Below are 114,935 nucleotides of genomic sequence, written 5' to 3'. Positions count from 1 at the left end.
TACCTGATGATTAAGATTGCCCCCTCGATATTGTCCGCGGACTTTGCCAATTTGAAAAAGGAGATTCAGGAAGTGGAAAAAGGCGGAGCCGACTGGATCCATGTGGATGTGATGGATGGGCATTTTGTGCCGAATATCACGATGGGGCCACTGGTTGTCGAAGCGATCCGCCCCCATACCGGTTTGCCCTTGGATGTCCATTTAATGATCGAAGAGCCGGACCGGTATATTGACGATTTTGTCAAAGCCGGGGCCGATTTGATCTCCGTTCATCAAGAGGCCTGCCGGCATTTGCACCGGACGGTTTCTTATGTGAAAGAACGGGGAGTGAAGGCCGGCGTGGTGATTAATCCGGCAACGCCCGTGCAAATGCTGGAACCGGTTTTGCCGGAGGTGGATCTGGTTTTATTGATGACGGTGAATCCGGGGTTCGGCGGACAACGGTTTATTCAAAATGTGTTGCCGAAAATCCGGGAGGTCCGGAAAATGTTGGACGAGCAGGGCCGGATGCATGTGGATATCGAAGTGGATGGCGGCATTCAGCCGGAAACGGCCCGCTTGGCGGTGGAGTACGGAGCCAATGTGTTGGTGGCAGGTTCGGCAATCTTCGGACAGAAGAAGCGGGCAGAGGCGATCAAAGCCATCCGGCAGGCGGCTGAAAAATAAACAAAAAGGTGGAGAAAATGGCGGGCAAAAAACTGGTCACAATGATTGAAATCGCAATGATGGCTGCAATTGCCATAGTACTTCATAAGTTGATGATTCCGTTTCATTTATGGCCCAACGGTGGTTCGGTGACCTTTTCCATGGTTCCGATTGCGGCAGTGGCTTTTCGCCGCGGGGCCAAAGCGGGGGTCATTTGCGGAGGAATCACCGGGTTGTTGTTATGGATGTTGGGAGGCACTGTGATTCATCCGGCTCAGGCCGTTCTGGACTACCCGCTTGCTTTCGGGGCCTTGGGGGTTGCCGGATGGGTCCGGATGGGTGAAGCAGCGAAAAGGCCATTGCTCTTCCTTTCTTTGGGACTTCTCTTGTCCGGCGGATTGCGGCTGACGGCCCATTTCCTGTCCGGGGTTATTTTTTTCAAAGCATTCACTCCCGCCGGCCAATCCGTCTATCTGTATTCGCTGGTGTATAACCTGTCGTACATTTTGCCGGAAGTGATCCTGACCTTCCTCATCATGGCGGGAATTTGCCGGTCGGCGCCGCAACTGATCAGAAGACAGGGATAGATGGTGAAGAGATTGGAAAAAAACAGGGTGGTTGTGATTGCCGGCGGTGATTTTACCCGTTTTGAGGCGGGACTCATTCGTCCGGAAACGGATCTGATTATTACGGCGGATGCAGGGGCCATGAGCCTGGAAGCACACGGATTGGTTCCGGATATTGCCGTGGGGGATTTTGACACCACGGGCATTGGCTATATCGAAACGTTGAAGCAAAAGGGAGTGCGGGTTATTCCGCTTCCCGCCGAAAAAGAAGTGACCGATTTACATTTTGCTCTCCTTTGCGCCATCCGGCAAAAACCGAACGAAATTTTGATCCTGGGAGCGCTGGGCGGAGACCGGGCGGACCATATGCTGGCCAACATCGGATTGTTGGAATGGTTAAAGGAAGAGGGCAAAAATGCAACCATGCTTCATCCTGCGAACCGGTTGCGGTTGCTTTCGGGACCGGGAAAGATGAGGATAGACAGCAAAGATTTTCAATATGTTTCGTTGCTTCCGGTTTCCCGGAAAGTGACCGGGATTGAGACGGACGGATTGAAATATCCGCTCAAAAAGGAAACGTTGTACCGGGGACGAACCCGGGGGATCAGCAATGAGTTGGTGAAAGTGCCGGCTTTCGTTTCGGTTGAAAAAGGGATTTGTTTGGTGGTCGAAAGCCGGGAATAAACAAAACCTGCGGTGTGCCGCAGGTTTTTCTTGTTTCGGGAAGAAAAATTCAGGCTCGTCTTTCAGGATTTTTCCGGAGGTTCTAGGTACACATTCTCATCTATAGAATATAAATAAGTTGAAAAATAGGGTATTCTTCCTTTTGTCGATCCTGGTGAATTGTTGAAATGAGGGGTGATCCTGGTGAAATTTTACACGTTTAAATTGCCGAAGTTTTTGGGCGGGATGGTAAAAGTTATCCTGGCCGCTTTTAAAAAAGATCCGCAATAAAAAAAGAAACCACAAAAAAAGCACCTCTTCACGGTGCTTTTTTCCTGGCATTATACACGGGTAACCTTGCCGGATTTCAATGCGCGGGTGCTTACGTACACGCGCTTTGGTTTTCCGTCTACAAGAATGCGGACTTTTTGGACATTGGCGCCCCATTTTCTCCGCGTTTTGCGGTGAGAATGGCTTACTTTATTTCCAGCATGCCCTTGTTTTCCGGTTACAAAACAACGACGAGCCATGTCGACACCTCCTGTTTCTCACTCGTTCCAACCGATGAAACGTTACCAACCGGTAACTTTATGGACTAAACACCTGGTCATTTTAGCATACCTCCCCGCTGCTTGCAAGGAGTTGACAGGTTCAGTATGATGAATATTATTGCTCTTTTATTCGTTATGTTAATATTGTACAATTGACCTAGCTGGAATAAGTACCTCATTTGGGAGGAATCAAAATGAGCGTTGAAATAGCCACACAACTTGGACAGATTGAAGTGACCAATGATGTGATTGCCACGGTTGCCGGGATCGCGGCAATGGATTGTTACGGATTGGTCGGCATGGCATCACGCAGTCAATTGAAAGACGGGATTACGGAATTATTGCGAAAAGAGAACTTGAGTAAGGGAATCGAAGTCCGTGAAGAAAACGGCGAGATTGTGATCGATCTGTACATCATTGTCGGCTACGGCACCAAAATTTCGGAAGTGGCGAGTAATGTGCAGTCAAAAGTGAAATACACGCTCAGTGAAATTATTGGAGTCAAAGCCAATAAAGTGAACATCTTTGTACAAGGTGTTCGACTGGTGAATGAAGAGTAAGGAGGAGCATTGTGACAAAGCAACAAATCCATACATCACAGTTTTTACAGATGATGCGGGCGGGTGCCAGGGCACTCAACAAAAACGCAGAAAAAGTGAATGCATTAAACGTCTTCCCCGTGCCTGACGGTGATACGGGAACCAACATGAGTTTAACCATCAGTTCCGGTGTCAAAGAGATGGAAAAAGCTTCTGCAACCGCCGGGACCGTTGGGGAATTGGCGCAAGCGCTCGCAAAAGGTTTGTTAATGGGAGCACGAGGAAACTCCGGCGTGATTCTTTCTCAGCTATTTCGTGGTTTTTCCAAAGCAGTGGCGGATAAGGAGTTTATTTCGTCTCACCAGCTGGCCGATGCGTTTCAGCGAGGGGTCGATACGGCTTACAAAGCAGTGATCAAGCCGGTGGAAGGAACCATTCTGACCGTGGCGCGCGAAGCGGCAGAGGCTGGAAAGAAACAGGCGCTTGCGGCCGATGATCCGTCCGTTGTGATGAATACCGTTTTAACCGAAGCAAAAAAAGCGTTATCAAAGACCCCGGAGTTCTTGCCCGTGTTAAGGCAAGCCGGGGTGGTGGATGCCGGTGGACAAGGCTTGGTCTATATTTATGAGGGAATGCTTGCCGCCTTGAGAGGGGAAGAGGACGATGCTTCCGAAGTCCTCCCGGATGATCTGTCGTCCATATCGGATCTGGCTCATGAGTCGGCGCAGTCCAAATTGGATCCGGCTGACATTCAGTTCGGATATTGCACCGAATTTATGGTGAACCTGATGACGGACCGCCGGGAAACCGAAGTCTTTGAGGAGGCGGAATTCCGACGGGCATTGGAGCAATTTGGGGATTCCATCTTGGTCGTCTCCGATGACGAGCTGGTGAAAGTCCACATTCACGCCGAATATCCCGGAGACGTGCTGAACTTTGCAATGAAATTCGGCGACCTGAAAAAAATCAAAATTGAAAATATGCGCGAGCAATATGACGATGTGGTCAACAAAACACCGGCACCGAAGGCCAAAGCGGAAGAAAAGCCGGCTGAAAAGACTCCATATGGCATTGTGGCCGTCGCGTCCGGGAAAGGAATTGCGGACATTTTCCGTTCGATGGGCGCGGATGTGGTGATTGAAGGCGGCCAAACAATGAATCCGAGCACGGAGGATTTGGTTCGTGCCGTGGAACAACTCCATGCAGAGCATGTGATTATCCTCCCGAATAATAAAAATATTATTTTAACCGCAGAACAAGTGGGAGAAGTGGTGGGCCAGCCGGTGCATGTTTTGCCGACACGCACGATTCCGCAGGGGATGGCAGCGTTGTTGTCTTTTGATGCAACCGTTTCGCCTGAAGAAAACAAGGAGAATATGACGGAAGCTTTCCAAGAAGTGAAATCGGGCGAAATCACCGTGGCTGTACGTGATTCCCAAGTGGATGGGTATCAGATTGAGCAAGGAAATTATCTTGGCATCCTGGAAGGCAAAATCGAAGTCGTCGACAAGGACTTAAAGCAAACGTCCTTGGCTTTGCTGGCTGACATGATTGAAGAGGACACGGACATTGTGACGATCTTCTATGGAGAAGCGTTGGAAGAAGCTGAGGCACAAGACCTGGTGCAAACCTTGGAAGATCAATATCCCGATGTGGAAATCGAATTGTATGACGGCGGTCAGCCGGTTTATTACTACTTGTTTGCGGTTGAGTAAGGGGAGGATCAAATGGGGAACGTTAAAATCATTACAGACAGTACGGCAGATATTCCCAAGTCACTTGCAAAAGAATTGGACATCACGGTCATCCCGATCAATGTGCATTTGGATGGGGAATCTTATCAGGACGGAATCAACATCACTCCGGATGAGTTTTATCTGAAAATGAGCCGGACGGATCAATTGCCAACCACTTCACAACCTTCTCCGCTGGATATTGTCAGCGCGTTTAAACGAGCCGTTTTTGACGGGGCCAAAGAAATCATATCTTTTCATATTTCATCGAGAATGAGCGGGACTTATCAATCTGCTTTGCTGGCAAAATCAATGGTGGAGGAAGAATATCCCGATGTCAAAATAGAAGTGGTTGACACCAAAACCGTCACCTACTGTTTGGGGGTGATTGTCGTTCTGGTGGCGCGTGCCGCCAAAGAAGGCAAGCCGTTTTCGGAACTGTTGTCCATGGCGATGAAGATCCGGCAGGAACAAAAATTGCTTGCTTTGGTCGATACCCTGGAATATTTGCATAAAGGCGGCCGGATCGGAAAAGCGGCTGCCTTTGTCGGTACCTTGTTAAACATCAAGCCCATCATTACTGTCAATGATGACGGGGAAGTGGAAGCTGTTGATAAGGCGCGGGGAAATAAAAAGGCGGTCCAAAAAGTGTTTGACGGTTTGAAAAAGAAAGCGTCGGGCCGTCCGGTTGCCTTGGCGGTGATCCATGCAGCCAAAAGAGAGCAAGCGGAACAATGGATGGCACGGGCTCAGGAACTGTTTGACATCCGGGAACAACATGTAGTGGATATCGGGCCTGCCGTGGGGACACATGCCGGGCCCGGAACCATCGGCTGCATCATTGTGCCCCTGGACCGGCTGTGAGCCGGGAAAGCAGTCTGAAGAGGTGGAGTTTATGAAATATCGGACGGTTTTTGATATTATCGGCCCGGTGATGATCGGGCCGTCCAGTTCCCATACGGCAGGTGCAGTCCGTATCGGCAGAGCGGCACGGACCATTTTCGGACGAAAACCGAGCCGGGCAGAGATTACATTGTACGGCTCCTTCGCCAAAACTTACCGCGGCCACGGGACGGATGTCGCTTTGGCAGGCGGATTGCTCGATTTTGACACTTTTGACAAGCGGATGGTGCATGCGCTTCAAATCGCCGAACAAGAAGGCATAACAATCCGCTTTCATGAATCCGATGAAATCACGGACCATCCCAACACGGCCCGGATCCGGCTGGAGGACGAAGCGGGAAGTCTGGAAATCGTCGGGGTATCCATCGGTGGCGGAAAAATGGAAATTGTGGAATTAAATGGTTTTGAACTTCGTCTGTCAGGGAACGGGCCGGTTTTGTTCGTATTGCATCAAGACAAATACGGAGCGGTCGCGCGTGTTGCCGGTGTCCTTGCCGAGCATCAAATTAACATTGCATTTATGCAGGTGTCGCGCAAGGAAAAAGGTTTGCAGGCACTGATGTCCATCGAGACGGATCAACCGGTGGACGAAAAGGTGCAAGCGGAAATTCGCGACTTGGAGGATATCCATGCTGTAACGGTTTTATAGTTTCACCACCGCCGTTTCTTCACAGATGACGGCGGTTTTCTATGAAAAGGGGGTTTCGTTGATGAGATTTCGTACCGTGAGGGAATTGACAGAAGTGGCTCAAACCCTGAAAATCCCGATCTCCGAAGTGATGATCCGGCATGAGGAGGAAGTGATGAATCGTCCGCGGGCAGAGATCGTGGAGGAAATGGGAAAAAATCTGGATGTGATGACAGAAGCGATCGAACGGGGATTGACGGAAGAAATTCGGTCTCACAGCGGCATTACCGGTGGCGATGCGAAAAAAATCCGGGAATACCGGAAAAAAGGCGTGTTTTTATCCGGCACCACGGTTTTGGATGCGGTTTCAAAGGCCACGGCCGTGTCCGAAGTGAATGCCGCCATGGGAACGATTGTCGCAACCCCAACTGCCGGAGCTTGCGGGATTTTACCCGGAGCCATTCATGCAGCGGCTGACAAATTGCAATCGGACCGGGAAACGATGGTTCGCGCTTTATTTACAGCCGGGGCCATCGGATTTTGCATTGCCAATAATGCATGTATTTCCGGAGCCGCCGGGGGATGTCAGGCTGAAGTGGGTTCAGCGACCGCCATGGCCGCCGCCGCTGTGGTGGAGATGGCCGGAGGAACCCCTTCGATGTCGGCAGAAGCGGTTGCCATTGCGTTAAAAAACATGTTGGGGCTGGTTTGCGATCCGGTTGCCGGTTTGGTGGAAGCGCCCTGTGTGAAACGAAATGCCATGGGGGCTTCCATTGCGCTGGTTGCGGCAGATATGGCGATGGCCGGAGTGAAGAGTGTGATTCCTGCCGACGAAGTGATTGATGCCATGTACAAAATCGGCCAATCCATGCCGGCCGCCTTGAAGGAAACGGCTCTGGGAGGGCTTGCGGACACTCCGACGGGAAGGGCATTGGAACAGCGGGTTTTCGGGAATTCCGGAAAATGAAGAAACTGAAAGAGATTTCCGTGGAAGTTCTTCCCGGAGTGGGGAAACAGAAAAAAGAAGCCCTTGCCGAGTTGGGGATCCATTCGATCGCTGATTTATTGTCCTATTTCCCATATCGTTATGAAGACTATCGACTGAGCGACTTGTCTGAAGCCCGGCATGAAGAGCGGGTCACGGTGGAAGGGCAAGTTTACGGGCAACCAAGTGTTCGTTGGTACGGAAAGAAAAAATCAAGAATGACGCTGAAACTCCTGGTTCGAGGCATTCCCGTCCAAGTGGTTTGGTTTAACCAGGCGTTTTTAAAAGATAAACTGCAAGCCGGCAAAACGATTGTCGTCTCCGGAAAATGGGACCGGAACCGGATGCAACTGACAGCGGATCGCACGTGGATCAGTCCGTCGGAAATCGAAAAATATGCCGGCCGGTTTGAACCGGTTTACTCCGTCAGCGGAAAAGTCAAGGTGAACTGGCTCCGCAAATTGATTCATTCAGCCTTTCAAGCGTACGGACAGGAGATCGGGGAGATTTTGCCGCATGCATTAAGGAACAAGTACCGGTTGATTCCGCGGGCCACCGCCATGTATTATCTGCATTTTCCCAAAGGAAAAGAAGAAGGGAGACAGGCGCGGAGGCGCATGGTTTACGAAGAGCTGTTTCTGTACGAATTAAAAATCATGTGGTTGCGCCGGATCCACCGGACGAAGGGAAAAGGGCTGGCGCATGCGTTTCCGGATGAAAAAGTGGAGCAATTCATCGCCGGACTTTCCTTTCCCTTGACCGGAGCCCAACAAAGGGTGACACGCGAAATTCTCAATGATCTCCGCGAACCGGTTCAGATGAACCGCCTGCTGCAGGGGGATGTCGGTTCCGGAAAAACGGTTGTGGCCGCCATCGCGTTATATGCCAATTATTTGAGCGGGTATCAGGGGGCAATCATGGTGCCCACCGAAATTTTGGCGGAGCAACACGCTTCTTCGTTGCGGGGGTTATTGTCTCCTTGGGGGTTAAATGTGATTACGCTGACGGGAAGCATGACGGCGCGGGAAAAAAGAGAGGCGCAAGGCCAAATCAAGATGGGGCTTGCGGATGTGGTCGTGGGGACCCACGCTTTGATTCAGGAAGTGGTGGAATTCCGGAAATTGGGCTTGGTTATTACCGATGAGCAACACCGTTTCGGGGTGAAACAGCGGGCGATGTTCAGGGAAAAAGGGGAAGTGCCGGATGTGTTGCACATGACGGCAACGCCCATTCCGCGGACGCTGTCCATTACAGTGTTTGGCGAAATGGATGTTTCCACGATCGATGAGATGCCAAAGGGAAGACAACCGGTCGATACGTATTGGGTAAAAAAAGAATTGTGGCCGCGCATCGTGAATTTTATCCGGAAAGAATGCCAAAACGGGCGGCAAGCCTATGTGATTTGCCCGCTGATCGAAGAATCGGAAAAACTGGACCTGGAAAATGCGCAAGAAGTGTTTGAACAGCTTGTGACCGAGTTGGCGCCCCTTCGGGTCGGATTGTTGCACGGGCGCATGTCGCCAGCGGAAAAAGAAGAAGTGATGCGTTCGTTTGCCGAAAATGATGTGCAGGTTCTTGTATCCACCACCGTGGTGGAAGTCGGAGTCAATGTTCCCAATGCTACCGTCATGGTGATTTATGATGCCGACCGGTTCGGGCTGGCTCAGTTGCATCAGTTGCGCGGCCGTGTGGGCCGGGGAGGGGGGGCTTCCACCTGTATTCTGGTGGCCAACCCCAAATCGGAAACCGGCAATGAGCGGATGCGGATTATGACCGAAACCACGGATGGATTTGAGATTTCCCGACGCGATTTGATGCTGAGGGGGCCCGGCGATTTTTTGGGGGTGAAGCAAAGCGGGCTTCCTGATTTTAAAGTGGCGGATCTAAACCAGGATTTGACCGTTTTGGAATACGCCCGCGCCGATGCGGCGGAATATGTCAGCCGCGATGATTTTGCGACCTCGGAAGAAACCAAACCTTTATATGAATATCTGTGTGCACAAAACCTGACGGAAGTCAATTTTGACTGAAACAGGTCTGAAACCGGTCATGGATGGCCGGTTTGTTTTTTTATCACAAACTTTTTCTTGCCGAAGACATAAGATATATTGTTCGAAACCGATCCGCCGACGGGTAAAGGTGGTGGATATCACGGCAGGAGGAGTGTTTTATGAATCAGCGTGACGCTTTTTATGTGGAGCTGGCAGAGGAGATCAACCGGACAGTCGGCAGAAATGCCGTTTCTCCCCAAAAAATTAAATCCTTGATCAAACAGGCCAAACAAATTCGCAGATCTTACGGCAAGATGGGGCTTTGGGCTTTTGCCCGGGAATTGCCCTGGCAGATCTTCACCCCCCGGGAAATCGACCGTTTGCAACGTTCGCCGCGTTGGCATGAATTATCCAACCGTTTTGTGGATGCGATGGTGATGGAAGGGGTCATTACTCCGGTTGAAGCCAACATGATCCGCCGTTATTTGTAAAAAAGCATGGGCCTTTCAATCAGACGGATGCCGGGGTGTTGTCATATCGTATAGAGAAATCCGAGTGGAAAGGAGGAGAAGGATGGGAAAAAGAAATCGGGCAAAGAAAAAAGCGATTCGCAAGGCGAAGGCCCCTTCCGACAAAGTTGACAATCTGAAGGTCGAAGAAAATTGGGATGATCCCAAGCCGGAAGAAGCAGCCCCGGTGGCTGTCAACGAATGGGAAGAGGACTGGTTGTTCGGGGATTTGTTTTTGCAACCGGAAGCAGATGAGCCGGCAGAACGCAAAGACTTCGAAGAAGAAAGATAGGATCGTTTCCATGCAAAAAAAAAATGGCTCGCCTCAATAGCGAGCCCCATGTTTCTTACGCATCCATGCGTAAGTCTTCAATGGGAGAGGAGAAACCGGAGGAAGAGCTTATTGGGGAAACGTAAGTCTTCTCCGCGGTTGACAGCATCGCAGCAGATGCTGTCATCATTTATGATTTCCATTTTTCGGGCGTTCATACCTCTTCTTTGAATGTTTTTTACAGATTTTCTTTTGCCGGTTCTTTATGGTAGGATAAGAAACGTAATGCATTCATAATCCATTCATAAAGTCAGGTGTAAAATGATATGCGAATCATTGCTGGAAAAGCCAAAGGAACCCGTTTGAAAATGGTTCCCGGCAAGCATGTTCGCCCGACGGCAGATCGTGTCAAAGAATCCTTGTTTCAAGTGATCGGTCCTTTTTTTGATGGCGGCATGGCCCTGGATTTGTTTGCGGGCACCGGCGCATTGGGGCTGGAAGCTTTGAGCAGGGGATTGGATAAAGCCGTTTTCATCGATTCTTCGCGGACAAGCTGTGATGTGATCCGGATGAATGCCGGTGCTTCCAAATTAAGCGATTCCGTTGAGGTTTACCGGAATGACGTCCAACGGGCGTTGCCGCTTTTAAAAAAGCGCCGTTTACAATTCGATTATATTTTCTTGGATCCTCCTTATAAAAAAAATTTACTGGCTCCCACGATTGAAAAGATTTCCAAGCACGGGTTGTTAAAAGGGGATGGCTTGATTGTTGCCGAACATGAGGCGGAATGCGTTCCCCCGGAAGAGATAGGGGCTTTCCGACGTTATCGCTTGCTAAATTACCGGGATACATCGATTTCTTTATACGAATGGGGTGAGCCGAGTGAAAGTGGCAGTATATCCGGGAAGTTTTGACCCGATTACGTATGGCCATTTGGATATCATTGAGCGCGGAAAAAAAGTGTTTGACAAGATCATCGTGGCTGTCCTGATTAATTCTTCGAAAGATCCATTATTTTCAGTAGAAGAAAGAACGGAAATGATCCGGGAGGCGACCCGGCATCTTTCCAATGTCGAAGTGGACAGCTTTAACGGCCTGTTGGTCGATTACTTGAAAAAAAGAAATCCCCATGCCATCTTACGCGGCCTTCGGGCGATTTCCGATTTTGAGTATGAATTGCAGATTGCCTCCATCAACCGAAAATTAAACGACAAGGTTGAAACCTTTTTTCTGATGACAAGCAACGAACATTCCTTTATCAGCTCGTCGATGGTCAAAGAAGTGGCCCGATACGGGGCGGATGTCAAAGATTTGGTTCCCGGGACCGTGGAGAAAGCGCTCAGAAAAAAATTCAGTGAAAAATTTGCCCGCTGAAACCAGGATCAGCGGGTTTTGTTGTAACGGAAGGATTGGGCGACGGCTTTCGTTTCCTGATAAACCAGCGCCAAAAACCAAATCAGGGTGACGGTGACCGCAAAACCCTGTAAGATTCCCCAGACGGAAAAAGCCACTGGGGAGGTGACCGGGTGAAAGACGGAAAGAATGGTTGTGTCATTTTGCAGAGAATAATTGAAAAACGGAAAAATGATGATGGTGATCAGTGCCGCAAGGAACCCGTGCAGGATTTTGGCGGCAAAGTAAGGATAATACCGGATGTCTGTCCGGCTGATCATGCTGGCGATTTGGGCATGGATGGAAAGGCCGTTCCATCCGATGATCAAGCTGACAATGGCCAATTTATAAAGAATCGGGACGGACGGGTCGACGGAACTGGCAACTTGCGAACCGACGGTGATTTCAAACAACCCGGCTAAAATGGATTCGGACAGTTCCGGCGGAAATGAAAAAAAGGTCAACAGATTGGAGATGCCTTTCAATAGCGGTGCCGTGACCCCCACATAGTTGATCAGATGGGTCAACACGGAAAACATCATGATAAACCCGCCGATTAAAAGCAAGGTCTGAATGGCGGATGTGACGGATTGCCCGATGAGTTGCCCCAGTGTCCGGCCGTCTTGAATCCGGGCCCGGTGCATTGCCGCCATGGCACGGGTCAAAATAAACCCTTTCTTGATGCCGGGGGGAGGGGTCGGCGTGGCTTGTTTTTCATAAAAGCGCATGGAAAATCCGACGATAAATGCGCTGATGTAGTGGGCAACGGCCAGGATCAAGCCGACGGATTTATTTTCAAAAAAACCAACAGCCACCGCTCCGAAAATAAACAAAGGTCCGGCGGTGCTGGTAAAGGATATCAAACGCTCCCCCTCTTCTTTGGAAACCAGATTTTGTTCCCTTAAACGGGCGGTCAGTTTGGCGCCCATGGGGTTGCCGGAAATCAAGCCCACGGCCATGACAAAAGCACCGGCACCCGGAACACGGAAGATGGGGCGCATCAAAGGCTCCAACAATACGCCGAGAAAATGGACCACTCCGAAGCCCATCATCATTTCCGCCGTGATAAAAAACGGCAACAATGCAGGAAAAACGACGTCCCACCAAATATGTAATCCTCTTAATGATGATTTCACGGCTTGCTCCGGGTACATGACCAGGATCACCGCGATGAATAAAGCGACGGATGCCAGCAAAACGGTTTTTAATTGACTTCGGAGAAGGGCTGGATTCATATGCATTCTCTCCTCACAGTAGCTGCATCAATACCATGTCTACGCAACGGGATGGTGGATTAGACCGCTTTGTCCAAATGTTTCGGAAATGCAGATGAGAAAGAAAGGTGGGAAAGGGATGACCAGACCCAAAATCGGATTGGCTTTGAGTTCGGGAGGGGCCAGGGGGTTTGCCCATTTGGGCGTTTTGAAAGTCCTGAAAGAAGAGGGTATTCCCGTCGACTGTGTGGCCGGAAGCAGCATGGGAAGCATCATGGCTGTTCTTTTGGCCAACGGCCTGGATCTTGACATGTGCGAAAAACTTGCTTGTTCTTTAAAAAGAAAATATTGGCTTGATTTTACGGTTCCGCGAAAGGGATTTGTCCCGGGGGAAAAGGTGAAAGCGTTGATTTGCCTGCTTGCACATCATAAGAAATTGGAAGAATTGCAGATTCCGACCGCGATTGTGGCCACTGATCTCGTTACAGGGGAACCGGTTGTGTTTACCGAAGGGCCTGTCGATCAAGCGGTTCGGGCCAGCATTTCCATTCCGGGCATTTTTGAGCCGGTGATCCGGGGAGATCAGGTGCTGGTCGACGGAGGGGTGGCGGACCGCCTGCCCGTTTCGGTGGTGAGAAAACTGGGGGCTGATTTCGTGATCGCCGTGGATGTCATCCCGAGGGCGCCGCAAGCTGAGATCCGAAATATTTTTGATGTAATTACACAAACTTTAATTATCATGGAAAAACAAATAACCGGCCAAAAACGGTCAACCGCCGACTTTTTGATCCATCCGGATGTAGGGGACATCCAAGTGACATCTTTTTCCAGAGTGGAAGAATGCATCCGGCGGGGGGAAGAAGAAGCCAGAGCCCAAATCGACAAATTGAAAGAACGAATCCATCACTGGCAAGGAGAGAAAGCATTGAATGAATTCATGGACTAAACGGGAACGGATTCCTGTCATTGCCTTCATCGGACTGGTGGCGGTCATCGGAGCCCTGTTTCTTGTTCCCATCCCGTATTACACGATTTCGCCGGGATCGGCTGAAGATGTGAGTCCGTTGGTGAACGTAAAGGGGCATCCGCCTGATGAGCAGGGGGATTTTTATCTGACGACGGTCTCGATGAAGGAAGGGGTCCTGATTGATTATCTGTACAGTTTCCTGTCCGGGAATGTGGATTTGATTCACGAAGAGAAAGTGCTGGCCGAAGGCGAGTCGGACGAAGACTATGAACGCAGGCAAGCGGAAAGCATGCAAATGTCACAAAATCATGCTGTGATCGCCGCTTACCGGTATGCCGGGAAACCGGTCACGGTCCGGGTGCGGGGAATCGAAGTTTTGCGTTTGATCGACGGGTCCGGCGGGCTTGAGGAAGGGGACCTGATTACGCAAATCGATCATCAACCCGTCCGGTCGGTGGAACAGTTGACCGGTTACCTCAGCCGGAAAAAAGCCGGGGAGAAGGTTCATGTCCGTGTCGTCCGCCAACAAACCCCCCGGGACCTTCTGGTCCGATTGACTTCCCTGCCGGCAACGAAAGGAAAAGAAAAAGCCGGCCTCGGCATTGTGCCCGTTTTAAAAACCGAAATTCAAACCGATCCTTCTGTCCGGATTGACAGTGCAAAAATCGGAGGGCCTTCAGCCGGGTTGATGTTTTCCCTGGAGGTGTTAAACCGGTTGATGCCGGAAGATTTGACCCGTGGTTACCGGATCGCGGGCACCGGCACCATCTCGCCGGACGGGCAAGTCGGGCAAATCGGGGGCATTGAGTATAAAATCACGGTGGCGGCCGAAAAAGGGGCGGAACTCTTTTTTTGCCCCGCAGACAAAACCCCTGCTGACCAAAATGAAAAGTTGGCAAAAGCGACGGTGAAAGCAAAGAAATTTCCGATGAAAGTGATCCCGGTCCGTTCTTTAAACGAGGCCGTGGAGTATTTGAAACGGTTGCCAAGTCAAAAACATTGACAGAGATTGGTTTGATATCTTATAATAACCCTGTTTTTATACAAGGAGTGGAATTATGCAGATTTTTCTGCACCAATTAAACCAGGCAAAAGATGGGCTGTTGTTTGTAGAGGATACGATTCACTTGACATTGGATGAAGAAGTATCCGGACTTGAACAATTAGCGCCGGTTGACGTGAAAGCCCGTGTGGAGATGGTTGATCCTCATTTTTTTGTTGCCAAAGGGGAATTATCAACCACCGCTGTGTTTTCTTGCGCCAAATGTTTGAGTGAATTCAAGCAGGAAATCAAAGCGAGCTTTGAAGAACATTTTACAGATGATCCGCACCGGGCCGTGGAATCCGAGGAGCAGGAAATTCATTTGGCCGATGAAAATAAACTGGATTTGACTCCGTTTATTCGGGAAGCCTTGTTGCTCCAATTTCCTTATATTCCTGTGTGCCGGGAAGATTGCAAAGGGCTGTGTCCGGAATGCGGAAAAAACCGGAACACCGAATCGTGCCGGTGCCGGGTTGAAAAAATCGACCCCCGGCTTGCGGTTCTGGGGGACTGGTTTCAAAATGATGCGTAACAGTATATGAAACTTCCCGGGCTTGTGTTACATTCTTAGAGGGGGTGAAACAAATGGCAGTACCTTTTCGGCGTACATCTAAAACGCGTAAACGCAAACGTCGTACTCATTACAAACTTTCTGTACCGGGTATGGTAAATTGCCCGCAATGCGGAGCACCCAAATTATCCCACCGCGTATGCAAAGAGTGTGGATATTATAAAGGCTCTGAAGTGGAAGGAGTCGTGAACGACTGATTCACGGGCTCCAAAGACAACAGGACTGGCGCTTTGGTTCGCCAGTCTTTTTTTTGTTGTCAAATGACTCTTTTTTTTATATACTGAATTAGTACCAGGTATTAATAACTGATCATAAAAACGGGAAAGGTGGTGACTCCGTTATGCGGTTATCCAAAAAAGAACGGCAACAGCAAGTGATCCGGGCTTTTGAAGACGAACCGTTCTTGACGGATGAAGAATGTGCCAAACGATTTGGCGTGAGTATTCAAACCATCCGTTTGGACCGGTGGGAGCTGGGGATTCCGGAATTGCGCGAACGTATCAAGCACATGGCTGAGAACCATTTGGATCGTGTCCGGTCCTTGTCGTTGGATGAAGTGATCGGTGACGTGGTGGATTTGCAGCTCGACCATAGCGGAGTTTCCATCCTTGAAATAAAAAAGGAGTATGTTTTTGCACGCAATCACATTGCGCGGGGGCATATTCTGTTTGCTCAAGCCAATTCGCTGGCCATCGCCGTTGCCAACGCGGAAGTCGCCCTGACCGGGGCGGCGGGAATCCGTTTTGTCAGACCGGTTTATCTGGGGGAAAAATGCATTGCCAAAGCCAAGGTCGTCAAAAAATTATCTTCCCGGTTGCAGGTGGACGTGCTGACAAAAGTGAACGGCGAAACCGTTTTTCAAGGCACATTTGATGTGTATTGCCTGGAAGATAAGGAGCTTGTTAAGGAGGAGCTTTGATGCGGATAGCAATTGATGCACATGGAGGAGATCATGCTCCGGACGCAGTGGTGGAAGGGATCAGACAGGCGAAAGAAAAATGGCCGGATTTAAAGATCATTTTAATCGGCCTGAAGGACATGGAAGATCAATTGGCCTTGGATGGCGTTGAGTTCCGGCCGGTGACGGAAAAAATCGAACCGGAAGACAAACCGACCCAAGCCGTTCGGCGGAAAAAAGATTCTTCCATCGTTGTGGGTTGCCAGATGGTCAGAAAGAAAGAGGCCGATGCGTTTATCAGCGGGGGAAACACCGGTGCGCTGATGGCGGCGGGTTTTTTCCACGTCGGCCGGTTGAAAGGAGTCGACCGTCCCGCACTGGCTCCCGTTTTTCCGACCCTCAACGGAAAAGGAATTCTCGTGTTGGATGTCGGCGCAAACCCGGAGGCCAAACCGGAGCATTTAAGGCAGTATGCGACGATGGGAAGCATTTATGCCGAAAAGGTGTTGGGTTTTGAGTCTCCGCGTGTCGGGTTGCTCAATATCGGGACCGAAGAGGGGAAAGGAACAGAACTTACCCGGGAAGCCTATGCGCTGATCGAAAAAGATTTGGCAGCCCGGTTTGTGGGAAATGTGGAAGCCCGCGACATTTTGGAAGGGCCTTGTGAAGTGCTCGTCTGTGACGGTTTTACCGGAAATGTGCTTCTGAAAAACACCGAAGGGGTGGCCAAAGCGGTTTTTGGCCGTTTGAAACAGGAACTCACGGCCAATTTGATGACAAAGTCCATGGCGGCCTTGTTGAAACCGCGCTTGAAAAAGTTTGCCCAAGCGATGGATTACAAGGAGCATGGAGGAGCTCCGCTTTTGGGGCTTAAGGGGCCCGTGATCAAAGCGCACGGTTCTTCCGATGCCAGAGCCTTTTGTAATGCCATCCGGCAAACACGCCGTTTTTTGCAACACGATGTGATTTCGCGGATGGAAGAGGAATTGTCTTAGGAAGAGAGGAGCTGGAAAATGAGGTCAGTGGGTATATTGGGAACGGGATCCTATTTGCCGGAAAAAGTGTTAACCAATGCCGATTTGGAGAAAATGGTGGATACCAATGATGAATGGATCGTAAGCCGGACAGGCATTCGTGAGCGCAGGATTGCGGCTCCGGAAGAAGCTTCTTCCGATTTATCCGTCAAAGCGGCGGAAAAAGCACTGAAAAAAGCCGGGATCCGTGCCGAGGAGCTTGACATGATCATCGTCACGACCGTGACACCGGATATGAATTTTCCGGCGACGGCTTGCTTGGTGCAAGACCGGCTCGGTGCCAAAAAAGCAGCCACGTTTGATTTGTCGGCCGCATGCACCGGTTTTATTTACGGAATATCAACAGGTGCACAGTTCATTGCAACGGGTGTATACAAATATGTGCTGGTGATCGGGGTGGAATGCCTGTCGCGCATTGTTGACTGGACCGACCGGAACACTTGTGTGTTGTTCGGCGATGGTGCCGGAGCCGCGGTGCTCGGTCCGGTGGAAGAAGGATATGGTTTCTTGTCTTTCGAATTAGGAGGAGACGGTTCGGGAGGCAATTTGTTGAATTTGCCGGCGGGAGGATCCCGTCTTCCGGCTTCTGAGAAAACCATCCGGGAGCGCCTTCATTGTGTGCATATGTCCGGACGGGAAGTGTTTAAATTTGCGGTGCGCGTGATGGGAAATGCCACGGAAGAAGCACTGGCCAAAGCAGGTTTGTCAAAAGAAGACATCGATTTTCTTGTTCCTCACCAGGCGAATATTCGCATTATCGATTCTGCAGTGAAACGGCTGGGCCTGACCGAAGACAAAGTGGTTGTGAACCTGGACCGCTACGGGAACATGTCATCCGCCTCGATTCCGGTTGCTCTCGATGAAGCGGTGGAACGCGGACTGATTAAAAAAGGGGATACGATGGTTCTCTGCGGTTTTGGCGGCGGCCTGACCTGGGGGGCAACCGTTTTGAAATGGGCGTTGGATTAAAGAAGAGGGAGGAATCCGAGTGAGCAAGATCGCCTTTGTTTTTCCGGGCCAAGGTTCGCAAAAAACCGGCATGGGATTGGAAATATACAAGGCCACGGAGACCGCGAAACAAGTATTTGCCGATGCGGACAAAACGTTGGGGTATGCCTTGTCGCAACTTTGCTTTGAAGGGCCGGGAGAACAGCTTCGCTTGACGAAAAACACACAGCCTGCCATCCTCACGACAAGCATCGCCTTGTGGAAAGTGCTGGATGCGCAGTTGGACCGAAAACCGGATTTTGTAGCCGGACACAGCTTGGGGGAATATTCCGCATTGGTGGCTGCAGGCTCCCTTTCTTTTGCGGATGCCGTTCTCACTGTACATAAACGCGGAACCTACATGGAAGAAGCGGTTCCGGCCGGTGAGGGGGCAATGTCTGCCGTAATGAACCTGGATCGCGACAAACTGGTGGAAATTTGCAAAGAAGTGTCGCACGAAGGACACGTGGTGGAACCGGCAAATTTCAACTCCCCGAACCAGATTGTGATTTCCGGTCACCAAGCGGCGGTCAAAGAGGCAGGGGAAAAAGCGGTGGAAGCCGGGGCGCGCCGTGTGATTCCGCTTTCGGTCAGCGGACCGTTCCACTCTTCGCTGATGCAACCGGCCGCAGACCGTTTGGCGGACCACCTGGCATCGGTTCCGATCCGCGAGGCGAAAGTGCCGGTGGTGGCCAATGCCACGGCACGGGGAGTGACGGATTCCGAAGCGATTCAGCAACTGTTGGTGCAACAAGTGGCTTCCCCGGTTTTGTGGGAAGACAGTGTGCGATACATGCTGGAGGAAGGGGTCACCGTCTTTGTCGAGATCGGAGCCGGTAACGTATTGTCCGGACTGATCAAAAAAGTGGACCGGAAAGTCAAGACCCTCTCCGTTCAGGATCCGGAATCGTTAAAACAAGCGGTTGAAACCTTACAATCTCTCAAATAGGGAAGGAGAGACTGCGGATGTTGACAGGGAAAATTGCATTTGTGACGGGCGGTTCGCGCGGGATCGGACGAGCCGTGGCGCTGTCTTTGGCCGATGCCGGTTGCGACGTGGCCGTCTTTTACGCGGGAAACCATCAGGCTGCGGAAGAAACGGTGGCGGTCATCAAAGAAAAAGGGCGCAATGCCGTGGCGGTTCAAGTTGATGTTTCCAAAGCGGATCAAGTGGAACGCGCTTTTAAGAAAGCGGAATCCACTTTGGGGAAAGTGGATATTTTGGTGAACAATGCCGGCATCACGCGGGACAACTTATTGATGCGCATGAAAGAAGAAGACTGGGAACAGGTGATTGACACCAACTTGAAAGGGGTCTTCCTGTGCACCAAAGCTGTTGCCCGCACCATGATGAAGAAGCGGAGCGGCCGGATCATCAACATCAGTTCCATTGTCGGCATTGTCGGCAACCCGGGACAAGCCAATTACGTCGCGGCCAAATCCGGAGTGATTGGGATGACCAAAACGATTGCAAAAGAACTGGCCGGCCGCGGGATCACCGTGAATGCCGTGGCACCGGGTTACATCGATACCGACATGACCAGCCGGTTGGATGACACGATCAAGGAGCAGATGTTATCCGCCATTCCGCTGGGCCGGTTTGGCAAACCGGAAGATGTGGCGGAAGTCGTCAAGTTTTTGGCTTCCGATGCCGCCGCTTACATCACCGGTCAAACCATTCAGGTGGATGGCGGCATGGTCATGTAATCCGTTGATTGCTTGTCCACAATCAAATGCGTATAATACGAAAGGGAGGTGAAAGAAATGGCAGAAACAACGTTAGAACGAGTGAAAAAAATCATTGTGGAAAACTTAAGCGTTGAACCGAGTGAAGTAACGTTGGAAGCAAACATCAAAGAAGATCTCGGTGCAGACTCTCTCGATGTGGTGGATCTCATCATGGAACTTGAAGATGAGTTTGACATGGAGATCTCCGATGAAGAGGCTGAAAAAATCGCCACGGTCGGAGATGTCGTGGAATACATCGAAAAAAACCAACAATAAGCATTTTTTGTACTTATTCTAAAGTCCCGTATCATGCGGGACTTTACACACCTAATCGTATGAATGAGGAAAGGCGGTGGACCAGATGAACCGGGTTGTCATCACTGGTCTTGGAGTCATTTCTCCTCTGGGCAATGATATTGATACCTTTTGGAATCATTTGATTCAGGGAAAATCCGGAGTGAGTACGATCACGCGGTTTGATACTTCGGATTTTGCAGTCAAGATTGCTGCGGAAGTGAAAGATTTTAATCCATTGGATTTTATGAATAAAAAAGATGCCAAAAGAATGGACCGCTTTGTCCAATTTGCCGTGGCCGCATCCAAAATGGCTCTTGAGCATGCCGGACTGGACATGGACAAAGTGGAAAAAGAACGGGTCGGCACTTACATCGGCTCGGGAATCGGCGGACTGGAAACGTTGGAGGAACAGCACAAAGTCATGATGAAACGGGGACCGCGGCGGGTCAGTCCTTTCTTCGTTCCCATGATGATTGCCAATATGGCATCCGGTATCGTTTCCATTCAAATCGGGGCCAAGGGACCCAACAGCGCGGCCATTTCGGCATGTGCCACCGGAACGCACTGTGTCGGCGATGCTTTTAAAATTTTGCAACGCGGCGATGCAGACGTCATGATCGCGGGTGGAACCGAAGCCACCATTTTGCCGATGGCAGTTGCCGGTTTTTCAGCGATGGGGGCATTGTCCACCAACAATGAGGCTCCGGAAAAAGCCAGCCGTCCGTTTGACAGGGACCGTGACGGATTTGTCATGGGGGAAGGCGCCGGCGTGTTGGTTCTGGAAACCTTGGAACATGCACAAAAACGTGGAGCCAACATCATTGCGGAAGTTGTCGGATACGGCATGACTGCGGATGCTTATCACTTGACAAGTCCTGATCCGGAAGGGGACGGGGCAAAACGCAGCATGCTGATGGCTGTCAAAGATGCCGGACTGGAGCCGGAAGATGTGGACTACATCAATGCACACGGCACGTCCACCGATTACAATGACAAATTTGAAACCATGGCGATCAAAGGCGCATTTGGCGAGCATGCCAAACGTTTGGCCATTAGCTCGACCAAATCCATGACCGGCCATTTGCTGGGGGCAGCCGGCGGCATTGAAACCATTGCAACGGCACTCGCCATTAAAGAAGGCATTGTTCCGCCGACCATCAACTTGGAAAATCCGGATCCGGATTGTGATTTGGATTATGTTCCGAATGAAGCGCGGAAAATGCGGGTGCGTGCGGCCCTGTCCAATTCGCTCGGATTCGGGGGGCATAATGCAACCATTGCCTTGAAAGAATATCAGGAGGCATAAGGAAAAGGGGTGAAACGGAATGGATCTGGCACGATTGGAGCAAATCACCGGATTAAAGTTTCATAACCGAAAACTATTCCAACAAGCGTTCACCCATACTTCATTTACGCATGAGAAAAAGGCGACCGGCGTGCATCCGGATAATGAGCGGTTGGAATTTTTGGGGGATGCCGTTTTGGAATTGGCGGTTTCAGAGTATTTGTTTCAACGGTATCCCAAAATGAGCGAAGGAGACTTGACACGCACGAGGGCCCGTGTCGTGTGTGAAGCTTCATTGGCCTCCTTTGCCAAAGAGCTGGGATTTGGTGAACATGTCCGCTTGGGAAAAGGAGAAGAGATGACCGGAGGACGTTCACGGCCATCTCTTCTGGCTGACGTGTTCGAAGCGTTTATCGGAGCGCTCTTCTTGGACAGCGGGCTGGAGCAGGTGAAAAAGTTTTTGGAGCGCGTTGTGTTTCCAAAAGTGAATAGTGATTGGCTGAAAAACATGCTGGATGCCAAAAGTCAATTGCAGGAAGTCGTTCAGCAAGGACGGCTGGGAACTTTGGAATACCGCATTGTGGAGACAAAAGGTCCGGCTCATGACCGCCATTTTGTCGTCGAGGTGTGCTTGGACCAAAAACCTATCGGGAAAGGGACGGGCCGGTCCAAAAAAGAGGCGGAACAACGTGCTGCTTCAGAGGCGTTGGCAAGATGGAGAACTTAAGCGTATGAACCACCGCAAATATACATTACGGTGGTTTTTGTTTTTGATAAGAGGGGGGGAGAAACATGGAAGTGATTGCGCCTGTTTTTTTTCAAGTTTTTTCAATCATGGCCATCATTCTCCCTGTTTCCGGGGGGATTTTTGCTTTGTTCCTGTTGTACAGAGGGGTGAAAGCATTGGAAGGGATCCGGGACACCTTGGAAAAGTTTGCAGGTGGCCAAAACCCGAAAAATGAGGAGCACCCAGATGAACAAAACTGAAAAGGGGATAGACCTTTCCGTTTGCATCCATTATAATTGATAATAAATATCATTTTCAGCAAGCGGAAAGGGGTTTTCAACATGCCCCCTGTCAGTTATGCAGTGGATATCTTACCGACGCAATTTCATATTGTCTTTCCGGAAGAAAATGATTCCTCTTTCATGTTGCTTTCCGGGCGGGAACTGTTGAAACATGAAGTGTGCGTTCGTTTGTTGGAAGAGTGGTCGGAACGGATGAAGGTGAATTCCTTGAGCGTTGTGGCTTCTCAATTTTCCAAACATTACAGTTTTACGGTTGTGGTTCCTGCTTTGTATGCGATGAGCGCATTAAATGAACGATTGGATTTTTCGCCGGACAATGTGCGGATTCAAACCACTTGGCAACATCAGCGTTTGAACATGCAATTGCAATTGCGCGATTGGAAAGCACAAGCGATGAGGGAGAAAAACCGGAAGTTTTTGCGTGAGCAATTATTGACATCATTATTTACTCATCATATTGCTCCCCTTTGGCATCAATTGCACCGTCTGATTGGCATTCCTTTATCGATTTTGTGGGAAAACCTCGCCGGATATATTTATTGGTTATATGAATCCAAATTAAAAGAAGATGACCAGGTGAATCCGTCCTTGGCCCAAGATGATTTTCATTATTTGCTTTCCGGGGCGGAGGCCGGCATGTTTCGCGAAAAAGTTCAACCCATTGGCCGTTACTATGCCGGTGCTCAGGCAAGAGTCCGAAAAACTTGTTGTTTGTATTATCTGGCCAGTGAAGATCAGGTTTGTTGCCAAAATTGTCCGCGCTTACAACAACGCGGCCCGGCAAATGGATGAAACAAGGACGATATTTCAGGAAAAGCCGCTTCGACATTTACCGGGAGGCGGCTTTTTTTTAGAGGAAATAGCGGTTAAACCGGAAAATCAAGTAATAAGCGGTCTGAAAGGAGAGGAAGGATCATGGATTTTTGTTCGTATCAGGACTTTCAAAAAGTGGAACTGAGGATCGGGCAAATTGTCAAAGTTGCTCCTTTTCCCAAAGCCAAAAAACCCGCCTACCAATTGTGGATCGATTTTGGCGAAAAGCTGGGAGTGAAAAAAAGCAGTGCCCAAGTGACAAAACGGTATCAGCCGAAAGAGCTGGAGGGCCGGAAAGTGGTCGGTCACCAATTTGCCGCCCAAGCAGATCGCCGATTTTCAATCGGAAGTGTTGGTGCTCGGAGTTGATTCGGTCCAAGGCGGGGTGACACTCTTGGACAACGATCATGAAGCTCCTTTGGGAAGCAGGGTTTATTGACAGACGGATGTTGATGAATCTGTGATCAATATGAAAAAAATCAATCCCGCCCGTTTTTTTGTGCTAAAATATATCAGTTCATCCACTTTGTAAGGGTTGTGCTCTTTCTTTACAGACATGAGAAGAGCATTATTTTTTGGGGAGAGGAGGGCTGTTTGTGTATTTAAAACGACTGGAGATGAATGGTTTTAAATCCTTTGCCGACCGGACGGAATTGGAATTTGTTCCCGGGATCACCGCCGTGGTCGGGCCGAACGGCAGCGGAAAAAGCAATGTGACCGACAGCATCCGCTGGGTACTGGGGGAACAAAGCGCCAAATCCCTGCGCGGCAATAAAATGCAGGATGTGATTTTTGCCGGCAGTGACACCCGGAAACCGGTCGGTTTTTGTGAAGTCTCGATGACGTTTGATAATTCGGATCACCGCCTGCCCCTGGATTATTCCGAAGTGACTATCACCCGGAGGGTTTACCGTTCAGGGGAAAGCGAGTATCTCTTGAATAAACAACCCTGCCGGTTGAAAGACATTCATGAGCTGTTCATGGACACCGGAATCGGGAAAGATGCCTACTCCATGATTGGGCAAGGCAAGATTGATGAAATTTTAAGCTCAAAATCCGAAGACCGCCGCATTATTTTTGAAGAGGCGGCCGGGATTGTCAAATACAAAACGAGGAAAAAAGAAGCCGAAAAAAAACTGGAGGACACCGAACAAAACCTGGCGCGCATCCATGATCTGATCCATGAAATTGAAAGCCAGGTGGAGCCTTTAAAAGAACAGGCCGATAAAGCCCAAAGATTTAAAGAATTGAAAGAAACCTTGAAAAATGTGGAGATCGGCTTATATGTACATAAAATTGAATCGTTGCACGATGAATGGGAAAAAGTGACGACGCAAGCGAAAAAATTGAAAAATACACAGGTTTCACTGGCGGCCGAAATCACAAAAAAAGAAATCGCTTTGGAAGAATTAAAACAAACACTGCACGAAGTGGAGACCCAATGGGAACAGGTCCAAACCCGTTTGATCACCATCAGCGAAGAGCTGGAAAAAGCGGAAGGACAAAAAGAAGTGCAATTGGAGCGGGTGAAAAACCGCAAAGAAAACAGACAACAATTAATTGAACGGATTTCCCTGTTGAAGGAAGAATTAAAGCGGTTGAAAAGCGAAGAAGAGCAGGCAGCCGGGGAACTGGAGCGGAAAAAACAAGAATTAAAGGAAAAGGAAAAAGAGCTTGCGGTATTTAAATTGCGACTGACGGGAGTCACCGGTGATGAGGGCGAGCAACTGCAATCATTAAATGAGAAGTGGCAGGCCCATGAGAAAAAATTGGTGGCTCTTTCCAGTGAAAAGCAATATACGAAAGATCACCTCAAACAGTTAAAAGAACGGGCCCGGTCGCTCGGTGAGACGAAAAAGCAATTGGAGAAAGAGGAAGAAGAACACGAAAAGCAATCGGAACAATTGGCCGCTTCAATCCATGAAGTGGAGCAGGCATTGAAACAGGCGGCGGATGAAGTGCGCACCCTTGCGGAAGAACGCGAACGGTTGGAAGAAGAAGAGAAAAAATGGACGGGGGAATTGCGCCAGGCCGAGCAGGTGTTTAACCGCCTCCGCTCCCAGTTGGAATGGATGAGGGAAGTGGAAGCGGAGCATCAAGGGTTTATGCAAGGGGTGAAAGAAGTTTTGCGTGCCCGTGACCGGGGCGTTCCTTCTTTGAAGGGGGTTCACGGGGCGGTGGCCGAACTCCTTCAGGTGCCGGAAGAATATGAGGCGGCGCTGGAAACCGCTTTGGGAAGTGCATTGCAACATATCGTCGTGGAAGATGAAGCCACCGGACGCGGCGGAATCCGGTATTTAAAAGAAAGAAGATTGGGACGGGCCACTTTTTTGCCGCTTTCTGTCATCAAGCCACGGAACATGGAGTCATGGGAATTGGACAGTTGCCGCCGGGTGGACGGTTTTGTGGGCGTCGGGTCCGACTTGATTCAGTATGATCCGCGTTACCAAGCATTGTTTTCTTATTTGTTGGGCAGAGTGGTTGTGACACGGACCCTGGAACAGGCCAATCAACTGGCGCGGATTTTATCTTACCGCTACCGGGTGGTGACCCTGGATGGAGACGTTGTCAATCCCGGGGGATCGATGACGGGAGGAAGCCGCAAACAAAGCAAAACCAATCTTCTGGGCCGAAACCGCCAATTGGAAGAATTGGAAACCCGTTTGAAAGATGCCGAAACAAAGGTGCGCCAAGTACAGCAGACCTTGGATGAGATCAACCGCCGCAAGCAGGAATTGGAAGACAAGTGGGAACAGGTCCGCAAACAAGGAGAAGAGCGGAGGCTGAGAGAACAGGAGCTGCGCAGCCGAGAACGCGAATGGTCTTTGGCCCGGCAAAATGTGGTGCAGAAAAAAGAAGAAATCCTGGCAGAGATCGGGCAGGTGCAAAAGCAAAAAGAAGCTTACCGTGCGCAGTTGGAAAACATCGACCGGGAAATCGCCGCGTTGCAAAAAGAGCAGGAAGCTCTTGAACAACTGCTGAAAGAGTCGCAGGAAAAAGCAAAAGAGCAGGCCCACACCCGGGAGGAAGTCAGCGAAAAAATTACGGAATTGCGCATTCAAGTGGCCCAAGTCAGCCAGGAGATCACAAACTTGGAACAAAACTTGCATCGCACGCGGAAAGAAATCAAGCGGGTCACCGGTCAAAAAGAAGCGGCCGCCGGGGAACTGGAGGCGCTCGAAGACCATCAGGAGAATAACCAGGTTCAAATGGACCGGTTGGAAGAAACCATCCGGCATCTCAAAGAAAACAAAGAGCAAGTCCAGATGCAATTGAATGAAATCCGCAAGCGGCGTGAACAGATGTTGCTCATGCGGGAGAGCCTGGAAAAAGAAGTCAGACAGATGCAACAGTCGCACCGGCAACAGGAGCAAGATTTGCATGAATTGGAAGTGCGCGGCAACCGCCTGGATGTGGAATTGAATCACCTGTTGAACAAGTTGGCGGAAGAATATGAGATCAGTTTCGAACGGGCCAAGCAACAGTATCCCGTCCCGGAAGAACCCAAACAGGCGGAAAAGGAAGTCCGTTCACTGAAAGGAAAAATCGCCGCCCTCGGCGATGTCAACCTGGGAGCGATTGAAGAGTATGAACGGTTGAAAGAACGTTACGACTTTCTGAAATCGCAAGAAACCGACTTGCTGGAAGCCAAAGAAAAACTTTTTGAGATTATCCATCAATTGGTTGAAGAAATGGGCCGGCGGTTTGAAGAAAGTTTTGAACTGATCCGCATCGAGTTTCAAGATGTGTTTGTGAAAATGTTTGGCGGCGGCCGGGCCGATTTGAAACTCAGCGAGCCGGACAATCTCTTGGAGACCGGCATTGACATTATTGCACAGCCACCCGGAAAAAAATTGCAAAACCTGAATCTGCTCTCCGGCGGGGAAAGAGCCCTTGCGGCGTTGGCACTTTTGTTTGCGGTGCTCCGGATCAAGCCGGTTCCGTTTTGTGTGCTGGATGAGGTGGACGCGGCTTTGGATGAAGCCAATCTGACGAGATACACGCAATATATGCAGGAATTTTCGGGGGAAACGCAGTTTATTATTATCACCCATCGTAAACATACCATGGAAGGTGCCGATGTGTTGTATGGAATTACCATGCAGGAATCGGGCGTATCCAAACTGGTATCGGTGAAGCTGGAAGAGTATGATGATAAAGTGGAAGTTGCCGCCACAAAGGAATAATGCAAGAGATGGGAGGAACAACATGAGTTTTTTCCGGAAATTAAAGGATCGCGTGTCCAAAAAAACGGAGACGGTCACCCAGAAGTTTGTGACCGGATTGAGCACGAGCAGGGATCAATTTGTCGGGGCCATCTCCAACCTGTTCAGCGGACGCAGCAAAATTGACGAGGATTTGTATGAAGAATTGGAGGAAATTCTCATTGGCGCCGATGTGGGGGTCCAAACCACGATGTACTTGGTGGAGCGTCTGCGCGATGAGGTGAAAGAGCGGAAAATCAAAGACCCCGTGGAATTAAAACCGCTGTTGTCGGAATTGATCGCCGAGATTCTCACGAAGGATGAAGAGGAACAGGGATTGCGGTTTAATGAAGACGGCCTGACGGTCTTTTTGTTCGTGGGAGTCAACGGTGTCGGAAAAACCACCACGATCGGAAAACTGGCACACCGGCTTAAGAATGAAGGGAAGAAAGTGGTGTTGGCCGCGGGAGACACCTTTCGCGCCGGGGCCATTGAACAACTGGAAACCTGGGGCCGACGTGCCGGGGTGGATGTGATCAAACATCAAGCCGGTTCCGATCCGGCGGCGGTCATTTATGACGGCATTCAGGCGGCCAAGTCCCGCAAAGCGGATGTATTGCTTTGTGATACGGCCGGCCGGCTGCAAAACAAAGTGAATTTGATGGAAGAGTTGAAAAAAGTTCACCGCGTGGTGACCCGGGAGGTGCCCGGAGCGCCGCATGAGGTTTTATTGGTGCTGGATGCCACCACCGGACAAAATGCATTGGTACAAGCGAAACAATTCCGGCAAGCCGTCAATGTTTCCGGAATCGTCCTGACCAAACTGGACGGCACGGCCAAAGGCGGAATCGTGATTGCCATTGACCATGAGCTGGGATTGCCCGTGAAATTGGTCGGGCTGGGGGAACAGGCGGATGACTTGCAGGAATTTGATTCTGAACAATTTTTGCACGCCTTGCTGCAGGACATGATGGAAGAGGAAGCTTCCGAAGGCTGAAAAATTTTCTCTTGCAAGGAAAAATCCTTGACATCGCTTTGGGTCTCCGATATATTATACAACCGTAAAGGTTATTGCCTTGACGGCGTTTGGGGGGATCACTCCCGTGTTGGATCAAACTACCCAAATGAATTTGCTTTATGATTTTTACGGCACGTTGTTGACGGAAAAACAACGTTCGTTGCTTGAACTATATTATGTGGAAGACTGGTCATTGGGTGAAATCGCTGAGCATCAGGGAGTCTCCCGACAGGCAGTCTATGAGGCGATTAAGCGAGCCCAATCCACCATGCTTGATTTGGAAAAAAGTTTGGGATTGGTGAAAAGTCACCTGAAACGGCAACAATTGATCGAAACGATCAAGAGCCGGTTAGATCAAATGCCAGAAGCAGCCAAAGCAATCGGGCCGTTGATCCGGGAGTTGGAGAAGCTCGATTAATCAGCCATGTGAGGAGGGGGCCATCATGGCGTTTGAAGGTTTATCGGAAAGACTGCAATCCGTCATGCGGAAGTTGCGTGGCAAGGGGAAAGTGACTGAAGCGGATGTAAAAGAAGCGATGCGGGAAGTCCGCTTGGCATTGCTCGAAGCGGATGTGAACTTCAAAGTCGTGAAACAGTTCATCGACCGTGTGAAAGAGCGGGCGGTCGGACAAGAAGTGATGAAAAGTTTAACCCCCGGCCAGCAAGTGATCAAAGTGGTGAATGAAGAGTTGACCCGGCTGATGGGGGGAGAACAAAGCAAACTGCATCAAGCCCAGAAGTCACCGACGATCATCATGATGGTTGGATTGCAGGGTGCCGGTAAAACGACCACTTCTGGCAAATTGGCCCGCTATCTCAAAAAGCAGAATCGCCGTGCCCTCTTGGTGGCGGGAGACGTTTACCGGCCGGCGGCGATCAGACAATTGGAAGTGTTGGGGGAAAGTTTGGACACGCCCGTTTTCTCCATGGGAGATCAAGAAAGCCCCGTGGTGATCGCGGAGAAAGGCGTCCAAAAGGCCAAAGAAGAAGGCTTTGATTATGTCATCATCGATACGGCGGGGCGCCTGCACATCGATGATGAGATGATGGACGAGTTGAGGCAGATCCGCGAAAAAATTTCGCCGCATGAAATCCTGCTTGTGGTGGATGCGATGACCGGGCAGGATGCGGTCAATGTGGCAGAACACTTTCATCAGCAACTGGGGCTGACGGGTGTGGTTCTGACGAAGCTGGATGGCGACACCCGCGGAGGAGCGGCTTTATCCGTCAAAGCGGTGACCGATTGCCCGATCAAATTTGTCGGAACGGGGGAAAAAACGGATTCGCTTGAACCGTTCTTCCCGGACCGGATGGCATCCCGCATTTTGGGAATGGGCGACGTGCTGACGTTGATCGAAAAAGCCCAGTCTGCGGTGGATGAGGAAAAAGCCAAAGAGATGGAACGGAAAATGCGCACCTTGTCTTTTACTTTTGATGATTTTTTGGATCAATTGCAACAAGTGCGCAAGATGGGCCCGCTCGAGGACATGCTTTCCATGTTGCCGGGAGCGGGGGCGATGAAAGGTTTGAAAAACGTTCAAGTGGATGAAAAACAGCTGGTGAAAGTCGAAGCGATCATCCGTTCCATGACGCCACAGGAAAAATCCCATCCGGAAATCATCAATGCCAGCCGGCGCAAAAGGATTGCACAAGGCAGCGGTACCACGGTGCAAGATGTGAATCGCCTGTTGAAGCAATTTAATGACATGAAGAAAATGATGAAGCAATTCTCCCAAATGGCAAAAGGCGGGAAGAAGAGAAAACGCAGAGGTTTTCCTTTCCCCTTTATGTGATAAACATCATTCTTGACTTTGATGAGGAGGTGAAAAGTGATGGCAGTGAAAATTCGTTTGAGAAGAATGGGAGCCAAAAAAGCACCATTTTATCGTGTGGTCGTGGCTGATTCCCGCGCTCCCCGTGACGGACGTTCCATTGACGAAATCGGATACTACAATCCGATCACGGAACCGGCCACAGTGAAAATCGACGAAGAAAAAGCCCTCTCTTGGTTGGCCAAAGGTGCGCAACCTTCCGACACGGTTCGCAACCTGTTCAAAAGAGAAGGGATTCTGAAAAAAGTTCACGAACAAAAACATGGCAAATAATGAAATGGTCTTGATCCGACAGGAGGACCAAGATGAAAGAACTGAAAGAACTGATTGAATACATGGCGGCGCCACTGGTCGACCATCCGGAAGAAATCCGGGTGGATGAAGTGGAGAAAGATGATGTCATCATCTACCGATTGTCCGTCACCAAAGAGGATTTGGGAAAGGTTATCGGCAAACAGGGACGGGTTGTGCAGGCGATCCGTTCCGTGGCCAAAGCTGCTGCCTGGAAGGAGAAGAAACGGGTATGGGTGGAAATCATGAATACTTAAATGTGGGCCGGATTGTCGGAACACATGGCATTCGCGGGGAAGTTCGTGTCCAATCCAACACGGATTTTCCAGAAGTCCGTTTTGCACCCGGCAGCCGGCTGATCCTCCTTCCTCCGCAAGAAGAGGAACCGATGGTGCTGACGGTGGAAAAAAACCGCATCCATCAATCCGTCTATTTGGTCAAGTTCCGCGAATGGGACAATATCAACCAAGCCGAACCTTTCAAAGGAGGACGATTGGTGGTCCATAAAGAAGATCAGGTGCCTGTCGATGAAGAAAGTGGAGAATATTATTTCCACCAGATTGTCGGCCTGACGGCTGTCACGACCGATGGACAAGAACTGGGCCGGGTCAAAGAAATCTTGACGCTTCCGGCCAATGATGTTTGGGTGATTCAGCCGGCCGATCAGAAAAAAGACATTTTGATTCCTTATATTTCCGAGATTGTCAAAGATGTCGATCTCAAGGAAAAACGCATCACGATTGAGTGGATGGAAGGACTGGCGTAACCTTGGCACACATTCATTTCGATGTTCTCACCCTTTTTCCCGAGATGTTTGAAGGCTTTATGCAAACCAGCATGATTGCTAGGGCTCGTGAAAAAGGTTTGATCTCAGCGAATCTGGTCAATTTTCGTGAATATGCAACAGACCGGCATCGGACGGTGGATGACACGCCGTATGGTGGCGGCGGCGGCATGGTCTTAAAACCGGAACCGCTGTTTCGTGCCGTCGATGATCTGACACAAGGCTCACCACGTCCCCCCATCCTGTTGATGTCACCGCAAGGTGAAACCTACACGCAGAAAAAAGCCGAGGAATTGGCGCAGCACTCCCGGTTGATCATCATTTGCGGTCATTATGAAGGATTTGACGAGCGAATCCGGGAGCATCTGGCCACTGAGGAAATTTCCATCGGCGATTATGTTCTGACCGGCGGAGAATTACCGGCGATGATTTTAATTGACAGCATCAGTCGTCTGGTGCCTGGTGTGCTGGGAAATGAAACTTCCGCAGTGACCGATTCTTTTTCCACCGGGTTGCTGGAGTATCCCCAATACACGAGGCCGGCGGAATTCCGCGGTCTCAAAGTGCCTGAGGTGCTGTTGTCCGGGCACCATGCCAAGATTGAAAAATGGCGGCGCGAGCAGTCATTGCTTCGGACTTGGCAAAGAAGGCCCGATCTTCTGGAAAAAGTGCCATTAACCGAAGAGGATCGCCGCTTTTTAAAAAAGCTGTCGGATTAGGATGGCGAAATTGTATTCAATTAGTGGCTGTGGTAAAATATCCCCGTTCTGGTCGTTCGACGGCATTGGACGGAGAGGCTGATGAAAGGAGGTTTGGATGAGATGCGTCCAATCATTCGTGAAATTACCGAAGAACAACTTCGTAAAGATATTCCTCAATTCCGTGCAGGGGACACCCTCCGTGTTCACGTGCGCGTTAAAGAAGGACAACGGGAACGGATTCAGGTGTTTGAAGGCGTTGTGATTCAACGTCGCGGCGGAGGCATTTCCGAAACATTCACCGTTCGCAAAATTTCTTACGGGATCGGTGTGGAACGTACCTTCCCGTTACATTCACCGCGCATTGAAAAAATCGAAGTGGTTCGCCGTGGTAAAGTTCGTCGCGCCAAATTGTTCTACTTGCGTGAACGCCGCGGAAAAGCCGCTCGTATTAAAGAACTTCATCAAAAATAATAAGACAGAAGAAAAAGGGCTTGAGGATCAAGCCCTTTTCTCACATTGACGAGCCAATTGGGGGAAATCCAATGACCTCATATGTCCCTCGTACAGAGAAAAACAATCAGGAATACGGGAAAGGCGGAAAAGTGCTGGATTGGGTTCGTGCATTTCTGATCGCCGTTCTTTTGGCGGTGTTGATTCGTATCTTTGTTTTTGAACCTTTTGCCGTATCCGGTCCGTCGATGGAAGAAACGATGTATACCGGAGATCTGGTTTTGGTCAATAAGTTGATTTACAAAATGAGAGAGCCTGAACGAGGAGAAATCGTTGTTTTTCACGAAAGTAAAGACAAAGATTTCATCAAACGGGTGATCGCCTTGCCGGGGGAGACGGTCGAAGCCAAAAACAATAAAATTCTGATCAACGGGAAGATCGTGGATGAACCTTATCTTTCCGACCATATGCGCACCATGGATTTTGATGAGGTGCAAGTGCCGCAAGGCAAGGTTTTTGTTCTGGGGGATAACCGGTTGAACAGCACGGACAGCCGGGTGATCGGAGCGGTTTCGATGTCTCAACTGGTGGGAAGGGCGGAATTTATTTATTGGCCCGTTATTGAAATGAAATGGTTGTGATTTTTTCAATTGAAGGAGCCTTTTTGAAAGCTCCTTTTCCATTTGGCACCGATTGGAAAAATCCCCCTGTTGGCAACAGGATAGAAGAGGTGTGACGTACATATGACCATTCAGTGGTTCCCGGGACATATGGCAAAGGCGCGCCGGCAGGTTGAAGAGAAACTGAAGTTGGTCGACATCGTGTTTGAATTGTTGGATGCGCGTTTGCCGTTATCCAGTCGAAATCCCATGATGGATGAAATTCTGAAAGACAAGCCCCGTCTCATTTTATTGACCAAATGCGATTTGGCGGATGAACGGGTGAATCAGGCTTGGATGAAATATTTTCAAGCCCGTCGGATGCCGGTGCTTCCGGTTGATGCACAAACAGGGAAAGGGGTCCAACAGATTATTCCGGCGTGTGAAAAAATCCTGGCCCCGCTGTTCCAACAAAGAGAGAAAAAAGGGATTCAGTCCCGCAAATTTCGAGCGATGGTGACCGGAATTCCCAATGTGGGAAAATCTTCGTTGATCAACCGCCTGGCCAAACGTTCCGTTGCCGAAACCAGTGACCGGCCCGGGGTGACCAAAGCACAGCAGTGGATCCGGGTCGGAAAAACCATGGAACTGTTGGACACCCCCGGGATTTTGTGGCCCAAATTTGACGATCCCGTCACCGGCTTGCGTCTGGCGGCAAGCGGCGCCATCAAAGAAACGATTTTGCCGATCGATGAAGTGGCTTTGTATGTATTAAATTATTTAAAAGACCGGTATCCGGATCGTTTGAAAAAACGGTACAAACTGGAGGAAACGGAACAAGACGGAGTCACGTTGATGGAGGAGATTGGGAAAAAACGGGGGTGTTTGTTGCGGGGCGGAGAGATTGATTATGAAAAAGTGGCTGAGCTTTTGTTGCATGAGTTGAGAGTCGGTCGTTTGGGGCGGATTTCTTTTGAATTTCCGGAGGATTGGATCGGAAAAGAGGAGATGGGAAATGCAGGGGACGATCGCGGAAATTAAGAAATGGTTGGAGAAGAAAGAGAGGCTGAGCCCGCAGGAATTGGCGGAACTTCAAAACGATTCGCGGGCGGGTGTGCAAAAATTGGCGGCCCAATATATCAGAAAACAGGAACGAAGAAAAAAAGAAGAAGAACGCTTGGAACAAATGTGGCATTACGAAAAGAAATATCGCCAACAAGGAATCCGGATGATTGCGGGGGTGGATGAAGCCGGACGGGGGCCTTTGGCCGGTCCCGTGGTGGCGGCGGCGGTGATCCTGCCGGAATCGTTTCCCGTGGAGGGGTTAAATGATTCCAAACAAATGACACCGCAAAACCGGCAACGCCTGAAGGAGCGCATTGAGTCCGAAGCGATTGCCATTGGTGTGGGAATGGCGGATGAGCTTTATATTGACCGGCACAATATTTTGCAAGCCACGTACCATGCGATGCGAAAAGCCATCGAACAATTGCCGGTGAAACCGGACATGGTGTTGGCTGACGCGGTGACCATTCCGGATCTCGGCATCCCGCAACAAGCGATCATCAAAGGAGATGCCAAAAGCCATTCGATTGCTGCTGCATCCGTCATTGCCAAAACGGTTCGTGATGAGTGGATGATGCAAATGGCCGAAAAGTATCCAGAATACGGGTTTGACCATCATATGGGATATGGAACGCCGGAACATCTCAAGGCGCTTGAAGCGTTCGGCCCTTCACCCATTCACCGGAAAAGCTTTGCGCCGGTCCGCTCGTGTATGAAAAACACCGCCCGTCTTTTGTTGCAAGGAGAATCACGATGAGAAAAGACAAAAGAAAACAGGTCGGCCGGCTTGGGGAAGAGCTGGCGGCCCGGTTTCTGTCGGAAAAAGGGTATATCATCTGGGACCGGAATTGGGCAACCCGGATGGGAGAACTGGATATCATTGCGATGAAAGACGGGCAACTGGTGATTGTGGAAGTCCGGACGACCCGGAGTGCCAAATTTGGTTACGGTCTTGAGTCGGTCGGTTTCCGAAAACAACAAAAACTGCGACGTTTGGCGGTGCTGTATGTGAGCCGGCACCGTCTGCACCATTTGCCGCTTCGTTTCGATGTCATTTCCGTATTGTGGGATGAAGAAAATCCGCAACTGAATCATATCGAAGGCGCTTTTTAAATAATGAAAACCACCACTTTTCACGGTGAAAGCGGTGGTTTTTGTCAAACAAAGAGTCAGATTAACAGATGGAACAGGCGCGGATCGTTGTTGATTTCGATAAACGGGAACCCTTTCTTTTTCATCCGCTCAATGAGTGAAGGATAATCCTCCCGGTATTTCAGTTCGATTCCCACCAGTGCCGGCCCGTTGTCTTTGTTGTTTTTCTTGGTATATTCAAAGCGGGTGATATCATCATTTTCGCCGAGGACATCATCCAAAAACTCGCGCAAAGCGCCGGCCCGTTGGGGGAAGTTGATAATGAAATAATGTTTTAACCCCTCGTAAATGAGAGAACGTTCCTTGATTTCTTGCATCCGGTCGATATCATTATTGCCGCCGCTCATGATGCAGACGACATTTTTTCCGCGAATGGCTTCCCGGTAAAAGTCCAGGGCGGATATGGCCAATGCCCCGGCCGGTTCCGCAATGATGGCATTTTGATTGTATAAGTTCAAGATGGTGGTGCAAATTTTTCCTTCCGGAACCAAAACCACCTCATCGATATTTTCCCGGCAAATTTGAAAAGTGAGCTCGCCGACATGTTTCACTGCCGCTCCGTCCACAAAAGGGTCGATTTCTTTTAATTCAGTAACTTTTCCGTTCTCAAAAGACGTTTTCATCCCCGGGGCCCCGGCTGGTTCCACACCGATCACCTTGGTTTGGGGATAAACGCTTTTTATGTAAGAACTGATCCCGGCAGCCAGTCCTCCGCCGCCGATGGCGACAAAAACATAATCCGGGGGTTGGTTCAGGTCATTCAGGATTTCGATCCCGATGGTTCCCTGCCCGACAATGGTGCGGTAATCGTCAAACGGATGGATAAAAGACATGTGATGTTTTTTGGCATAAGCCACGGCTTGATGATAAGCATCATCAAAGGTGTCCCCGGTCAAAACCACTTCTACAAATTTGCCGCCGTAATGTTTGACTTGATTGATCTTTTGCCTCGGTGTGGTGGTCGGCATGAAAATTTTGCCGGGAATTTTTAAATGATTGCATGAATAGGAAACCCCCTGGGCATGGTTTCCTGCACTCGCGCAAACCACCCCTTGTTGCCGTTCTTCCTCCGGGAGGCTGATGATGGTGTGATAAGCCCCGCGGATTTTAAAGGAACGGACCACTTGCAAATCTTCCCGTTTCAAATGGATTTGACAGCCGTATTTGTCGGACAAGAGGGGATTAAGCTCCAAGGGAGTATGCTTGCAAACTTCTTTGAGCCGCTGATTGGCAATGAGGATGTCCTCCACTTTGACCCGTTCGGTTTTCAGATCCAACACTTTGCTCATCTCAACTCATCCTTTGGCTAAGAAGTATTTAATGAAGTATTTTAGCACAATCCTCTTATTTTTGGGAATATTAAACGAAAATTTTAAAGAGGAGAACAGAAAAAAGAAAAAGCGCCGCATCATCGGCGCTTTCCACTGATTAACAATGTTTGCAACGAAGCAAAACGGCTTCACCCGGTTTCAGACAAAGACGGTGGACTTTCCGGCATCGATCCGGGTGCCCGCAGGTGACCACCGCTTTGCTGTGTCCGCAGTGGACTTTGACGGCTTCACCCCGTTCCAAAACACAAGTTTTGGTATGGTGTGCATGGTGGCAGCATTTGATCAGGACGGATTGCCCGCGTCTTAAATGGACAAATTTTCTTTTTCTTTTCTCCGGCTCCAGTACAACCCGCCTTCTCCGGTGATGGCATGAACATGAATGGCTCATCATATCTTCCTCCTTATTGGAATTTGGATCCTTCAGGACCCTCTATTAAGTTATGAAAAAACAGAAAAATCCGTTTGTATTCTTGTGGAGAAAAACGAAAGAAAGCGATGGATTGTCAAAATATAGTAAAATATGAAAAAATAGAGTTGGTTTGTCGCAAAGGGAGTAACAGGGCGGGGGTGAAAAAATGTACAGTGAATTGACCAAAGACCGGACTTGATAATTATAAAAAGAACCCCCAACATCATAGAGATGTTGGGGGTTAAAATCTTAAGTCAACTTATGAAAACTGCTAATCCAGCATATGGAGTTTTTTCAGTTTTAAATAGTAACCATAAACAATAACCATAGGGATGAAATAGGATAACAATGTCCAACCAATATTCCAACCGTTTCCGTAAGTGATTTTACCAAAAATAAGAGTAAATAAAACAATCAACCAGTAATGATGAAATCTAAAATGTTTAATGAAATGAACAAATGTACAAGTAACCCACGGAATGAAGCCTAAATTACTTAGCAATATTCCAATATGGTTCCAATTTTTGGGGGCAAAATCCAAAAACCAAAGAACAAACCTATTTCATTAAATATATATGCAAGAGTAGCAGCGAGTGGGAAAATAGTGAGAATCATTTTCTTGTTTCTATGGTAAATGGTAGATACCATATATCCATGATAAAACCCATCCTAAAATGAAATAGTAAATTATTTTGTTTCACCCCAATTATCAGTATTACCAAGACTATTGGTAAACAGCAAAAAGGAGGTCCGCAACACCTCTTACATGTTGGGGTATCGTCATTTTTTAACGGCGTTAACAATTGCATTGCTTTTGGCAAGTTTGGCCTGCTGTATCCTTTACTCTTGGTATTCGCGATGCATTAACCAGCTAAGACATAAGAGTCTAACAACCAAACATGTGGATTGATTCGCGGTTTGTTTTTTACCACAAAAACTTATTTCTTCCCATTCCTTCAAATCCTCTTCGGAGATGCCCTTATGTTGGGGAAGGGCTCAAAAGTAGGGAAAATGCCATACAAATGATTAGATGTCAATTCTATATAAAAATTTAATTTTTAATGAACAGGGTTGTCCTTGGGTCAAATTTGTTCTTTTTTAGATTAAAATTGTGATAAATAAAACGAAAATCAATGGATAACTATTTTCTAATTGAAGGGAGGAGAATCCGTTACGGAGAGCGAAGAACGCCATGCATTATCCGTAACAGGAGATATGGGTACATATATTCATCGATTCCTCGTCATTTTGTTTATCGCCTGTGTGGGATTTGGTATTTGGGAAAGCGGCGTGGTACATGCCGATGGCAGTTTTGACGTGCCTGAAGTCAATGACCAATTCAACAATTACGGGAATAACCCAGCCCCAACGAAAGAACAGCCTATAACCACACAGCCCGTGAACGAAGAGAAGGAAATTTTGGATCGGATCACCGAACCCATCTCGGATGCATGGGATTGGACGGTAGACAAGGTTTCAAGTGCTTGGGAATGGACGAAAGAAACTGCGTCCAATGTATGGGATTGGTTCGTGGGGATCTTGTCGAAGATCACAGAAGTCGTGGTGGATGCTCTCTCCGCCGTCTGGGATTGGATTCTTGAACATAAAGCAATTACTATCGCAATCTTAAGCATTATTGGTGTTATCGTAGCAGTTGTTGGGTTTGTTTTTGAAGTGGGGCTCGCCTTGTTAATAGGTGCTGGGATTCTACTCGGAGAAATCATCGGTGGACTGTCGGCATGGCTCTCAGGGAACGAGTGGATGAGTGACGAGATGCTTCGTGACATCATTATCGGTGGCATCGCCGGAGGAATCTCAACATTATTTGGTTGGTTAGCAGGCGCAAGTGTTTCCGGCACTAGTCTGGTTAGTTGGATTGGTTCCAAAATACCTTGGTTAGGAAGATCTTTTCCCGCCATCTTTGGTAGCGGAGTGGGTGCAGGAGTAGACCAAAGTATTACCGATCTCCTGAAGACCGGCAAGATTGATCCGAAAAAAACCATGATTGTCACGGGTCTCGGTTTCCTCATCACATTTGGTGGTGGGTACATTGGTAGCCATTTTGATGACATCGTCACAAAAATTAATAACCTTAGCCTCTCGCCAGTTACGCAAATATTCGAGAATGGAACAGCTTCCGCTCCAAAGACGATCGGTGATACACAATTCGGCCAATGGTTGCAGAAGTTTGCTGCTACAACTGATAGTAAGGCCACAGGAAAAGTTACAAAAAATGATCTGGTACCAGGAAGTCCTGAACATAAAGCACAAAGATGGAAAGAATATCAAGCCAGAGGCGGTAAATATACCTACGAGCAGTGGAGTAAAGTTTATGAAGGTAATATGGGAAAAGCAAATAAATCTCATCAAATGGTTGATGAGTATAGAAAAAAACTTGATTGGGAAGGAATAACTCAAGTATCGATAGAAACTCCTTATGGTCGCCGAATTTTAGATATTGCAAATGAAGAATTAAAAAAAGCGATTGAACATAAAACGTCCACTAAGAAAGAAGGCGTTGCATATTTTTCTCGTAGTGAGAGAATAAGGGAAGAGATTGCAAAAGATACATACTTAGTTCAAAAAGGATGGGATATTACTTGGGTATTTGAAAGAGCAGACGCAAGTGAACCATTAATTAAAGAACTAGAAAAAAATGGCATAAAAGTTAAATTTGAAGAGTAGGTGGTTTAATTATGAGAAGGACTAAATTTTTTCATTCAAGGGATCAGTTTGAAGAATGGCTTTTCTTTGCTTCAGATGTCCTCGAAGATTTTACTAATGAGCTTACCTACCTAGAACTTGATTATTCGCCTGAATCATTAATTCGACTTGAAAAATGGATTCTTGAACGGCATCCCTCACCGGATTCACTTGTTAAAAGAGAGAAAGCAGAAATTCTTGATGGAATGTTACGATATGTAGGAGAAGTATATATAAAACATTTAAAAGCGATATGGGATGTCAATTTGGATGATCCCCAGGCTGTTTTTTACAGTATGCCAATTATAAGAATGCCTGGAAATGTTATTGTATCGCCATTTTCAGAGATTGTAGCTAGCTCGGATCGTAGATGGGGTGATTATATTTACAAAATGTTTAAGAATATTAGAGAAGAACTAAAAGAAAAAGGTCATCTTTGATTAGGGAAAAGTTTACTTACATGTAATGCTAAAAAGTAGTCCATTATGTTTTCAGGCTGCTTTTTACTATTTTCAAATACTTATTCTAAGTATCCTTATTTTTCCCATTAGGTTTTACTTTGTCCAGTTCCCACAGGCGGAGTGTTTTGACATTGATACCAATCATTAGCAAACTCCGCTCTGTTATACCCATAGAATAACCTTGCTTTTCTAATTTTTTGGCTCAAAGTTTTTTCGGAAAGGGTTTCAAAGCATCCCGAATATGAGATAGGCACCTTTAGAGTTTTAGCAAGCGCTCTGAATGTGGGTATTTTTGGCGTGTGCAATGTTGCTGATCGTTTCGTAAGTTAAGCCGGATAGTTCGGCTAATTCTTTGATGGTCATATTTTGACTTAGTCGTGTGTTCCTGATCCGAGCCGCTGGAGTAGAGAGGGAGGGATCGTAGAACTCGCTTCGGGTACATTGAGTTTCATCTTGCGTTGGATTTCCATTCCCCAATTGTTAATTGCACGCTTGTCCGTGTGAATAACAGTTGGGGAAAAAATGAATTTCACGGAAACCGTAGCTTCCTTCCGACCATGTTCATTGATTTTAGTATCGACTACGATTCTATCTACAAGTGTAGTTACTATTTCTCTTTTTACTTCATAAGTGAGTTTCGAATTCAACTTTTCCTTTAATTCGGATAGTAGCTGTGAAGCTGAATAATAACCTTTGTTTATATTCTGGTCCTTTTGTATTTGTAACTTAGTTTCTTCAATTTGATTTTGTATTTTTTCTTTTTCATCCTTGATCTCAAGGATTTGCTTTTCGACCTCTTGACTAGAAATAATTTTCTTTCTGAATAAGTTTAGGATATTTTGGATTTCATCCTCCTTGGCGTGTAAATTTTCCTGAAGCAATGCTAGCTCTTCTTTTAATTCATTTAAGCGGTTCTTGCTATGATCTAGTGATTTAGATAGTTCCTCGATAGCCTTTCCAGGATTTTCGATAAATTCAACGCATTGTTTCCAAACAAAATCATCAATTTCATCCATTGGGATATTTTTTGCTAACGAACATTTTTTATCATAGTGTTTGTTCTTACCGCTACATACATAATATCCTTTGTATTCTCTGTTGCTTCCAGGATGGACTGTACCGTAGTAAGTTCGATCACAAATTCCACATTTGATTAAACTACGTAATAAATATTGTCTTTTTGTATTTCGCATAGCAACAATCTGATTTGATTTTAAGACTTGCTGAGCTTTATCCCAGATCTCTTCTGATACGATAGCAGGAACTTCACGTTCAATTATCTCTCTTTGCCGAGTAGCTCGTTTACCATAACGATGAAGGCCCTTATATGTAGTGTTAATGATGGATGTTTCTAATTCGGGTTGGATGCCAGACGCCAGCTGTGTTTACTTTTCTTTTGCCACGCAGCACCTTGCGGTTATCCCGCTTATAAGCAGGTGGTACACCTAGACTATTAAGATAATCGGCCACTTTAATCGTAGTCCACTTTTCCTCTGCAACCTTTTTGTAAATTAACCTTATGACTTCTGCTTCAGATAAATCCCCGACAAGTGGATCTTCATTGACCTCAAGGTAACCTTCTTCATTAACCTTGTATCCGTAAGGTGTAATCCCACCAACCCATTTTCCCCTTCCAGCAGCCCGATTTGCTCCGTGCCACATGCGTTCTATGATCGTTTCTCGCTCTAAGTCAGCTACACCAGCAAGCATGGTAAGAAGAAACCGGCCGCTTGGATCACTGGTATCAAATGGTTCTGTCATGGAACGTACTTTTACGTTGCTCTGCTCGAGCTCATGAACTGAGTTCAAAATCACTCTTGCAGATCGGCCAAGGCGATCCAACTTGTAGATGAGGACGAGTTCAAATTTATTAGCCATTGCGTCATTGAGAAGCCTAAGACCTGCATTTCGATTTTCAAGCGGTAAGGTACCAGATACACCATCATCCTTGTACCACTCTACTACTTGGAGTTGATGGAGATCACAATATTTGCGAGCAAATTCCAGTTGGTTTTCAATTGTCCCGCGTTCTTGTTGATCTTCAGATGAAACCCTAGCATATACAGCTACTCTTAAATTTTTTTGTATTCCTAACAATTCTCTAACCTCCTTAGCGTAAATTAAAGGACGAATAAGGAGAACCAATTTATTCACATAACAATGAACAAAACGAAACCGAGGAACCACAAATTTATTCGACTAAATTGAAGATGAATCTTTTTAAGTTGCTCAATTAATGTTTGATGAATTACAAAACCTTCAGTATCAACAAAAAACCGGCTTTCGCCGGATTAGCAACAGATTGGTTCAGCATAGGCTGGAATGTTGTCCTGGTATATAGAAATTAACGCAGGGTTCAAATTGATTGCTCCCGCTACCATCATTATACAAGCTAGAGCTATTCCCATCTTTTTAACCAACATACTTAAATCCCCTTTCTTTCAGTAGTCCGATGATTTCTTGTAGTTCTTCTAAGTATTGATGGTATTTATCGCGATTTGACCCTTTGTAAATTTGAGTCAATTCGTGAACAATATCATGTGCTTTGGTCCAGAGTTTTTGTTGGCGAGCTAGAATGCGTGCCTGTTCGAGATGGTTACCGGCTTCATTACTTCTCTCATGTCTCTTGAGGAAGAAAGCTTTGTTAATTAGTGCGTCAATATATCGAATACTGTCATCGTGATACTCAAGGGCTTTATTGTGAGCATTTTCGCATTTTTTAAGATCCCCAATTCTTTCATAAAGTCCAGCCAACATGCTGTAAACGGTGATGAAAAGATATGGTTGAGTCGTACCCTTATAGGATAGTGCTGTCTGATATTGAATTAGCGCTTCACCATACATGCTCATTTCCTCGTATATGGATCCAAGTACGCTCCAGAGTTCTACACATCGATCTATCAAATTCATGGTGCTGGATAAGTACAGACCATCCATACAACACTGGATAGCCTCATTATATTTTTTGTTTTTCAAATGGATGCGAGCCATAAGTTCGTGGACGGTAACTTTAACTCGTGGATCAAATATTTGATCTATGTTTTTGTACAGATATTCTACAATCTCGTCTGACTCAGTATCTCGGTCCAGATGCTTCAGGTAGACTGACTTATTAATGAGGAACATATGTATCTTTTCTGCCCTTTCCCCGTTAGGATCAAATAATTCGATTGCTCCATTGATTTCATTAAGAGCTCGATGAAGGTCACGTTTCAGATAATAGATATTGCTAAGTATGTTTTTTGCGCAGCTTATGATATTCGATTTCTTCATTTCAATGGTTCGATTCAGATTCAGAATACGCAATGTAAATTGTTCCGCTTGGTCAGCTTTTCCCATATAGAAAAGAGTTTTTCCTTTTAGATGTATCCAGAGAAAATGCAGAGGGTGACTGTCCGGTAGATTAATTTCGTCTAATTCTTGCAGGCACACTTCAAGATTAAGTTTCAGTTCCGCCTTGTACTCGATATGAAGCAGTTTTGCCTTGATGATGGCTAACTCCCTCTGGTTGAGTCCGAACTCTTTGTCCAGGTTGATTCCAAGCTTGTTAGCAAGGATACGGATTTTTTCGATGGGAGTGTCGCCTACCCCTTTTTCGATCCGGCAAATAGTTGGCTCAGAAAGCCCTTCTTCCGTTACCTGCTTCATCGGAATATTTTTGGACTTTCGTACGTTTCTGAGATATTCTCCAATCCGTTTTCTTAAGTCCTGGGAGATGTAATCCATATGTTGGATCCCCTTGATTCAGGGAATGTGGCGTTCCCAATACGGTCACCACACGGGCCTTTGGCTATATCCTTCCGGCATGTCTAGCACGGTCACGGGGAAAACGATCAAGCGGATCCGGACGTATCTCCAACGATTGAGCGGCGGAAACGCGACCGTCACCATTACACTCCGGATGCACGGTCATGCATCCAAACCAGGAGGACAACCGTCCGTATTGGCTCCGGCCCTCAATGTCACATTCAAAGTCGGGGAAGCCAAATGGGTGGATTTGCCGTCCAGTTGGTTTTCCTACTTTTCCAGCGGTCTGGCCAAAGGCATGGGGCTGTATACAAACAACACCACCGATGACTATTACGCTGTTTTCGACGATAGCGCCAAGATTGAAATCACCTATGTGCCATAGGGAGTGAATCAGATGAAATATTGCAGCTGTACCCGTGATGGTACAGTGCTGGAAGTGTTCGAACAAATCACCGAGGTTGAATATGACGCCAACAAAAACATCGTTTGGTTCAAGTGGAATGGGATCGGCACGATGTTTTCAGGGATGGATCAATTCCTGATTCTGCCCGATTCTGTTCCAGTTTCACCTGGTGATCCGGTCACTGACGACCTGAGAAATCAAGATATTCGAGACCAAATAAGCGCATAAGGCGCTTTTTTTTATTTGCCAAAGGAGGAATCGCCAATGAGCAGACCGGTGATTTTCTACGCACCGCATGCGGACGACGAAACTTTGAACATGGGAATCACAATCGCTGAACATGTGGCCGCTGGCCGTCCGACTCATGTGGTATTGATGACGCATGGGCGGGTGACAGGTGCCCTCAATGCCATCAACGGTACAACCTATAGTGGCTATTGGAAAGCCACTCACAACCCTGAGATTGAAGGCTATGTACCGCTTACCAAAGACACGTTGGCCGAAGCTCGCATCAATGAATTCAATCATGCCTGTGGCCAACTGGGGGTTCCTCCGGAGCATCGCCACATCGAGTATCTGGACAATCTAGCGACGGGGGAAACATTGACCTATAACGAAGCGAAAGCGGTCATCGAAAAATATATCGATCTGTATCCTGACGCTGACCACTATACCCTGAGCTATCACGACATCCACCCGGATCACGCAAATGTGGGCCAAGCCCTTTTGGACCTCTACAACGACGGGCGGATCCAATACTATGTCCGTTTTATCATTTCGATGGCCACACGGACCGACTATGAAAACTGCGGGGCAACGATTCCGGGCGGTGGATGGAAGGATGTGCCCACGGACGACACAATCAAACAGAAGGCCATCAACGCTTGCCGTTGTTATGCTGCATGGGCTCCGTCTTTGGGAGCATATGCGGTCGGCTATCACTCGGTTGCCGGACAGTTTGACAAGTTTGTCGCGAACCCGTTCCACTACCTGCACATGCCAGGACAGTAAAAAATAAAAGGGTCAAGATGAAAGGGGGGAAGGTGGTGGGCGAAAAAAAGGTCAAATCTGGCGTCGTCATCACCCAGCGAGAAATGTATGATCTCATCCAAGTGGTATCCCGATCACTCCAACGGATGGAATCGAAACTGGAGCACCTTGAGGAAAAAATCGCCGATTCAAATGAAATCGACGAACGGAGCTGGGAAGCTTTGGCGGCGGCAAATGAAGCTTTGGAGATTGCGAAAGAAACCAAGAACCAATTGGATTGGTTTTGGAAAACTGTTGTGTCAGGTGTCATCCTTGCCGTAATCTCGGCGCTTTTTATTTTGGCTGGAATACCGATAGGAGGTTGATTTTCATGAATTGGGAACAACTGAGAGATCCGCGCGTATGGGTGTATCTCTTTTCGTTTTTGAAAGTGCTCACCGCCGCTTTGGGGCTTGAGATCGCGCCGGAGCAATGGGACCAATGGGAACAAATTTTGAATGCCCTCGCTGGCCTTGGGGTCGCGCTGGGCATTTTTGCATTTAATCCGTTTGAGAAGAAAAAGGAGAGCGGGCAACAATGAACCCGCTCTCTTTTGATTTTGATTTTCAACCGTATGTCGGACGTGCTGGAGCATATCCCGAACAAATCAACGAGGTTATAAAAGAACTTTACTCTCAAGGATATAGCGGCAGAGAGATAGCCAAAATGCTTGGCATGTGCAAAACATCGGTGCTTAATCGCATCAAACAAATGGGGTTGTCACGTCCTAAAAACCAATACAAAGATGAGTTTGGGCGTTTTGTAAAAAAGGATCAGCAGTTACCGATTCCGATAAAGAAGTATAGAAAACTCGCTTTTAGATATTTGCCTAATGAATGCTACTACTGTAGAACAACCGAAAATCTTCAGGTTCACCACATTGATCGGAACAGAAACAACAACACATTGGAAAACTTGCGTATTGTATGCGTTCGATGTCATATGCACAAAGAGCATCCTTACATCTTGAAAAGAAAACGAGATAAATATGGACGATTCATAAAGGAGGCAAAGTGAAATGAGTTATTTGGTTGCGCTGTGTGACGGCCATGGTTTGAAACCAACGCCGACGCCAGGGAAAAGAACTCCTCGTATCCCTCAATTAGGGGGAAGAGTCATTTATGAGAACGAATTCAACCGGGCAGTTGTCGCCTTGTTGGACAAGGAGCTGGAGCGTTGCAGCTTCCGGACTCTTTTGGTGGCCCCAACCGATGCTGACACGCCATTGAGCGAACGGACTAGAAAAGCAAACAGCGCCGGGGCACATCTCTATGTGAGCTGCCATTACAATGCCGGAGGTGGGGAAGGTCTTGAAACCTTCCACTACCCCAGAAGCACCAAGAGCCAGAAAGCTGCCCAAATCATCCATCGCCACTTGATGGCATCCGGCGTAAAGCGTAAAGACCGCGGCGTGAAAACCGCCAACTTCCATGTCCTGCGTGAAACCCGCATGCCTGCCGTATTGATTGAGTATGGTTTCATGGATGATCCGGGATTGGACGAAGCGGCGCAAATGATCGATCCGAAAGTGCAGAAAGCCTTTGCGGTCGCGACGGCCAAAGGAATTTGCGAGTATTTCGGCGTGCGCTATGTTCCCGAGACCCAGCCGCAACCGAAACCGATGTATCGTATCTTTGCAGATGGAAAATTCGTTGTAGATACTGCTTATGTCTCGAAAATCACACAAGCTGTCGAAGATGCTGTAAACAAGCAAGTGAAGAAGATTGAAATGTTTCAACGAGATTAAGTGTGATTCGAATTACTCCCGTTGACAATTGTGCGATCGAATAGCACATTGAAGAAAAATAAATCAGAAATAGCTGGCCACTACGGCTGGCTATCTTCTAATAAAGAAAGAAGAAAATCCTTGTTACACAAGCGCAGAATGGTAAGGAGCGATCGGATTGAATTGGCCTCAGATCATTATTTTGACTCTTGGTATTTTTTTTATGTTATACGGTTTTATCTATAATGATAAAAAACATAGGAAAACTAGAAAGTACGGTTATACTTTTGGCGATATCTTATTGGCTTTGTTAAAAGAATTGCCTTGGTATTTTACAAGTATCTTCTCAATTGTGATTGGGCTCGTATTAATTATTGTTGCGATTTTCATTATCACAAACTAAGAACATTGTTCAAAATTTATGGGCCTCCCTTCGGGGATGGCCCTTTTTTTATTTGCTCAAACAAACATTCGCAAGCAGAAAGGAAGGGGATTATCGTCAGAGTCTGCGTCTAAAAGCAAAAAGACTCTCAGGGTGATCGGAGAGGGTCTTAACCTAATGTTTTTTAATGGGCATTTGCAATCCGCTCGATAAGATTTCTTGTGTAACGGAAAAGTCTGTGAACCTCCAATATATACAATAACCATAGGAGGTTTTGTGGTTGGAGCTTCTCATGGGAGAAAAGTGGGCAAGCGGAAGAAAGTATCGTGACATGGCCGAACAACTAGAATGGGGGAAAGCTAAAGAAAAACCCCGACCCAAAGTCATACGCATCGGTTAAGCGCCGACTTTTCTGACCGAGGTAATTTACACGGGATTTCGTACCAGATTCATTTCATTTTAGTTCAATCAAAAACCCCCGCTTAACTGAACAGTGGTTCATTCGATTATGTTTCCAAATTCAAGCGTTTCAGATCTTCCAATGTTTGCTTAATGTTTGAAGCCAGATTCTTCTTTTCCTCTTCTGGCAACCACTTTTCCAAATTCTTGTCAATCGTGAATTCCATTAGTTCCTTTTGAATTTCTCCTAAGTAGTGAACGGCTCGATTTCCATGTTTCATCAGCCAACGAGCCAACTCAACCTTGATCATGATCTCTTTGCTGGAAGTATGACTGTAATCTCTTAATCGCTCCAAGATGTAGGTGACCAATTTTTCGACCCTTTGGCCTCCTGCGTCATATTTCATCACTTCGTTCGTTATTTTTTCCTTAAACCACTCGCGATCAAATTTTTCCAAGGCTTCATCCTGGATATCAATTGGAGGTATATCACGAAGAATTCGCGCAGAATTTCGAGGCCACTCAGAAGACCCACACATGAGAAAATTTTCTCTGTAACTAATTCTCCCGCCCCTTTCATACAATTTTATGATTGGTTCATACAGATCATAAAATTTAAGGGCTACGGGCTCCTCTTGGTCTAACAAGTAAGCCCATTCCAGATAAAACGTACAAACTGAATATGCAGTCCCATATATTTCGTTTAATTCCGTGCAGTATACTTCAATATCTATAGGCAAATTAGCGTCTATTGCATCAGATGCACTAAAAACCGCAATTCTTCGATCAGGATTTTTATTAATAAAATCCAAAAACTGATTACCTCTTCGGATATATTCCTTAAGTAATAATTCATGTGAAGGCCTATATACATCTTCATAATCCCAATTAATCATACGAATTCGACTTCTCGCAGCTTCAAAGAATTTCCCCATTTTCTCCCACCTCAAAATATCAATCTTAAATTTGGTTTAAATCCTGGAAAATCTCCTGGTTGGGCTGGAGCCAAATCATGAGCACCTGGTGGGTTTTTGGTAAACCCTTTACCAGGCTCAAAAGACTGAATATCCCGATAAGGCATCCCTTCTTGCATCATTTTGCTTTCTGCCAGTTCATGATCAGCCAATTGTCGGAACCAAGCTTTTTCATCTGGTGTCAGTTCCCTTTTCAGAGCTTGTTCCCACCCATATGCAATGTGAATATCTGGATTAAAATATCCTTTGTAATAATACTTCCCGTTCTCTTCTGCCAAGTTGACATGTTCCGTCAAAAACAAGTGTGATTTTAATTGTTTTGCCTCTTCTACACTAAGTCCTGTATTTTTAGCAAATGTATCGATCTCCTCCTTATCCAATCCGGTCGACCTTAATCTTTCATAGGTCTTCAGCGCGATCTCTTCCTGTTTAAATTCAGGAAACCATTCAGCTTTTGGTCTCGAGTCAATGCAATCATTCAATCGCGGTTAAAGCAGGTGATCCGATCAAGAGAAGTGGGGGCAGTAGTAAAGGAATGATGTTCAATGTCCACTGCGATCCCTGTTCGTATGTTGAACGAAATCCAGTATTGTGAACGTCTCTTTTACTTGATGCACGTTCAAGGATTATTTGAACATAACGCAGATACTATAGAAGGAACCTTTCAGCACCAAAAGAGTGAATCCCGTTTACGTATCAAACAAAACGTGCCTGATGATCTATGGGGTGAAGCCCCTCGCAGCTTGTACTTAGGAGACGAGGAATTAAACATCACGGGAAGGCTGGATGCTTTGCTTGTTGAAAATAACAAGTGGGCACCGTTGGAATGGAAACATTCTTCGTCTCCTACCCCTTCCAAACCATTTATCGTGAATGATTACCAATTGGACCCCACGGCATGGCCTAATGACCAAATACAAATTTGTGCCCAAGGCTTATTACTTCGGAAAAACGGCTATCCCTCAGATTTTGGCTATTTATACTATCGAGGAAATAAAAAGAAAATCAAAGTCGAGTTCACAGATAACTTGGTTCGTCTCACGCTCGATTACATCCAATTAGCCAAGGAATTAACGAAAAAAGAAATTCCCAAGCCGTTGAAAGATTCCAACAAATGTTTTCGGTGTTCTTTGAACTATATTTGTCTTCCTGACGAAACTAACTATCTTACGGGATCAGCCACCCAAGTTCGCAGGATTGTTCCCGAACGGCCAGATGGTGGCGTGTTATATGTATCGGAACACGGTACAAAGCTTGGGAAAAGTGGGGATTGTTTAACAATCACAAAACCTTCAAGAGATACCCAGACAATCCCCATTAAAGACTTGATTCATGTAACGGTGATGGGAAACGTCCAATGCTCCACGCAACTTATCCATACATTGATGGCCAGTGGTATTACAGTCAGCTATTTATCCAGTCACGGAAAACTGATTGGAATAACCCAGCCGCTGACGACCAAAAATATTCGCTTGCGTCAAAAGCAATTTATTCAATTCCAACACCCTGAAATTTCACTTCGGCTTGCGCGTTGGGTTGTCCATTCCAAATTATCTAATCAACGAACGCTTTTGCGCCGTAATGGAAAACCTGGTAATCAAGTATTGAAAGAATTGGCTCTCCTCAAAGAAAAAGCATTGGTTGCCACAGATATAGAGAAATTGCGCGGACTTGAAGGACGCGCAGGGAGACTATATTTTGAATCGTTTCCCACCATGCTCAAAGCTCCTGTTGTAGATGGAGTATCCTTGATGAATGGACGGAATCGAAGGCCGCCGAAAGACCCTGTCAATGCTCTCTTATCCTTGGGATATACGCTTTTGGTTCGGGATTTCATGGTGGCCTGTATCAATGTAGGAATGGATCCATTGTTTGGCTTTTACCACCGGAGCGAACCCGGGAGACCTTCATTGGCATTGGACTTAATATAGGTGAGGAAAATGCGTTACCATGTTTTAGTTTGTTACGATATCTCAGAACCTAAACGCTGGAGAAAAGTATTTAAAATCATGAAAGGGATGGGGGATCACATTCAATACTCGGTATTTCTCTGCCAGTTGACCGAGCAGCAAAAAGTAGAACTTAAGTATCGATTGGACCAAGTGATTCATCATCAACAAGATCAAGTAATGTTTGTAGATATTGGAACAACAACATCCGATCAGTTGGAAAGGAAAATCACTGTATTAGGCCGAGATTATGCACCTAGAGATTTACGAGTGTTGGTTTTTTAATTTACCACAGTTTTAAAAATGCTTTTTCTTTTTCATCAGAAAAATGTTATAATAAAAATGCCTATAGGGCAAAAGTCTACTGTGCGTGTGCCACGGACGATTCAGAGTCGTCACATACCACAGAATCACTATATTTTAATACGTACTTTATTGGTCTTGCTGCATGCAAGACCTTTAATCATGTGAAAGTATTATTGTATTATAAAGACTTGAGTTATCGAAAGCGATAGTCAAAGTAAAGACCATAATGATTGGAACTTGTATAACAATTATTCTCGAAACACAAACTATACATGATCGAGCACCTTCGTATGTCAAAATACCCCCACCTTGCTCGCAGTCCAGTTTTTTTAAGGATTTTCCTCTTTTTTAACCTGTACATAAAGGATCATTTGGGAAAATATTTTCACCATACCCCATTGTAATTTTTGCTTGTTATGCGCGTAAAGGACCTGCGCTCTTCGGACGGTCTGCGGGAAGCTTCATATATAACGAAAACGGTTTTTCTTTCTATTCATCTATGTAAAATTTTTCCTTGATTTTTTGTGGTTTTGTCTCTCATCATTCATTGAATTACATCATACATTAAAGATGTATAGTTGCTAAAAATCTTGTCCACAATGATGAATGTTTTATGAGGATCAATTTTTATGCTAATATTTCTTTTAAAGGAAAAATAATAGAATAATAGACAAAGAAAAAAAGAGCTACTCTGTTATCGAGTAGCCGAAAGTAAAAAGTTGAGTTTCACAGGTTTCAAAAGTTAAAGAGTACAAAGGTATTACAGTTTCACTAATGTGTACATTACAACAAGCAGGCTAATAATAATACACCCTTTCAGTACTCTTGTTTGTGGCAGAGCAAGAGCATTCTTAATGGGTGTATCGGGGTGCTGGACTAAGTGTTTAATCACATCATACAAGGCACTTCCAGCTACCCCCATTATTAGCCCAAAAAGTAATGTAACGAGTGTAGTATTACTCATAATTTCTCCCTCCTTTCATTTCATTATTAATTTATATGAATGATTTTCGAAAAAATAAAGAAATTGTCTAAAATATTGGTTATTTTTTCTTTGTTTAAGAGTATTTACCTATTTACACCATGCCATATTGACTATAAATAAACTATATATAGTATGGTTTTTGGTGAGAAACTACTATATATTGTTCTTGATTAAACTAATTGAAAAGGTAAAGAAATAAGTTTCTATACTTAAAAGGATTATCGATTTTGTTTTATTGATTATTTAGAACATAGTTTTAAATAATATATTGCTATGTAAAAAAATCGTATGAACAAAGAAGAAACTAATGATCGAAGAAAAGAAATTGTAGATTTAACGAATGAGCTGTATCGTGATGTTGTAGCGATATTGCTATGACCTGCGAGTCTCCGCACTTTCTCGATATCGTTGTTCGTCGCTTTTAACATCCACTTACAAAATGTATGCCGGAACATATGGAGCGTGAGCTTTTTATTCGGTAGGATGTAGCTTTCAATCATTCGCTGCATTCCCCTTAGTAAGAATTTCAGTGATCGTTGACTATAAAAGACATATGGAGATGCTGCAACATAAAGTTTCTTTTTTTGGCCATTCCCACTCGAAACTTCAACTAATCCTCTAGTTCGGCTAATAAAATCTTCCGAGATAGGTACTACTTTCATTATTTTGTCTACAATACGAATTCGTTTTAACTCGAGATTCAGGTCTGTTATTTTCAAATTGGAAATTTCTTCAACACATAGACACGCGTATGTACGAAGGTAAATGATCACATGGACGCATCGGTATTTATGCAGTGGGATTTTGGGGGATAAATCCAGTGAAAAAGTGGATAACTGGCTTGTATAATAGGGGGTATCACTTGATATTTTGGGGGACGTGTTTTATGCCTACCTTTCAGTTTGGGAAGACAGCTATTGAGTACACATTGCAGCAGGTGAAAGGGAAAGAAGATATTTCTATTGTTGTAGAGTGGATGGAGGGGGTTACAGTGGTAGCTCCCGATCATCTAGTTCTGGAAGAAATAAACCGAGTTTTGCGTAAGAAGGCAACGTGGATTTTAGATAAGTGGAACTTTTTGAATAAGATTAAGCGACCACCGGCTCCGTTAGAATTTGTTAGTGGAGAGAAATTACCGTATTTAGGGCGGTATTATCGAATTAAGGTGAAACAAAATCAAGATATCGATAAGGTAAAAGTGTTATTTCATCAAGGGAAATTTTATATTGAAACGCCAACATCAGCCGATGATATAGAGCATGTGCCTATGATTCGTGAAGCATTAAAATCTTGGTATATCCAGCGGGCGCAGGTGAAAGCGGAAGAACGGGTGAAACGTTATGCACAGCGTCTAGGGGTAACGCCGGCGAAGCTTGCGGTAAAAGAGCAGAAGTTTCGCTGGGGAACGTGCACACCACAGGGAGCGATTTATTTGAATTGGCGTCTTTTTCTGGCCCCAATGCGCGTTGTTGATTATGTGATTGTGCATGAATTAGCCCATCTGCGTTACGCGGATCATTCGAAAAATTTTTGGAATCTGGTACGTTCGATTTTGCCGGATTATGAGGAACGTAAAGAATGGCTGCGTGTGAACGGCCCGACGCTAACGATATAGAAAAAAGCACCCATGAAGGGTGCGTTATTTTTTGTAATGGATTTCCGCCAGTTCAACGATTTGCTGAGCAAGCGCCTCGATTTTATCGGACGGGCATTTGCTTGTCCGGAGCTGGCGCTTGATTTTTTTACGCATTTCGCGTTTGACGTCTTCTTTGTTAACCCAGTCGATGACGACGAGGCCTTCGATATGTTCCACAATGATCTGGGTGATTTCTTTTAACCGTTCTTTCTCTTCTTCTTGATCGGTCCATTCCTTTTGCAGCAATTGAAAAATCGGATAGGATTGCGGTGTCAGGCCTTCTTCTTCAATGGTTTTAGATTGTCCGCGCATCTCCTCGATCAATTTTTCTAACTCAAATGCGAGCTGGGCGTCGTTGAGCCGTTTTTCTTTTCTCGCTTTAATTAACTGTTCGAGTCGTTCCTTTAGCGATGTGTAATAGACCGGATTTTGGTCGATTTTTACTTTGATTTCGTGACGGATCGCGTGCTCCATTTCCGACGCTTTCGCCTCGTCCGTCGTTAAACTTTTCACATGGGCGTCGAAATTCTTTTCGAGGATGCTGACAGGACGGTGAAGCGCCTTGATATCCGTCGTGTAAATATGGTCGTAAATGAGCTGCTTCACTTTTTCCCCGCAGTCAGAGATGTCCATCTGCTCGTCTCGGAAGCGGTTGCGCGCGTACTGGCGCACTTTCCCTAAAAATTTCAGGTCCTCGTAATACTGTTTTGCCTCTGGATGCGGCATAATCATGTCCATACTTTCGGAGAAGCGTTTAAACGCTCGGTCAAAGGAGTGTCTCACGTCTTCGGGTTCTAGGATTTTCATGCACGCTTCAATGTCGTCGCGATTGACGCCGTCAAAAAAGCGCATGGCGGCGCGATGTCGCGACTGCAGTCGCGGTATCTCTGACTGGATCGACGTCATCGCTCCCTGGATGTCCGTCGGGTTAAAAATGGCTAATGCTTGCTTAAGGAACGCGGACACGCCGTAATAGTCGACGATGAGGCCATATGTCTTCTTGTCGTAGGTCCGATTCGTTCTTGCGATCGCCTGGAGCAAGTTATGTTCCTTTAGCGGCTTATCGAGGTACATTACTTGCTCGATCGGCGCGTCAAACCCGGTCAGCAGCATATCGCACACGATGATAAACGCCAGCTTGTCCTCATGCAGCGGCTTTTTAAAGCGCTCAATGTAGTGCTTTTGCTGCTCTTTGGTTAGGTGGTATTTTTTCAATCGGTCGTTGTCATTGTTGTTAGCGGAAATGATGACGACCGACTCCGGACCGTTGAGTTCATCGAGAATTTCTTTATACAGGACCGCGGTTTCGCGGTTAATAGCGACAATTTGCGCTTCGAAGCCGTTTGGTGCGATATGTTGCTCGTAATGTTCGATGATGTCGAGACAGATCCGGCGGATGCGTTGCGGTGACCCGATAATGGCTTCCTCTGTCGCGTATTTCTTCTTGATCCGTTCCCTGTCCTCTTTCGAATAGTCTTGAAAGACGCGGTCAAAAATCGCGTCCAGCGACTCACCCTCGACCCGTAATTCCGGCAGGCGGCTTTCGTAATAGATCGGGACTGTCGCCCCGTCCTCGACAGCCTGCTGGATGGTGTACGTGTCAATGTACGTGCCAAACGTTTGGACGGTGCTGCGGTCTTCCTTGTCAATCGGCGTCCCCGTGAACCCTATATATACCGCATTCGGCAGCGACGACCGCATGTTCATCGCTAGTCCCCCGTAATTGGTGCGGTGCGACTCGTCAACGAGGACAAAGATGTTGTCCGCGTCATTTAAGAGCAGGTCACCCCCGTCGTCGACGTGATCCTGGAACTTTTGAATGGTCGTCATGATGGTTGCGCCTGTCGCTGTCCGCAGCAAGTCACGCAGATCCCGGACACTTTCGGCACGCCGTGGGTTCGGGAATCCGCAGCGACGGAACGTATTCGTGATTTGTTCGTCCAAATCGGTGCGGTCCGTCACGATGACGATGGACGGGTTACGCAATTCTTTCAGACGTCGCAGTTTGACGGACAGGTAGAGCATCGTCAAGCTCTTTCCAGATCCTTGCGTCGCCCAGACGACGCCGCCCCGTTCCTTCGGTGTCTTGCCGGTTAAAATGCGTTCGACGGCCTTATTGGCGGCGCGGAATTGCTGGTAGCGGCAGACTTTCTTAATCGTGCGGCCGCCTTCTGCCTCGTAGACGACAAAGTTTTGGATCATGTCCAGCAAATTCTTTTTCGGGAACATTCCCGCGACTAACACGTCTTGACGCGTCGGATTGTCGCCAATATCACTAGCTTTCAGCGGATACGGGTCTTTCCATTCCCCGAAGTGTCGCAGTCTTGCGCCAATAGATCCGAATTTGGCTTGTTCGTTACATGTCGCCACGACGACATGGTTGTAGTGGAAAAGGCGCTCCGCCTCCTGCTGGTAGCGAAGCAGCTGCTGGACCGCCTCGCTGATTGGATGCGGCTTCGTCGGGCTTTTGCATTCAATGACGACAAGCGGCAGACCGTTGACAAAAAGGACAACATCCGGAATGATGGTCGTCATCGGTCCACTGACTTTGAATTGATTCACCACTAAAAATTCATTGTTTTCGGGATGGTCAAAATCAATCAACTTGACCGTCTGGCTTTTCTTCCCTTTCCCAAGGTCTTGCTGAATGGACACATAGTTCACGACCATGTCATAGAACTTCTCGTTAGCCTCCATGACGCTCGCGGCGTTGATATGCGTCACCATACGCACGACTTTATGGAGGTTGATGTCGTCAATCCACGGATTTAGGCGCTGGATCGCCTGTCTTAACCGTGTCTCCAACACGACATCCCGGTGGGACGCGCGTTCCGAATCGAGCGCATGTCCTGGAATATACGTATATCCTAGTCCTTCTAATTGCTTGATTAATCGATGTTCAACTGGCCGTTCCTTTGCCCACTCGTAACTCACGACGACACCACCTCGTCATCCACCTTTACCCGGACCTTTCCGGTGAGGAGGGATTGCATAAGGGATTTTTTAAGATTAGTAAGTTGTATAAGAGTAGCTTCCTCAACTCCCAATTTTCTATCATAGATTGATAAGATTTTCGCGATTTCCTTTTGCTCATTAATATCTGTTGGTACACCAAACTTGTATTCTTTGATATCAGAAGCTGTGACAGCAGGATAATTTGATCCAGTCATTCTAGATTTTAAAAATTCAACAAAGTTGTTAAGTAAAATAGATTGAAACAAAAATAAAGGATCAATAGAAGCTTTTGGTCTTAATACCGCAAAACCAGTTGAACAAACTCTTCCATCATGTTCTTTATCAATAAAGGCAAAACCTTTAAGATATGGACGAACTGTGGAAACAATGGTATCACCAGTTCTAACCAATCTTCTGGCTCGGCTAGGTGCATCTTTGAATTTATAACGAGCTGTTTTTCCAATTTTACCTGGTTTTTCTATAGAACTAATATCAATATATTCAAATTCATAATTATTATCTGTTTTGTTCGATAAAGCTTCAGGATTAACAAACGCTATTTCATCTATACTTCTAACCTCCCACTCCTCCGGAATCTCGCCAATCTCCGTCTTTTTAAATTTCGTATGTCCGATTCCTTTTGTAAGGAGTTGCTGCATCAGTCCTTTTTTCACTTTTTCCGTTTGTTCGATGATGGCTTCGGTTTTTTCAATGGCTTTGTCAATTGTTGAAAGAATCGAAGTAATTTTTGTTTGCTCTTTTATTGGGGGAACCTGAATTAATAATGCCTTAAGTTGCTCAAGTCTTATTCCCTTCACAGTGGTTCCTGTACCCATTTTCTCAATAAAATTTGCTCTGTGTAGTATTGAATACAAGAGATATTCTGCAGTAATTTTCTTTTTATCTGGAACTAATGCTTTTAAATCTTGGTTAATAGCAACATCTGTCTCATTTATAAACGCTTTTCCTAAAGCCATTCTTGTTGCTACTATTACATTTCCTTTTGGAATTATGTTAGTTGCACTATTTTTTACAGCATCTTTTGTTATATACTCCTGAGCATGTGAAAGACGATGGTACGTCAAATCTTTAACAGTGAACCAAGGAATATTACCTTTATAATACTCCTCAACTTCACGTGATGGGGTACCTCCACCTATTATTTTCTCAACAACTTCGCCAATGGTTAATGTTTGTATGGAACTAGACATTATACCCCAACTCCTTTAAATACCCGTACATCACTTTTTCGATTTCCTCCCGCTCTTTTTCTAGCTGACGGAGTTGGCGGAGAGCTTCGGCGATGTCGATTTGTTCTTCTTCTTCAGTAGTGTCGATGTATCGGGCGATGTTTAGGTTATAGTCGTTTTCTTTGATTTCTTCAAGGGAGACGACGCGACAATATTTGTCCTGATCTTCCCATTTTTCAAAGGCGGATACAATCTTATCAATGTCCTGATCGCGAAGGACATTTTGATTCTTTCCTTCCTGATAATCGCGCGATGCGTCAATGAACAGCACGTTCCCTTTTCGTTCCGGCGCTTTGTTGCGATTTAGAATAAGGATACATGCTGGAATACCCGTTCCATAGAACAAGTTAGCTGGTAGACCGATTACTGCCTCTAACAAATCTTCTTCAAGGATACCTTGGCGAATTTTCCCTTCAGCGCCTCCACGGAACAAAACGCCGTGTGGCATGACGACACCAGCGATTCCTCGATGGTTGAGTGTTGCGATCATATGTTGAACAAACGCCAAATCACCTGCGTTTTTTGGTGGTAAACCGAATCGGAAACGGCCATATGGATCGGCTTCGGCTTCTTCACGCCCCCAGTTTTTCAAGGAAAATGGCGGATTGGCGATGACTCGATCATATAAAAGCAATTCTCCGTTTTCATCGAGCAATTTCGGATCGCGGATCGTATCGCCTTTTTCAATGCGATGATCGCTTAAGCCATGCAAAAGCAAGTTCATTTTCGCGATGGCCCATGTGTTTAAGTTCTTTTCTTGTCCATGTAGTGTGAGGTTGCGAGGGTTACCTCCCTTTTCCTTGATGTAGTCAACAGCTTGAATAAGCATTCCCGCGCTTCCAACCGTCGGATCGCATATACGCATCCCTTCTTCTGGTTTGATGAGTTTGACAATCAGACGAACTACTTGGGAAGGCGTATAGAACTCGCCACCTTTTTTCCCTGCGTCGTCGGCGAATTGTTTAATGAGATATTCGTAAGCGCGTCCGAGAATGTCCGGATCGGATAAGTTTTCATTGCGCAAATCGATTTTGCTGAAATGTTGAAGCAACTGCATAAGCAGCTTATCCGGCAGTTTTTCTTTATCGTTAAAGTCGATGCTCGCAAGGACGCCTTCGAGAGATGGATTTTCCTCCTCCAATTCTTCGAATGCCTTATTGATTGCCGCACCGATATCCTGAGTAAGAGAGGTGATATACGACCAGCGCGCTCGTTCCGGCACAAAAAATTGGTGCTCGTCGCGGTCGTACCATCCGTAGTCTTCTCCTTCTTCGCGCTCGATGCGCTCCGCAGTTTCGACGAACACGTCATTTAGTCGTTTCAAAAACAACAGACCGAATATATAGTTTTTATAATCGGAGCTATCAATAGACCCCCGTAGTATATTGGCAGATTCCCATAAATGGGATTCAAGTTGTTGCAGTGTTAGTTTTTGTGTTGTCAATTCCATCATGTACCCCCTGTGAGTAGTAAATATGGTCTAATTTTATTTTACAGATGATATAAGGATTTGTCTTGAAATAAAGTGAAAAGTTCAAGTTTATAAACGTTCGGTATTTTTTGTCATAATATAAGGAAATTGATAAACTAAGAAAAAATTGAGGATTTAATGAATGAGCTGTCTGAGGATTAAAAGCAATAAGCCCCTTTCATGGTGAGAAAGGGGCAATTTTTATGTCCTTAATAGACGACACGTGGATATAATGGATTTTCCCACTGTCCTTTTCTTTGAACCGCAATGTTTGGTTTGGTTGATCATAGTAATGAACACGACCGATGACGCAGCATAAACGATAATGATGTATGTATTGAATCGAAAGATAAGAAGCAAATTCCATTGCCTCGAAAATGATCCGATTCCATTCTTCATATTGTTGCTCGTCGTGATGAAAGGGATGGATCCGCTCTTCTTTTTCACGAAGTTCCTTTAGCATTTTGCGGTGTTCCGGCATTAAAAAGGGCGAATATTTGATAATTCCTCGATCGCGTTGGTTCATGCCTGATGCCCTCCTATATAGCCGTTGCGGATGCGGGAGACGCTTCCAGGTGTGTAGCTGACTGCGCGCAACAGCGCATTTGGACCAAATTTGTCGCGAATCGCATCCATTGCTTTGGCAAGAGCGCGTTCCTTCGTTCTATCTTCAAAAAGGGACAACTGCAAACTTTCCTCGTCCATTAAATTTCCTAGGGATACATGAATAACGCGCACGCTTCGCCCGTCATAAAACTTATGGAAAATCTGCTTGCAGACGCGGTAGATATCCATCGTTAAGTTTGTAGCGGTATCAAGGGTGACGGACTGATGGAATCCTCCTTCATTATGCGAATAGCGCACGCTAAACGAAACGGTGCGTCCTACTTTACCGATTTCACGCGCTCGTTTTGCTACTTCCTCACAAAGCTCCAACACAACTGTTAAAATTTCGTTTTCCCGCCAGTAGTCGCGCAGTAATGTAATTCCTTTTCCGATGCTTTTTTAACTATACTATAATGATTAGAGGATATTATGTTCAGTATAAGGACATATATCCTCTTTTTTCATACATAATAGATTCATTATATAGATATTGAAAATATGGTCTATTATGTATACTTATAGGCAAAACATATTTTTGTTTTAAAAGAGGTGGAGGACATAGCCCACAGCGGGAGGCGTAGCGAGGTCTTTCGATCGAGCGTAAAAAAGAAAAGATATAGTGAAGAATCTTTATTTTAATCCTATATTTTCTGTGTAATCAATTATTTTAAGATCTTTATCCACTTTTTCTAGTTCTTCTTTTGTGTTTGGGTAACGTTTATAGTTATTATCTATATCTCTCTTATATAAGGATTCAATTTGTTTTCCTGAAACATCATATATGAGCTCAATAAATTTTCCGTCTTTAAAAACAATAATACCTGTGTCTTCTCTTTTTAAAATTTGGGTATCAGAAAATATTTTCTCTTTTTGTAAGTATTTATTTTCTAAAGTAATCACTTGATTAATTGCTGAATCATACTTTTTCTTGTTTTTTTCCTCGTTACATCCTGTTAATAAGATTGTAATTATTAAAAGAACTACAAAAGGTATTAACTTCAATTTCATTTGATTTTCCCCTCTTTCTGAAAAAGTATACTTATATATTAGTATGTTATCTTATTGTACATAATTTAAAGAATTTTTTAAACTATAATTTCATTTCACTGGTAAATAGATGATGTATAAAATTTTGTGTAAAGCATTTTGCTAGAACAAAAGAAAAAAGGTAGGGTATTCTCTGATTTGGACCACAACACATTCCAGAGAAAGGAGTACCCTACCTATGTCTAAAAGAAGTATACCGAATGTCGACTGGGCAAATCAACTGGAAAATGCCATTCGTCAGTTTGTAAAAGAAAAATTAGAACTGATTATGCGGGAAGAAATCAAAAATTTCCTCGAAATCGAACAGGCTGGAACGCCGAATATGAGAAACGGCTACTATCAGCGAAATCTAGATACACAATATGGCCGGATTGAGGGTCTTTTGGTTCCAAGAGACCGAAACGGGGAATTTCAAACACAGTTGTTTGCCCCTTACCAACGGCACACGGGCTGGCTGGAGGAAGCAATCATTAGGATGTACCAAAGTGGCATGAGCACGCGTGAAATTGGCAAGTTTATCGAACGAATTCTAGGAAGCACCTATTCTCCTGCGACGATCAGCCGGATTACCGATGTCGTGAAGGAAGACATCGAGAAATGGCACGCTCGTCCACTACACCAGCGTTATTCGGTCTTATATTTGGACGGCTTGTACGTGAAACTTCGCCGGGATACGGTAGAGAAAGAAGTTATTTATGTGGTATTGGGGGTGAACGAAGAAGGGTATCGTGAAATTCTTGATTTCTTCGTAGGAGGACAAGAAAGCGCCTATGTATGGCAGGAGATTCTCCAACAGCTCTACAAAAGAGGCGTCAAGGAAGTGCTTCTTGGCGTCTTCGATGGCCTTCCGGGGTTGGAGGAAGCCTTTAAGGCGGTGTATCCGAAAGCCGATGTGCAGCGCTGTGTCGTGCACAAAGTCCGCAACACCCTCAGCCGTGTTCGGAAAAAAGATCAATTCGAAATGGCGGAGGACCTGAAACTCATTTATCGTTCTCCGAATAAAGAAATCGCATTGGAGATGTTTCAACAGTTTCAATCCAAATGGTCTCACAAATACCCAAGGGAAGTCCAATCTTGGGCAAATGAGTTGGATGTCCTTCTCACCTTTATGGACTATCCAAGCAGTATTCGAAGTGTGATTTATACGACCAATGCCATCGAACGAACGATCAAGGAGATTCGGAAACGCCTAAAACCGATGAACAGTTTGAGCAGTTTAGAAGCCGCTGAAAAAGTCGTATATTTGACGATACAGGACTTTAACGAGAAATGGGCAGGGCGAAAGCTGCGAGGATTTGCCGAAGCGCAAGAAGCCCTTCAACGAATGTTTGAAGAACGTTATTGTTAACCAAATATTGTAAATAAACAAAATAAGGGGATTTTCCCTTTCCACACAAGAGACTGAATATTCAGTCTCTTGTGTGAAGGAAACCGGTTCCCTATCCATTCCAAATCCATTTCAGAGATACCCTATCTATCTTACATTACACAAAATTCTTGACGGTACCATAAGCCGAATTCTGACTGCTGATTTCATGTTAAAGGGGCTTTCAACCATTGTTGAGTTAACAAGAGTAAAAATAGGCTTATGTTCAATAATATTTATTTTAGGGAAATCCTCAGGAATCGAACTGCCTCCAATTTCAGATAAAAATTGCATGCAAGTTTCAAGTATTTCTTCATAGTAACTGTCTATTTCAAAATAAAACTCGCTATTTTCCTCTTTTAAAGTTGCTTGAATCACTCTTATTTGGTTAATAAGATCAATCAGCTCCCTACTTTCATGAGCATTATAATGACCGCCAACTCCTGGTTTTGATACCAATTGTTCTTATTCTTATCCCACTCGGGTCCCGGAAAAGAGTAACATATCCTTGCACTAACTCATGAACAGCTTCCGTCACGTCCTCTTGAGAAGCAAGAGCCTTTTTAACTCTCTTTTTGTCCATTGCTTCCCATTGATATACCTCATCATTTCTAATTTTTATAAATTTCCCGTCTCCGAGAAGTTTCCGGGTTCTTTTATTCGTTGGCACATAAGATTCATCTTTTACTCGTTGGCATACAATACGAAAAATCTCGCTATTTTGATTCCAAAATCTTTTTTGCAGGTTCTGAGCTGCATTAATATCTGCATGCAAAACGACTAATTTGCAATCAGAGGAATACGGATTAGACAGAGTGACAAACAACTCTCCCCCAGACCATGGGACAATATCTCCGGGTTTTAATAACGAAAGTTCTTCTTCCTTCAAAAATCCTGTTTCCAGCAGTTTCTGTTTTACCTGTTCCAGATCTGCCTCAGTTACAGCGTGACAACGGCGGGAAGTGTAAGCGGAATAGACATCCCCGACCTGAATTCCGTAGATTTCCGCGGGAGATGGAATGACTTTGGAGTTTCGTAACTCCGGAAATCGATCGAACTTGAATATATATCTACATACCAACTCTGAAAATAAGGAGCCATTTAACTATATTGTTGATTGGTTCGAAGAACGTGACCAGGGATTGCAATATTTCAATGAAGAAGAACAAACGTACTCAAACATCGAGGGCTTTTATCTTTCACTGGAATTCAATGGGCCAGTTCTAGTAGAGAAAATACAAGAAATTGCACAAGCTAATGGATACGAGTTGAATATAATCTATAAAGAAAGCGTATCATTTGAACATGGTGCTGGTAACTTTATGGAATTCATAACTTTTTTAGTTAAGCCAGCATCCGAAGCGATCAGCAACATATCGTTGAATTTATTGAGTAACATAATATATGATAAGTTAAAAGAAGATCATCCTACAAAATATTTTGCAGGAACTATTAATCCCGAAGCTATTCTAAATATTGTTGTAGATCACTTTAGAGAGGAATCCAAAGCTAGTTTATTGTATAGGGGAGCAATTACAGATCACGAAACGGGAAATTGTACACATTTAGTACAATCCCGCTATTGTGATTATGAGATAGAATTTGATAAAAATCAGATTGTTCGAATTGAATCGAAACCCCGTACACAGACACGTATCTAAATTAGAGCTTCATAATCACCCCGAGAATTAATCAGCGAATCTCTCCGAGGGATTCAAATTAGTGCAATTCACATAAAAAGAAAGCAGCCCATTAGGTTTTTGGGCTGCTTTTTAATATGTTCAAGTATCGATTCAAAGTGTCCATATTCTTGCTAGTCGGTTTCACTTAAAGCCAGAAGTATTTTACTTAATAAAATAAGTCGTTTCATCGAGGTGGGATTGAGAATTGATTTTGGAAAAAGGTATAGGAAAGAGTCGGACTTGCAGCAAAAGTGATGTTCGGCTTTTTAGACGGCTGTTGTTCTTTGTGTCGTTTCATAATACTAAGTGAGATCAGCTTGTCGCACCGGGGCGTTCTTTTCCTGGATGAATTGCCGGAGTTTTCCAAAACGGTGCTGGAAGTGCTCAGGCAGCCCTTGGAAGACGGGACCGTCACCCTGGGAAGGGCAAGAGCGGTTTACACTTACCCGGCGGAATTTATGCTGGTGGCTTCCATGAACCCGTGTCCGTGCGGCTTTTTTGGTTATGAAGAGGATCGCAGTTGCACCTGCACCCCGCACCAAGTGCAACGGTACCGGTCCAAAATTTCCGGTCCCTTACTGGATCGGATCGACATCCACATCGAGGTGCCGAAAGTGGATTTTAAAACATTGAGCGAAGGGGAAAGAGGGGAAACCTCCGCTTCCATCCGAAAACGGGTGAACCAGGCACGAAAAAGGCAGCAGGAACGTTTCCGGGGAAGCGAAACGAAAACCAACAGCACCATGAGTACGGCCGATATCCGCAAATATTGCAAGTTGGATCCGGCGTCGCTCCAACTGATGAAGCAGGCTTTTGAAACCCTCGGTTTGAGTGCCCGGGCGCATGACCGCATCCTCAAGGTGGCCCGCACCATCGCCGACTTGGCAGGAAAAGAAAACATCGAGCCTGCCCATATTGCCGAAGCGATCCAGTACCGGACACTTGACCGGAAGTTTTGGGAGTGACACACTCTGAATCAGAACGCCTTCATATCAAGGCAAACTCTCAAACAATTTAAGCCGGCTGGGATGCCACCTCATGCTGCAGCATCAGGATAATCTTGTTCTACCATCAAAAAATACAAAAGTTGTTTGATGGATTTGGCCAATAGTAAATATGGCATGGAAATAAAGCAGAGAGGAATGAATCATGCAGAAACCACCAGAAATGCAATTACCACCGGAGATCAGAGCAGCATTGGAGAAGATTGATTTTATCAACAGGTACAAAAGTCTGGCTGCAAGGTACAAATTTAAGTCTGATGAAAGGTTTAAAAACTATGATAACAATGAAGTGTCGAAGATATTTGCTGAATTGGGTTATCCGGCCCGTTACGATAAAAGGGAAAATTTCTTTCAAATTGTAGAGGAATATCCTTCCTTTCAATTTGGATTTCATATCTATCTCAAATATGCTCTTTTGGAGTTGATCTGGGTGGTCCGAAAAGATGGGGAGTTACTGATTGGTGATCCATGGGACTGGTTAAAGCAGTTATTGGATGGTACAGACGAACGTTTCAGAGCAGCCGGATTCCGCAATTATGATGATTTAAGGGAAATATTGAAAGAAGCATTTGAGATGTATGAGGATTTTAAACGAGTGTTGCTGGAAACCACTGATCCTGAATAATTATATTCCCAGGGCGATAAGGAAGCTATATCGCCCTTTTTTTAATCTTTGTATCAAAGAGGAGACAGTATGAGTTTAGTATCGAAGAAGCATAGAATAACCCGCATGAGTTATCAAGTGATCGGACAATGGACAATAGGTCAAGCTGGTGTCATTTCATAAATCCACGTGAAATCAGCTTGATGCACTGGTGGGTTCTCCGGGTCTCCCTTCGGAGATGGACCTTTTTTATTTGCTCAAATATTCACAAGACAGAAATGAAGCATCTCATCAGAGAAAAGTGGGCAGGTAAAAATAATGCTTTTATCAATAATCTGCATTATTTTCTTGACGCACTTCTTCAAACCAAGAAAGAAAAATATCATCTGGTAAAAGCATATCATCATTAGACCAAACTAAATCATACTTATATGTTGCTTGTAGTTTGTTCTCTTTTACCTTGTAATGTATTTTTTTCGGTAGGCATTTCCTGATTAAATTCTTTAAACATTTATTATGAAGTTGCTTTAATATTTCAATTCCTTTGTGTAGTATACTCCACTGTTTTTCTTTTGAAAGATCATAAATTTTATCTTCTAATACCTCATTTAGTTGTTTTTTTTGAACAACCTTGCCGTTAATTTTATAGAACACGTTAAAGAAATATGATAATTCACAGGAACAGTATATATAGATATCATCCGCTCTGTTATTGACATACTCTAAATAGATCGCCACCATTTCAGCTTGTAATTCTGCAAGAACATCTTCAAAACCTTTTTTCATGGCTTTCACTCCTGATTTGGAATATGTTGCTCAAATCCGGCGCTATACTGCACATCAAAATTACTCGGCCTCATCTTATTTCCGTCATAATTCATTCTAACTCTTACAGAAATTTGTTGGTCATTATCTGGTGTCCTTGCCCGGCGGTTCCCCAGCCTCATTACACACTATATAGGCATTTTTTATCGAAGGGATCGGCAGATCGCCATCCGCGATTTTCAAGACATGCATCTTGACGGTCGGAAAACCATTTGTTAATGCTGGTTACCGAATCAAAGAACCATCCTCCGTATGAAACAGCCCGCCGACACCAATGGGGATTATTGCTCAACTCCTGCAACCACTGCTAATTTTTTTTACTGCAGTGGCCATCCACGGGATTTTGCAGCCGTGAAGAGGATCGCAGTTGCACTTGCACCCCGCAGCAGGCAATGATACCGTTCCAAAATCTCCGGTCCCCTTGCTGAACCGGATTGACATTAAAGGGGAAAGAGGGGAATTCTCCGCTGTTTATTCTGAAGGCGGAAATCAGTTAAAATAGAAGTATATTGCAAAAATTTCAAAGACGGGAGATGCATCGGGATGGCTGATACCAATCATGGAGTGGTTGAGGATTCGGAAGATTCGGAAATAAGTCCTTTTGGCGAAACGTTTGGACCAAACCGGAGATTTTTGCAAAGGTGATGAAATGAGCGACTTTATCCGAACATTGAAAACAAATTTCTATGGAAAAATGCTGATGATCTTTACGGTTGTGTTTTATTTTTGCATGTATGCTTCCAAAACCATTCATCCGCTTGGTTTGAAGAAAATCAAGCGCTTGCGTATTTTGGCGTTTCGTACTCGGTCACGGCGGTGGCGGGGACTTTTTCTTTTTTCACCGGATTTCTGAGTGACCGGATCGGACCGACCCGTTCCATCTGGTTGGGCATTGTCGTATATGCGGCCGGTTTGTTTCTGAGGATCTACACGCATTCCGTATGGATTGTGGCGGCTTCCGGGTTTATCGCCGGACTGGGGGCTTCGCTCGTGATCATCTGTATGCGGCATTGGGTGGTGTCGGTTTCCAAAGCTGACGGGGAGAAAGCCTCGCTTGTTTCCATTCAACAAACGGGAACCCATTTCGGGGCCGCTTTGGGGATGGTGTCCGTCGGGTTCATTCCCGCTTGGTTAGGCGCTCCCTCCTTCTCCTATCCGGTGGTGTTGGCGGGAGTGGCGGTTTTTTGTTTGTTTTGTGTGTTTTTTGGCCTGTCTCAATCCGCTTTTTTCGTCGGGGATGCGCTCGGGGGATCGGTGGGAGGATGGCTGTACAGTTATCACATGAATTTTGCCATTCTCGTTTGCGGGGTGCTGACTTTGCTGAACGCGATGTTGGTGCCTTTGTTGTTTGCAATCGTCAAAGCCAAAGAAAAAAACCGGATGGCTCATGACCGGTCTTTTCATAAGAATCTGTAATTTAAAGAGGGGACCGGATGCACCTTCAGCCGTTGAAAAACATAGGATAAAAAGAGACACCCTTACCGGTGTCTCTTTTTGAAAGAAGTATAAAGGATGTTGAGAATGTGATCTATGTGAGTTGTTCGTCCATACAGAGATGGTTGTCTTCGATGTTCAGAATGGATCTCTTTTGTGATGTTTCTGAAAATGGTGCATTGCAGGTGCCGCTGCGATTTTTCCACAGCGATGGCAGCGATCAACTTCTGTCCGTATCCCGGAATCAGTAAGAGAGATCGGCTGTGGACCAGGTTTTACATTTGGGGCAGCGGACCATGCTGCCGGGAAGTGCTTTGCACACTTCGGTTTTGCATTTGTGGCAAATCACGGTGACGAGCTGGTCTTTTTTTGAGTGCATGCTGCTTCCCCCCAATCGGGAACGTGACTCCTAACATCGATTGTACATATTTTTATCAATTTGTAAATAATATTATAATTTTTCAGTAACCAACCGGAGGTTCGTATTTGGGTATCATATTCGGTAAAATAAAAAGGAAATTTGGTTTTAAGAGAAAAACAAGGAGGCCGGCCAAAAACGGCTTGCCTGTTCCGGACGGGCGGTGGAATGAAAAAAGATTGGCTTGGCAAGCAGTGGTCTTTCATGGTTTCGTTTTGCCGCTGTTATGGATGCTGACCGGACGTTTGCCGTGGTTTTCGGGCTGGCGCTTTTGTTTGTCCCGTTTACGGGCATTATTCGTGCGGTGTAAAACCATCCGTTTCAATATCCAAGTGAATATTTAAATTTTCTTTACCGAATTTGATTTTTAATCGGGAGTGTGGTAATTTAGAAAAGAAGTACAAATGGAAATATATACAGTTGGATCATGAAAAAAGGAGTAGGAATGGTGAGGAGTTTCAAAAAGCTGTCGATTTTGGGTTTGTTGGTTGCGTTGCTCATGGCTGCCGGCTGTGGAAATGATGAGAAAGTGGAAGTGCCGAAAAAATCCGTCACCGTGATTGACGGGGACACGATTAAAATCAAGTTGAAAAATAAAGAGGAGACCGTCCGGTTGCTGTTGGTGGACACGCCGGAAACCAATCATCCTCAGCTGGGAAAACAACCGCTCGGAGAGGAAGCCACAGCATTTACCAAGCAATTGATCGAAAAAGCCAATCAAATTGAATTGGAAAAGGAAGAGAACAAAAGAGACAAGTACGGGCGTTTCCTTGCCTATGTCCATGTGGACGGCAAACTGTTGCAGGAAGAGTTGGTGAAAAACGGTTTTGCCCGGGTGGCCTATGTGGATGATCCAAAAGCCAAGTATCTGGAAGACCTGAACCAGGCCCAAAAAGAGGCGGAACGTAAGAAAGCCGGCATTTGGCAATGGGATTCGTATGTCCAGAAAAACGGATTTAAAGTTGAATCTTTACAAGATGAAACCAATATTTTTGTTGCAAGCAAAAACAGCGATGTTTATCACCCGATCGGATGTGAAGCGGTGAAAGACATCAAACCGGACAATATCATTTATTATTATTCCGAGCAGGATGCAATGAAAGACAAGCGCAAACGCAGTCAGGTGAAAGAATGCTGGGATCGGTATCATGAATTGATGATGGGAAGGTGATAAAAAGTGTTGAAAGATCTGATGGCCCGGTTTGGCAAAGGGGCTGCAAAGGTGGATTTGGTGCTGGATGAGAGCCGGTTCCAATTGGGGGACACAGTGGAAGGAAAATTGCTCATTCATGGTGGCGAGGTTGAACAAAAGATCAACAAGATTGATGTGAAGCTGGAAGTCATCATCCGGCACGGGGATACGGATCATGTTCATACCATCACATCGATTCCTTTTTATGAATCATTTACCATCCGCCCCGGCGAAACCAGGGAATTTCCGTTTGCATATCAATTGCCTTATGACCTTTTGATTTCAGGAAACTACGTCACCTATTATTTTCACACTGATTTGGATATTGCCGGCGGGGTGGATCAAAAGGATCGCGATTACATAGAAATCCTTTGTCCCGCGCCATTGCAAAAAGTGCTCGACGCTTTGGGCCAATTGGGTTTCAGGGAAAAGCATGACTCCCGGGAGTTTAACGGACGGGTGCAGGAATTTGAACTTTTCCCGACCGGTTTCTTGCAGGGGCAAGCGGAAGAATTGGAGTTTGTCGCCGCCGTTCAGCCGGACGGAATCAGGTTGTTGCTGGAACTGGAACTTTACTCTTCTTTTGGAGGCAAACAAGAGATCAAGCGGGAAGTTTTCATTTCCAATGAAGAATTGGAGCCTGAGTCTGAGTTGGTCGGGCGGTTGCAGCAAATTTTGAGCGAAATGGCGGAGGCCCAAGGTGGATATCATGGAAGCTTTTCTCATGAACCGGTTTACCATGAACACAGTCACGGTCACAGCCACAGTCAAGGTTCTTCCGGGTTGGCCGGAGCCATTGGCGGCTTTGCTGCCGGCATGATCGGCGGGATGATCATGAATGAAGTGATTGATGGATTGATGGATGATGACGATGATGACGACGATGATGAAGCATTGGAAGATTTCTTTGAAGATGAAGATTAATCCAAAAAGTGGTGAATGACCCGATGGTTATTCATCACTTTTTTTATTTTCGGGCGGTTCACAGTGGAAGAAATCGAAAGAAAGAATATTATAAAATGATAATGGTAGAATTTAAGATTAACAGATTCCAATTGGAGTAGAAGGGTTTATTTTTTGTTATGAAGAATTAATTCTAATGGAGAATGAATTATCTGAATATTGTGGTTGTCAATTTGTTTCAGGGGGAATGTCGATGAGCGTGTATGTTGTGATAGACCCGGGGCACGGCGGGAAAGACCCGGGAGCAAGTGCCCATGGATTGGCGGAAAAAGACGTGGTTCTTCAAATTTCCAAAAAAATGAATGATTATTTTGGGGAGTATAAAGGGGTTACTGTTTCCCTGACCCGTTGGGATGACCGTTATCTGGATTTGAATGAGCGGTCCGATTTTGCCAATGCAAGAAACTGTGATCTCTTTTTATCAATTCATATCAATTCGGCCAGCTCTTCGCAAGCAGAGGGATTCGAAACGTATATTCACCCCAATGCCGCTTCCAAAACCAAGAATTATCAAAATCAACTGCATTCGACCATCACCAATTATTTATCCCAATACCAAATAAAGGACCGGGGAAAAAAGCAAGCAGACTTTGCGGTGCTTCGCAATACAAAGATGGCGGCCATATTGATTGAAAATCTCTTTGTCACCAATGAAAGGGAAAATCAATTATTAAAAGACGGCAAGTTTATTGATGGTTTGGCCCAATCCATTGTGGAAGGGGTTGCACGCATTTACGGATTGGAAAAGAAAAAAACGGAACCGAAACCAATGTACCGCATTACGGTGAATGGAAAAGTGGTCTATGACACAGCGTATGAGTCTAAAATCACGGAAGCCATTCTCGAGGCGGTAAGAAAAGGAGCCGATGAAATCCAATTGAACAAATTGAATTAAAGAAAGGGAAGGAGGATGTATTCCTCCTTCTTATATTTTATTCACCATATCCAAGCGGTATTCTGAATAAAAATAAATATATTTATTTTGCATATATAAGATCTTTTATAATAAAATATTTTAAAATATTGAAAGAGAAAAGAGATCCATTGGACAAGGCTTCGGATGAAGGATGGAGCAATTGTTCAGACAGGGGGGTAGTGGAGGTGTACCGGATGAAGAAATTGTTGAAAAATATGACTTTTCAAGTTCTGTCAGCCATTTTTATCGGGATCTTGCTGGGAGTCTTTGTACCGGATGTAGCCAAAATGATGAAACCATTGGGAGAAATGTTTATCAACATGGTAAAAATGGTGATTGCACCGTTAATATTTTTTACCATCGTGCTTGGCATTGCCAAAATGGGAGACATGAAAAAAGTGGGCAGGGTCGGGGGAAAAGCGCTGATCTATTTTGAAATCGTTACCACTTTTGCTTTGGTTATCGGACTGATTGTTGCCAATTTGGTGGAACCCGGTGAAGGAGTGAACCTTCAAGCAACCCAAGCCGAAAGCGACCAAGTGAGTGAATACGCCCAAGAAGGGGAAAAAATGAAGCTGTCCGATTTCATCATTCATATCATTCCGTCCAATGCAGTGGAAGCTTTCGCGAAGGGGGATATTTTGCAAGTTGTTTTCTTTGCGGTTTTGTTCGGGTTTGCCCTGGTTTCGCTGGGAGAGACGGGAAAGCCTGTGATTGATCTGTTTGACCGGATTTCCAATGTATTCTTTAAAATCGTCAACATCGTGATGAAAGCGGCTCCGGCGGGGGCATTCGGGGCGATGGCTTTTACCATCGGAAATTATGGTTTGGCGACGTTGGTTCCGCTTGGAAAATTGATGTTGTCGGTTTATACAACCATGTTTTTGTTTGTGTTCGTGATCCTGAACCTGATTTGCAAAATGTACGGTTTCAGTCTCCTGAAATATTTAAAATTTATTAAGGAAGAATTGTTGATTGTGCTCGGCACATCTTCGTCGGAATCGGTCTTGCCGCAAATGATGGAAAAAATGGAGAAGGCAGGGTGTTCCAAATCGGTGGTCGGCTTGGTCATTCCGACCGGCTATTCCTTTAATTTGGACGGAACCAGCATTTATTTGACCATGGCGGTTGTGTTTTTGGCACAGGTCAGCGGAGTGGATTTGACCCTGACCCAGGAGCTGACCATCTTGGCCATTTTGATGTTGACGTCCAAAGGGGCCGCCACCGTAACCGGGGGAGGGTTCATTGTTTTGGCTTCCACCCTGAGCGCCATGCAAGTGATTCCCATGGAAGGCTTGGCGTTGTTGTTGGGAGTGGACCGGTTCATGTCTGAAGCACGGGCCATTGTCAATATGATTGGAAACGGGATTGCCACTTTGGTGGTGGCCAAAAGTGAAAAAGAGTATCATCCGGACGGAGAAGATACGTTGGAATGACAGAAAAACCACACCTTAAAAAGGTGTGGTTTTTTGTTACAACCCGTCAGAAGAGAGGGGATCAGGGGAGGTCGGATCGAATGTGCCGTTTTTGGCCCGGGACAATATCTCAATCCGGACGTTGATTTGTTTTTCGGCAAAGCGCCGGATTTTTTTCATATCCACTCCCAGCGGGCTGATTCCTTCCTGGTATCGGGATACAATTTCCATACCGTATGGCGCCAGTTCTTCCATTTTTTTGACGAACCGGTCAAACAGGGAAGGTTTTTCATGAATCAACCGCTGCAAGAGATAGGTGCCATAGCTGATATGGCGCGATTCGTCCAATTTCAAATAACCGATTCCTTCCATCAACCCCGGCATCAGACCGGATTTGTCCAGCCCTTCATGGAAACTGGCGTAACCGGTTTCCGCCAACACGCCTTCCACAAACATGTTGTAAGTGGTGGCGGCATCCACGATCGCTTCGGGTGAAGCATCATGCAACAAGCGGTTCATGGATTCCGGAAGCATTTCGTTGAAAATTTTGCGGTATGCGGGGGAATGGTATCGGGATAGATCGTCGGTTTCCCCGATTTCATTGAGAAACAGCCGGAAAAATTCCGTATGTTTGGCTTCATCGAATAAAAATGTCGTCAGATACAATTCCTCTTCCAGGCGCCCTTCTTTGGCGATGACCATGATCAGAGGCAGCAAATCAACAGTGACCGCCTCTTCTCCGGCCAAAAAACTGGACGACCGTGCTCGGATTTCTTCTTTTTGTTGTTCGGTCATCCGTTCCCAATCTTTTTTGTCCTTCGAAAAATCGATGGACTCCGGGTTCCATGTACCGGCACGTTTGGCTTTTTGATAAAGCTGATAAGGAAATGAATCAATCTGGAGACCTCCCGGACGGGTTGACTGGAACTCCTTGCGCATGTGTCGCATCGCCTCCTTTGCATTTCAAGCGTTGATGGGTTGGTCAAAAACTTCACGAACGATCCTTAAGATGGTCTCATCAGGAATCGGATAAATCCCTGCCGGATCCTGTTTCACCAGCGAAACCAATTCCTGCCCGAGTTCAGGGGTGAAATGCCAATCAGCAAATGTATCCGGCAATCCCACGTCTTTTCGGAATTCTCTCAGAAACCCGGTGACAGCATCGAGCGTCGGTGGAACTCCGATGATTTTGGAAAATGATTCGATTCGCGGCTGATAGAATGAGGGCAGGGCTTCCATGACAGCGGGCAACAAGACTGCATTGGCCAGCCCGTGCGGAATCCCGAACCGGGCGCCGAGGGCGTGGGACAAATTGTGAACGGGGATGGCTGTCAACGAGTAACAAAAAGCGATAATGGCCAATGAACTGGCAATCAGCATTTGTTCACGGGCTTCGAGATGGTTTCCTTTGTCCACCGCCACCGGAAGGTGTTTTAAAATCATTTGCATGGATTGGATGGCGAATGCATCCGTGTACGGATGAGCGGTCGGTGAAAAAAAGGCTTCCACCGCATGGGTGAGTGCATCCATTCCGGTTGCAGCCGTCATTTTGGGCGGCAAACTGACGGTCAGCTCCGGATCGAGAATCGCAATATCGGCAGCGATATAGGGATGAAACAGATTGGCTTTTTTCTGATATTTCTCATGAAAGATGACAGCCACCGGAGAAACTTCGGATCCCGTGCCGGCCGTGGTCGGGATGGCGATATGCGGAATCGGAATGGGTTTTGCTTCCGGCAGGGTTATTTGTTCAACCGGTTTAAGGGATTCGTGAATATCTTGTTTTCCCAAATGCAAAAGCCATTTGACCCCTTTGACGGTATCCAGGACACTCCCGCCTCCCAAAGCGATGAGTGCATCAGCTTGGCGGTCACGGAAAAATTGGGCCGCACGATTGATTTTTTCCCCCTTGGCGTCTTGCTCGATTTCATCGAATATTCCGACCAATTGCACCGGTTTGACCGTCTGGTCCAGGAGCTTTTTGATTTTTTCCGTGATGCCGGCTTGGGTTAAACCTTTGTCAGTGAAAAGGACCACCCGTTTTCCTCCCAGTCCGTGCACGAATTCAGCCAAACGGGAACAAGTCCCTGAACCGCTGTGGACTTGGGAATGGAGAAAAAATTGGAAGGAAGAAAAAGTCATTTTTTCACCCCTGTATATGTTATATTGATAAAAACAAATGAATATTTACAAGGATCGGTCGGCCTGTGGCTTATAAAAGCAACCTCCCTATTTTATTATACAATGTTTTCTTTTTTGAAAGCGATTAATATTAATAAGATTCTAATTGTCTTACATTAATATTTGTGAGATATTTAGAAATATATTTGTTTAGATTATAATGTTTGTAATGGAGAGGTTAGACTTTTTTTCGCGAAAGGAGTACAGGTATGAAGCATTTTTCGAAAGTTTTAGTAGCCAATCGTGGCGAAATTGCTACCCGGATTTTTCGCGCTTGCACCGAACTGGGGATTCGCACGGTCGCTGTCTACACCGAGCAGGACAGCTTATCCCTCCATCGTTACAAAGCGGATGAAGCTTATCTGATCGGCGAGGGAAAAGGCCCGATTGAAGCGTATTTGGATATTGATGCCATTTTGGAAGTAGCAAAACGCCATGATGTGGATGCTATTCATCCCGGTTACGGCTTTTTGGCGGAAAATACCGAATTTGCCAAACGGTGCGAAGAAGAGGGGATTGTATTTATCGGTCCGTCCCCGGAGCATATCAAAATGTTTGGCGATAAGGTGGAAGCCCGTGACATGGCTGTTAAAGCCGGGATTCCGGTCATTCCTGGTACCCCTGATCCGATTCAGTCACTAAAAGAAGCGCAAGAGTTTACAGAAAAGCACGGATTTCCGGTCATCATCAAAGCAGCTTCCGGTGGAGGCGGCCGCGGGATGCGGATTGTCCGCAAGGCGGAAGAATTGAAAGACGCGGTCGAACGTGCCCGGTCCGAAGCGAAATCCGCTTTTGGAAATGCCGCGGTTTATATCGAGAAATATTTGGAAAATACGAAACATATCGAAGTGCAAATTTTGGCAGACTCTTACGGGAATGTCATTCATCTTTATGACCGGGATTGTTCCATCCAACGCCGCCATCAAAAAGTGATTGAAGTGGCGCCGAGTGTGTCGTTGGATGAGAATTTGCGCGAACAGATTTGCGAAGCGGCTTTGAACCTGATGAAAAAAGCCGGTTACATCAATGCCGGAACGGTTGAATTTTTGGTCACCGGCGATCAAAAGTTTTACTTTATCGAGGTGAATCCGCGGGTGCAGGTGGAGCACACCATTACGGAATTAATCACCGGTGTGGACATCGTGCAATCCCAAATCCGGATTGCGGAAGGATATGCTTTAACCGATCCGGAAGTGGGCGTGCCGGCGCAGTCGGAAATCACCACCCGCGGGTATGCGATTCAATGCCGTGTGACCACCGAGGATCCGGAGCGCGATTTCCTGCCGGAAACGGGAAAATTGCTTGCGTACCGGTCCGGAGGCGGATTTGGCATTCGTTTGGATTCCGGTAACGCGTATCCCGGGGCTGTCATAACACCGCACTATGATTCCTTGCTGGTGAAAGTTTCTTCTTGGGCGATGACTTATGAACAAGCAGCCCAAAAAATGTTGCGCACGTTGAGGGAATTCCGGGTTCGCGGAGTGAAAACCAATATTCCGTTTATGGAAAATGTGGTGCAACATCCGGTGTTTTTAAGTGGGAAATATGATACTTCGTTCATTGACACAACACCGGAATTGTTTGAGTTTCCAAAGCGGAGAGACCGTGGAACCAAATTATTGAATTATATCGGTCAGACGGTTGTCAACGGGTATCCGGGATTGCCCAAAGACAAAAAGCCCAATTTTCCCGAACCACGTGTGCCCGTTGTTCCTTATGACCGGGAATATCCGTGCGGAACGAAACAAATTTTGGACGAGCAGGGAGCCGAAGGACTGATTGACTGGATTAAAAACAGCGAGCGCCTTTTAGTGACGGATACGACCTTTCGCGATGCCCATCAGTCTTTGTTTGCAACCAGAATGCGCACCTATGATTTGTTAAAAATCGCTGAAGCGACGGGAAAACTGGCTCCGGGATTATTCTCGCTGGAGATGTGGGGAGGAGCCACTTTTGATACGGCAATGCGCTTTTTAAATGAAGATCCTTGGGAAAGGTTGCACTTACTTCGTGAACGGATTCCCAATATTTTATTTCAAATGCTGTTCAGAGGCGCCAATGCGGTGGGTTACACCAACTATCCCGATAATGTGATCCGGAAGTTTGTGCAACTGGCTGCAAAGAGCGGCATTGACGTTTTCCGGATTTTTGACAGCTTAAACTGGATTGAAGGCATGAGGGTGGCAATCGATGCCGTGCGTGAAACCGGGAAAGTTGCCGAAGCGACCATATGTTACACCGGGGATATCACGGATCCGTCCCGCAACAAATACTCGCTGAAATATTATGTGGATCTGGCCAAAGAGTTGGAAAAAGCGGGGGCGCAAATCCTGGCGATCAAAGATATGGCCGGATTGTTGAAACCATTTGCGGCATATCAGCTGGTCAAAGCATTAAAAGAAGAGATCGGCATTCCGATTCATTTGCATACGCATGATACCAGCGGGGTGCAGATGTCGACGCTGATCAAGGCTTATGAAGCCGGGGTGGACATTGTGGATACCGCCATCAGTTCCATGTCCGGATTCACTTCACAGCCCAGCCTGAATGGTTTGGTTGCCGCATTGCGCGGTGATAAGAGAGAAACCGGATTGGATTTGCAGGAGATCCAAAAGCTCTCGGATTACTGGGAAGATGTGCGGGCTTATTATGCCGGTTTTGAAAGTGACATCAAATCGCCGACCGCCGAGGTGTATGTTCATGAAATGCCGGGCGGACAATATTCCAACTTGCGCCAGCAGGCGAATGCGGTCGGTCTGGGCGATCGCTGGGAAGAAGTGAAAAAAGCTTATGCCACGGTAAACAAAATGTTTGGAGACATTGTCAAAGTCACTCCTTCTTCCAAAGTGGTCGGGGACATGGCCCTGTTTATGGTGCAAAACAACCTGTCGGAACAGGATGTTTATGAAAAAGGCCACCGTTATGACTTCCCGGAATCGGTCATTCAGTTTTTCCAAGGATATTTGGGACAACCGCCGGGGGGATTCCCGGAAAAGTTGCGGGATATTATCTTAAAAGGCCGCGAATATTTCACTTGCCGGCCGGGCGAATTGTTGGAGCCGGTTGATTTCGGGGAAGTCCAAAAAGAGCTGGAAGAAAAAACCGGCCGGACGGTCAATGAGTACGATGTGATGAGTTACATCATGTATCCGAAAGTGTTCTTGGACAAAGAAAAGAAAACCAAGGAATTCGGGGATCTCTCCGTGTTGGATACACCCACGTTTTTCTACGGGCTCCGTTACGGGGAAGAGATCAAAGTGGAGATCGAAACGGGTAAAACCTTGATCGTCAAATTGATTACAGTCGGGCCGTTGGCTCCGGACGGGACACGGACGGTGTATTATGAATTAAACGGACAACCGCGTGAAGTGAACATTCGCGATTTGTCAGCCAAAGCAACGGTCGATTCGCGCCGCAAAGCGGATCCGGATGTGGAAGGCCATGTGGGAGCCACGATGCCGGGGCATGTGGTGAAAATCCTGGTTGAGAAAGGGGACAAGGTGAAGAAAGGAGAACACCTTGTCGTCACCGAGGCCATGAAGATGGAAACGACGATCCAGGCGCCGTTTGACGGTGTGGTCAAGGAAATTCATGTGAAAAATGGAGATGCCATCGAGACCGGGGACTTATTGATTGAAATGGAGTAGAGATTGACAAACCGTCCGGATGTCATGTATATAAATGTATAAAACTTGCATATCAAAGTGCGATGACAGAGTGAATCAATCCGGAGCGATGCACAGAGAGCGGGTTTCGCGGCTGGAAAAACCCGTCATTTAACCGGATTGTCCCGCCTCTGGAGCGATCCGTGAAAAGCGGATTCGGTGGCTTGGCCGTTATCCAGTAAAGGGGATGCGTCTTACGGTGGATGTGGGACGCATCAATGAAGGTGGTACCGCGAAAAAGCCTTTCGTCCTTCAGGGATGAAAGGCTTTTTTTGTTTAGAGGGAGGAAGAAGCATGGGAAAAAAGCGTGTTGTGGTGAAAGTCGGCTCCAGCAGCCTGACGGAAGCAGGCGGCGTCCTGTCAGAGAAAAAAATCAATCCATTGGTCGGGCAAATCGCCGCCCTGATCCGGCAAGGAATGGAAGTGATCCTTGTGTCGTCCGGTGCGGTTGCCGCCGGGATCGGACGGTTGGGATGGACCCCGGCTTCGATTACCATTCCGGAAAAGCAGGCGGCTGCCGCTGTGGGCCAAAGCGCACTCATGGATACGTACCAGAAATACTTTCAACAACATGGTCTTCCGGTGGCCCAATTGTTGCTCACACGCTTGGATTTGGAAGACCGGAAACGGTTTATTCACATTCGCAATACCATCGAAACGTTGTTGAAAAAGGGGATTGTACCCATTGTTAATGAAAATGACACGGTGGCCGTTGATGAAATTCGCGTGGGGGATAACGATACTTTGAGCAGTCTGGTGGCCATTGTGGCCCAAGCAGACCTTTTGGTGATGCTGACAGACATTGACGGTTTGTATACCAAAGATCCCCGAAAAGATCCCGAGGCCGAAAAAATTGAGGAAGTGCATGTCATCACCAAGGAATTGGAAGAGATTGCCGGGGGTTCCGGAAGCATCGTGGGAACCGGCGGAATGCGGACCAAAATGACCGCGGCCAAAATCACGGTCCAATCCGGAATGAAGGTGGTGATTGCGTCCGGCAAAGAACCGGATGTATTAAGAAAAATTGTGCAAGGGGAAAAAGTGGGAACCTGTTTCCATCCGCACAGCCGCTTGCCGAGCAAAAAATCATGGTTGGCGTTCAGTACCCGTGTCAAGGGGAAAATCACGGTGGATTCCGGTGCGAAAGAGGCGCTGGTCCGGTTTAACAAAAGCCTTCTGTTGGGCGGAGTGATCCGTGTCAGCGGAACTTTTTTGGAAGGAGCCGTCGTGGAAATTTGCGATCCGTCCGGCCGCTCTATCGGCAAAGGGATCTCCAGCTTTTCCAGTGCCGACCTCAATCTCTTGCTGGAACGGAAAGCTTGGAATCAGGGGAATGAACGGATTCATGAAGTGGTTCACCGGGATATGATGGTGATTTTGAAGGAGGAGGAGCTAGTCTTATGATGACGGTTGATTTGCAAGACATGGTGAAAAAGAAAACATGCAAAGCCAAACAGGCTTCACGGAATTTGACGATGGTTTCCGCCCGGGAAAAAAACGAAGCATTGATGCGCATGGGCGAGAAATTGTGGCAGATGCGGGAACGGATTTTTGAAGCCAATCAAAAAGATTTGGATGCCGCCATCCAAAACGGATTGTCCAAAGCGAAACAGGACCGGCTGCTGTTGAATGAGAAACGCCTTGCCGACATGATTGAGGGGCTGAACGTATTGGTCCAAAGCAGCGATCCGGTCGGCGAAGTGATGGAAACCCATTGCCGCCCGAACGGATTGAAAGTGGATAAAGTGCGCGTTCCGTTCGGGGTGATTGCCATCATTTACGAATCACGTCCCAATGTCACCGTGGATGCCGCCGGTCTGGCATTGAAAGCCGGCAATGCCATTGTCCTTCGCGGGGGGAAAGAAGCAATCTTCTCCAATCAGGCACTGGTTCGGGTCATGTGTGAAGGGCTGGCGGAAACACAGATTCCGGTTGATTCCATTCAATTGATTGAGCGGACCGAGCGGGACACGATTGATTATTTGATCCGGGACAAAGAATCGGTCGACTTGGTGATTCCGCGCGGGGGAGCCGGATTGATTCAACGGGTCGTGCAAAATGCCCATGTGCCGGTCATTGAAACCGGTGTGGGAAATTGCCACATCTATGTGCATGCTTCCGCGGATTTAAAGATGGCCCGGTCGGTGGTGGTCAATGCCAAAACCCAACGGCCTTCGGTTTGCAATGCCATGGAAACCCTATTGGTCGATCAGGGCATTGCGGAGGAATTTTTGCCTTTTTTGGCCCGGGAGTTGGCGGCCCGGGGGGTGCAGGTGAAAGGATGTGAACAAACCTGCCGCATTTTGCAAAATGAATCTTCGCTGAAAATCGAACCGGCCGCAGAAGAAGATTACGACACCGAGTTTTTGGATTTGATCCTGGCTGTGAAAGTGGTTCGGGGAACCGGGGAAGCGCTCCGGCACATTGAACGGTTTGGGACGGGCCATTCCGAAGCCATCATTGCCGAAGATCAAAAAGCGGCGGATGCCTTTTTGACACAAGTGGATGCGGCGGCCGTGTATCATAATGCTTCCACCCGTTTTACCGACGGGGCTGAGTTTGGATTCGGCGCCGAAATGGGGATTTCCACCCAGAAGTTGCATGCACGGGGCCCCATGGGATTGAAAGAGCTTACCAGTTACAAGTATGTGATCCGGGGAACCGGCCAGGTCCGGGAATAAATAAAGAAAGGGAATGGCAAGCGTTGCCGCTTTGCCATACCCTTCTTGATTACATACTAGGTAGCATCCAGTGATGGAGAAAACTCAGCTTTTCCCCATACTGTTGTGTCGCCCAAAACAAAAGTCCGGTCAGAATCGAGATGATCGGAATGATTTTAAACGAGAATTTGAGGATGGGCGTTAATTTTAAGTCGTTGAGCACTTTGTATATGATCAACATGACGCCGATGCCCTGTTTTTTCATGTATTTGCGATAGCCGACGGCATAGAACCAAATAATATGTAAGGCAATCAACGCAATGATCCACCACATCACCGGCGCCCCGACTTGATTGTACAGCCAGCTGCCCACCAACGGCCCCCAACTCAATCCGATCTGGGCCAGATTGGCGGCTCCGTAATAGGCACCGCGAAACCGGTCATTGCTCAACTGGTCAATCATTTGGCTGCTTACCGGGAAAATGAAAATCTCCCCGAAAGTGAATAAAATGGTTCCGCTGATAAAGATCAATTCCCGGTCTCCCAGCGAAAGCGAGGCATATCCCGCGGAAAACAGCAGGACCCCCAGCAAAATACTGCTCAACGGGTTTCTCTGTTCCGCCCAGTTGGTGATAAAGGGCTGGAACAAGATGACAATGGCTGCATTGATCATTAACAAGAAGGAATAGATTCGTTCCCCGTTCACGATTTCGTTGGTCAGAAACATCGGCAAGCTTGTTTCCAATTGTGCATAAATGCCGTAAAAGATCATACTGCCTATGATGTAGTATCCCAATGTTTGGTCTTTTCTCATGAGATGCAAGCATTCGGACAACTGAACCTTGCCTTCATCCCTGGAATGTCGGATTTTCTCCTTGTACTTGAGCAAAAACCCGATTTGCATTAGGGAGTAAAGAGCATATAACAAACCGGTAAGGACAAAGGTGTAAGGACCGATCGACTGGAACAAAAAAGTCCCCAGCAAAGGACCGATCACCATGCCGATATTGATGGCCATATAACGGTAACTGAATACTTTCAGTCGTTTTCTTTGTACGGTTAAGTCCGCCATTAACGCTTGGGAAGTGGGTTCAAAAAAAGCGCGCCACAAGCCGTGGAAAAAACTCAACAGGATAAACGTGACATACCCCTGTGCCAATACGAACCCGAAAAAACAAAAGGTCCAGGCAACCAAAGAAATGACGATAATAAACCCGCGACCAAACAAGTCAGACAGATAACCGCCAACAAATCCCCCTAATGCCGCACCCAATCCCATCACTCCGAGGATGATCCCGACCTGCATCGGGGTGAACTGGATGTGATGGGTTAAATAAAACACCAAAAATGGCAGGCTCATAAAAGAGGCAGTTCTGGTAAAACCGGTTCCAAAAAGAAGAAACAGAACCATTGGATGCATTCGTTCTTGTTGATGCCGTTCTCTTCTCGACATCAAAACGGGTTGATGGTTTGTAATGAGACACCACCTCTTTGACGGGGATCAATCGTTCAACAAAATGATGCTCATGCTACACTAGTAAAAACAAAAACAGGAAGAAAACATCCCATCTCCATCTTAACGGTTATTTTGAAAATTACAATATATAAATTTTGAAGTTCCTTTTAAATAGCTCGCCGATTTTTCTATTAACACCCTGTTTTGAAATAATTTAGGTGATTAGACTATAAAATATATAATATTATTATATAAAAACAATTTATTAATAAAATAGAATATTTTCAAACATAATTTCGCGGGAATTTGGCGGTTTCGGATTTGGTTGAGTTTGTATTCATTTTTTATTAGAATTTATTCATACAGTTTTTGAATTGTTGAGTTGATCAAAGAAGAGACAGGTGGTTGAGGAGAGTATGAGCAGAGAACCAGTCGGAGCGAAGGAAGATGTGTTGCAGAGAGAGTTGACGCCCGGGCAGTTGACGATGATCGGCCTGGGAAGCGCCATCGGCACCGGACTGTTTATCGGTTCCAGTTTGGCCATTCATTATGCCGGACCTGGTGTCATTGTGAGTTATGCTCTTATTTCTGTAATCGTGTTTATGATGGTGTTTTGTCTTGCAAAATTGTCCATGGAACATCCGACGACGGGATCATTCGGGATTCATGCCGAGAAATATCTCCATCCGTGGTTGGGTTATCTGGTCCGGTATACGTATTGGGCGGCCAATGCCATTGCCATCGGAGGCGAAGCGACGGCTGTCGGGATTTACATGCAGTATTGGTTTCCCGAAGTGCCCCGGTGGATCTTTGTGGTTGCTTTTTCACTGATGATTATTTTGATCAATGCCTTGTCCGTCAAAAATTTCGGCATGTTTGAATTCGGGTTTTCCACGGTCAAGGTGACCGCATTGTCGGTCTTTATTGTTTTGGGGTTGCTACTCATTTTTGCTGAACCGGCTGAAAGCATGAACCGGCTGGCCGGTGACGGACAATTTGCTCCTCAGGGATGGTTTGGGATTTGGATGGGAATGGTGATGGCCTCCTTCAGTTTCATGGGAACAGAAATTGTTGCCGTCACGGCCGGAGAAGCCAAAGAACCCCGTCGGGCCTTGTCCAAAACCATGAAATGGATGGCCCTTCGATTGATTCTTTTTTATTTGCTGTCCATGGCCGTGATGCTGGCTTTGATTCCCTGGCAACAAATTGGCGGGGAACAGTTGGAACAAAGCCCGTTTGTTAAGATGTTGCAGCTTTTGAACATTCCCTATGCCGCCGGCTTGATGAATTTTATTGTGTTGACGGCCGCTTTGTCGACCATGAATGCCAATTTGTATGCTTGTACGCGGATGATGTTTTCGTTGGCCAAAAGTGAGTTTGCGCCCGAAAAGTTGGGGAAGGTCACCCGAAAAGGAGTGCCGGTCCCGGCATTGATCATTTCGTCCTTTGGACTGATGATTGCCATCTTGCTCAATGTGACGGACGCGAAAGCCTATCAAACGTTGTTTGGCATCGCGATTTTCGGCGGGATCTTCACTTGGATGATCATCTTTTTAACCTATTTCCGCTATCAATGGTTAAAAACGGCACGTTTTTCACCGGTTGCCACCATTGGGTTTGTCGTGCTGCTTTTGGTATTCATCACCATGTTTTTGCATCCGGCGTGGAAATACGCGATTTATATCGGGGTGTTTTGGGTGATGATTTTAAGCGTCTTTTACGGGCTTCAGAGATGGCGGAAAGCGAAAAAACAGGAATAAGCGGAATCAGACTTTCATAATTTATAGCGGGTGATGCCGAATTTTGGCATGACCTGCTCTTTTTGTTTGAAGCGGAAAGATAGGATCCGGAAGAACCGGTGGAGAATGGAATAAAAAGGGAAACGAACAAAGATGGAGGTGAACCGATTGCCTGAGCTCCGAGTAATTCGGAAATCATCTGAAAATTGCTATCATTTGGAGGATTTCCCCCGCCTTCCCGATGAAACCGATGATATCGGGAGATTTCGGCGGGCCATTCATGCAATGCCTTCCGGATCCCGGCTCATGGTTCCGCCCGGCCGTTATTTTTTGGAGGAGATTTGCATTCGCAAACCGATTTCCATCTGTTTTGACAAAAAGGCGGTCGTGGAACCTGTGCACGTCAATGCCCCTTATATTTTGAAATGGGAGGGCGGGACGGGTTACCATGATTATTGCCTCGCCCATGACCTGAAAAGAGGGGACCGGAGTTTTTGGATTTTGCAAACCCCGTGGGATATCAAAGCCGGAGACATGATTGCATTGACAGATGATTCCACGAGATGGTCGGACGGTCAAAAAAATGTGAATGTGGAAATCCATGAAATCAAAAGCATTCATCCGTCAGAACAAGAATTGCTCCAGGACGGCCTGAATGAAAAAAGTTGGGCCGGTCCGGTTTGGAATCACCAAAGCACGTTGGGCAGGAATGCTTCTTTTGCCTGGGATCCCGGGGAATCTGCTTTAAAAATGGAATTAAAACCGGTGACGGAACCGGGATATGTTTCCTTCGAACAGAAGGTTTTCGGGATCCAGGAAGGCGAACGGTATAATTTGCAGTTGATTTGCCGGGTGAAGACAAGCCGGTCGGTCACGGGAAGCTGTTATGTTGCTTGGTATGACAGACGGGATCAATTTCTTTCCCGCTCAAAAGTGAAGGAATTTGACCCGTTACATTGGCAGAGAATCGTGAACGGGAATCTGAAGGCGCCTTCCGGTGCGGCAGCGGCGCGGGTGATTGTTTCCGTCCATGCGTTAAAGCCGGGGGATTGCGGTACGCTTTGGGTAAAAGGGGTATCCTTTAAAAGCGCAGTGACCCGGATGGTCTTGAAAGACCGGGTCCGCCTCCCCAAGCGTGCTTCCGGCCAAAAAAATGTTTACAAGATCAACCCGCTCCGGTCCGTCTGCGTGGAAAATTTTTGTTATCGCTTAAAAGAAGGTTCCAGTAAAGGGTTTGGTATTTTGGCCTTCAATATGCATGGGTTTTTCGTCCGGGGATTGAAAGGGGAAAGAGGGGCGGAATCGGCCATTCAAGTGCAGCGCAGCATGGATGTGACCGTGGAGGATTTTGATTTGAGGGATCCGCAGGTGGTGGGATCCGGTCAAGGTTACGGGATCCAATTCTACGGCGGAAACCGGAAGATTGTGGTCCGGAACGGATATACCCGGCGGATGCGCCACAGTGTGGATTTAGAAGGGACTTTTGATGCATGGGTGGAGAATGTGGTGGACGAAAAAGGAAAAGGGGCTTCATTCATGATCTCGCATAACGGCTGGTGTTCGGATATCACGTTTATCCACTGCCGGTCCGTCGACTCCGGTTCGTCGGGATTTGTTGCGGAAGCCCAAGGGGTGAAAGATCCTTTCTCTTTGAAGCATCACAATATCCGGATTCTCCATTGCGAATGGCAACGCACACGCCGTCTCGCCGATCCCGTTTGCTATGGATTCGGCATTTGGCTGAAAGCGCCGGCGACCGGGAAAATCATGCATTTTAAGGCGATGTGCGGAAATGGCGAAAACCCCACGGCTCTTCAGGACAACGGGGCGATTCGGTTACTCCCTGTCGGCAATGACCTTTTGGTCAAGCACGTGACAGGCGAAGGATTGAGGCGGGGGGTGTTGATCGCCTTCCCGTCGGCCGTTCCGGAGCAGGAATACCCGGGGAAAATGGTGTTTCGCGACATCTGTTTGCGAAATTGCCGTACCGGCTTTTTGATCAATGACGGTGAGGGAAAAAGGGTGTTTCTTTATGATTTGAAGTTGGATCAAATCGATTCCTGGTTGTTTGAAGGAAACGGGCGGGGCAGTTACGAACAATTTGTGTTGGACGGATTGAAGGTGGTGCGTTCCGGCAAAGCCGGATTGATGCAGTCCAGGCCGCAGCCGGTCCAAGGTTCGGTGCTGCAGGGAAAGATTGCCCGCATTGTGTCGGATCAAAGGGGGGCGTTTTGTTCGCTGAAAAAAAATTGGGCGCTGTCTTTAACCGACTGTTTGTTAAAAGGAGACGGGGAGACCATTTGGTTTTCAGGAAAAATCAAAAACTCCTGCGCCCGGGGGATTCCGGACGGGATTGTGGAGGGGCAGCGGTTAAAATTGGTTTCGTCCTCTCCGGATACGTTTACGGTGTTTTCGGACAACATTGCGGGGGGCAAGGGGCGCGGCATCACCCTGTCTCCCGACAAGCCGTCCGTTCTGTTGGTCTGGCAGGAGAAAAAGTGGATTCCTGTTCAATAAAATTGAGAAAAAATATGTTAATATTTTATGGTGTCTGTTTGGGGTATGGATCAAATAATCAGAATTAGAAAGTGTGAGTGAAAATCAAAACAAAGCAAAAAACCGTAGATTTGGACAAATTGGAAGAGACGAGCAAGAATCCCATGGTGAAGGAGTACGGCGTGACTTGGACGTTATACAAATGTGAGACATGTAAATATTTAGAAGCGCATGGTAAAAGTTTTCGTTGCAGTCACCGCAAAGGACGCCACTATCCCAGTTGGGATGCTTGCGGCTTATATCGTCCGCGCTCTTAAAACTCTCGCAAAAAGCGAGAGTTTTTCCTTATAAGTAATCCATGACAATTTGTGCGCCATGGATGGCGGAGCCGGGTTTTCCGACAAGGGTTGCATTGGTCTGCATTTCTTGGAGGGGATCCGGGTGTTCGATCAAATAGGTGAGTTGTTTGGGTAAATGTTGCGGTTGGTCTTCCCGGATGGCCACTTGCTTGTTCAGCAAAAAACGGCTGTTTTTTTCTTCCTGGCCGGGGATCGGTTTGCAGATGACCATGGGGAGTCCGGTGGCCAAGGCTTCTGAACTCGTCATTCCGCCTGGTTTGGTGACGATGAAATCCGATGCGCACATAAAATCAACCATGTTATGCACAAACGGGAAGAGATGGACATGGGAGAGGTTTTTCAGTTCCCGGGATAATTCCTTATATAACGGTTGATTGTTTCCGGTGATGATGAGCAATTGATAATCTTGTCTCAAAGCCATGTTTTTTAATGCGTCCAGACAAGAGTAAAACGGCCCGATTCCGCTTCCGCCGCCCATCAGCAAGATCGTAAAGCGGTCGGGAGAAACGCCGATCTGTTTTCGCGCTTCCTTTTTCTCTTTTTGTTCCGTGAAAAAAGCCGGGTTGATGGGAATGCCTGTGCTGTAGAGATCGGCCTGGCTTCCTTTTTTTCGGATCTTCAGCCCGATTTCTTCATGTGCGGTAATATAAAAATCAACTGCGGGATGAATCCAGAAGCTGTGAACATCAAAGTCGGTCACCACGCCACCCAACCGAAAGCGGCTGCAGGAAGTATGGCTTTTCAAGTAGGCGCAGGCGCTCAAGCAAAAGGCATGCGTACAGATGATCACCTGTGGTTTTAATCCCTCGATGAGAGTCCGGAGTTTATGAGCCACAAATTTTCCCATCGGGTCCCGAAACAGTTTGCTGAACCGGGAATCCCATTGATAGCAAGCGCCCCAGAGGTTCGGGGCATAGCGCAACGTCTGCAAATAGCTTTTTTTGATCAATGATTTCAACTGCTTGCTGATCATTGGCAGGATGGAAACGATTTGAACTTCACTGCTTGGATATTCAAGTTCAATCCCTTTCTTTAATGAGCTGGCGGCGCTGTAGTGACCATAACCGGCAACGGTTTCGGTTAAAATGAGGATTTTGTCCATGGCTCAGTCACTCTCCAAATCCGTTTTAATCCTTCTTTCAACATTAATACCCGCTGAGCAAGCAAAGTCCTTTCCGTCTGAAAAAAATTATCCGGACCGGCAGGCGGCATCCGGGTCCGAATCCGCGTATATAAAACGGTCGGATCCCGGAAGGGGCGGGGCGACGCCCGTTGCAGAGATCTTTCCGACGGGGTGGTCCGGACCCGAAATATGTTATTACCTTTATCTGTATTGATTAAACCCGTGCATCATTGGGTATTGGGCAAAAGCGGCCGGGGATGTGACGATGAACGCAATCATGTGTTCTATTTTCTCTTTAACATAGAAAATTATTCAAATAGAAAGAAAGCCGGGGCATAAAAAAAGAACCCTGCATGGTTCATGGATGCAGGGTTCTTTGCGGGCTTTTAATCCAACAAAAAGTTTTTGACTTTTTTCAAAAATCCTTCTTCCTGTTCACTCACGTTGAGTGTTTTCCATTCGGAAGGGGTGGCATATTTGACCTGCATTTGGAGCATCTTTTTGTTGGAGCCGTCTTTATTCATGATGTAAAAAGAGCTGGAGTCTTTCTCTTTTTCATTTTCTTCGTTGATGGTGAACAAAATTTGTTTCCCGTCTTCCGACCAAACGGCCCCGGAAGCGGCTTTGTCAAGATCCGCCGTGATGTTTCGGGCCTGTTTGGTGGCCAGATTCATGACATAAATGTCGGTTTGTCCGTTTTGGCTTTTTTCAAACAAAACCGATTTTCCATCGGGTGAAAAATGCGGGGAATACTCAGAGGATTCCTGATCATTTTGGCCGGTTAAAGGCGAAATCTGGCTGCCGTCGGCGTTCATGATGAAAAGGCCGGTATTCCCGTCTTTATCCGTGGAATGGAAAACGATTTTTTTCCCATCCGGAGACCAGTCCGGGCTGGAATGAAAGACTCCGTCTTCGGCTTCGGTAAGCTGTGTCACTTTTTTGGTTTCCAACTCGATGGTGTATAAGTTTCCGTCGCTCCTTGCAAAGACAATTTTTTCCCCGTCGGGAGAAAAGCGTGGGGAAGAATCGAAATGGGGAAATTTGCTGCGGGTGAGACGGACTGCGTTTTTCCCGCTGCTGTCGGCAACATAGACGCTGTCATGCTTAATATAAGTAATCATGTCACCGGAAGGAGAGACATCGACGGAATTTCCCGAAGTGATCCGTTTGGTTTGCAAAGTTTCAGGGTTGAATTGATAAATGCTCTGCGTATGTAAACCGCCACTGAACAAAATGGTGCCGGGTTGTGTTTCTTGATTGGCATAAACCGGCAGAGCAAGAGAGGTGGAAAGAATGAGTGCCCCCATCACCCCTGTTACTTTTTTGGAAATTTTTTTCATGGATTCTCTCCTTTCTGGTACCGCATTTAAAAATTATTATAAAGGATTTTTTTATGTTTGCGGATGTTTGTTGCAAAATTTACAAATATTTTTTCTCATATTTTCATTTTGTTTTCATAGAGAAAAATTTTGTTTGATTTCTGTCTATGCATTCGCTAGACTGTGTAAAGAAATTGGAAAGAAAAAGGAGGATATGCATCGGAAACCGGATGCAGGATGAACATGAAAACGTTCGTGATTTCAGGTCTCAAACCGGAATTTTTTCGGGATATTGAACTGATTGCTCAATTGTTTTTTGAAAAAGTCCGTGTCATCGACAGGGACGAAGAACAAAACGGTGATTATTTTCTGGCTTTTTCCATCCATGAAGGAAAGCCGGTGGAAGTAAACATCCGGCTCGAAGATTTAAAGAGCCGCCAATGCCATGAATCTTTTCACCAACGCGAAGTGGAAGCGGAAGTGGAAGGAAAGGAATATGTGAAACGGGTCCGGCAAGCGGTGAAATATGTGTTTTTGGAAGTCATGGAAAAAGCGACCGGAATTGATCAGCCTTGGGGGATCCTGACGGGCATCCGTCCGGTCAAATTGTTCCATTCATTTTTGCAACAAGGCTTTTCCGAAGAAGAAGCGGCGCAAAAATTGCAAAAAGATTATTTGCTGCATCCGGAAAAGACGGAGATTCTGGCGGAAATTGCCCGGCGCCAAAAAAGCGTTTTGCCCGATTTATATGATCTGGACCGGGAAGTCAGCATATATATCGGCATCCCGTTTTGTCCGACCAAATGCGCGTATTGCACATTTCCCGCTTATGCCATTCAAGGGAGAAACGGAACCGTCGAAGATTTTTTGGCAGGTCTTCATGAAGAAATCAAAGCGGTTGGCAAGTGGTTGGAAGAAAAACAGTTGAAGGTAACCACCATTTACTTTGGCGGGGGGACGCCGACGTCCATATCCGTCCCGCAAATGGATGGTCTCTTCCGGCTGTTGAAAAAGCACATCCCGCATTATGAAAACGTGCGTGAGTTGAATGTGGAAGCCGGGCGGCCGGACACGTTGGATGAAGCGATGCTGGATCTTTTGAAATCTTGGAACGTGGACCGGATCAGCATTAACCCGCAAAGTTTCAAAGAGGAAACCCTGAAATGGATCGGCCGGCACCATACAGTGAAAGAAACCTTGGACAAATACCGGCTCGCACGGGAGAAAGGATTTACAAACATCAATATGGACTTGATCATCGGGCTCCCGGGAGAAGATATACAAACGTTCCGGGAAACCCTGAAGACCATGGGGGAATTGAAACCGGAATCGGTGACCGTTCACACCCTTTCCTTCAAAAGAGGTTCGGTGATGACGCAAAACAAAGACAAATATCAAGTGGCCGGGCGCGAAGAAACGAGAACCATGGTGAAGTTGGCGCGGGAGTGGGGCAAAGCCTCCGGATATGTTCCGTACTATTTGTACAGGCAAAAAAATATCCTGGGAAACCAGGAAAATGTCGGGTATGCATTGCCCGGGCAGGAAAATATGTACAACATTATCATTATGGAAGAACGGCAAACGATCATCGGATTGGGATGCGGGGCCGTCAGCAAAATCGTTTCTCCGCATACGGGACGGATCACGCGTTTTTCCAATCCCAAAGAACCCAAGGCCTATATTGATTCCTTTGCCCGCTATCTGGATCAAAAGATCCGTCACTTGGATGAAATCTACGGTCAAACCGGTTCCCTTTAATGGCGGAGGCGAAGAGGGTGTCCCGCCCTCTTTGGCCTTCTGAATCATTCGCAGATCAAACAGGAAAGCCAACGATAAACCCCTTGGCAGTCGGTACCCCGTTTAAATTCCAATTCATAGGTTTTCCCTTTGGTCCTGATTTCCAAGACATGTGCGCGGTTCCAGAACCCTTTGACATACAGCCCGATGCTGTCGATGCGTGAATACGGGATGGAAAGAATCCCTTTTTCCCTTCCGAAGAGGGTCCGGTCGATCAAGACGATCCGCCGGGTGGTCAGGACAACCATATCGAGCAGCAACCCGTAAGTATATATGGTTTCTTCACCCTCATACAGCCATTTTTGTATTTGTTCCCAATGCTTTGCGGAATTTTCAACACGGTTTTTTTCCATCTTTCCAGCATCCTCCCCTTCATTCATCATAGCCGGAATTTTTCCATTTCAACCGGTACGACGCCTGATAAAAAAAGATCCACCTTTTTAAGATGGATCGGACTCTTCGGGTTTTCCGCGATTCATTCCTCTTTCCGGTTTAAACCGGCCACTTTGACACCCAGGACGGCCAACAGGATCCCGATGACGGGAACTGTATAATTGAAAATCGCGTAGGGAGCATATTGAAAGGTGTTCACGCCCAAGGTGGAGGTGATGAAAACACCGCAAGTGTTCCATGGCGGATGTGACCGTGCCCCCGTCTTCCAGCGCACGGGACAGGTTTTTGGAATGAAGGTTTCTTTTTTGTAAGCGCTTGCAAACATGCGGCTCGGAAGCAGAATGGAAATATATTGTTCCGCGGCGGTGACATTGGTGACAAAGCTTGAAAGAATGGTGGTTGGAATCAGGCTTTTTGCCGATTTGGCCAATTTCAGGATTTGATTGACAAGGGCTTTTTGCATGCCGGTGGATTCCATGATTCCCCCGAATGTCATGGCCACAATGGTCAGGGAGACGGTGTACATCATGCTCTCGATTCCGCCGCGGTTAAACAATTCATCGACCCATGCCTGTCCGGATTCAATGGTGTAGCCGTCATGCATGGCCCGGATCGCATCGCCGGCCGGATCTCCCTGGACAAAGACCTGGCAGATGAATCCCGACAAAACCCCCACCGCCAAAGCAGGCAACGCCGGAACTTTTTTGGCCACCAGAAAAATGACCAGCATGGGAACCAATAAGAGCCAGGGCGAAATGACAAAATGTTTTTCCAAAGTGGAAATCATGGTCTGGATATTTCCATCCTGGATGTTGTGGGCGCTGAACTGCATTCCTGCAAAAAAATAGAAGGACAGTGCGATGACAAGTCCCGGAATGGTGGTGTAAAACATATGCCGGATATGTTCGAACAAATCGGTTTCCGTCACCCCCGAAGCCAAATTGGTTGTATCGGAAAGTGGGGACATTTTATCGCCGAAATAGGCTCCGGATATGATGGCTCCCGCCACGAAAGGGTGGAATGCCCATGCTGATCCCGATTCCCATGCCGGCGACGCCGATGGTCCCCATCGTGGACCAGGAACTGCCGATCGCAAGGGACACGACACAACAGATCAAACAGATGCTGACCAGAAAGAGGGAAGGGGTCATGATCTTCAGTCCGTAATAAATCAAAGAGGCGATAATTCCCCCGCCGATCCAAGTGGCGATGATCAGTCCGACCAGAATGATAATTAACATGGCGGGTAAAGCCAGGCGGATGCCTTGATACATCCCTCCCTCCATATTCTTCCATGAATGGCCGTGAAAGTGTGCGACCAGACCGGCCGTGATGGTGCCGACGATCAGCGGGATGTGGGGGGGTCCTTCAAACCGGATGATCGTAACGGCCATGGTGACGATCATCACCAGAAGCGGGAATAATGCCCAAAGAAACGGAATATCCTGTTGCTTGGAATGCTTCATAAATTTCCTCCTTTGTTTCGCCTTGGATAAATGTTGATTTTTGGGGAATATCTATTAGTTTATAATAAATTAATTCAGAAATAAAATTTAGTTACGATCATTTAGCCAAGTCTTTTTTTTGTGGAAACGAAAAATATTGCATCAAAATCCACGCGTAAAAAAAAGAGGGCGGTTGCCCTCTCGTGTCGGATGGAAGCGCAGTTGCGCTGGTTATAAGAGGTTGCTGGTGGAGTTGCCGCTTCCACCGCAGATGGTTTGTGCATCTCCCAAGTTAATCGGGATTTGCAGGTTCAAGTTGATGAGACCGGCACTTTGAGCTCCGGTGGTGGCTCCGTTATTCACCCGGGCTTGGCATCCGCCGCGGCGGCGTCTGCGACGGTGTGGCACAACCACTACAACTTTCTTTCTTCTCGTGCAGCAGGACATACCGCGTCACCCCCTTTCACAAGGATTGCCGGACAAAGACGGGTCGGGAGAAGTGGATGTCAAATCAGGAAGGGAAGGGGGAGATGAACTCCCCCGGCATCATTCATCAGAGGAGATTGCTGGTCGAGTTACCTCTGCTGCCGCTGAAGGCCTGAGCATCTCCTAAGTTAATGGGTACTTGCACGTTCAGGTTGAGCAAGCCGGCACTTTGTGCACCGGTCCGGGGAGCGTTGTTGACGGATGCGCGTGCGCTGAAGGACCGGCGGCGTCTGCGGCGGGCTACAACGACCACGACTTTCTTTCTTGCATGGCAATGCATAAGCCTTGCACCTCCTTTCAGGGAAAATGATCACATTGGATTCGGATTACTCTTTCTTTTCAGAATCCGCAGCGGATTGCTTGGAGGAGAATTGTTGTTTGATTTGCTGTTCAATTTGCTTTTTTTGTTCTTCCGTCACCGGAACTTTTTTCGCGATGACATTGACCAGATTGGGAGCCAGGGATTGCATCAGGGATGCGCCGGTTGTCGTTCCTCCGTTTCCGTTGCCGATGAGGATCGACATCAACAGGTTGACGAGTGCCGTGATGAAATCAATGAGGATGCCTGTTGCATTCGCTACGGCTACTCTGGCAGATCCGGTGAGGGCTCCGGGCAAAGTCAGGATATAATTGAGAAAATCAATCGCGGTTTGTTGCGCTTCCACTTGTTGGGATTGCGGGACATTTTCCCGGATGGCTTCGTCCAAAATGGCGCGGATTTGTTCCAACTCTTCGGGGGTAAAGGAGTTTTTACTCATCCTGTTTCACCTCCTTTCAATGGGGTTCACAGAACTTACACGGCATTGGATACCGAGTTTTGGTCACTTTCATTCAACGATGTGGAATCACCTACATTGACGGGGATTTGGACGATGATATTAATCAGACCGCTGATCGCGCCATCGATGGTCGCGGCGTTGTTGACGGAGCTGTCTGCGGAGGAAGGGCGTGTCGGACGTCTTCGTTTTTTGCGGGGGGAAACGTTTTTTAGCAGAAGCAGTCTGCGGCAGTGCCTGCACAAAGTCGGTTTTTTCTTCCTTTTCCGGAGTTTCTTTCGCCGTCTATAACAGGTCATTGTTTGCGCCTCCTCTCGTCCGGGAGGGCGCCGATTTGTTTCGGTGCAAGACATCTTGTTGGATGAGTTGCTTTATCTTGTTTTTGGTCCCTGGTTGGAACACTTCTGCCAAATTGATTAAATTCTGCAGTTTTGGGGGGAGTTTTTCATCATCCAGACTTTTGATCAATAAGTTGTATATTTTCATTCTCATGATTTGTTCCATTTGTCCCGAAAGTTGATCGAGGTGTTTCCGGTTGCCATTCAATGACGACACCTCCTTGTTTTCAACTGGCATTCTTTGAAGTTACTATAGTATATTATTTGCTCGCAAAAAGGTGATTATATATTTTATAAATAGTTTAGTATCTTGGTAGAAAATAAAGCCGCCTTCCATTCGGAAAGCGGCTTTTCATCAGCCGGGGGTTTCCGTGAAATATTCCGGAAATTCCCGCATAAATGTTTGTACGACTTCCGGATATTCGTTTTCGGCGATTTCGAAGATTTCCTCCCCTGAATATTCAAAAAAGAACAGGGATTTGTCGGGATGATCCGGGTCATAATACATGGCCATGGTTCGCTGTTGATGGGTGAAAGTGGCGCCCAAAACCGCCAGGAATGTCCTTCCTTCCACTTCCAGCCGTTGGAAGAAAAGCGGTTCCAACTCTTGCAGAATCAAATCGCTGTAGGTTTCCCCCGGATAACGCAAGACCATTTCGTCTTCTTTTTCTTCTTCAATAATATAGATTTCTCTTTTTCGTTCTTTTTTCCACAACAGCAGCAAATGCTTGATTTCTTGATGGATGAAAACATATTGATAAGGCGTTTGAAAGCGGATGTTCAATGATTTTCTCCCCTGTTTTAAAATCGTACTCTTTTTATATTAAAACACGGACGAGCCTTAAAACAATGGACTGGCTTGAAGAAAAGGCCTGCGGAAATGCGGTTGCTAGAATCCGGCAGGCAACAGTATAATACCAACGTAAGGATTTATGAAAGGGACCATGATTGGGAAAAATGGAATGGGAGAAGGAGGGAAATCCATGAACACGTCCGGCAAGGAAACGCCCCGTAACCAGGAAAATGATTTTATTGACGCCGTGAAAGGTGCATTGGGAGCCGCCGGGGTTTTCTTATTGATCTTTATTATTTTAACTGCGATTGACTTATTGCGGTAAAATTTTTAAAAACGGGAGGGTCTGAGGCGGAATCCTCTCGTTTTTTTGTCGGGAACCGGAAGTGCCCGGTTTGCTCCCGGTTGGCAAAAGCAAAACCGTGAGATATACTTCAGAATGTGGCCAAACATTAAAAAAAGATTTTCTGTCTGACTGGTACCCGGTTATGTAAGGGGATACAGAAGGATGGAATACATAAATCATGAACCAGGGTTTGGCGTGTTTTTTGTGGTTATGACCAAGGATTGGGGGATTGCGGAATGAATGTTCATGAGTATCAAGGAAAGCAAATCCTGAAAAAATATGGCGTTCAGGTTCCGAACGGCTTTGTCGCGTTCACAGCCGATGAAGCGGTGGAAGCTGCGAAAAAGCTGGAAGGAGACCTGTGGGTTGTCAAAGCGCAAATTCATGCCGGGGGCCGCGGAAAAGCCGGTGGCGTGAAATTGGCCAAAAGTTTGGAAGAAGTCCGTCAATATGCGGATGAATTGCTCGGGAAGACGCTGGTGACCCATCAAACCGGTCCGGAAGGAAAAGAAGTCAAACGATTGTTAATTGAAGAAGGACTCCCAATTGAAAAAGAATATTATGTTGGAGTGGTGATTGACCGGTCCACCCAACGTGTCGTCATGATGGCTTCCGAAGAAGGAGGAACCGAGATCGAAGAAGTGGCCGCCAAAACTCCGGAGAAAATCTTTAAGGAAGTGATTGATCCGGCGGTTGGAATGATGCCGTTCCAAGCGCGCCGTTTGGCTTATTCGATCAACATCCCGCAAGAGAAAGTCAATAAAGCGGTAAAATTTATGTTGGGCCTTTATCAGGCGTTTGTCGACAATGATTGTTCCCTGGCGGAAATCAACCCGCTCATTACAACGAAAGACGGACGTGTCATGGCATTGGACGCGAAATTGAATTTTGATTCGAATGCATTGTTCCGCCATCCTGATATTTTAGAAATGCGCGACTTGGATGAAGAAGATCCGAAAGAGGTTGAAGCTTCCAAATACGATCTGAACTATATTGCACTCGATGGAAATATCGGCTGCATGGTGAATGGAGCCGGCTTAGCCATGGCCACCATGGACATCATCAAACATTATAACGGAGAACCTGCCAACTTCCTGGATGTCGGGGGCGGCGCAACCGCGGACAAAGTGCGGGAAGCTTTTAAAATTATTTTGTCGGATGAAAATGTCAAAGGAATCTTTGTCAATATTTTCGGCGGAATCATGAAATGTGACGTGATCGCCAGCGGAGTGGTGGAAGCGGCAAAACAAATCAAACTGGACCGGCCGTTGGTGGTTCGTCTGGAAGGCACCAACGTCGAACTCGGCAAGAAAATCCTGCAGGAATCCGGCCTGGAAATTGTAGCAGCCGATTCTTTGGCGGATGGCGCGCAAAAAATCGTGGAACTGGTGAAGTAAGATTTTGATGACAGATCGCCCGAGAAAGGTGGGAGTTTTAGATGAGTATTTTTGTAAATAAGGATACAAAAGTGATCATCCAGGGAATTACAGGGTCAACCGGATTGTTTCATACCAAACAGGCGATTGAGTACGGGACACAAGTGGTCGGCGGTGTCACCCCGGGGAAAGGGGGACAGGAGATCGAAGGAGTTCCCGTTTTCAACACGGTGCAGGAAGCCGTGGAAGCGACCGGGGCCAATGCTTCTGCGATTTATGTGCCTCCGGCCTTTGCAGCCGATGCCATCATGGAAGCGGTGGATGCCGGATTGGAGTTGGTCGTGTGCATCACCGAAGGCATCCCGGTATTGGACATGGTGAAAGTAAGACGGTACATGGAGGGGAAAAAGACACGCCTGATCGGCCCGAACTGTCCGGGTGTCATCACTCCGGGCGAGTGCAAAATCGGAATTATGCCGGGATACATTCATGTTCCCGGACATGTCGGGATCGTATCGCGGAGCGGAACGCTCACCTATGAAGCCGTCCATCAATTGAGCACACGCGGGATCGGCCAATCGACGGCAGTCGGCATCGGGGGCGATCCGATCAACGGGACAAACTTCATTGATTGTTTGAAAGCTTTTGAAGAAGATCCGGACACCAAAGCGGTGATCATGATCGGGGAAATCGGCGGTACGGCAGAAGAAGAAGCGGCCGAATGGATCAAAGCCCATATGACAAAACCGGTGGTCGGCTTTATCGGCGGACAAACCGCACCTCCCGGAAAACGCATGGGACACGCGGGTGCGATTATCTCCGGAGGAAAAGGAACCGCTGCCGAAAAAATTGCCACGTTGGAACGCTGTGGCGTAAAAGTGGCGGAAACACCGGCTGTCATCGGCGAAACCCTTGTGAAAGTCTTGGAGGAAAAAGGGTTGTTGGACGAAGTGACGGCAAAGTGATGAATGAAGGGAACCTTTTAGGTTCCCTTTTTTTATTGGGAAGGGCCGCGGCAGTGATGGTTTTTGGGGAAATCAGGATCCGGCGGAAGGAGAAATGGCGGGGAAATGGTACTTTGTAATATTGGAAAAAAGACCTGAACGCATCACAGGTGTCGACTTTAAGAAGATATTCATTTTCTTGCAAAAGAGGTGTTGGCCGTTGCATGCTTACTCTTGGCTGATCGCATTGGATCACATTCAGTCGGTGGGATGGCACACCATTCATTCATTGATTCAAGCGGGATGGAAACCGCAAGAGCCCGTGCCGGACGATTTATTGAACCGGTTGACGCGGTCCCAGGTGAGGCAAATAGTGATCAGGAAGGTGAAAAGCGAATTAACTTCCGCGTTGGTTGAAAAAGTGATGCGAAACCTGGGAAAAATGCAGATTCAGACCGTGACGTTTTTTGATCCGGCCTATCCTTCTTTGTTGAAAGAGATTGCCCAACCGCCGTGGGTGTTATATATTCGTGGGGATTCATCTTTGTTGGCGCAAAAATCGCTTGCCGTGGTTGGAACAAGAAAACCGACGCCTTACGGACTCCGGGCAACGCGGGAGCTGGTGACGCCGTTGGCGGAACGTGGGTGGACTATCGTCAGCGGGATGGCCAACGGAATCGACGGAGAGGCACACCGGTCCGCACTGCGGGTGGGAGGCAAAACCATTGCCGTTTTGGGGACGGGGGTGGATGTCATTTATCCCAAAAATCATCGCCGGCTTTATGAGCAGTTGGTGGAGCACGGGGCGGTAATTTCCGAAATGCCTCCCGGCACCCGGCCCCATCCCGGGGTCTTTCCCAGACGGAACCGGATTATCAGCGGCCTTTCGTACGGAACGCTGGTGGTGGAAGCTGCGGAAAAATCGGGGTCTTTGATCACTGCCGGGTTCAGCATGGAGCAAGGAAGGGAAGTTTTTGCGGTTCCGGGGATGATGACTTCCGTCCAAAGCCAGGGAACATTAAAACTGATCCAGGACGGGGCAAAATGCGTGCGCCAGCCGTCAGATATCCTGGAAGAGCTGGAGGGACTCTCTTTGACCGGCACCCTTCCGGACGGTTTGCATAATTTGAGTCCGATTGACTTAAATGATATAGAAGAGCAAATCTACGGACAAATTCCGTTGGATGAACCAATCCACATCAATCAGTTGTTGGAGCGGTTTGATCAACAAAGGGCTCCGGGAGAAATCCATCAGGCACTGGTCACCTTGGAGATGAAGCAGGTGATTGCCTCCCTTCCCGGAGCCCGGTATATCCGCAAGTGATGCAACAAAGCATCTTCAAACCAAGTGTCCGGAAGTTGAACACTTTGGTCACAATTTGGTATTGTATCAAATACGAGTGCAAATAAGAGAAGTGGCAAGAATGAGGGGAGGGCCATAGATGGCCGATTCACTAGTGATTGTTGAATCACCGGCTAAAGCCAAAACCATAAAAAAATATTTGGGAAGCAAATACATCGTGAAAGCTTCCATGGGACATGTGCGGGATTTGCCCAAAAGCCAGATGGGCGTCAATGTGGAAAAACAGTTTGAACCCAAATATATCACCGTCCGCGGAAAAGGGGATATCTTAAAAGAATTGCGTGATGCCAAGAAAAAAGTGGAAAAGGTCTATCTGGCGGCGGACCCGGACCGGGAAGGTGAAGCGATTGCCTGGCATCTGGCACACAGTTTGAATGTTCCGCTGGAGCAAAAATGCCGGGTCGTTTTCAATGAAATCACCAAACAAGCCGTCAAAGAAGCATTCAAGCATCCCCGGGAAATCAACATGGACTTGGTGAATGCCCAACAGGCGAGGCGGATTTTGGATCGGCTGGTGGGTTATAACATCAGCCCGCTGTTGTGGAAGAAGGTGAAAAAAGGCTTGAGTGCCGGACGGGTCCAATCGGTGGCGGTCAAGTTGATCATCGACCGGGAAAATGAAATCCGGGAGTTCAAACCAGAAGAGTACTGGACCGTGACGGCCGTTCTGTTAAGCGGCGAAGAGCCTTTTGAAGCCAAATTTTACGGTTACGGAAAAAAGAAAACGAAGTTGGGTTCCAAAGAAGATGTGGATCAACTGCTTGAAGCAATCAAGGGAAAGCGCTTCGTTGTCGAAGAGGTGAAAACCAGCGAACGCAGACGAAATCCGGCCGGCCCGTTTATCACGAGCACGTTGCAGCAGGAAGCCGCCCGGAAGCTCGGTTTTCGCGCCCAGAAGACGATGGCGGTCGCCCAGCAGTTATATGAAGGGGTGGACATTGGCAAACAAGGAACGGTGGGGCTGATCACCTATATGCGGACGGATTCCACCCGGATTTCGAAAACGGCCCAAAGCGAAGCGCGCGAATACATCACCGAAACATTTGGAGCGGAATACTTGCCGAAAACACCGCACTCGCACAAACAGAAATCGGGCGCGCAAGATGCCCACGAAGCGATTCGTCCGACCTCTGTCTTCCGGGTTCCGTCAGAAATCAAAAGTTATTTGTCCCGGGACCAATACCGGTTGTACAAATTGATTTGGGACCGTTTTGTGTCTTCTCAAATGGCGCCGGCCGTTTTTGATGCGGTTTCGGCAAATATTCGGGTCGGGGAAGCGTTGTTTAAGGCAAGCGGATCCAAAGTCAAGTTCCCGGGATTTATGAAAGTGTATGTGGAAGGCGAGGATCAGAAGAAAAAGGAAGAAGACAAGTTTTTGCCGGAGCTCGCCAAGGGGCAGGTGTTAAAGCGGAAGTCCGTTGAGCCCAAACAACATTTCACCCAACCTCCGCCCCGTTATACCGAAGCCAGCCTCGTCAAAGAGCTGGAAGATAAAGGGATTGGGCGCCCGAGTACTTACGCCCCGATTTTGGATACCATCCAGAAACGGGGATATGTCCTTCTGGAAGATAAACGTTTTGTTCCTTCCGAGCTGGGGGAAATTGTGATTGATTTAATGCAGCAGTTTTTCCCGGAAATCTTAAATGTGGAGTTTACGGCCAATCTGGAAGAAGACCTGGACAAGGTGGAGGAAGGAAAAGCCGATTGGATTGAAATTTTGGACCGGTTTTATCATCCGTTTCAAAAACAGTTGTCCGTGGCGGAAAAAGAGATGGAAGAAGTGGAAATCCAAGACGAAGTGTCCGGGGAAGTCTGTGAAAAGTGTGGCAGCCCGATGGTATACAAGTTCGGCCGCTACGGGAAGTTTTTGGCTTGTTCCGCTTTTCCGGATTGCCGCAATACCAAACCGATTGTCAAATCGACCGGGGTCCCGTGCCCCAAATGCAAAGAAGGGGAAATCGTTGAACGGAAGAGCAAAAAATCCCGACTGTTTTACGGATGCAGCCGATACCCGGAATGCGATTTTGTTTCGTGGGACCGGCCGGTTCCCCGTCCATGCCCGAAGTGCGGGAACCTGATGGTGGAGAAAAAAGCAAAGAAAAAGCAGACCATGATTCGTTGTACCGTTTGTGATTATGAAGAAGAAAAAAATTGACGGAGGGGACGTAAAAAGATGACACAAGTGACTGTTGTGGGAGCGGGGTTGGCAGGAAGCGAAGCCGCTTGGCAAATCGCCGAGCGCGGAATCAAAGTGAAATTGTATGAAATGAGGCCCGTGAAAATGACACCCGCCCATCGCGGGGGGCAATTTGCCGAATTGGTGTGCAGCAACTCGTTGAGAAGCGCATCGTTGACCAATGCGGTGGGCGTGTTAAAAGAAGAAATGCGCCGCCTCCATTCCATTGTGATGAAAGCGGCAGACCGGCATGCGGTTCCGGCCGGCGGAGCGCTTGCCGTGGACCGGGAAAGTTTTTCGGAGGAAATCACCCAAACGCTTTCCCGCCATCCCAACATTGAAATTTATCATGAAGAAATCACCGAATTGCCCGAGGGGCCGACCGTGATCGCCACCGGTCCGCTCACATCCAAGACGCTGTCGGAAAAACTGAAGGCTTTGACCGGCGAGGAATATTTGTACTTTTATGATGCAGCGGCTCCCATTGTCGAAAAAGATTCAATCGATATGGAAAAAGTTTTTGTCCAGTCCCGTTATGATAAAGGGGAAGCCGCTTATATCAACTGTCCCATGACGGAAGAAGAGTTTGACCGTTTTTATGAGGCGTTGATTCAAGCGGAGACAGCGCCCTTGAAGGATTTTGAAAAAGAAATTTTCTTTGAGGGATGCATGCCGGTTGAAGTGCTCGCCAAAAGAGGGAAAAAAACATTGTTGTTCGGTCCCATGAAGCCGGTCGGGTTAACCGATCCGCGGACCGGAAAACAGCCGTTTGCCGTCGTGCAACTGCGGCAGGACAACAGTGCCGGCACCCTTTACAATATTGTCGGCTTCCAAACCCATTTGAAATGGGGGCCGCAAAAAGAAGTCATCCGGATGATTCCCGGTTTGGAAAATGCCGAGATCGTCCGGTACGGGGTGATGCACCGGAACACATTTATCAATTCACCCAAACTTCTTCTTCCCACCTATCAATTCAGGAAAAATGACCAACTGTTCTTTGCCGGCCAAATGACCGGAGTGGAAGGTTATGTGGAGTCGGCGGCGTCCGGTCTCATTGCGGGCATCAATGCCGCCCGTCTGGTAAAGGGGGAAGAACTGACGGTTCCGCCCCGGACGACAGCCATTGGAAGCCTGGCTCATTATATCACCCATACCGATCCGAAACATTTTCAGCCGATGAATGCAAACTTCGGATTATTTGAAGCTTTGCCCAAACGGATCCGCAACAAGAAAGAGCGGGCGGAAAAATACGCTGAACGCGCTTTGGAAAGTATTGAGGAATTTCGCAAACAAGTCCCCGTCTCTTCTTGATGCGGCATTTTCAAACGATCATGCATGATTGACGGGAAATTTCGATTGGCCCGGAAAAAGGGGGAACCAAGATTGGGAGATTTTCATGCAACGACCATCTTTGCCATACAGCATGAAGGAAAAGCGGCCATGGCCGGAGACGGTCAGGTGACTTTTGGCAATCAAATGATCATGAAACACGGCGCGAAAAAAGTGCGCCGCTTGTATCACGGAAAAGTGGTGGCCGGTTTTGCCGGATCCGTCGCGGATGCGATGACGCTGTTTGAGAAGTTTGAAAGGAAGCTGGAAGAATACCATGGGAACCTGGCGAGGGCAGCGGTGGAACTGGCCAAGGAATGGCGTTCCGATAAGGTTTTGCGGAAACTGGAAGCCATGATGATCGTGATGAACGTGGAGAAATTGTTTTTGATCTCCGGTACCGGTGAAGTGATCGAGCCGGATGACGGGATGTTGGCGATCGGTTCGGGAGGAAGCTTTGCATTGTCTGCCGGCAGGGCGTTGAAACGGTATGCGCCCCATCTGTCCGCAAAAGAAATGGCTGAAGCCGCATTAACCATTGCCAGCGAAGTTTGCGTGTTTACCAACAATCAAATTCTGGTTGAGGAGGTCTCATGATGGCGCCCGTGTACAACCCTCGAGAAAAATGGACTCCCCGGCAAATTGTTGCAGAATTGGATAAGTACATCATCGGGCAGAATGAAGCAAAACGCGCCGTTGCGATCGCTCTCCGGAACCGTTACCGCCGCACGCTGTTGCCGGATGAACTGAAAGATGAAGTGGTTCCCAAAAACATTTTGATGATTGGCCCGACAGGGGTGGGAAAAACCGAGATTGCCCGCAGGCTGGCGAAGTTGGTCGGTGCGCCTTTCGTCAAACTGGAAGCCACCAAATTCACCGAAGTGGGTTATGTCGGCCGGGATGTGGAATCCATGGTCCGCGATTTGGTGGAGACCGGGGTTCGCATGGTGAAAAAAGAAAAGTTGGAAAGTGTGAAGGATGAGGCGCGTGCCATGGCCAATGACCGGATTGTCGAAATTCTGGCCCCCGGCAAAAAGGCCGCGCCAACTTTTAAAAATCCGATTGAGTTTCTATTCCAACAAAATCAATCCTCCCCCCCGGCCAGTCAGACGCAACAGGATGAAAGCAAGCTGAAAGAAGACCGGCGGATCCTCAAGGAGAAGTTATTGCGCGGAGAACTGGAAGACCGCGTGATCGAAATCGAAGTGGAAGAGCAGGCTCCGGCCATGTTTGACATGTTTGCCGGAACCGGCGCGGAACAAATGGGAATGAACATGCAGGAGATGCTCGGGCATTTGATGCCGAAGAAAACCAAAAAGCGGAGAGTCACGGTGAAAGAGGCCCGCGAAATATTAACCCAGCAGGAAGGGCAAAAATTAATCGACATGGACCAAGTCACCCAGGAAGCTTTGGAACGGGTGGAGCAATCGGGAATCATCTTTTTGGATGAAATTGATAAAGTGGCCGGGAAGGACGGACATGGCCCGGATGTCTCCCGTGAAGGCGTGCAGCGCGACATTTTGCCGATCGTGGAGGGTTCGACGGTGATGACCAAATACGGGCCGGTGAAAACCGATCACATTTTGTTTATCGCCGCAGGGGCGTTTCATGTGTCCAAACCGTCGGATCTGATTCCCGAACTTCAGGGCCGCTTCCCGATCCGTGTCGAACTGAGCGATTTGACGGCCGATGATTTTGTAAGGATTTTAACCGAGCCCAAAAGCGCGCTGATCAAACAGTACACGGCGTTGTTGGAAACAGAGGGCATCCGGGTGACCTTCACCGATGAAGCCATCCGTGAGATTGCCCGCTTGTCGGCGGAAGTGAACAGCGCGACGGAAAATATCGGAGCCCGCCGTCTCCACACCGTTTTGGAGCGGTTGCTGGAGGAATTGTCCTTTGAGGCGCCTGAAATCGGAGCCGGCGAAATCAAGATCACACCGGAATATGTGAGAGAACGATTGCAAGATATAGTGAAAGACCGTGATTTGAGCCAGTATATATTATAAAGAAGGAAATTCGGCGTTTTTTTCGAATTGACGTGTCACGGGAGTTTTTTTCTTGCGATGGCTTTGATGAATATGGTATATTCATCAATGGTGTAAAACACACGTCAAGGAAAGCAGGCAGTGGTGCCATGTGAAAGTGGTTTCTGCTTGCGATGACTTTGGCGGAGGAATAACCAATAAGGAGGATTTTTTAAATGGCAGTTGTATCAATGAAACAATTATTGGAAGCTGGGGTTCATTTCGGTCATCAAACACGTCGTTGGAACCCGAAAATGAAAAAGTACATTTTCACGGAACGCAACGGCATTTATATCATTGATTTGCAAAAAACCGTGAAAATGATGGAGCAGGCTTACAATTTCGTTCGTGACCTGGCTGCAAATGACGGAAACATTTTGTTTGTTGGAACGAAAAAACAAGCACAAGAAGCTGTAAAAGAAGAAGCCACCCGTTCCAACATGTTTTATGTCAACCACCGTTGGTTGGGAGGAACCCTGACGAACTTCCAAACCATCCGCAAACGCATCGAACGCCTTCATGAATTGGAACGCATGGAAGAAGACGGCACCTTTGATGTATTGCCGAAAAAAGAAGTGGTTCTGCTGAAAAAAGAGCAGGCAAAATTGGAAAAATTCCTCGGCGGGATCAAATACATGAAAAAATTGCCGGATGCCATTTTTGTGATTGATCCGCGCAAAGAACGGATTGCGGTTGCTGAAGCCCGCAAGTTGAACATCCCGATCATTGCCATTGTGGATACCAACTGTGATCCGGATGAAATCGACTATGTCATTCCGGGGAACGACGATGCCATCCGTGCGGTTCGTCTTTTCACCGGAAAAATCGCCGATGCCATTCTGGAAGGAAAACAAGGGGAACAACAGCAACAACAGCAACCGAGCGAAACAACAACGGCTTCCTGACCGGAAAATGAAGAGGGTGGCATGACAGGGCTCATGCCGGCCCCCTCTTTTTATACGCTATACCAAAAAAGGAGGAGCATTCATGGCAATCAGCGCACAACAAGTAAAAGAACTGCGTCAAAAAACAGGCGCGGGAATGATGGATTGTAAAAAAGCTTTAACCGAAACCAACGGAGACATGGAAAAAGCGATCGAATATCTCCGTGAAAAAGGAATCGCCAAAGCGGCCAAAAAATCAGACCGCATCGCAGCGGAAGGGGTTGTTGAATCCTACATACATGCCGGAGGCCGGATCGGTGTTCTGGTGGAAGTGAACTGTGAAACCGATTTCGTTGCGAAAAACGAAGACTTTAAAAACTTTGTCCGGGATATCGCCATGCAAATTGCCGCAATGAATCCGCAATATGTACGCAGCGAAGAAATTCCGGAAAGCGTTGTGGAAAAAGAACGGGAAATTTTAAAACAACAAGCGCTTCAAGAAGGCAAACCGGAACACATTGTTGACAAAATGGTGGAAGGACGTTTGCAAAAACATTTCAAAGACATTTGCCTTTTGGATCAACCTTTTGTCAAAGACCCGGATAAAACCATCGATCAACTGGTAAAAGAAATGATCGCCAAGATCGGTGAAAACATCAATATCCGTCGTTTTGTGCGTTACGAAATGGGCGAAGGTCTCGAAAAACGTGAAGATAACTTTGCGGAAGAGGTTATGTCCCAAGTCAAGAAAGGTTGACAAATTACATGGGAACACGAACTTGGTGTTCCCATTTTTTTAGAAGTTCTTTGAACAAACTGGACAAGTTGTATGATTTGAAGGAAAATTCATCTATATTGATTTTGTACGAACGGAGGAAAACGATGAGTACTCCCAAATATAAGCGAGTTATCTTAAAATTAAGTGGTGAAGCCTTGGCCGGAGAGCGGGGTTATGGAATTGATGCTAACGTGATCCAATCGCTGGCCAAACAAATCAAAGAAGTGGTCGAACTCGGTGTGGAAGTGGCTGTGGTTGTGGGAGGCGGCAATATTTGGCGCGGCATTCAGGGATCATCCCGCGGAATTGACCGGGCCACTGCCGATTACATGGGAATGCTCGCCACGGTGATGAACTCGTTGGCATTGCAAGATGCGTTGGAAAGCATCGATGTGCCGACCCGTGTGCAAACCGCCATTGAAATGCGACAAGTCGCCGAGCCGTATATCCGCCGGCGCGCCATTCGCCACTTGGAAAAAGGCCGGGTTGTGATCTTTGCCGGCGGAAACGGCAATCCGTTTTTCTCGACGGATACGACCTCGGCGCTCAGAGCGGCTGAGATCGAAGCAGAAGTCATTTTGATGGCCAAAAACAATGTGGATGGCGTTTACACTGCAGATCCCAAGAAAGAGCCGACCGCCAAAAAATATGATACGCTGACTTATCTGGAAATCTTGAACAAAGGCTTGAAAGTAATGGATTCCACAGCTTCGTCCTTGTGTATGGATAACGACATTCCGCTCATTGTTTTTAATATCTCCGAAGAAGGAAACATTCGGCGTGTGCTTTTGGGAGAGCAAATCGGAACATTGGTAAAAGGGAGTGTGTAAGCATATGGATGAAGTAAAAAAGCAAGCTCAGGAGAAGATGGAAAAGGCACTGCAAGTCTTAAAAAAAGATTTGGTTTCAATTCGTGCCGGACGGGCCAATCCTTCATTGTTGGATAAAGTGGTCGTGGAATATTACGGTTCGGAAATGCCCGTGAACCAAGTCGCCAATATTTCCACTCCGGATCCCCGCACCTTGCTGATCCAACCGTGGGACAAATCGGTATTGCCGGAAATTGAACGCGGGATTTTAAAATCCGAGCTTGGGTTGAACCCCAACAATGACGGTTCCGTGATCCGCATCACCATCCCGGCTTTGACAGAAGAACGGCGCAACGAATTGGTCAAACTGGTCCGTAAAACAGGCGAAGATGCCAAAGTGGCGATTCGCAACATCCGTCGTGATGCCAACGACACATTGAAAAAAATGGAGAAAAACGGGGAGATTCCGGAAGACACCCTGCGCCGTGGCCAAGATGAAGTCCAAAAACTGACGGATCAATATATTAAAAAAGTGGATGATGTGGTTGCGGACAAAGAGAAAGAAATTCTGGAAATCTGAGGAATGATCTCATCGGGTGAAAACCCCTTCTTCACAGAGGGGGTTTTCTGGCTAAATCAGGAATTGTTGGAGGAAAAAGGTTGATTCGTACCTAAGATATTTTGAGACCTATTTGCGGAGGAATGTTCTATGATCAAATCCATGAAGCGTTTGATGGGATCCAAGGGGAATGAAACTTCATCCGCCGAAGATTTGTTAGAAAAGATCAAAAAAGCGCCCATGCCCAAGCATGTGGCGATTATCACCGACGGAAACGGACGCTGGGCCAAAAAAAGGGGAATGCCGCGCACGGCCGGTCATGCCGCGGGAATGAAACGGATCCGCGAAATTATCCGGGCCGCCGATGATCTGGGGGTTGAAGTATTAACCTTTTACTCCTTCTCAACGGAAAACTGGAAAAGACCCAAAGACGAAGTGGAGTATCTGATGAAGCTGCCCATGGAGTTTTTGAAAACCGATTTGCAAGAGTTGATGAAGCGAAACGTCAAGGTCCGGATTTTGGGCGGGATCAGCAAGACACCGGATTATACGCAAAAAGCGTTGATGGAGTTTGAGGAAAAAACCAAAGACAATACCGGGTTGATATTGAATTTTGCCATTAACTACGGGGCAAGAAGCGAGATCATAGAGGCTGTTCACCGGATTATAGAAGACATTGAAAATGGTCATATTGATAAAGGAGAAGTCAATGAAGAATTGATGAGCGAGTATCTGTTGACCAAAGGATTGCCGGATCCCGATCTGGTTATCCGGACAAGTGGTGAAATCCGGGTGAGCAACTTCTTGTTATGGCAGCTTGCATACAGTGAGTTGTGGTTTACGGATGTGTTGTGGCCTGATTTCTCGTCGGAATGTTTTTACCAGGCGATCGAAGATTTCCAGCATCGTTCAAGACGCTTCGGGGCGGTGTAAATAGACAGGGGAAATAGCGATGAAACAGAGAATTATTACAGGTACATTGGGCGCTGTGATTTTTCTGGGATTGATGAGCCAAGCCTGGTTATATACAATTTGCTTGCTTGTTTTGGGAATTGTGGCCTTTATTGAATATGCAAAAATGAAAAATATTTCGCCTCGCACCCCGCAAATTTTTATCGGGGTTGCTGTGATCTTGATGGTTTTTTTGAGTGTGCTTGCCAATCAACCCAACTTCTCCGGATTCGCTTTTTTGCAAGGAATCACACCGGTCATCCTGGGGCTGATTCTGTATTTTTTGTGGATGGTCTTCAGCCGGAACCAATTTGATCTGTTTCAAATGGCTTATTTGTTTGTGGGTGCCATATACATAGGATATGGATTTTCCTATATGATGGTGACGATTTGGCAAGAGAACGGTTTGGCTTGGTCCTTGTTGATCATTTTGGCCACTTGGGCAAATGATACCGGCGCTTATTTTATCGGCAAGCGATGGGGAAAGCAGAAGCTGATGCCGGAAATCAGCCCGAATAAAACCATTGAAGGATCTCTTGGCGGAATTTTGTGCGGAACTCTTTTGAGCATCATCATCTTTTTCATTTTTCCCGATCTGGGCAATCTGTTGTTTGCCGTGGCCATTGGCGTATTGATCACCATCGTCGGTCAAATCGGGGATCTCATCGAATCGGCATGGAAAAGAAGCACAGGTGTCAAAGACTCGGGTTCACTTTTGCCGGGGCATGGCGGATTTTTGGATCGTTTTGACAGTTTGCTGTTCACGTTTATCATTTTACACTTTGTTCAACTTCTGTGATGACTGAAAGGGGCTATGGAATGTTAGAAAAGGTGGCTATTCTCGGTTCCACTGGGTCCATTGGAACAAGCACACTGGCGGTAATCAGAGAGCACCCTGAACAATTTGAAGTGGTCGCTTTGGCGGCCGGGAACAATGCAAATTTGATGATACAACAAGTGAAGGAATTTCAGCCCCGGTTGGTGTCCATGGCCACCCGGGAAGCGGCTGAAGCCGTGAAGCGGGAAGTGGGGGACGAGGTTCGTGTCATGTGGGGAGACGAAGGCTTGAAGGAGGTTGCAGCAAGTCCGGACTCCACCTATCTTGTCTCCGCTTTGGTCGGAAGCAAAGGCTTGGTCCCGACCCTGGAAGCCATTCGGGCAGGAAAAAAGATTGGATTGGCGAATAAAGAGACCCTGGTCACAGCCGGCCATATTGTGACAGCGGAAGCCAAAAAACATCAAGTGCCGTTGTTGCCGATCGACAGCGAGCATTCTGCACTTTTTCAATGTCTTCATGGTGAGCGGATGGATGATGTGGAAAGGGTGATCATCACAGCGTCCGGGGGGGCGTTTCGTGATTGGAGCCGGGAAGAATTGGTTGATGCAACTGTGGAACAAGCGTTAAATCATCCGAACTGGGCAATGGGAAACAAGATCACCATTGACAGTGCCACGATGATGAACAAAGGATTTGAAGTGATTGAAGCGCACTGGTTATTTGATTTTCCTTATGAGAAAATAGATGTAGTCCTTCATCCGCAGAGTGTCATCCATTCGATGGTTGAATTTAAAGACGGTGCAGTGATGGCTCAATTGGGCACCCCGGACATGAGGGTTCCGATTCAATATGCTTTGTCTTACCCCAAACGGATGCAACTGACGACAAAACGCTTGGATTTTGTTCAATTATCCCGGCTCGATTTCAAAGAAATGGATTTCAAACGGTATCCTTGTTTGAAAATGGCTTATGATGCCGGGAAAACCGGGGGAACGGTGCCTGCTGTGTTAAATGCAGCGAATGAAGTGGCGGTGCAAACCTTTTTACAAGGAAAATGTACTTTTTTGGCCATTGAAGAGATTATCGAGCGGACGCTGGATGCACATCAGGCGGTCAGCAATCCGTCGTTGGAAGAAATTGAAGAAGCAGACAGATGGGCCCGCCAATTTGCACAAGACGGTCTTGTTCCGTTGGCTTAGATTTAAGGCGTGTGATCAACCAGGGTGGTGATGAATAGTCCATGCAAACCATAGTGATATTTGTGTTGGTCCTGAGTTTACTTGTCTTTGTACATGAACTGGGACATTTTATCTTTGCAAAACGTGCAGGGATTCTGGTGCGGGAATTTGCCATCGGTTTCGGGCCGAAACTTTTTGCAACCAAACGAGGGGAAACGCTTTATTCCATCCGGATTTTGCCCTTGGGCGGTTATGTCCGCATGGCTGGTGAAGATGCGGAGATGGTTGAAATCAAAAAGGGGACGATGGTTTATGCGACCCAAACTCCGGAGGGGAAACTGAACCATTTGTACCTGTATGATCCGCAAGGGTTGGAAACAGAGTCTCTGATTGTCGGAAGGCTTGTGAAAGCGGATTTGGAAAGACAGCTGTATGTGGTGCTGGAAGATTCCGATGAAAATGAAGCAAAATATTTCCTGGATCCGCAAGCCAATATTCATTACAGTGAAAAAACGGAACTGCAAATTGCGCCGTATGACCGCCAGTTTGGCTCCAAAACTGCCGGACAAAAGGCGATGACCATTTTTGCCGGCCCGCTGTTTAATATTGCGTTGACCATTATTCTGTTTGCCATCTACACATTTGTAACCGGAATCGAAGATCGGTTGCCGGTTGATCAGGCCATTCCGGATTCACCGGCAGCCAAGGCCGGGATCCGGGAAAATGATTTGATTGTGGCCATTAACGGCAAAAAAGTGAATACCATGGATTCGTTGCGGTATGAGTTGTTGGAATCCAAAGGGGAAACGGTGACCATTACGGTGGACAGAAACGGACAAAAACTGGATTTTCCGGTGACACCGCAAAAAAGCGGGGAAGTCTACCAAATCGGGGTTTATTTTAATGTCAATGAGATGAAAAGAGACGCCACCCTTTGGGAAGCAGCCATTGACGGGTTCAGGCAGACGTATGATTGGTCTGTCATGATCATGGACGGATTCGGGAAGTTGGTGACCGGACAGCTGGGTCTGAAAAGTTTGGGCGGGCCTGTCCAGATGGGTTCCATCACCGGTGAGGCGGCTAAGGCCGGATATGAATCACTCATCCGTTGGACCGCTCTTTTGAGCCTGAATCTGGGGATTTTTAATCTGTTGCCGATCCCGGCTTTGGATGGAAGCCGTCTGGTTTTCATCGGGATCGAGGCGGTTCGCGGCCGTCCGATCAGTCCGAACAAGGAAAGTCTGGTTCACTTTATTGGGTTCGCTTTACTGATGATGTTGATGCTCGTGGTGACTTTTAATGACATAAAAAAAGTGTTCTTCACTTGATAAAGCGGAAACCCGGCTCTGATCGATGGGCCGGTTTTCCTTTTTTGTGGCGGATGGATCTTTTTTATTTCAATGGTTTTATGTATGATAAAAAACAATGGCATTTTTTGAAAAGAGAGGGATGAATATGCGGCAAAACAATATGATGGCTCCGACACTTCGGACGGTCGGGGAAGCAGAAATGATCAGTCACCAGCTGTTGCTGCGCGGAGGATTCATCCGGCAATTAGCTGCGGGGATATATACTTTCCTGCCTTTGGGATACCGGGTTTTACATAAGGTGGAACAAATTGTGCGCGAAGAGATGGATCGCATTGGAGGTCAAGAGTTGTTGTTGCCGACACTGCATCCGGCTGAATTATGGCAGGAGTCCGGCCGTTGGGACACTTACGGGCCCGACTTGTTTACGATGCAAGACCGGCATGACCGGCCTTTTGCGATCGGACCCACCCATGAGGAAGTGATCACCGATTTGTTGCGTGGAGAAATCAATTCCTATAAAAAACTCCCGATGATTTTATACCAGATCCAAAACAAATTTCGGGATGAAAAACGCCCGCGTTCCGGCTTGTTGAGAGGGCGGGAGTTTATTATGAAAGATGCCTATTCGTTTCATTCGGATCAGGACTCGCTGAATGATACCTATGAAAAGATGTATCAGGCATACAAAAACATTTTCACCCGCATCGGTTTGGAATTTCGGGCGGTGGAAGCCGACTCCGGTGCCATCGGCGGCAAAGGCACCCATGAGTTTATGGCTTTGGCGGACGCAGGGGAAGATACAGTGGTCATCTGTGAATCCTGTGATTACTCTGCCAATGTGGAAATGGCCGAAGTGGCCGGGGAAGAAAACACTACCGATGTTGCTTCCGTGGAAGAAATGGAAAAAGTGCACACTCCGCAAAAGCGCACCATTGAAGAGGTTGCAACATATTTGGATGTGCCGGTTTCAAAGCTTGCCAAAAGCCTTGTCTTTTTGGTGGACGGGGAACCTGTGCTCGTTTTGGTGCGGGGAGATCATGAAGTGAATGATGTCAAGGTGAAAAATCTGTTGAATGCCACGGTTTGTGAGTTGGCCGATGATCAAACCGTACAGGAAATCGCAGGGGCTCCTGCCGGGTTCGTTGGACCGGTGGGCTTGAAGAAAAAAGTGAAAGTGTTGGCGGATCAGGCTGTGATGAATCAGAGTGAACTGATTGTCGGAGCCAATGAAGCCGATCATCATTTCATTCATGTTCAACCTGTGCGAGATTTTGAAGTGGATGTGACCGGCGATTTGAGAAATATCCAGGAAGGCGACAGATGCCCCCGTTGCGGTGGTGCGATTTCTCTGCGCCGCGGGATAGAAGTGGGGCATGTGTTCAAGTTGGGAACCCGCTACAGCGTGGCAATGAAGGCCGGATTTTTGGATGAAAACGGCAAAGAACAGCCGTTTATTATGGGATGTTACGGCATCGGCATCTCCCGCGCGGTTGCATCCGTTGTGGAGCAGAATCATGATGAACAGGGAATCATTTGGCCCGCTTCCATTGCCCCTTATACGGTTCACCTGATTACGGTGAATATGAAAAATGAAGTACAGGCCAAAACCGCGGAGAAGTTGTACCAAGAATTATTGGAAGCCGGATATGAAGTATTGTTTGATGACCGTAAAGAACGGGCGGGTGTCAAATTTAAAGACGCGGATTTGTTCGGAATTCCGGTTCGGATTACCGTCGGAGCCAAAGCCGGGGATGGTCTGGTGGAGATGAAACTTCGCCGCTCGGGAGATGCGCAGGATGTAGCCGTTGAAAATGTGATCCGCGATTTACCGGAGTGGATCAAACGGGCGGACAATCCATCGTAATTCCTCCAAGGATTTTACAACCCTTCTTTTCTGCATGAGAAGAAGGGTTTTTTGTTTGTTTATTGTGGGAATAAATGGTTTTATAAAAAAGGGTTGCATTTTGTTTGTGGCCGTGATATATTATTTCTTGTCGCCGCAAGGCGGTCGACAAAAAGAAAAAACGACGCACCTTGAAAATGAGATATGGAAGAAGCAAGACGAGGTTGAAGAGGCTCGTTTGACGAGAATCTTCACACGTCGCTTGTCAAGTTGCAATCACCGGGAGAAGTAATCTCCAAGAGAGCCAGTAGGGTAAGCTACTAAGGGCA

At 46.9% G+C, this 114,935-nt stretch carries 122 protein-coding genes and 1 pseudogene (1 of these 123 running past the window's edge); 89 read left to right on the top strand and 34 right to left on the bottom strand.

Features of this window, described 5'->3' with window-relative positions:
* The 5 genes from rsgA to spoVM all read left to right on the top strand — a co-directional run.
* Positions 1–7, top strand: the 3' end of a protein-coding gene (rsgA, locus tag I8U23_RS03735; RefSeq protein ID WP_037994884.1) for a ribosome small subunit-dependent GTPase A. It extends 887 nt beyond the left edge of the window; only the last 7 of its 894 coding nucleotides appear in the window; its start codon lies beyond the left edge, outside the window; the stop codon is at positions 5–7.
* Positions 7–666: a ribulose-phosphate 3-epimerase gene (rpe, locus tag I8U23_RS03730; RefSeq protein ID WP_037994881.1), complete on the top strand. Its 660-nt coding sequence runs from the start codon at positions 7–9 to the stop codon at positions 664–666. The genes rsgA and rpe overlap by 1 nt, the downstream gene beginning before the upstream one ends.
* A 17-nt stretch (positions 667–683) precedes the next feature.
* The gene (gene thiT / locus I8U23_RS03725; RefSeq protein WP_037994880.1) at positions 684–1,232 is read left to right on the top strand and encodes an energy-coupled thiamine transporter ThiT; all 549 of its coding nucleotides are present in this window, start codon (positions 684–686) and stop codon (positions 1,230–1,232) included.
* A complete protein-coding gene (locus I8U23_RS03720) occupies positions 1,233–1,895 on the top strand; it encodes a thiamine diphosphokinase (protein WP_037994878.1) in 663 nt (220 codons plus the stop codon).
* Positions 1,896–2,069: 174 nt separating this feature from the next.
* On the top strand, positions 2,070–2,165 hold the full coding sequence (spoVM, locus tag I8U23_RS13700) for a stage V sporulation protein SpoVM (protein ID WP_082240641.1): 96 nt from the start codon (positions 2,070–2,072) through the stop codon (positions 2,163–2,165).
* A 50-nt stretch (positions 2,166–2,215) separates the two neighbouring features.
* On the opposite strand, the gene rpmB is transcribed toward spoVM, so the two are convergent.
* Complete coding sequence (gene rpmB, locus I8U23_RS03710) at positions 2,216–2,404, bottom strand: 50S ribosomal protein L28 (RefSeq protein ID WP_037994875.1); 189 nt, start codon at positions 2,402–2,404, stop codon at positions 2,216–2,218.
* 215 nt (positions 2,405–2,619) lie between these two features.
* On the opposite strand from rpmB, the gene I8U23_RS03705 reads away from it, so the two are divergent.
* The 10 genes from I8U23_RS03705 to coaD all read left to right on the top strand — a co-directional run bounded on the left by I8U23_RS03705 (position 2,620) and on the right by coaD (position 11,358).
* Positions 2,620–2,985 carry an Asp23/Gls24 family envelope stress response protein gene (locus I8U23_RS03705; RefSeq protein WP_037994873.1) on the top strand — a complete coding sequence of 122 codons (366 nt, stop codon included), beginning with the start codon at positions 2,620–2,622 and terminating at the stop codon, positions 2,983–2,985.
* An 11-nt stretch (positions 2,986–2,996) separates the two neighbouring features.
* Positions 2,997–4,679 (top strand): DAK2 domain-containing protein, encoded by a 1,683-nt coding sequence (locus I8U23_RS03700; protein ID WP_037994871.1) that lies wholly within the window; start codon positions 2,997–2,999, stop codon positions 4,677–4,679.
* A 12-nt stretch (positions 4,680–4,691) separates the two neighbouring features.
* Positions 4,692–5,561, top strand: a complete 870-nt coding sequence (locus tag I8U23_RS03695) for a DegV family protein (RefSeq protein WP_037994869.1) — start codon at positions 4,692–4,694, stop codon at positions 5,559–5,561.
* 31 nt (positions 5,562–5,592) lie between these two features.
* Entirely contained in the window at positions 5,593–6,249 is a 657-nt protein-coding gene (gene sdaAB / locus I8U23_RS03690; RefSeq protein ID WP_198050778.1) for an L-serine ammonia-lyase, iron-sulfur-dependent subunit beta, read from the top strand.
* A gap of 61 nt (positions 6,250–6,310) precedes the next feature.
* Entirely contained in the window at positions 6,311–7,195 is an 885-nt protein-coding gene (gene sdaAA / locus I8U23_RS03685; protein WP_037994864.1) for an L-serine ammonia-lyase, iron-sulfur-dependent, subunit alpha, read from the top strand.
* Positions 7,192–9,243, top strand: a complete 2,052-nt coding sequence (gene recG, locus I8U23_RS03680; RefSeq protein ID WP_049720269.1) for an ATP-dependent DNA helicase RecG — start codon at positions 7,192–7,194, stop codon at positions 9,241–9,243. The genes sdaAA and recG overlap by 4 nt, the downstream gene beginning before the upstream one ends.
* A 140-nt stretch (positions 9,244–9,383) precedes the next feature.
* A complete protein-coding gene (locus I8U23_RS03675; RefSeq protein WP_049720268.1) occupies positions 9,384–9,695 on the top strand; it encodes a hypothetical protein in 312 nt (103 codons plus the stop codon).
* Between the two features lie 82 nt (positions 9,696–9,777).
* Complete coding sequence (locus I8U23_RS03670) at positions 9,778–10,005, top strand: hypothetical protein (protein WP_037994859.1); 228 nt, start codon at positions 9,778–9,780, stop codon at positions 10,003–10,005.
* A 305-nt stretch (positions 10,006–10,310) separates the two neighbouring features.
* Entirely contained in the window at positions 10,311–10,898 is a 588-nt protein-coding gene (rsmD, locus tag I8U23_RS03665; RefSeq protein ID WP_037994856.1) for a 16S rRNA (guanine(966)-N(2))-methyltransferase RsmD, read from the top strand.
* On the top strand, positions 10,867–11,358 hold the full coding sequence (coaD, locus tag I8U23_RS03660) for a pantetheine-phosphate adenylyltransferase (RefSeq protein ID WP_037994855.1): 492 nt from the start codon (positions 10,867–10,869) through the stop codon (positions 11,356–11,358). The genes rsmD and coaD overlap by 32 nt, the downstream gene beginning before the upstream one ends.
* 8 nt (positions 11,359–11,366) lie before the next feature.
* Here the strand turns inward: coaD and ylbJ are convergent, their stop codons facing one another.
* On the bottom strand, positions 11,367–12,611 hold the full coding sequence (gene ylbJ / locus I8U23_RS03655; protein WP_037994853.1) for a sporulation integral membrane protein YlbJ: 1,245 nt from the start codon (positions 12,609–12,611) through the stop codon (positions 11,367–11,369).
* A 118-nt stretch (positions 12,612–12,729) separates the two neighbouring features.
* Here ylbJ and I8U23_RS03650 point away from each other — a divergent pair, with 118 nt between their 5' ends.
* The 28 genes from I8U23_RS03650 (at position 12,730) to I8U23_RS03515 (ending at position 35,299) form a co-directional block, all read left to right on the top strand.
* Positions 12,730–13,536 carry a patatin-like phospholipase family protein gene (locus tag I8U23_RS03650; RefSeq protein ID WP_049720266.1) on the top strand — a complete coding sequence of 269 codons (807 nt, stop codon included), beginning with the start codon at positions 12,730–12,732 and terminating at the stop codon, positions 13,534–13,536.
* Positions 13,520–14,560 carry a SepM family pheromone-processing serine protease gene (locus I8U23_RS03645; RefSeq protein ID WP_198050777.1) on the top strand — a complete coding sequence of 347 codons (1,041 nt, stop codon included), beginning with the start codon at positions 13,520–13,522 and terminating at the stop codon, positions 14,558–14,560. The genes I8U23_RS03650 and I8U23_RS03645 overlap by 17 nt, the downstream gene beginning before the upstream one ends.
* Before the next feature lie 55 nt (positions 14,561–14,615).
* The gene (locus I8U23_RS03640) at positions 14,616–15,131 is read left to right on the top strand and encodes a YceD family protein (RefSeq protein WP_198050776.1); all 516 of its coding nucleotides are present in this window, start codon (positions 14,616–14,618) and stop codon (positions 15,129–15,131) included.
* A gap of 53 nt (positions 15,132–15,184) precedes the next feature.
* On the top strand, positions 15,185–15,367 hold the full coding sequence (rpmF, locus tag I8U23_RS03635) for a 50S ribosomal protein L32 (RefSeq protein WP_082240639.1): 183 nt from the start codon (positions 15,185–15,187) through the stop codon (positions 15,365–15,367).
* A gap of 143 nt (positions 15,368–15,510) precedes the next feature.
* Positions 15,511–16,089, top strand: a complete 579-nt coding sequence (fapR, locus tag I8U23_RS03630) for a transcription factor FapR (RefSeq protein ID WP_037994849.1) — start codon at positions 15,511–15,513, stop codon at positions 16,087–16,089.
* The gene (plsX, locus tag I8U23_RS03625; protein ID WP_037994847.1) at positions 16,089–17,063 is read left to right on the top strand and encodes a phosphate acyltransferase PlsX; all 975 of its coding nucleotides are present in this window, start codon (positions 16,089–16,091) and stop codon (positions 17,061–17,063) included. Before fapR ends, plsX begins: the two co-directional genes overlap by 1 nt.
* 18 nt (positions 17,064–17,081) lie before the next feature.
* Positions 17,082–18,071, top strand: coding sequence for a beta-ketoacyl-ACP synthase III (locus I8U23_RS03620; RefSeq protein ID WP_198050775.1), 990 nt, complete (start codon positions 17,082–17,084; stop codon positions 18,069–18,071).
* Between the two features lie 19 nt (positions 18,072–18,090).
* Positions 18,091–19,038 (top strand): ACP S-malonyltransferase, encoded by a 948-nt coding sequence (gene fabD, locus I8U23_RS03615; protein ID WP_049720263.1) that lies wholly within the window; start codon positions 18,091–18,093, stop codon positions 19,036–19,038.
* Positions 19,039–19,055: 17 nt separating this feature from the next.
* Positions 19,056–19,796 (top strand): 3-oxoacyl-[acyl-carrier-protein] reductase, encoded by a 741-nt coding sequence (gene fabG, locus I8U23_RS03610; protein ID WP_198050774.1) that lies wholly within the window; start codon positions 19,056–19,058, stop codon positions 19,794–19,796.
* A 57-nt stretch (positions 19,797–19,853) separates the two neighbouring features.
* Positions 19,854–20,093: an acyl carrier protein gene (gene acpP / locus I8U23_RS03605; RefSeq protein WP_037994838.1), complete on the top strand. Its 240-nt coding sequence runs from the start codon at positions 19,854–19,856 to the stop codon at positions 20,091–20,093.
* A gap of 85 nt (positions 20,094–20,178) precedes the next feature.
* Positions 20,179–21,420 carry a beta-ketoacyl-ACP synthase II gene (fabF, locus tag I8U23_RS03600; protein ID WP_037995103.1) on the top strand — a complete coding sequence of 414 codons (1,242 nt, stop codon included), beginning with the start codon at positions 20,179–20,181 and terminating at the stop codon, positions 21,418–21,420.
* A gap of 19 nt (positions 21,421–21,439) precedes the next feature.
* Positions 21,440–22,126: a ribonuclease III gene (gene rnc / locus I8U23_RS03595; protein WP_049720261.1), complete on the top strand. Its 687-nt coding sequence runs from the start codon at positions 21,440–21,442 to the stop codon at positions 22,124–22,126.
* Between the two features lie 65 nt (positions 22,127–22,191).
* On the top strand, positions 22,192–22,386 hold the full coding sequence (locus I8U23_RS03590; RefSeq protein WP_037994836.1) for a DUF8066 domain-containing protein: 195 nt from the start codon (positions 22,192–22,194) through the stop codon (positions 22,384–22,386).
* 81 nt (positions 22,387–22,467) lie between these two features.
* Positions 22,468–23,220, top strand: coding sequence for an IucA/IucC family C-terminal-domain containing protein (locus I8U23_RS03585; RefSeq protein WP_049720260.1), 753 nt, complete (start codon positions 22,468–22,470; stop codon positions 23,218–23,220).
* A 123-nt stretch (positions 23,221–23,343) separates the two neighbouring features.
* Positions 23,344–23,610 (top strand): hypothetical protein, encoded by a 267-nt coding sequence (locus I8U23_RS03580; RefSeq protein ID WP_369792446.1) that lies wholly within the window; start codon positions 23,344–23,346, stop codon positions 23,608–23,610.
* 227 nt (positions 23,611–23,837) lie between these two features.
* Entirely contained in the window at positions 23,838–27,428 is a 3,591-nt protein-coding gene (smc, locus tag I8U23_RS03575) for a chromosome segregation protein SMC (RefSeq protein WP_198050773.1), read from the top strand.
* A 22-nt stretch (positions 27,429–27,450) separates the two neighbouring features.
* On the top strand, positions 27,451–28,443 hold the full coding sequence (ftsY, locus tag I8U23_RS03570) for a signal recognition particle-docking protein FtsY (RefSeq protein WP_121874234.1): 993 nt from the start codon (positions 27,451–27,453) through the stop codon (positions 28,441–28,443).
* Positions 28,444–28,549: 106 nt separating this feature from the next.
* The gene (gene ylxM, locus I8U23_RS03565) at positions 28,550–28,882 is read left to right on the top strand and encodes a YlxM family DNA-binding protein (RefSeq protein WP_037995188.1); all 333 of its coding nucleotides are present in this window, start codon (positions 28,550–28,552) and stop codon (positions 28,880–28,882) included.
* 25 nt (positions 28,883–28,907) lie between these two features.
* Positions 28,908–30,257, top strand: a complete 1,350-nt coding sequence (gene ffh / locus I8U23_RS03560) for a signal recognition particle protein (RefSeq protein WP_062843176.1) — start codon at positions 28,908–28,910, stop codon at positions 30,255–30,257.
* 39 nt (positions 30,258–30,296) lie between these two features.
* Entirely contained in the window at positions 30,297–30,569 is a 273-nt protein-coding gene (gene rpsP / locus I8U23_RS03555; RefSeq protein ID WP_037997307.1) for a 30S ribosomal protein S16, read from the top strand.
* 41 nt (positions 30,570–30,610) lie between these two features.
* Positions 30,611–30,844, top strand: a complete 234-nt coding sequence (locus I8U23_RS03550; protein ID WP_037997324.1) for a KH domain-containing protein — start codon at positions 30,611–30,613, stop codon at positions 30,842–30,844.
* Positions 30,820–31,353, top strand: a complete 534-nt coding sequence (gene rimM, locus I8U23_RS03545; RefSeq protein ID WP_198050772.1) for a ribosome maturation factor RimM — start codon at positions 30,820–30,822, stop codon at positions 31,351–31,353. The genes I8U23_RS03550 and rimM overlap by 25 nt, the downstream gene beginning before the upstream one ends.
* A gap of 11 nt (positions 31,354–31,364) precedes the next feature.
* Positions 31,365–32,090 (top strand): tRNA (guanosine(37)-N1)-methyltransferase TrmD, encoded by a 726-nt coding sequence (gene trmD / locus I8U23_RS03540; RefSeq protein WP_198050836.1) that lies wholly within the window; start codon positions 31,365–31,367, stop codon positions 32,088–32,090.
* A gap of 102 nt (positions 32,091–32,192) precedes the next feature.
* Positions 32,193–32,543, top strand: coding sequence for a 50S ribosomal protein L19 (gene rplS, locus I8U23_RS03535; protein WP_037997320.1), 351 nt, complete (start codon positions 32,193–32,195; stop codon positions 32,541–32,543).
* A 71-nt stretch (positions 32,544–32,614) separates the two neighbouring features.
* Entirely contained in the window at positions 32,615–33,163 is a 549-nt protein-coding gene (gene lepB / locus I8U23_RS03530) for a signal peptidase I (RefSeq protein ID WP_037997303.1), read from the top strand.
* Positions 33,164–33,265: 102 nt separating this feature from the next.
* Positions 33,266–34,162 (top strand): ribosome biogenesis GTPase YlqF, encoded by an 897-nt coding sequence (ylqF, locus tag I8U23_RS03525; protein ID WP_198050771.1) that lies wholly within the window; start codon positions 33,266–33,268, stop codon positions 34,160–34,162.
* A complete protein-coding gene (locus I8U23_RS03520) occupies positions 34,137–34,943 on the top strand; it encodes a ribonuclease HII (protein WP_121874236.1) in 807 nt (268 codons plus the stop codon). The genes ylqF and I8U23_RS03520 overlap by 26 nt, the downstream gene beginning before the upstream one ends.
* Complete coding sequence (locus I8U23_RS03515) at positions 34,940–35,299, top strand: YraN family protein (protein ID WP_121874237.1); 360 nt, start codon at positions 34,940–34,942, stop codon at positions 35,297–35,299. The genes I8U23_RS03520 and I8U23_RS03515 overlap by 4 nt, the downstream gene beginning before the upstream one ends.
* A gap of 56 nt (positions 35,300–35,355) precedes the next feature.
* Here the strand turns inward: I8U23_RS03515 and ilvA are convergent, their stop codons facing one another.
* Complete coding sequence (gene ilvA, locus I8U23_RS03510) at positions 35,356–36,627, bottom strand: threonine ammonia-lyase IlvA (protein ID WP_198050770.1); 1,272 nt, start codon at positions 36,625–36,627, stop codon at positions 35,356–35,358.
* Positions 36,628–36,766: 139 nt separating this feature from the next.
* Positions 36,767–37,057 (bottom strand): hypothetical protein, encoded by a 291-nt coding sequence (locus I8U23_RS03505; protein ID WP_049720249.1) that lies wholly within the window; start codon positions 37,055–37,057, stop codon positions 36,767–36,769.
* A gap of 1,236 nt (positions 37,058–38,293) precedes the next feature.
* Between I8U23_RS03505 and I8U23_RS03500 the strand changes: the two genes are divergently transcribed.
* A complete protein-coding gene (locus I8U23_RS03500; RefSeq protein WP_198050769.1) occupies positions 38,294–39,763 on the top strand; it encodes a hypothetical protein in 1,470 nt (489 codons plus the stop codon).
* Positions 39,764–39,774: 11 nt separating this feature from the next.
* Positions 39,775–40,221, top strand: coding sequence for a hypothetical protein (locus I8U23_RS03495; protein WP_181730747.1), 447 nt, complete (start codon positions 39,775–39,777; stop codon positions 40,219–40,221).
* 285 nt (positions 40,222–40,506) lie between these two features.
* Here the strand turns inward: I8U23_RS03495 and I8U23_RS13695 are convergent, their stop codons facing one another.
* From I8U23_RS13695 to I8U23_RS03480, 5 genes and pseudogenes are all read right to left on the bottom strand, one after another.
* On the bottom strand, positions 40,507–40,605 hold the full coding sequence (locus tag I8U23_RS13695) for a hypothetical protein (protein ID WP_181730746.1): 99 nt from the start codon (positions 40,603–40,605) through the stop codon (positions 40,507–40,509).
* A gap of 8 nt (positions 40,606–40,613) precedes the next feature.
* On the bottom strand, positions 40,614–41,435 hold the full coding sequence (locus tag I8U23_RS13385) for a recombinase zinc ribbon domain-containing protein (protein WP_232335450.1): 822 nt from the start codon (positions 41,433–41,435) through the stop codon (positions 40,614–40,616).
* Positions 41,436–41,507: 72 nt separating this feature from the next.
* Positions 41,508–41,582: pseudogene (locus tag I8U23_RS13380) on the bottom strand (hypothetical protein); the annotation flags it as partial.
* The gene (locus I8U23_RS13375) at positions 41,578–42,339 is read right to left on the bottom strand and encodes a recombinase family protein (protein WP_232335449.1); all 762 of its coding nucleotides are present in this window, start codon (positions 42,337–42,339) and stop codon (positions 41,578–41,580) included. The pseudogene I8U23_RS13380 and the gene I8U23_RS13375, both read right to left, overlap by 5 nt.
* Positions 42,340–42,654: 315 nt before the next feature.
* The gene (locus tag I8U23_RS03480; RefSeq protein WP_198050768.1) at positions 42,655–43,968 is read right to left on the bottom strand and encodes a hypothetical protein; all 1,314 of its coding nucleotides are present in this window, start codon (positions 43,966–43,968) and stop codon (positions 42,655–42,657) included.
* A 79-nt stretch (positions 43,969–44,047) separates the two neighbouring features.
* Between I8U23_RS03480 and I8U23_RS03475 the strand changes: the two genes are divergently transcribed.
* The 7 genes from I8U23_RS03475 to I8U23_RS03445 are packed head-to-tail and all read left to right on the top strand — an operon-like array spanning position 44,048 to position 47,171.
* Positions 44,048–44,374, top strand: coding sequence for a hypothetical protein (locus tag I8U23_RS03475; protein ID WP_198050767.1), 327 nt, complete (start codon positions 44,048–44,050; stop codon positions 44,372–44,374).
* 12 nt (positions 44,375–44,386) lie between these two features.
* On the top strand, positions 44,387–44,623 hold the full coding sequence (locus I8U23_RS03470; RefSeq protein WP_198050766.1) for a hypothetical protein: 237 nt from the start codon (positions 44,387–44,389) through the stop codon (positions 44,621–44,623).
* Between the two features lie 36 nt (positions 44,624–44,659).
* The gene (locus I8U23_RS03465) at positions 44,660–45,406 is read left to right on the top strand and encodes a PIG-L deacetylase family protein (protein WP_198050765.1); all 747 of its coding nucleotides are present in this window, start codon (positions 44,660–44,662) and stop codon (positions 45,404–45,406) included.
* 35 nt (positions 45,407–45,441) lie between these two features.
* Positions 45,442–45,750: a hypothetical protein gene (locus I8U23_RS03460; protein WP_198050764.1), complete on the top strand. Its 309-nt coding sequence runs from the start codon at positions 45,442–45,444 to the stop codon at positions 45,748–45,750.
* Positions 45,751–45,755: 5 nt separating this feature from the next.
* The gene (locus I8U23_RS03455) at positions 45,756–45,965 is read left to right on the top strand and encodes a hypothetical protein (RefSeq protein ID WP_198050763.1); all 210 of its coding nucleotides are present in this window, start codon (positions 45,756–45,758) and stop codon (positions 45,963–45,965) included.
* Positions 45,962–46,441: an HNH endonuclease gene (locus I8U23_RS03450; protein WP_198050762.1), complete on the top strand. Its 480-nt coding sequence runs from the start codon at positions 45,962–45,964 to the stop codon at positions 46,439–46,441. Before I8U23_RS03455 ends, I8U23_RS03450 begins: the two co-directional genes overlap by 4 nt.
* 1 nt (position 46,442) lies before the next feature.
* A complete protein-coding gene (locus tag I8U23_RS03445) occupies positions 46,443–47,171 on the top strand; it encodes an N-acetylmuramoyl-L-alanine amidase family protein (RefSeq protein ID WP_198050761.1) in 729 nt (242 codons plus the stop codon).
* 867 nt (positions 47,172–48,038) lie between these two features.
* Here the strand turns inward: I8U23_RS03445 and I8U23_RS03440 are convergent.
* Positions 48,039–48,866, bottom strand: a complete 828-nt coding sequence (locus tag I8U23_RS03440; protein WP_198050760.1) for a hypothetical protein — start codon at positions 48,864–48,866, stop codon at positions 48,039–48,041.
* An 11-nt stretch (positions 48,867–48,877) separates the two neighbouring features.
* Positions 48,878–49,285 carry a hypothetical protein gene (locus I8U23_RS03435; protein ID WP_198050759.1) on the bottom strand — a complete coding sequence of 136 codons (408 nt, stop codon included), beginning with the start codon at positions 49,283–49,285 and terminating at the stop codon, positions 48,878–48,880.
* 165 nt (positions 49,286–49,450) lie between these two features.
* Between I8U23_RS03435 and cas1 the strand changes: the two genes are divergently transcribed.
* Positions 49,451–50,836 carry a CRISPR-associated endonuclease Cas1 gene (gene cas1 / locus I8U23_RS03430; RefSeq protein WP_198050758.1) on the top strand — a complete coding sequence of 462 codons (1,386 nt, stop codon included), beginning with the start codon at positions 49,451–49,453 and terminating at the stop codon, positions 50,834–50,836.
* A gap of 9 nt (positions 50,837–50,845) precedes the next feature.
* Positions 50,846–51,139 (top strand): CRISPR-associated endonuclease Cas2, encoded by a 294-nt coding sequence (gene cas2, locus I8U23_RS03425; RefSeq protein ID WP_198050757.1) that lies wholly within the window; start codon positions 50,846–50,848, stop codon positions 51,137–51,139.
* 781 nt (positions 51,140–51,920) lie between these two features.
* Here cas2 and I8U23_RS03420 read toward each other — a convergent pair.
* Positions 51,921–52,124 (bottom strand): hypothetical protein, encoded by a 204-nt coding sequence (locus I8U23_RS03420; RefSeq protein ID WP_099233669.1) that lies wholly within the window; start codon positions 52,122–52,124, stop codon positions 51,921–51,923.
* Between the two features lie 260 nt (positions 52,125–52,384).
* Entirely contained in the window at positions 52,385–52,918 is a 534-nt protein-coding gene (locus tag I8U23_RS03415; RefSeq protein WP_370526895.1) for a tyrosine-type recombinase/integrase, read from the bottom strand.
* A gap of 113 nt (positions 52,919–53,031) precedes the next feature.
* Here I8U23_RS03415 and I8U23_RS03410 point away from each other — a divergent pair, with 113 nt between their 5' ends.
* Positions 53,032–53,760, top strand: coding sequence for a M48 family metallopeptidase (locus I8U23_RS03410; protein ID WP_198050756.1), 729 nt, complete (start codon positions 53,032–53,034; stop codon positions 53,758–53,760).
* Positions 53,761–53,784: 24 nt separating this feature from the next.
* Here I8U23_RS03410 and I8U23_RS03405 read toward each other — a convergent pair whose 3' ends face one another.
* From I8U23_RS03405 to I8U23_RS03380, 6 genes are all read right to left on the bottom strand, one after another.
* Positions 53,785–56,715, bottom strand: a complete 2,931-nt coding sequence (locus I8U23_RS03405; protein ID WP_198050755.1) for a type I restriction endonuclease subunit R — start codon at positions 56,713–56,715, stop codon at positions 53,785–53,787.
* Positions 56,712–57,947 (bottom strand): restriction endonuclease subunit S, encoded by a 1,236-nt coding sequence (locus I8U23_RS03400; RefSeq protein ID WP_198050754.1) that lies wholly within the window; start codon positions 57,945–57,947, stop codon positions 56,712–56,714. The genes I8U23_RS03405 and I8U23_RS03400 overlap by 4 nt, the downstream gene beginning before the upstream one ends.
* A complete protein-coding gene (locus I8U23_RS03395) occupies positions 57,940–59,436 on the bottom strand; it encodes a class I SAM-dependent DNA methyltransferase (protein ID WP_198050753.1) in 1,497 nt (498 codons plus the stop codon). The genes I8U23_RS03400 and I8U23_RS03395 overlap by 8 nt, the downstream gene beginning before the upstream one ends.
* A gap of 199 nt (positions 59,437–59,635) precedes the next feature.
* Positions 59,636–59,983: a YolD-like family protein gene (locus I8U23_RS03390; protein WP_198050752.1), complete on the bottom strand. Its 348-nt coding sequence runs from the start codon at positions 59,981–59,983 to the stop codon at positions 59,636–59,638.
* Positions 59,980–60,456, bottom strand: a complete 477-nt coding sequence (locus I8U23_RS03385) for a DinB/UmuC family translesion DNA polymerase (protein WP_370526911.1) — start codon at positions 60,454–60,456, stop codon at positions 59,980–59,982. The genes I8U23_RS03390 and I8U23_RS03385 overlap by 4 nt, the downstream gene beginning before the upstream one ends.
* A gap of 237 nt (positions 60,457–60,693) precedes the next feature.
* Complete coding sequence (locus I8U23_RS03380) at positions 60,694–61,071, bottom strand: hypothetical protein (RefSeq protein WP_025950780.1); 378 nt, start codon at positions 61,069–61,071, stop codon at positions 60,694–60,696.
* A gap of 217 nt (positions 61,072–61,288) precedes the next feature.
* On the opposite strand from I8U23_RS03380, the gene I8U23_RS03375 reads away from it, so the two are divergent.
* Positions 61,289–62,458: an IS256 family transposase gene (locus I8U23_RS03375; RefSeq protein ID WP_008880572.1), complete on the top strand. Its 1,170-nt coding sequence runs from the start codon at positions 61,289–61,291 to the stop codon at positions 62,456–62,458.
* Between the two features lie 126 nt (positions 62,459–62,584).
* On the opposite strand, the gene I8U23_RS03370 is transcribed toward I8U23_RS03375, so the two are convergent.
* Positions 62,585–62,935: a hypothetical protein gene (locus I8U23_RS03370; protein ID WP_198050751.1), complete on the bottom strand. Its 351-nt coding sequence runs from the start codon at positions 62,933–62,935 to the stop codon at positions 62,585–62,587.
* Positions 62,901–63,557 carry a hypothetical protein gene (locus I8U23_RS03365; RefSeq protein ID WP_386091109.1) on the bottom strand — a complete coding sequence of 219 codons (657 nt, stop codon included), beginning with the start codon at positions 63,555–63,557 and terminating at the stop codon, positions 62,901–62,903. The genes I8U23_RS03370 and I8U23_RS03365 overlap by 35 nt, the downstream gene beginning before the upstream one ends.
* On the opposite strand from I8U23_RS03365, the gene I8U23_RS03360 reads away from it, so the two are divergent.
* The 3 genes from I8U23_RS03360 to I8U23_RS03350 all read left to right on the top strand — a co-directional run bounded on the left by I8U23_RS03360 (position 63,502) and on the right by I8U23_RS03350 (position 65,787).
* Positions 63,502–64,137, top strand: coding sequence for a hypothetical protein (locus I8U23_RS03360; protein WP_198050749.1), 636 nt, complete (start codon positions 63,502–63,504; stop codon positions 64,135–64,137). The genes I8U23_RS03365 and I8U23_RS03360 overlap by 56 nt on opposite strands.
* A gap of 338 nt (positions 64,138–64,475) precedes the next feature.
* Positions 64,476–65,123 carry an ATP-binding protein gene (locus tag I8U23_RS03355; RefSeq protein ID WP_232335447.1) on the top strand — a complete coding sequence of 216 codons (648 nt, stop codon included), beginning with the start codon at positions 64,476–64,478 and terminating at the stop codon, positions 65,121–65,123.
* A 184-nt stretch (positions 65,124–65,307) separates the two neighbouring features.
* Entirely contained in the window at positions 65,308–65,787 is a 480-nt protein-coding gene (locus I8U23_RS03350) for a hypothetical protein (protein WP_198050747.1), read from the top strand.
* Between the two features lie 306 nt (positions 65,788–66,093).
* Here I8U23_RS03350 and I8U23_RS03345 read toward each other — a convergent pair whose 3' ends face one another.
* Positions 66,094–66,552, bottom strand: coding sequence for a DUF600 domain-containing protein (locus I8U23_RS03345; protein WP_198050746.1), 459 nt, complete (start codon positions 66,550–66,552; stop codon positions 66,094–66,096).
* 765 nt (positions 66,553–67,317) lie between these two features.
* On the opposite strand from I8U23_RS03345, the gene I8U23_RS03340 reads away from it, so the two are divergent.
* The 7 genes from I8U23_RS03340 (at position 67,318) to I8U23_RS03315 (ending at position 72,950) form a co-directional block, all read left to right on the top strand.
* Entirely contained in the window at positions 67,318–68,007 is a 690-nt protein-coding gene (locus I8U23_RS03340) for an MFS transporter (RefSeq protein ID WP_232335446.1), read from the top strand.
* A 281-nt stretch (positions 68,008–68,288) separates the two neighbouring features.
* On the top strand, positions 68,289–68,438 hold the full coding sequence (locus I8U23_RS03335) for a hypothetical protein (RefSeq protein WP_198050745.1): 150 nt from the start codon (positions 68,289–68,291) through the stop codon (positions 68,436–68,438).
* Positions 68,439–68,627: 189 nt separating this feature from the next.
* The gene (locus I8U23_RS13555; protein WP_255517114.1) at positions 68,628–68,753 is read left to right on the top strand and encodes a hypothetical protein; all 126 of its coding nucleotides are present in this window, start codon (positions 68,628–68,630) and stop codon (positions 68,751–68,753) included.
* Positions 68,754–68,891: 138 nt separating this feature from the next.
* A complete protein-coding gene (locus I8U23_RS03330) occupies positions 68,892–69,614 on the top strand; it encodes a thermonuclease family protein (protein ID WP_165489738.1) in 723 nt (240 codons plus the stop codon).
* 9 nt (positions 69,615–69,623) lie between these two features.
* Positions 69,624–70,559 (top strand): sporulation protein, encoded by a 936-nt coding sequence (locus I8U23_RS03325; protein ID WP_198050744.1) that lies wholly within the window; start codon positions 69,624–69,626, stop codon positions 70,557–70,559.
* 232 nt (positions 70,560–70,791) lie between these two features.
* Entirely contained in the window at positions 70,792–71,493 is a 702-nt protein-coding gene (locus tag I8U23_RS03320) for an N-acetylmuramoyl-L-alanine amidase family protein (RefSeq protein WP_037997279.1), read from the top strand.
* Between the two features lie 215 nt (positions 71,494–71,708).
* Positions 71,709–72,950 carry a dicarboxylate/amino acid:cation symporter gene (locus tag I8U23_RS03315; protein WP_198050743.1) on the top strand — a complete coding sequence of 414 codons (1,242 nt, stop codon included), beginning with the start codon at positions 71,709–71,711 and terminating at the stop codon, positions 72,948–72,950.
* A 36-nt stretch (positions 72,951–72,986) separates the two neighbouring features.
* On the opposite strand, the gene I8U23_RS03310 is transcribed toward I8U23_RS03315, so the two are convergent.
* Positions 72,987–73,868, bottom strand: a complete 882-nt coding sequence (locus I8U23_RS03310) for a R2-like ligand-binding oxidase (protein ID WP_049720246.1) — start codon at positions 73,866–73,868, stop codon at positions 72,987–72,989.
* A gap of 24 nt (positions 73,869–73,892) precedes the next feature.
* Entirely contained in the window at positions 73,893–75,071 is a 1,179-nt protein-coding gene (locus I8U23_RS03305) for an iron-containing alcohol dehydrogenase (protein ID WP_049720245.1), read from the bottom strand.
* 248 nt (positions 75,072–75,319) lie between these two features.
* On the opposite strand from I8U23_RS03305, the gene pyc reads away from it, so the two are divergent.
* The 3 genes from pyc to I8U23_RS03290 all read left to right on the top strand — a co-directional run bounded on the left by pyc (position 75,320) and on the right by I8U23_RS03290 (position 81,456).
* Entirely contained in the window at positions 75,320–78,757 is a 3,438-nt protein-coding gene (pyc, locus tag I8U23_RS03300) for a pyruvate carboxylase (protein ID WP_037997273.1), read from the top strand.
* Between the two features lie 312 nt (positions 78,758–79,069).
* Positions 79,070–80,179 carry a glutamate 5-kinase gene (gene proB / locus I8U23_RS03295; protein ID WP_198050742.1) on the top strand — a complete coding sequence of 370 codons (1,110 nt, stop codon included), beginning with the start codon at positions 79,070–79,072 and terminating at the stop codon, positions 80,177–80,179.
* Complete coding sequence (locus I8U23_RS03290; protein ID WP_232335445.1) at positions 80,176–81,456, top strand: glutamate-5-semialdehyde dehydrogenase; 1,281 nt, start codon at positions 80,176–80,178, stop codon at positions 81,454–81,456. Before proB ends, I8U23_RS03290 begins: the two co-directional genes overlap by 4 nt.
* A gap of 49 nt (positions 81,457–81,505) precedes the next feature.
* Here I8U23_RS03290 and I8U23_RS03285 read toward each other — a convergent pair whose 3' ends face one another.
* Positions 81,506–82,846, bottom strand: a complete 1,341-nt coding sequence (locus tag I8U23_RS03285; RefSeq protein WP_255517113.1) for an MDR family MFS transporter — start codon at positions 82,844–82,846, stop codon at positions 81,506–81,508.
* 461 nt (positions 82,847–83,307) lie between these two features.
* On the opposite strand from I8U23_RS03285, the gene I8U23_RS03280 reads away from it, so the two are divergent.
* Complete coding sequence (locus I8U23_RS03280) at positions 83,308–84,651, top strand: amino acid permease (RefSeq protein WP_037997265.1); 1,344 nt, start codon at positions 83,308–83,310, stop codon at positions 84,649–84,651.
* Positions 84,652–84,798: 147 nt separating this feature from the next.
* A complete protein-coding gene (locus I8U23_RS03275; RefSeq protein WP_198050740.1) occupies positions 84,799–87,147 on the top strand; it encodes a hypothetical protein in 2,349 nt (782 codons plus the stop codon).
* A gap of 324 nt (positions 87,148–87,471) precedes the next feature.
* Here I8U23_RS03275 and I8U23_RS03270 read toward each other — a convergent pair whose 3' ends face one another.
* Complete coding sequence (locus tag I8U23_RS03270) at positions 87,472–88,587, bottom strand: MGDG synthase family glycosyltransferase (RefSeq protein WP_049720242.1); 1,116 nt, start codon at positions 88,585–88,587, stop codon at positions 87,472–87,474.
* 407 nt (positions 88,588–88,994) lie between these two features.
* A complete protein-coding gene (locus I8U23_RS03265; protein WP_049720241.1) occupies positions 88,995–89,948 on the bottom strand; it encodes a DPP IV N-terminal domain-containing protein in 954 nt (317 codons plus the stop codon).
* 222 nt (positions 89,949–90,170) lie between these two features.
* On the opposite strand from I8U23_RS03265, the gene I8U23_RS03260 reads away from it, so the two are divergent.
* Entirely contained in the window at positions 90,171–91,685 is a 1,515-nt protein-coding gene (locus I8U23_RS03260) for a coproporphyrinogen III oxidase (RefSeq protein ID WP_198050739.1), read from the top strand.
* Positions 91,686–91,729: 44 nt separating this feature from the next.
* Here the strand turns inward: I8U23_RS03260 and I8U23_RS03255 are convergent, their stop codons facing one another.
* The 7 genes from I8U23_RS03255 to I8U23_RS03225 form a co-directional block, all read right to left on the bottom strand.
* Positions 91,730–92,077, bottom strand: coding sequence for a PH domain-containing protein (locus I8U23_RS03255; protein ID WP_170151242.1), 348 nt, complete (start codon positions 92,075–92,077; stop codon positions 91,730–91,732).
* A gap of 122 nt (positions 92,078–92,199) precedes the next feature.
* Positions 92,200–93,084 (bottom strand): Na+/H+ antiporter NhaC family protein, encoded by an 885-nt coding sequence (locus tag I8U23_RS03250; protein ID WP_198050738.1) that lies wholly within the window; start codon positions 93,082–93,084, stop codon positions 92,200–92,202.
* A gap of 1 nt (position 93,085) precedes the next feature.
* A complete protein-coding gene (locus tag I8U23_RS03245) occupies positions 93,086–93,583 on the bottom strand; it encodes a Na+/H+ antiporter NhaC family protein (RefSeq protein ID WP_198050737.1) in 498 nt (165 codons plus the stop codon).
* A gap of 210 nt (positions 93,584–93,793) precedes the next feature.
* Positions 93,794–94,009 carry a hypothetical protein gene (locus I8U23_RS03240; RefSeq protein ID WP_037997249.1) on the bottom strand — a complete coding sequence of 72 codons (216 nt, stop codon included), beginning with the start codon at positions 94,007–94,009 and terminating at the stop codon, positions 93,794–93,796.
* Between the two features lie 365 nt (positions 94,010–94,374).
* The gene (locus I8U23_RS03235; RefSeq protein ID WP_037997244.1) at positions 94,375–94,806 is read right to left on the bottom strand and encodes a hypothetical protein; all 432 of its coding nucleotides are present in this window, start codon (positions 94,804–94,806) and stop codon (positions 94,375–94,377) included.
* Positions 94,807–94,841: 35 nt separating this feature from the next.
* A complete protein-coding gene (locus tag I8U23_RS03230; protein WP_037997241.1) occupies positions 94,842–95,123 on the bottom strand; it encodes a hypothetical protein in 282 nt (93 codons plus the stop codon).
* 394 nt (positions 95,124–95,517) lie between these two features.
* Entirely contained in the window at positions 95,518–95,946 is a 429-nt protein-coding gene (locus I8U23_RS03225; RefSeq protein ID WP_037997237.1) for a hypothetical protein, read from the bottom strand.
* Between the two features lie 199 nt (positions 95,947–96,145).
* On the opposite strand from I8U23_RS03225, the gene I8U23_RS13550 reads away from it, so the two are divergent.
* From I8U23_RS13550 to I8U23_RS03145, 17 genes are all read left to right on the top strand, one after another.
* Positions 96,146–96,280, top strand: coding sequence for a hypothetical protein (locus tag I8U23_RS13550; protein ID WP_255347202.1), 135 nt, complete (start codon positions 96,146–96,148; stop codon positions 96,278–96,280).
* A gap of 257 nt (positions 96,281–96,537) precedes the next feature.
* Positions 96,538–97,698 carry an ADP-forming succinate--CoA ligase subunit beta gene (gene sucC / locus I8U23_RS03220; RefSeq protein ID WP_037997232.1) on the top strand — a complete coding sequence of 387 codons (1,161 nt, stop codon included), beginning with the start codon at positions 96,538–96,540 and terminating at the stop codon, positions 97,696–97,698.
* Between the two features lie 41 nt (positions 97,699–97,739).
* Positions 97,740–98,642 carry a succinate--CoA ligase subunit alpha gene (sucD, locus tag I8U23_RS03215; RefSeq protein WP_037997229.1) on the top strand — a complete coding sequence of 301 codons (903 nt, stop codon included), beginning with the start codon at positions 97,740–97,742 and terminating at the stop codon, positions 98,640–98,642.
* A 199-nt stretch (positions 98,643–98,841) separates the two neighbouring features.
* Positions 98,842–99,945, top strand: coding sequence for a DNA-processing protein DprA (gene dprA / locus I8U23_RS03210; RefSeq protein WP_198050736.1), 1,104 nt, complete (start codon positions 98,842–98,844; stop codon positions 99,943–99,945).
* A gap of 118 nt (positions 99,946–100,063) precedes the next feature.
* On the top strand, positions 100,064–102,139 hold the full coding sequence (gene topA / locus I8U23_RS03205) for a type I DNA topoisomerase (protein ID WP_037997223.1): 2,076 nt from the start codon (positions 100,064–100,066) through the stop codon (positions 102,137–102,139).
* 18 nt (positions 102,140–102,157) lie between these two features.
* Positions 102,158–103,471: an FADH(2)-oxidizing methylenetetrahydrofolate--tRNA-(uracil(54)-C(5))-methyltransferase TrmFO gene (gene trmFO, locus I8U23_RS03200; RefSeq protein ID WP_037997220.1), complete on the top strand. Its 1,314-nt coding sequence runs from the start codon at positions 102,158–102,160 to the stop codon at positions 103,469–103,471.
* Positions 103,472–103,543: 72 nt separating this feature from the next.
* A complete protein-coding gene (gene hslV / locus I8U23_RS03195) occupies positions 103,544–104,086 on the top strand; it encodes an ATP-dependent protease subunit HslV (RefSeq protein ID WP_037997217.1) in 543 nt (180 codons plus the stop codon).
* Entirely contained in the window at positions 104,086–105,498 is a 1,413-nt protein-coding gene (gene hslU, locus I8U23_RS03190) for an ATP-dependent protease ATPase subunit HslU (protein ID WP_049720235.1), read from the top strand. Before hslV ends, hslU begins: the two co-directional genes overlap by 1 nt.
* A gap of 194 nt (positions 105,499–105,692) precedes the next feature.
* Positions 105,693–106,421: a 30S ribosomal protein S2 gene (gene rpsB / locus I8U23_RS03185; protein ID WP_037997210.1), complete on the top strand. Its 729-nt coding sequence runs from the start codon at positions 105,693–105,695 to the stop codon at positions 106,419–106,421.
* Between the two features lie 82 nt (positions 106,422–106,503).
* Positions 106,504–107,157, top strand: a complete 654-nt coding sequence (gene tsf / locus I8U23_RS03180; RefSeq protein ID WP_049720233.1) for a translation elongation factor Ts — start codon at positions 106,504–106,506, stop codon at positions 107,155–107,157.
* 125 nt (positions 107,158–107,282) lie between these two features.
* Complete coding sequence (pyrH, locus tag I8U23_RS03175; RefSeq protein WP_037997206.1) at positions 107,283–108,008, top strand: UMP kinase; 726 nt, start codon at positions 107,283–107,285, stop codon at positions 108,006–108,008.
* Positions 108,009–108,012: 4 nt separating this feature from the next.
* A complete protein-coding gene (frr, locus tag I8U23_RS03170) occupies positions 108,013–108,567 on the top strand; it encodes a ribosome recycling factor (protein WP_037997203.1) in 555 nt (184 codons plus the stop codon).
* A 129-nt stretch (positions 108,568–108,696) separates the two neighbouring features.
* Complete coding sequence (locus I8U23_RS03165) at positions 108,697–109,479, top strand: undecaprenyl pyrophosphate synthase (RefSeq protein ID WP_037997201.1); 783 nt, start codon at positions 108,697–108,699, stop codon at positions 109,477–109,479.
* A gap of 19 nt (positions 109,480–109,498) precedes the next feature.
* Positions 109,499–110,296 carry a phosphatidate cytidylyltransferase gene (locus I8U23_RS03160; RefSeq protein ID WP_037997197.1) on the top strand — a complete coding sequence of 266 codons (798 nt, stop codon included), beginning with the start codon at positions 109,499–109,501 and terminating at the stop codon, positions 110,294–110,296.
* 20 nt (positions 110,297–110,316) lie between these two features.
* Positions 110,317–111,474, top strand: a complete 1,158-nt coding sequence (locus tag I8U23_RS03155; protein ID WP_037997195.1) for a 1-deoxy-D-xylulose-5-phosphate reductoisomerase — start codon at positions 110,317–110,319, stop codon at positions 111,472–111,474.
* A 41-nt stretch (positions 111,475–111,515) separates the two neighbouring features.
* Entirely contained in the window at positions 111,516–112,781 is a 1,266-nt protein-coding gene (gene rseP / locus I8U23_RS03150; protein WP_198050735.1) for an RIP metalloprotease RseP, read from the top strand.
* Between the two features lie 127 nt (positions 112,782–112,908).
* A complete protein-coding gene (locus I8U23_RS03145; RefSeq protein WP_198050734.1) occupies positions 112,909–114,627 on the top strand; it encodes a proline--tRNA ligase in 1,719 nt (572 codons plus the stop codon).
* The last annotated feature ends 308 nt before the right edge of the window (positions 114,628–114,935 follow it).

Source organism: Thermoactinomyces sp. CICC 10735 (genome assembly GCF_016055175.1).
In the GTDB taxonomy this organism is placed as follows: Bacteria; Bacillota; Bacilli; order Thermoactinomycetales; family Thermoactinomycetaceae; genus Thermoactinomyces; species Thermoactinomyces vulgaris.
This window is presented reverse-complemented; position numbering and strand designations above follow the sequence as displayed.

What these genes read in the sequence shown, in the direction of transcription:
- rpe (WP_037994881.1), top strand. Translation starts at nt 7, where the DNA reads ATGATTAAGATTGCCCCCTCGATATTGTCCGCGGACTTTGCCAATTTG.
- thiT (WP_037994880.1), top strand. Translation starts at nt 684, where the DNA reads ATGGCGGGCAAAAAACTGGTCACAATGATTGAAATCGCAATGATGGCT.
- I8U23_RS03720 (WP_037994878.1), top strand. Translation starts at nt 1,233, where the DNA reads ATGGTGAAGAGATTGGAAAAAAACAGGGTGGTTGTGATTGCCGGCGGT.
- rpmB (WP_037994875.1), bottom strand. Translation starts at nt 2,404, where the DNA reads ATGGCTCGTCGTTGTTTTGTAACCGGAAAACAAGGGCATGCTGGAAAT.
- I8U23_RS03705 (WP_037994873.1), top strand. Translation starts at nt 2,620, where the DNA reads ATGAGCGTTGAAATAGCCACACAACTTGGACAGATTGAAGTGACCAAT.
- I8U23_RS03695 (WP_037994869.1), top strand. Translation starts at nt 4,692, where the DNA reads ATGGGGAACGTTAAAATCATTACAGACAGTACGGCAGATATTCCCAAG.
- sdaAB (WP_198050778.1), top strand. Translation starts at nt 5,593, where the DNA reads ATGAAATATCGGACGGTTTTTGATATTATCGGCCCGGTGATGATCGGG.
- sdaAA (WP_037994864.1), top strand. Translation starts at nt 6,311, where the DNA reads ATGAGATTTCGTACCGTGAGGGAATTGACAGAAGTGGCTCAAACCCTG.
- recG (WP_049720269.1), top strand. Translation starts at nt 7,192, where the DNA reads ATGAAGAAACTGAAAGAGATTTCCGTGGAAGTTCTTCCCGGAGTGGGG.
- I8U23_RS03675 (WP_049720268.1), top strand. Translation starts at nt 9,384, where the DNA reads ATGAATCAGCGTGACGCTTTTTATGTGGAGCTGGCAGAGGAGATCAAC.
- I8U23_RS03670 (WP_037994859.1), top strand. Translation starts at nt 9,778, where the DNA reads ATGGGAAAAAGAAATCGGGCAAAGAAAAAAGCGATTCGCAAGGCGAAG.
- rsmD (WP_037994856.1), top strand. Translation starts at nt 10,311, where the DNA reads ATGCGAATCATTGCTGGAAAAGCCAAAGGAACCCGTTTGAAAATGGTT.
- ylbJ (WP_037994853.1), bottom strand. Translation starts at nt 12,611, where the DNA reads ATGAATCCAGCCCTTCTCCGAAGTCAATTAAAAACCGTTTTGCTGGCA.
- I8U23_RS03650 (WP_049720266.1), top strand. Translation starts at nt 12,730, where the DNA reads ATGACCAGACCCAAAATCGGATTGGCTTTGAGTTCGGGAGGGGCCAGG.
- I8U23_RS03645 (WP_198050777.1), top strand. Translation starts at nt 13,520, where the DNA reads ATGAATTCATGGACTAAACGGGAACGGATTCCTGTCATTGCCTTCATC.
- I8U23_RS03640 (WP_198050776.1), top strand. Translation starts at nt 14,616, where the DNA reads ATGCAGATTTTTCTGCACCAATTAAACCAGGCAAAAGATGGGCTGTTG.
- rpmF (WP_082240639.1), top strand. Translation starts at nt 15,185, where the DNA reads ATGGCAGTACCTTTTCGGCGTACATCTAAAACGCGTAAACGCAAACGT.
- fapR (WP_037994849.1), top strand. Translation starts at nt 15,511, where the DNA reads ATGCGGTTATCCAAAAAAGAACGGCAACAGCAAGTGATCCGGGCTTTT.
- plsX (WP_037994847.1), top strand. Translation starts at nt 16,089, where the DNA reads ATGCGGATAGCAATTGATGCACATGGAGGAGATCATGCTCCGGACGCA.
- I8U23_RS03620 (WP_198050775.1), top strand. Translation starts at nt 17,082, where the DNA reads ATGAGGTCAGTGGGTATATTGGGAACGGGATCCTATTTGCCGGAAAAA.
- fabG (WP_198050774.1), top strand. Translation starts at nt 19,056, where the DNA reads ATGTTGACAGGGAAAATTGCATTTGTGACGGGCGGTTCGCGCGGGATC.
- acpP (WP_037994838.1), top strand. Translation starts at nt 19,854, where the DNA reads ATGGCAGAAACAACGTTAGAACGAGTGAAAAAAATCATTGTGGAAAAC.
- fabF (WP_037995103.1), top strand. Translation starts at nt 20,179, where the DNA reads ATGAACCGGGTTGTCATCACTGGTCTTGGAGTCATTTCTCCTCTGGGC.
- rnc (WP_049720261.1), top strand. Translation starts at nt 21,440, where the DNA reads ATGGATCTGGCACGATTGGAGCAAATCACCGGATTAAAGTTTCATAAC.
- I8U23_RS03590 (WP_037994836.1), top strand. Translation starts at nt 22,192, where the DNA reads ATGGAAGTGATTGCGCCTGTTTTTTTTCAAGTTTTTTCAATCATGGCC.
- I8U23_RS03585 (WP_049720260.1), top strand. Translation starts at nt 22,468, where the DNA reads ATGCCCCCTGTCAGTTATGCAGTGGATATCTTACCGACGCAATTTCAT.
- I8U23_RS03580 (WP_369792446.1), top strand. Translation starts at nt 23,344, where the DNA reads ATGGATTTTTGTTCGTATCAGGACTTTCAAAAAGTGGAACTGAGGATC.
- ftsY (WP_121874234.1), top strand. Translation starts at nt 27,451, where the DNA reads ATGAGTTTTTTCCGGAAATTAAAGGATCGCGTGTCCAAAAAAACGGAG.
- ffh (WP_062843176.1), top strand. Translation starts at nt 28,908, where the DNA reads ATGGCGTTTGAAGGTTTATCGGAAAGACTGCAATCCGTCATGCGGAAG.
- rpsP (WP_037997307.1), top strand. Translation starts at nt 30,297, where the DNA reads ATGGCAGTGAAAATTCGTTTGAGAAGAATGGGAGCCAAAAAAGCACCA.
- rimM (WP_198050772.1), top strand. Translation starts at nt 30,820, where the DNA reads ATGGGTGGAAATCATGAATACTTAAATGTGGGCCGGATTGTCGGAACA.
- rplS (WP_037997320.1), top strand. Translation starts at nt 32,193, where the DNA reads ATGCGTCCAATCATTCGTGAAATTACCGAAGAACAACTTCGTAAAGAT.
- lepB (WP_037997303.1), top strand. Translation starts at nt 32,615, where the DNA reads ATGACCTCATATGTCCCTCGTACAGAGAAAAACAATCAGGAATACGGG.
- ylqF (WP_198050771.1), top strand. Translation starts at nt 33,266, where the DNA reads ATGACCATTCAGTGGTTCCCGGGACATATGGCAAAGGCGCGCCGGCAG.
- I8U23_RS03520 (WP_121874236.1), top strand. Translation starts at nt 34,137, where the DNA reads ATGCAGGGGACGATCGCGGAAATTAAGAAATGGTTGGAGAAGAAAGAG.
- I8U23_RS03515 (WP_121874237.1), top strand. Translation starts at nt 34,940, where the DNA reads ATGAGAAAAGACAAAAGAAAACAGGTCGGCCGGCTTGGGGAAGAGCTG.
- ilvA (WP_198050770.1), bottom strand. Translation starts at nt 36,627, where the DNA reads ATGAGCAAAGTGTTGGATCTGAAAACCGAACGGGTCAAAGTGGAGGAC.
- I8U23_RS03505 (WP_049720249.1), bottom strand. Translation starts at nt 37,057, where the DNA reads ATGAGCCATTCATGTTCATGCCATCACCGGAGAAGGCGGGTTGTACTG.
- I8U23_RS03500 (WP_198050769.1), top strand. Translation starts at nt 38,294, where the DNA reads ATGGGTACATATATTCATCGATTCCTCGTCATTTTGTTTATCGCCTGT.
- I8U23_RS03495 (WP_181730747.1), top strand. Translation starts at nt 39,775, where the DNA reads ATGAGAAGGACTAAATTTTTTCATTCAAGGGATCAGTTTGAAGAATGG.
- I8U23_RS13695 (WP_181730746.1), bottom strand. Translation starts at nt 40,605, where the DNA reads ATGACCATCAAAGAATTAGCCGAACTATCCGGCTTAACTTACGAAACG.
- I8U23_RS13385 (WP_232335450.1), bottom strand. Translation starts at nt 41,435, where the DNA reads ATGCGAAATACAAAAAGACAATATTTATTACGTAGTTTAATCAAATGT.
- I8U23_RS03480 (WP_198050768.1), bottom strand. Translation starts at nt 43,968, where the DNA reads ATGGATTACATCTCCCAGGACTTAAGAAAACGGATTGGAGAATATCTC.
- I8U23_RS03475 (WP_198050767.1), top strand. Translation starts at nt 44,048, where the DNA reads ATGTCTAGCACGGTCACGGGGAAAACGATCAAGCGGATCCGGACGTAT.
- I8U23_RS03470 (WP_198050766.1), top strand. Translation starts at nt 44,387, where the DNA reads ATGAAATATTGCAGCTGTACCCGTGATGGTACAGTGCTGGAAGTGTTC.
- I8U23_RS03465 (WP_198050765.1), top strand. Translation starts at nt 44,660, where the DNA reads ATGAGCAGACCGGTGATTTTCTACGCACCGCATGCGGACGACGAAACT.
- I8U23_RS03455 (WP_198050763.1), top strand. Translation starts at nt 45,756, where the DNA reads ATGAATTGGGAACAACTGAGAGATCCGCGCGTATGGGTGTATCTCTTT.
- I8U23_RS03450 (WP_198050762.1), top strand. Translation starts at nt 45,962, where the DNA reads ATGAACCCGCTCTCTTTTGATTTTGATTTTCAACCGTATGTCGGACGT.
- I8U23_RS03445 (WP_198050761.1), top strand. Translation starts at nt 46,443, where the DNA reads ATGAGTTATTTGGTTGCGCTGTGTGACGGCCATGGTTTGAAACCAACG.
- I8U23_RS03440 (WP_198050760.1), bottom strand. Translation starts at nt 48,866, where the DNA reads ATGGGGAAATTCTTTGAAGCTGCGAGAAGTCGAATTCGTATGATTAAT.
- cas1 (WP_198050758.1), top strand. Translation starts at nt 49,451, where the DNA reads ATGTCCACTGCGATCCCTGTTCGTATGTTGAACGAAATCCAGTATTGT.
- cas2 (WP_198050757.1), top strand. Translation starts at nt 50,846, where the DNA reads ATGCGTTACCATGTTTTAGTTTGTTACGATATCTCAGAACCTAAACGC.
- I8U23_RS03420 (WP_099233669.1), bottom strand. Translation starts at nt 52,124, where the DNA reads ATGAGTAATACTACACTCGTTACATTACTTTTTGGGCTAATAATGGGG.
- I8U23_RS03410 (WP_198050756.1), top strand. Translation starts at nt 53,032, where the DNA reads ATGCCTACCTTTCAGTTTGGGAAGACAGCTATTGAGTACACATTGCAG.
- I8U23_RS03400 (WP_198050754.1), bottom strand. Translation starts at nt 57,947, where the DNA reads ATGTCTAGTTCCATACAAACATTAACCATTGGCGAAGTTGTTGAGAAA.
- I8U23_RS03395 (WP_198050753.1), bottom strand. Translation starts at nt 59,436, where the DNA reads ATGGAATTGACAACACAAAAACTAACACTGCAACAACTTGAATCCCAT.
- I8U23_RS03390 (WP_198050752.1), bottom strand. Translation starts at nt 59,983, where the DNA reads ATGAACCAACGCGATCGAGGAATTATCAAATATTCGCCCTTTTTAATG.
- I8U23_RS03380 (WP_025950780.1), bottom strand. Translation starts at nt 61,071, where the DNA reads ATGAAATTGAAGTTAATACCTTTTGTAGTTCTTTTAATAATTACAATC.
- I8U23_RS03375 (WP_008880572.1), top strand. Translation starts at nt 61,289, where the DNA reads ATGTCTAAAAGAAGTATACCGAATGTCGACTGGGCAAATCAACTGGAA.
- I8U23_RS03350 (WP_198050747.1), top strand. Translation starts at nt 65,308, where the DNA reads ATGCAGAAACCACCAGAAATGCAATTACCACCGGAGATCAGAGCAGCA.
- I8U23_RS03345 (WP_198050746.1), bottom strand. Translation starts at nt 66,552, where the DNA reads ATGAAAAAAGGTTTTGAAGATGTTCTTGCAGAATTACAAGCTGAAATG.
- I8U23_RS03320 (WP_037997279.1), top strand. Translation starts at nt 70,792, where the DNA reads ATGAGCGTGTATGTTGTGATAGACCCGGGGCACGGCGGGAAAGACCCG.
- I8U23_RS03315 (WP_198050743.1), top strand. Translation starts at nt 71,709, where the DNA reads ATGAAGAAATTGTTGAAAAATATGACTTTTCAAGTTCTGTCAGCCATT.
- I8U23_RS03310 (WP_049720246.1), bottom strand. Translation starts at nt 73,868, where the DNA reads ATGCGCAAGGAGTTCCAGTCAACCCGTCCGGGAGGTCTCCAGATTGAT.
- I8U23_RS03305 (WP_049720245.1), bottom strand. Translation starts at nt 75,071, where the DNA reads ATGACTTTTTCTTCCTTCCAATTTTTTCTCCATTCCCAAGTCCACAGC.
- pyc (WP_037997273.1), top strand. Translation starts at nt 75,320, where the DNA reads ATGAAGCATTTTTCGAAAGTTTTAGTAGCCAATCGTGGCGAAATTGCT.
- proB (WP_198050742.1), top strand. Translation starts at nt 79,070, where the DNA reads ATGGGAAAAAAGCGTGTTGTGGTGAAAGTCGGCTCCAGCAGCCTGACG.
- I8U23_RS03290 (WP_232335445.1), top strand. Translation starts at nt 80,176, where the DNA reads ATGATGACGGTTGATTTGCAAGACATGGTGAAAAAGAAAACATGCAAA.
- I8U23_RS03285 (WP_255517113.1), bottom strand. Translation starts at nt 82,846, where the DNA reads ATGGTTCTGTTTCTTCTTTTTGGAACCGGTTTTACCAGAACTGCCTCT.
- I8U23_RS03280 (WP_037997265.1), top strand. Translation starts at nt 83,308, where the DNA reads ATGAGCAGAGAACCAGTCGGAGCGAAGGAAGATGTGTTGCAGAGAGAG.
- I8U23_RS03270 (WP_049720242.1), bottom strand. Translation starts at nt 88,587, where the DNA reads ATGGACAAAATCCTCATTTTAACCGAAACCGTTGCCGGTTATGGTCAC.
- I8U23_RS03265 (WP_049720241.1), bottom strand. Translation starts at nt 89,948, where the DNA reads ATGAAAAAAATTTCCAAAAAAGTAACAGGGGTGATGGGGGCACTCATT.
- I8U23_RS03260 (WP_198050739.1), top strand. Translation starts at nt 90,171, where the DNA reads ATGAAAACGTTCGTGATTTCAGGTCTCAAACCGGAATTTTTTCGGGAT.
- I8U23_RS03255 (WP_170151242.1), bottom strand. Translation starts at nt 92,077, where the DNA reads ATGGAAAAAAACCGTGTTGAAAATTCCGCAAAGCATTGGGAACAAATA.
- I8U23_RS03250 (WP_198050738.1), bottom strand. Translation starts at nt 93,084, where the DNA reads ATGTCCCCACTTTCCGATACAACCAATTTGGCTTCGGGGGTGACGGAA.
- I8U23_RS03245 (WP_198050737.1), bottom strand. Translation starts at nt 93,583, where the DNA reads ATGAAGCATTCCAAGCAACAGGATATTCCGTTTCTTTGGGCATTATTC.
- I8U23_RS03240 (WP_037997249.1), bottom strand. Translation starts at nt 94,009, where the DNA reads ATGTCCTGCTGCACGAGAAGAAAGAAAGTTGTAGTGGTTGTGCCACAC.
- I8U23_RS03235 (WP_037997244.1), bottom strand. Translation starts at nt 94,806, where the DNA reads ATGAGTAAAAACTCCTTTACCCCCGAAGAGTTGGAACAAATCCGCGCC.
- I8U23_RS03230 (WP_037997241.1), bottom strand. Translation starts at nt 95,123, where the DNA reads ATGACCTGTTATAGACGGCGAAAGAAACTCCGGAAAAGGAAGAAAAAA.
- I8U23_RS13550 (WP_255347202.1), top strand. Translation starts at nt 96,146, where the DNA reads ATGAACACGTCCGGCAAGGAAACGCCCCGTAACCAGGAAAATGATTTT.
- sucC (WP_037997232.1), top strand. Translation starts at nt 96,538, where the DNA reads ATGAATGTTCATGAGTATCAAGGAAAGCAAATCCTGAAAAAATATGGC.
- sucD (WP_037997229.1), top strand. Translation starts at nt 97,740, where the DNA reads ATGAGTATTTTTGTAAATAAGGATACAAAAGTGATCATCCAGGGAATT.
- topA (WP_037997223.1), top strand. Translation starts at nt 100,064, where the DNA reads ATGGCCGATTCACTAGTGATTGTTGAATCACCGGCTAAAGCCAAAACC.
- trmFO (WP_037997220.1), top strand. Translation starts at nt 102,158, where the DNA reads ATGACACAAGTGACTGTTGTGGGAGCGGGGTTGGCAGGAAGCGAAGCC.
- hslU (WP_049720235.1), top strand. Translation starts at nt 104,086, where the DNA reads ATGGCGCCCGTGTACAACCCTCGAGAAAAATGGACTCCCCGGCAAATT.
- rpsB (WP_037997210.1), top strand. Translation starts at nt 105,693, where the DNA reads ATGGCAGTTGTATCAATGAAACAATTATTGGAAGCTGGGGTTCATTTC.
- tsf (WP_049720233.1), top strand. Translation starts at nt 106,504, where the DNA reads ATGGCAATCAGCGCACAACAAGTAAAAGAACTGCGTCAAAAAACAGGC.
- pyrH (WP_037997206.1), top strand. Translation starts at nt 107,283, where the DNA reads ATGAGTACTCCCAAATATAAGCGAGTTATCTTAAAATTAAGTGGTGAA.
- frr (WP_037997203.1), top strand. Translation starts at nt 108,013, where the DNA reads ATGGATGAAGTAAAAAAGCAAGCTCAGGAGAAGATGGAAAAGGCACTG.
- I8U23_RS03165 (WP_037997201.1), top strand. Translation starts at nt 108,697, where the DNA reads ATGATCAAATCCATGAAGCGTTTGATGGGATCCAAGGGGAATGAAACT.
- I8U23_RS03160 (WP_037997197.1), top strand. Translation starts at nt 109,499, where the DNA reads ATGAAACAGAGAATTATTACAGGTACATTGGGCGCTGTGATTTTTCTG.
- I8U23_RS03155 (WP_037997195.1), top strand. Translation starts at nt 110,317, where the DNA reads ATGTTAGAAAAGGTGGCTATTCTCGGTTCCACTGGGTCCATTGGAACA.
- rseP (WP_198050735.1), top strand. Translation starts at nt 111,516, where the DNA reads ATGCAAACCATAGTGATATTTGTGTTGGTCCTGAGTTTACTTGTCTTT.
- I8U23_RS03145 (WP_198050734.1), top strand. Translation starts at nt 112,909, where the DNA reads ATGCGGCAAAACAATATGATGGCTCCGACACTTCGGACGGTCGGGGAA.